Below are 85,753 nucleotides of genomic sequence, written 5' to 3' on the forward strand. Positions count from 1 at the left end.
CGGATACACCCTTGTCCAGCAGCGCTACTGGCAGGGCATCGCGCTGAACCGGCCATTCCAATATTGGAGTTGGGCCAACCTCGCATCCGTGGTGTGCGCGATCGGATTGGGAAGCGTGGCCGGAATCGGCCGGGTATTCGACATTTCGGCGATCAAACGGCGCTCCGGCCTGCACCTGCTGATCCTGGCGACGCTGGCGGCGATCCTGTTCGCCGATCTGTCGATGTTGTCCAAGGCAGAAACCGAACGGATCTGGCTACCGTTCGAGGTGTGGCTGACCGCCGCCGGCGCCTTGCTGCCCGTCCGGGCCCGGCGATGGTGGTTGAGTGCCAACGTCATCGGCGCCCTGGCTCTCAACCACTTCATTCTGACCAACTGGTAGCACCCGGTCGCCGACGAGGTACAGCAACGCGGCGCCCCAGACGACGCCGAGCGCGATCCAGAATCCGGCTTCGTAATTGCGGTCCAGGACGGTGAGGTTGTCCAGGTGCAATCCGGGCTTGCTGTAGACCGGGATCGCCAGCAGTACCAGGATCACCGTCATGAGCGCTGCCACCAGCACCGGCGTCCACCACTTGTGCGGGAGAAGCCGTCGCCCGGCGAATCCGAGGGCCACGCACAGCGGCGCGAACACAGCATCGTGCAGCAACACACCGATCAGCGCCCAAACCACGATACGAACAATGACGTCGGTGGAGTTGTCGGCCACCAGCACCACGCCGTAGACAGCGAGCGCCAGCCCGAGCGCCACCAGAAACACCCTTGCCGACGTCACGTCACCACCTCGATTCTGGACAACCACTTAGTCTGTAGCACACCGGGTCTCGTCGGAGCGATAAGTCGGCACGGATAGCCATGGTCGATATCCAGGATTTGGCCGTTCAGCTTCAGCGCGATCAACGTCTGCGAGTCACGCGTATGCCGCGCAGGCAAGACCGTACGCGAGTACGGGCCCGGCGGTTCCAACGAAATCATCCGCACATCGGAATCGGGTTTGCTACCAACAGCTCTGAGCAGATCGGCCAGCACCACGCCCGTCCAGTCGGCGGTGGCGCTCCAGCCCTCGACGCAGGCGATCGGCAGCCGGTGGGTGCTCTGCGGCATCGCCGCGAGCTCGTCGACGGTGAACGCTGTCGTCTTCGATCCGTCGACGATGGTGAGGCGATAATCGGGCGCGCGGGCGCTGGCCAACACTCCCGCGGCGAACGCCGAACGGTTAACCGGCACCCCCTGCGGTCCCCGGCCGGACCGCGGTGCCAGCAGCGAGACCTTACGCAACCATGGAATCGTCTGCCCCGCAGTCATAATGGTCGCCGCACCGACGGCCAGCCCGGTGGCGCCCAGCACCGTACGCCGGCTCGGGCCGGCGCGAACAGTGCCGGCCGGAACATCCTCGAGTGGCTCCCCCAGCGCGCGGCGGATCACCGGTAGTTTCACCCCGACGTGCACGAGCACCGCGCCAGCCGCGACGTACGCCATCGCATAGTGGCTGGTGGTGAAGAAGAACCTGAACGCGTACCACTGTGCGATGTTCATCAAGCCGGTGGACAGCTGAAAGATCATGGCGCCCACCAGAACCAGGATCGATCCCCGTTCGAGTTGCCGGGTCAGTCCCCCGATGATCGGCCGTTCGAACAGCTTCGGGTACACCGACCACAACTTGACCAGCAGCAGCGGAATCGCGGCGATGCCGGAGATCACGTGCAAGCCCTGGGTCAGCTGATACAGCCAGACCGGGCGCGTCGGCCAGAAGAACCACGGCTGCGGATGCTGGATGAAGTGACTGAGCAATCCGGTGGCGAAGCAAACGGCCACAGCGACACCCAGGGCGACCCCGACCCGGGCCGTCACTGCCGTACCACGCAAAGAAGCCATGGTGGAGGTCCCTGTCTGCCGCGTCACGTGAGCGTGAGTGTAGCCACGACGCGTGGTCCGATCGGGTGAAACCCGGCCAACGCCAGGCCAACTTCTTCGGCCAGTGCGGCCGCGCAGTCGACACCCACCGAGGCCCACTTGAACCACGGCCCGACGCTGTGCGAGGACTCCAGCCGCACCCACCGGGTCCGCACCCCTACCGTGGCCGGATCGAATTCGGCGATGCAGCGACCGCCTGCCCGCAACAGCTCGCCGGCCCGCTGCAGGACACGGCGCGGATCTCCGGCCAGGCCGACGTTGCCGTCGGCAAGCAGCACCGTCTGCCAGCGGCCGGTGCCGGGCAGCGGCTGGAACACATCGCGCATCAGCGCCGGAGCGCCGCTGAGCCGGGCCAGGCGGACGGCCGTCGCCGATTGGTCGACGCCGAGGGCCGGGATGCCGCGCTGGATCAAATCAGCCACCAAACGCCCTGGGCCACAACCCAAGTCGATGGTCGGCCCATCGCACATCGCCACCACGGCCGCATCGAAGACAGTGTCCGCGCCGTTGCCGCCCAGCCAGCTGCGTACCGGAAGGAGGTGCGCCCTGCCGTCGTCGTAGCGCAGCCAACATCGCTCACCTGTCAGCGCCCGGTCGTAGAGCTGTCCAAACATCTCATACCCCTTGGGTAACTTGAACGAACCGGCTCGACGAGCGGCAGGCTGCGCGGACGGACGGGATGTCGTCGACGGTGTCGACGTCGTGCAGTGTTTCCAGGAGGCGCACCGAGACGCCCGTTCGCTTCAGCGCGGCAAGGGTTGCGGCACCGGTATCGGACTGCGACATCGGAACGTCGCGCACACATTCGGCGGTTCCGGCTTCGGCGACGCCTAGCACCCACCACCCGCCGTCGCGCGCCATTCCCAGCACGGCGGGGCTTGTCAGCAATTGTTGTGCGCAGTCGGCCAGTAGATCGGCAGTCACCTGCGGGGTGTCCATCCCGATCTGCACCACCGGCCGGGCGCCGCTCGTTGCGGCCGCGTCGGCGTGCGCGTTGGCCAGCCGGTCGGCGAAGCCGTCGCCGCGCTGCTCGATCACCGTGAAGCCGGCAAGGCGCTCGCGGATCTCGCCCGACCGGCAGGCCAGTTCAAGGTCGCCGGTCATGGCGACCACGCGGTACGTGACGTCGGTTGCGGCCACAGCGTCGAGCGTGTCCAGCAATGCGGCAGCGGCGATGTCGGCGGCCGCCTGCTCTCCCAACGCGACCGCCAATCGGGTCTTCGCCAGCCCGGGCACCGGTGCCTTGGCCACCACAAGCACAGCGACCGGAATCGATCCCGGGCTCACTGTCACGAAATGGCCTTCCAAAAGTCGACGGCGGCGGTGAAACTGCCCCTCACCGACCCGCTGACCTTCGACTTCCCGCCGACGCGCGGGCCGTAGTCGACGTCGACCTCCACCACACGCCATCCTGCGGCTGCGGCCCGGACCAGTAATTCGAGCGGATACCCCGAACGGCGGTCGGTCACTCCGAGCGTCAGCAACGCATCACGATTGACCACCCGCATCGGCGCGATGTCGTGCACCGCAAGCCCGTGCCGAGTACGCAACCGCCAGCACACGGCCGCTGTACCCAGCCGCGCATGCCACGGCCATTTCAGCCCCCGCACCGGTCGGCGGCGACCGGTCACCATGTCGGCGCCGCGCTCCAGTTCGGCGACCAATCGCGGCAGATCGGCTGGATCCAGCGAACCGTCGCCGTCGAGCACCGCAACGATGGGCGTCGCGGCGGCCAGCACCCCGGCGTGCACGGCCGATCCGTAGCCCGGCCGACGCTCGCCGACAACATCGGCGCCGTGCCGCCGGGCCACCTCGGCGGTGCCGTCGTTGCTGTTGTTGTCGACGACCAGAGCGCGATAACCGGCCGGGATGGCGGCGAGCACGGTGGGCAGCGAATCCGCCTCGTTGAGGCAAGGCAGCACCACCGTGACCGGACACTCGGGCATAGGACCAACCTAGTGCGCACATCCGCCGACGGCGGATGACGAATCTGTGACATCGACGCAGGTGGACGCCATTGGTGGCTAACGTGGTGGGTTATGACGCCCCGGGTTCTCATTGCCGACGACGACACGGTCGTACGTGATGTGGTCCGGCGGTACCTGGAACGCGACGGCCTCGAGGTGACGGTCGCCGGCGATGGCAGGGAAGCGCTGCGGGTGCTGGGCACCCAGCGCATCGACCTCGCCATCCTGGACGTGATGATGCCCGGCCCGGACGGCCTGTCGTTGTGCCGGACACTGCGCCAGGGCGGCAACTACGCCGTCCCGGTGATCCTGTTGACCGCACTAGGCGAAGAGGACGACCGTATCGCTGGTCTGGAGGCGGGCGCCGACGACTACCTGACCAAACCATTCAGCCCTCGTGAGCTCGCACTGCGCGTGCGGTCGGTGTTGCGGCGGGCACCAACGCCGACGGCCGCCCCTCTGGAACTGACGCTCGGCGGTCTCACGTTGTCGTCTGCGACTCGCGCCGTCCACATCGACGACAGGCCGGTGGGATTGACCAACCGCGAGTTCGATCTGCTGTTGTTCTTTCTCACCCACACCGACACGGTGTTCTCCCGCGAGGAACTGCTGCAGATGGTGTGGAATTGGGAATTCGGCGATCTGTCGACAGTTACGGTGCACGTCAAGCGTTTGCGGTCCAAGCTGGGTGATCACCATCGCCTGCAAACAGTCTGGGGCCGCGGGTATCTGTGGTCCGACGCATCCGGAGGGGGTGATCGTGCCACCGCTTGACCTCGCGCGGATGGTGGTACTGGCGCTGGCCTGCTCACTTCCCGTTGTCGTACTCGGCGCGTTGCTGATTCGGCTGGCCAGATCGTGGTCGATGACGGTCACGATGGCGGTGCTGGTGCTTATTCCGGTGTTGGCGACGTTGACCGGAGTGCTCGGGGCCAGCGGGTTCATGATCACAAGCACGTTCACCTCGATCGCGATCGTGTTGCTCATCGTGGCGATCGTGGCCCTGCCCGCAGCGGTGATGTTGGCCCGCTATCAGGCCCGGCGGACGGTGTGGGAGAAGGAAATCCGCGAGTCCGAGCGGGTGGCTGAGCAGTCCCGGCGGCAGTTGGTTGCGTTCGTCAGTCACGACCTGCGCACCCCGCTGGCCGGTATCCAGGCATTGGCCGAGGCCATCGCCGACGGAGTGGTCCGCGACGACGAGGTCCGGGTACAGGCCAAACATATTGAGCACGAATCGGTTCGACTCTCGGAGATGGTCGACGACCTGTTCGAGATGTCAAAGATCAATGCCGGGGCGGTCCAGACGCCCTATGAGAAGGTAGCGCTCGACGAGGTGGTCGACGACGTGATCACGGCGCACAAGATCGCTGCGGAACGCGCCGGGGTGGGCTTGACGGCGTCGGTTCCCGCCGACCCGGTGCGGGTCACCGGCAGCGATCGTGCGCTTGTTCGGGTGCTGTCCAATCTGGTGGCCAACGCGATCGCACACACACCATCGGGCGGGACCGTGACGCTGGCGCTGGGGACGGACGCCGACGGAGCGTGGGCGCGAGTGGACGACACCGGGGTTGGCATCGACGAGTCGGATCTTCCGCGAGTCTTCGACGTGGCCTATCGCGGATCGAACAGCCGTGTCCCGCGCGAAGATTCGTCGCTACCGAGCGGTTCTGGCCTGGGTCTGGCGATCGCGGCCGGATTAGTACAGGCCCATCGCGGCACACTGTCGGCGCACAACACCGAACATGGGGCGCGTTTCGAGGTCCGGCTGCCACTGGCGGATTAGGCGGCCGGTAGCGTGAGTAGGCCGACAGTCACCGACACCGGGAGATCGAGATGTCCGTAGCTCAACGCGAACGTGCCGCCCTCGTCGCCGCCCTGCGTGACGTCGGGCCGGACGCGCCGACCTTATGTGCAGGCTGGGATGCCCGAGACCTGGCCGCACACTTGATGGTTCGTGAGTACCGGGTCGACGCCGCACCGGGCATCCTCATCCCCCGCTTCGCCGCCCACACCGCCAAGGTGCAGGACGACGTGGCCGAGCACACCGAATGGGATGACCTCGTGGGCAAAGTGGCGGCCGGCCCGCCGCTCTATTCGCCCCTCAAGCTCATCGATTCGGTGGCCAACGTCGCTGAGATGTTCATCCACCACGAGGACATTCGCCGCGCCCAGCCGAACTGGGAACCGCGCGCTCTCGATGACGACCTGGCCGGCAGGCTGCGCCGGACCCTCGGGATGATGGCCCGGCTCACCCTGTCGAAGATGCCGGCCCGGGTGCAGTTGCGCACCCCGGACGGGGAGACGGTGCTGGTCGCCGGCCGCGGCCCGGCCGTGACCGTCACCGGTCCCGCCGAGGAGTTGCTGCTGTTCTCGACCGGACGACTGTCGCGCGTCGACTACAGCGGCGACGCGGCCGCCGTAGAGGCGGTGCAGGTCGCCCCGAAGGGCCTGTGATCAGTCGTCGAGTGACCGGCTCAGCCGCTCGGCGGCGGCCAGATAGTCCTCGATGAATTCCAGCACGACCTCGCGAGCCGGTTTGACCTTGTTCATCAGCCCGACCCCCTGGCCGACGAAGTAGGTCGCCAGCGCCTGAGCTCCCGGATGGCCGCCCTCGGCCAGCTTGTCGATCCGGCGGAGCACCGGCTCGGCGATCATGTTCTGCAACGGGAGCGGCAACGGCTGCCGCCCGCCCTCATGCGGCGCCCAGGCATCGGTCCAATCCGAAACCAGTTGCCGCGAAGGCTTCCCGGTGCGTCCCGCCGACCGGACCGTGTCCCGCGATGTCGCGGCCAAGAATTTCTGCACCGTGTACGGGGCGGTCTCGGCCTCCTCGGTGGTCAACCAGACCGAGCCCGTCCAGGCGCCCGCGGCACCCAGCGCCACCGACGCCGCCATCTGCCGGCCCGTCACGATTCCGCCGGCCGCCAGCACGGGCACTTCACGGATCGGCTTGATGGCTTCGATCACCTCGGGAATGAGTACCAGCGTGGTCACCTCGCCGCAGTGGCCGCCGGCTTCAGTGCCCTGCGCGACGATCAGATCGACGCCCGCGTTGACCTGCTTGATGGCGTGCTCTTTGGCCCCGACGAGCGCGGCGACCGGGATGCCGGTCTGCTTGCCGGCCTCGATCATGTAGTCCGGCGGGACACCAAGTGCGTTGGCCATCAACTTGATCGGGTGGCTGAGCGCGACGTCGAGCAGGCTCTCGCCGGTGTCCCCGCTCAACGATGACGCTGCCATCCGCGGCCGATCACTGATGTCGATGTCGTGCGCGATCAGCAGCTCGTCGATGAAGCCACGGAAGTCGTCGGGGATGCGGTCAGCAAGCTGACCGAACGACAGGTTCTCGCCCTTGCCCTCGAACTTGGCGGGCACGATGATGTCGACGCCGTACGGCTTACCCTTCACCTGCTCGTCGATCCAGGTGAGCTCCTGGTCGAGCTGATCCGGGCGGAATGCGGTGCCTCCCAGCACTCCGAAGCCGCCGGCATTGGTCACCGCCGCGACGACATCGCGGCAGTGACTGAAGGCGAACAAGGGGAATTCGATGCCGAATTGGTCGCAGATCTCGGTCTTCACCGGCCCAGTATGCGCCGGGCCGTTCTCTCGACCAACCACCGGGTTGGGAACGTGTCCCGAGTCAGGCCCGCAGGGGCGCGAACGCGAACTCCCGCAGTCCATGGTCCGGGTCGATCACGGCACGAAAGCCCAGCGACTCGGCCGCCAGAGTCGGGTCGGCGACAATATGGCGGACGTCGCCGCTGCGGTACTGGCCGGTGACCACTGGCGCCGGGCCGCTGCGGGCTTCGCAGAGCCTGGTAGCCACCGTCAGGATCGAAATCGGGCGGCCCGAACAGACGTTGGCCGCCAGGAACCCGCCCGCTTCGGAGCGCACTGCCGCCACGTTGGCGGCCGCGACGTCGTCCACGTGAACGAAATCGCGCATCTGGCCGCCGTCTTCGTAAACCTTTGGCGGCTGGCCCTTTTCGAGCGACGACCGGAAGATGGCCGCCACACCCGAGTACGGCGTGTCCCGCGGCATCCCCGGGCCATAGACGTTGTGATACCTCAGCGCGACGACGGCCCCGCCGGTCGACTCCGCCCAGGCCAGCGCGTAATGCTCCTGGGCGGTCTTGCTGGCGGCATACAGGCTGCGCGGGCGCAGCGGCGCATCCTCACCGACCAGTTGCCAGGACAGCTCCTCGCCGCCGAGTGGACAGCGGTGCTCGAACACCCCGGCGTCGAGATCGGCGCGGGCACGCGGCAGCGGATCGACCACGCCGTGCACCGGACAGTGGTATCCGCCCTGGCCGTACACCACCATCGACGACGCGAGCACCAGTCGTTTCACCCCGACCGCGTACATCTGCGCCAGCAGCACCGCCGTGCCGTGGTCGTTGTGCGAGGAATAGGACGGCGCGTCGGCCGCATTGACCCCCGCGCCCACCACCGCCGCCTGATGGCAGACGATGTCGACCCCGGAAAGCAAGCGCACCAACGCATCCGGGTCTCGCACGTCAGCCCGGTGGCAGTCATCAGGCAACTCGGCGTCGGGCCCGTGGGCGGCACCGAGCATGACGTCGGTCGCCACCACGTCGTGCCCGTCGGCAACGAGGGCGGCCCACACCCGGCTGCCGATGAACCCGGCCGCGCCGGCGAGCAACACCCTCACGGCAGATCAAACGGTAGCTCGACGCCCTCGTGGGCAAGGCAGTGCGTGCAGACGCGCTCGGAGGCCACCTGGTCGATCGCCTCCAGCACCAGCTGCTTGAACGGCACCATGTTCTTCTCGAACTCGGCGAAGACGTCGACCGCCCGCACACCGGCTCCGACGTCCACGCCGGCATCCAGGTCCGTCACCAAAGCGATTGCCGCATAACACATCTCCAGCTCGCGAGCGAGTACCGCCTCGGGATAGCCGGTCATGTTGATCAGGCTGAACCCTTCGCGCGCGAACCATTGGCTCTCCGCCCGGGTGGAAAACCGAGGACCCTGCACCACCACCATCGTCCCGCCGTCAATCACACCGGGCAGTCCGGCGGCGGCCGCCCGCAGCGTCGGGCAGTACGGGTCGGCGAACCCCACATGGATACCGCCGGAATCGAAGTAGGTGTCCCGCCGGCCGCGGGTGCGGTCCACCAGCTGATCCGGCACGACGACCGCACCGGGACCCAGCTCGGGAGTAAGGCTGCCCACCGCGCACGGCCCGAACACCCGTCGCACCCCGAGAGCTCGCAGTGCCCACATATTGGCCTGGTACGGCACTGTATGCGGCGAGAATTCGTGGCTCAGACCGTGCCGCGGCAGGAAGGCCACTTCGTGGTGTCCGACGCGACCGACGGTGATGGGCGCACTCGGCTCGCCGTACGGGGTATCCAGGTTCACGCTGCGCGCGTCGGATCCGAAGAACGTATAGAAACCGCTGCCGCCGATGACTCCGAGCATTTGATCATTGTGATGTATCGCCGTCGGCAGTCCGTATCGCGTTAGGTATCCGGCCGATCGAGGGTCGAGTCGATCGCCTTCAACCGCGCACTGATTCGCCGGCACCCGTCGCCGAGGGCGATCATCTGGGGACGGCTCAGTTCGTCCAGAAAGTGGGCGCGCACCAGGCGGGCGTACGTCTCCAGCGATGCCGTCGCCAGACGGGCGCCCCCCTTGGTGATCGTCGCCAGCACCCGTCGCCCGTCGTCACTGCTGGCGTCCCGGCGAACCAGTCGGCGCCGCTCGAGCCGTTGGGTCTGCTGAGTGATGGCGCTGGGAGTGACCATCAACATCTCGGCGAGCGTGCCCATCTGACTGGGACCGCGGCTTTTCAAATACGCCAACAACTGGACGTCGGCCAGGCTCAACTGGTGCTGCTGGACCAGACCTCGGTTGACCACCGACTGCAGCGCCATCGCCACCGACTCGAACTGCAGCCACGCCGTGGCCTCGAACTCGTCGAAGCCCAGATCCAGATACCGCTGGTAGTCGGGCCGGTATCGATCGCCCTCGGCTTGCCCCCAGCCAGGTCGCGGCAACGGGTCCTCTGCCCGGTGAGCAGAGGACCCACTATCGGCATCGTCGTGATGCATCGATAGATCTACCCCGCAGCGCTCCCACCGTGGCGACCAGAGCCTGCGTGCGGCCGGGCGCTCTTCGCGTCGGTCGACGACTTGGCACCCGTCGACTTCTTGGCACCGGCGTCATTTTGGGCTTTGGCGTCCTTCTTCCCGGTTACCCGCGAGCCGCCGACGCCGGTGGTCGTCGACGATCCGGAACCAGCCTCGGTCGCGTCAGTAGAGGCGGTCGAATCAGTGGAACTGGTCGACTCGGTCGCCGGTGTCGCCTCGACGCTGGTGGCAGGCTCGGCGAGCCGCGCCGCCGCAGACGCGGACGCCGACGCCGACGCCGGAGTAATCGCGGTGGCAATCGCCTTTGGAATGGTCACCAGCAGCGTGTAAACCAGCCCGGCGTTATAGCCGTTTTCATCCGGCGGAGACAGAAGTCCGGGCATCTGCGAGCTACCTGCCGGCGTGTAGCCATTGATGAAGGCCCCCACCAACGTTGGCGGGATGTTGATCAAGGCCTGAACGGCAGCGCCGTAGTGTCCGGCTCCGAGCGAATCGACGATTACCTGCGCACTGTCGCCGGCCGCCTGGATCACCCCGGTCGCGGGGCTGATGCCAGCTATCAGAAGGCCGAACAGCGTGCCGATACTAGTCAGCGACTTGACTGCCGCAGTCAAATTGTCGGTTATCGCACTGGGGATGTTCGTCACTGGAAAGAACGGCACGCCAACGTTCAAGATCGCCGAGCCTATCGCTTCGTTGATCGTCGAGGCTGCCGCCGCCGGTTCACCGGCTGCGAGCTGTTGAAACACCGTTTGGAGATATTGGGGCAGCGAAGTGGTCAGGTAGGTGTTCAACCCCGCGGCCGCGTCGCCGAGCGCGGTCGAGACGATACCGCCGTAACCGATCCAGTTCTGCGCCACCTGCCGGGCGATAGGCAACGGGTCGGCGAGCCACGCCGTACCGAGCACTCCCGCATTGGTCACGGTCTGGGTCAAGACATTCACCCAGGCGTCGAAGGGGTTGGTCTGCGCCGCGAGTTCGACGGCAACGTTCGAAATAGCAGCTGGGACATTGACTCCCGACAAGACTCCCGACAAGACTCCCGACAATGGCAACGCGACCGAGCCGACTGGCTGAATCGGGGATAACGCGACGGCGGTGGCTCCGACCATCGCTACCCCTGTCGCAACGGTGGACCTCACAGCTATGTGCATCTTTACTCCCGTCAGGGCGCTCACTTGGACGCGGCAAACCTAACTGAGCATTAGCTGAGAATCGGAAGCATTCGGCGAAGTAGTTACGTGTCCGTCAGTGTGGTGTCGACTTCGCGCAATCGACATGACGAAAAGAATCGCTGGTGGGCGAACTTATTTATCATGCCAGCAAACGCGTTAACATGTTGAATTTATTTTAGGGCCGCAACTAATTGCCCCGAGACTGAAACCTGTTATCGGCCGAGAATTCGTTAACTGAACAACTTTTAAAACCTGTCAACAGCTGTAATGCCGAGATGGTTGGTTTGCTGCACTCGGAAACGACTGACATCCCATCGTATGGATCCGGCAGTTTCCACTCATTGGTCGTGGCTATCACGTACCGCGATCCGCCAGCAAAGCATCCCGCTACCAGCGGCGCATTTTTTGCAGCGCTCTGCGCAGCACAGATCGGGACAGACGCCGCGTATGGCTACCCCATCACACAGCATTCGTTCAGCCTGGCAGCTACACCCAGTGGGGCGGCGCAGGCCAGATTCAGCAAATTTCCGCTCGTTCGGTGCGATGCACCCCGGAAACACCTCTGACGGTGCGTGCGACGATTGCGGGCATGGCGAGCATTGCGCAATGGGTCGAAGGAGCACGGCCCAGAACTCTGCCCAACGCGGTCGCGCCGGTGATCGCGGGCACCGGCGCGGCGGCGTGGTTGCACGGCGCGGTGTGGTGGAAGGCGCTGCTGGCCCTTGCCGTCTCGCTCGCACTGATCGTCGGCGTCAACTTCGCCAACGACTACTCCGACGGCATCCGCGGCACCGACGACGAACGCGCCGGGCCGCTGCGTCTGGTCGGCTCCAAGCTGGCCACACCACGGGCCGTGCTCGCCGCGGCGATCGTCAGCCTCGCGGTGGGCGCCGTCGCCGGCCTGGCCCTGGCCATCGTCAGCGCGCCGTGGCTGATCGCAGTCGGTGTCGTCTGCATCGCCGGGGCGTGGCTGTACACCGGCGGTTCGCGGCCCTACGGCTACGCCGGCTTCGGCGAGGTCGCGGTGTTCGTGTTCTTCGGGCTCGTCGCCGTACTGGGCACGCAGTACACCCAGGCCCTGCGGGTGGACTGGGTCGGCCTGGCCCTGGCCGTCGCGACGGGTGCGCTGTCGTCGGCGGTGCTGGTGGCCAACAACCTGCGCGACATCCCGACCGACCGAGTGGCGGGCAAGCTGACCCTGGCCGTGCGCCTGGGCGACGGCCGCACCCGAGTGTTCTATCAATCACTGCTGGCGTTGGCCGGTGTGCTGACCGTGGCCCTGATGCTCGCCACGCCGTGGTGCGCGGCCGGACTGGTCGCCGCGCCGCTGGCCCTGCGGGCCGCCGGTCCGGTGCGCCGCGGCCTCGGCGGCCGTGAGCTGATCCCGGTACTGCGCGACACCGGCCTGACCATGCTGATCTGGGCTATCGCGGTGGCGCTGGCGCTGGGGCTCGGGTAGTCGGCTCGGTCAGGCCTTCGGCTTCTGGTTCGGTTTCTTGGGCGATTCCCCGGTCGCTTCGCTTCTGCCCGCCGATCCACGCAACCGGGCCTGCAGTTGCTCGCGGTCGCGGCGTCGACGCTCGTCGACCGCGGCGATGCTTGCGGTCGCACGTTTGCGCAGCGGGGCCAGAGCCCAGATGCCCAGCGGCAGCGCGATCACGATCGCGAACAACAACGCCACGATCAAGGGGAATTCGCTGATGCCGATCAGCTTGGCGACGTAGTAGATCACCGCGGTCAAAGCGGCCACCAACGCTATCCGCGCGAACGTGTAAACGACGACGTCGCGCACCAAGCGGCCACCCGCGCCAGGGGTTTGGTTGTCCGAATTGTCCGACACGGCGCCGAGCCTACCGACGCGCGTATATTCAGACAAAGGAGGTTTTCGTGCTGTACCTGCTCTTGGTCCTGATCATCGCCGCGGCCGTGTACGTCGGTTGGCGTGCGGTTCGCGCCCAGTCGAATCGGACGAAGACCAGGGTCGTCGGCCCCGACGACGATCCGGACTTCCTGTGGCGCCTCAGCCACGGCGACAATAACCCGCGCTAGCTGAACCGCTCGATGGCGTCGCCGGCGGGGAACCCGTCGGCCACCAACGCGGCCAATTGGATCAGAGCCTCCCGAGTGTTGGGCTTCAACCGGTCGAGTTCGATCTCGGCGCCGTCCTCCAGATGCGGGTCGAACGGGACGACGCACACCGCCCGGCAGCGCCGGGAGAAATGATCGACCACCTTCTGCATGTCGACCTTGCCGTTGCGGGGCCGTACCCCGTTGACCACGCACACCGATCGCCGCACCAGATCCTCATGGCCGTGAGCGTCGAGCCAATCCAACGTCGCCGATGCACTGCGAGCTCCGTCGACCGAACCCGAACTCACCACGATCAGGGTGTCGGCCTGCTTCAGCACTGATTTCATCGCCGAATGCAAAAGCCCTGGGCCGCAATCGGTCAGCACCAAGCTGTAGAAGCGCTCGAGCAGCGTCAGCGTCCGGTCGAAGTCCTCGGAGCCGAACGCTTCGGACACCGTGGGATCGTTATCGGAGGCCAGCACCTCCAGCCGGCTCGGGCCCTGTGAGGTGTAGCCACGGACGTCGCTGTAACGCTCGATGCCGTCGGCGTCACGCAACAGGTGACGGACGGTGGCCGGAGTCTCCAACGGCACTTTCTGACTCAGGGTGCCGTGGTCGGGGTTGGCGTCGACGGCCACCACCCGGTCGCCGCGGATCGAGGCGAACGTGCCGCCCAGAGCGGCGGTGATCGTCGTCTTGCCGACACCGCCTTTCAGCGACAGCACGGCAACTTTGTAGCACCCGGCCAGCGGCCGGTTCACTTGTGCGATCAGGCTGTTCCGACGCGCGGCGTGCGGGCCCTCACCGACGTTGATCAGCTTGCCCGACAGCACATACAGCCATTTGCGCCAGCCATCCGACGGCGGTCGCTTGACCTGACGCAGCAGCGCACTGGTCGACAGGTCCGGATACGGCGTCGACGGAACCGCCGGCCGGTACGTCGGTTGTTCGACGACATATTGGTTGAACAGCGGAGCCGCCGGTGGCAGCGGATCCATCGGGATGCCGATGGGTGGCGTTGGAGCCAGCCAGTCAGGTTCGGGCTGCGGCGTCGCAGTAGCAGGATCGGCGAACCGCTGCTCTGCGCGGAACACCGTTGTCACATCAGTCAATTCGTGGCCCTGACGGGGCACAGGATTAGACACGGACACTTCCCCCTGACATCTTGTTTCGGGTCGAGTGGATTTCGTGGTGCCCTTCCGACCCTAGCGCAATGTCAGATCAGCCCACGCCGGCGTAGGAATGCAGCCCGGTCACGACCAGGTTGATGAAAAAAAGGTTGAAAACCATCGCGACGAAGCCGACGACGTTGATCCAGGCCGCCTTTTTGTCTCGCCAACCAGCCGTCGAACGGGCGTGGAGATACGCGGCGTAGACCACCCACGCAATGAACGCGACAGTCTCCTTGGGGTCCCAGCCCCAGTAGCGGCCCCACGCCTCCTCGGCCCAGATTGCGCCGAAGATCACACCGAAGCCGAAGATCGGGAACGCGAAAATGGTGGTGCGGTAAGCGATCCGGTCGAGGGTTTGCGCATCGGGCAAGCGCTGCACGATGCGCGCGAGCGCGCCCTCCCGCCCAGCAGCAGCCAAGGGCGACATCTTCAGCAGGAACAGGATGCTGGCCACGCCCGCCACCAGGAACACACCCGAGCCGAGGCTGACCACCGACACGTGGATCGGCAGCCAGTAAGACTGCAACGCAGGCATCACGGGGGCAGCATTGGAGTACAGCCACTTACCGGAAACAGCCAGCAGGATCAGCACCGGCAGCAGCACGAACGCCCACAGCGCGCGGTACTGCGGCTTGCGCAGCACGACCGCGGCCGCAATCAAACCGCAGAAGCTGGTGAGGTTGATGAACTCGTACATGTTGCCCCACGGCACCCGGGAGGTGGCCAGCCCGCGCAACACGATGCAGGCGAACAACGCCGCGATGCCGACGTAGACCAGCGACAGGCCGGCCTTGCCGATGCGTTCGTCGGCGGACCGTCGGGGCGTTTCGACGACGACACCGGGGCGGTCACTGTCGGCGGTGACGCCTCTGTCTAATGTCGCCGGCCCGGCGGCTCCGGTGCCTAATATCGCCGGCCCGGCGGCTCCGGTGCTGACCAGTTCGCGGGCCTCGACCTTGCGGCCGCGGCTGTAGGCGAGCTCGACGGCCAGCAGCAGCAACGCACCGACGAGAATGACGATCGACGACGTGAAGGCCCAGTCCGAGTAGCGGGCCAGACCGATGTCGATGTGCTCGGTATTCATGCGCGATCCGCCTTCTCTTTCGACGGCTCCGGCAGGTCCGCCAACATCCGCTCAGTGAGCTTCTCGAACTCGCTGCCCCACCCGGAGTTGTCGGTGCGGGCCAGACCGCCCAGCTCGACATTTACCGTACCGGGAACGCCAGTTGGTGCTCCACCTATCCCCGAGTCGCTTCGCTCCTGCCCGCCGGAAATCTTGGCCCACACCCGGCGCCGGCGCACGATCAGTGAGACCAATAACCCGCCCATCATCGACATCGCGAACACCAGCACCCACACCTGGCCGGGATCGTGGGAGACCTGCAGGTTGACGAATGGGGTCGCGCCGTCGAACCGCACCACGGTGCCGTCGTCCAGTCGCACCTCTTCGCCCTGCTTGAGGTTGGTGCGCTTGACCTTGGTGAGCCGCTTCTGCTCGATGAGCCGCGGGTCCAGGGTGAACAGCGACTGGGGACGGCCGGTATCCAGCCCGGTGTCACCGCGATAGATGTCGATGGCCACCGCGGGATCATTGGCCGCCGGAAAGCTCGACGACAGCAGGGTGCCGTCAAGCTCGGCGGTGGGTGCGAACAAGCCCATGATCGCCAGCTGATTCTTGCGCCGCTCGGAGGGATCGGGGTACATGCCGCCAGGCGGGTCGACCCGGATCACGCCCGAGGACAGCAACGTGATCGGGTCGTCGGGTCGCCACTGCAGGGTCTGCGTGCGCTGTTGTCCGTTCGGGAAGGTGACGGTGAACGTCGGGGCGTAGCCGTGGCCCTGCATGTACACCCGGTCGCCGCCGATGCGCAGCGGATGGTTTACCTCGAGGCGGTACGGCCGCCAGGTGCCGTCGGCCAGATCGGACCCGGCCTGGTACTCGATGTTCGATGCGAACGACAGAGCCTGCCCGCTGGGCAAATAGTGGGCCTGGAAGTCGTTGACCCGCAGGCACATCGGATACAGCGAGGTGCCGTCGACGCTGTTGCCGGCCCGGAAGGAGTCGAAAACGGCCGGTGAAGCCGAGCAAAAGCCGGGGCCGCCGTTGGCGACGACGATGACGTTGCCTTCGTAGCCGAACAGCTTGCCGACCGCGATCGCCACCAACAGACCGAGCAGGGAGAAGTGGAAGACGATGTTGCCGAACTCGCGCAGGTAGCCCTTTTCGGCGGCGACCTCGATGCCCTCATCCGTTTCGCGGGTGACGCGCCGCCAGCCCCGCAGCCGCGCGGAGATCGCAGCCGCCGTGTGTTCCGGCGTGCCCGAGACCTCGGCGGCGGCGTACTTGGGCAACCTGGACAGGTTGCGCGGGGCCGGCACCGGCACCGCTCGCAGGCTCTTGACGTGCTCGACCATGCGCGGAGTCAGACAGCCCACCAGCGAGATGAACAGCAGGGCATAGATCGCCGTGAACCAGAAGCTGGAGAACACGTCGAAGAATTGCAGGCGGTCCAGCCACGGACCGATGATGTTGTGGTCGGCGATGTACTGCTCGACCTTGGACGCATTGAGGCTGTGCTGCGGCAGAAGCGCTCCCGGCACCGCGGCCAGCGCGAGCAGGAAGAGCAGCGCCAGCGCGGTGCCCATGGAGGTCAGCGCGCGCCAGAGGTTGCGGATCAACACGACGACGGATTTCAAATCGGCAGCCTGACGTCAGAGACGAACGCGTCGCGCACCCAGGAGATGAAGTCGTTCCAGATTCCGGTGACCAGTGCCAGCCCGACGGCGATCAACAGCACGCCGCCGATGATCTGGATGGTCCTGGTGTGGCGACGCAGCCAACCGAATCCGTTGACCGCCCAGCCTGATCCGAGCGCCAGCAGCACGAACGGGATGCCCAGTCCCAGGCAGTACGCGATCACCAAGGCCACGCCGCGGACGACGCTGGCGCCGTCGGTGGCTGAGGCGACGGTGATCACCCCGGTCAATGTCGGGCCGAGACAGGGTGTCCAGCCCAGCCCGAACACCGCGCCGAGCAGCGGTGCACCTGCCACGCCCGCGAGCCGGGTCGGCGTGAACCGTGCCTGGCGTTGCAGCGCCGGGATGAAGCCGATGAACGCCAGGCCCATGACGATGGTCAGAACCCCGCCGACCCGTTGCAGCACAAGCTGATTGGTGATCAGCGCGGTCGTCATGCCCAGCACCGCTACCGTGCCGAGCACGAACACCGCGGTGAATCCGGCCACGAAGAGCAGCGCTGAACCGGCCACCCGCCAGCGCTGCGCCCTGATGGCCACCCGGCCGGTGCGCGCGTCGAGGTCATCCACGCCGACGACGGCCGCCAGATAGGACAGGTAGCCGGGCACCAGGGGCACGACGCACGGCGAGGCGAACGACACCAGTCCGGCCAGCACGCAGACTCCGAGGGCCAGCAGCAGCGGGCCCGCGGCGGCGGTCTGTGCGAAACCGGTCACGGTGCAGCCGGTTTCGGTTCGGCGGCGAGGCGTTGGACGACCGGCAACAGATCCTCGGCCAGCAGCTCGCGCAGGAACACCGCGGCGACCCGGTGTTGGCGGTCGAGCACCACAGTCGACGGGATCACCGTGGCGGGGTACTTGCCCCCGAAGGCGATCATGGTGCGCATCGCCGGGTCGTAGATCGACGGGAAGGTGACTTTGCGGTCGGTGACGAAATCCTGAGGGGCGCTGATGTCGTTGTCCCGCACATCGATTCCGAGGAACGCGACACCCAGGTCGCGGGTCTGGTCGTAGACCTTCTGCAGCTGGGTGACCTCGGAACGGCAGGGCCCGCACCACTGGCCCCAAACGTTGATGACGACGACTTGGGAGTCGAAGTCCTTCAGCGACACCGTCTTCGACAGGTCCATCAACTCAGGTCCGGACAGCGGGCCCGGGGTACCGCGGCTGGCCGCCGGGTCGTAGAAGATGTCGGTCTTACCGCCTGGGGCGACGAACTCGAAAGTGCCACCCTGGGCGACGGCGTCGTCACCGGTGGAGCAGCCGGCCAACACCGTCGCCGCCACCACGAGGACCAACAGCCGCTTCACTTCCCGGCTAGCTCCGTGTATCCCCAGCCGGCGTAGTCGTCACCGTCGAAGTAGAACGAGGTCACCGACGCCAGGTTGCACAGCCGCCGGGTCGGGAAATGGTGCAGCTTCGCGCCGGTCATCGACCGGCGCAGCGTCTCGACGGGGAGCTGATGGCTGACGCAGACCGCCTCGTGGCCAGCCGCTTTGATCCGCGCCCGCTCGACGGCGCGCCTCATCCGCGCGGCGATCTCGGTGTACGGCTCACCCCACGACGGCAAGCGCGGGTTACGCAGGTGCCACCAGTTGCGCGGGTCACGCAGTGCGCCGTCGCCCGGGGAGACCTTCTCCCCCTGAAAGACGTTCTCCGACTCGATGAGCTCGTCGTCGGTGTCGACGGCCAAGCCGTGGTGGGCGGCGATGGGTGCGGAGGTCTCCTGGGCACGCTCCAGTGGGGAGGCCACGACGTAGACGATGTCGCGCGCGGCCAGCCAGCTGGCCACCCTTTCGGCCTGCGCACGGCCTCGATCTGAAAGGTGGAAATCGGGCAGGCGCCCGTAAAGGATGCCGTCCGGGTTGTGCACCTCGCCGTGGCGCATGACGTGAACGGTCGTGCGATCGGTCATTTCTTGGCCTCGGCGGCCGCGCGGGCCGCAGCCGGCAGGGCCTCGGCTATCCGGTCGAAGGCGGCGTCATCGAGTGCACTCGATACGAACCACGTCTCGAAGGCGCTCGGCGGGGCGTAGACGCCGGCGTCGAGCAGGGCGTGGAAGAACGCCGGAAACCGCCAGGTCTCGCTGGCCTTGGCCTCGGCGAAGTTGGTGACCGGACTTTCGCTGAAGAACACCGACAGGAAGTTGCCGGCACGCGGAACCTGATGGGCCACACCGGCTTCGGTCAGAGCGTCGGCGAGCAGGCCGGCCAGCCGGTCGGCGTTGGCGTCCAGTGCGGCGTACACCGCGTCGTCGGCGTTGCGCAGGGTGGCCAGGCCGGCGGCCACTGCCACCGGATTGCCGGACAGCGTGCCGGCTTGATAGACCGGGCCAAGCGGGGCCAGCCGCTCCATCACGTCGGTGCGGCCGCCAAATGCCGCGGCAGGCAGCCCACCGCTCATCACTTTGCCGAAGGTGAACAGGTCGGCGTCGACGGGATCAAGTCCGTACCAACCGCTTCGGCTCATCCGGAAGCCGGTCATCACCTCGTCGACGATCAGCAGAGCACCGTGTTCGGCGGTGATGCGGCGCAGCGCGGCGTTGTAGCCTGGCAGCGGCGGGACCGCGCCCATGTTGCCAGGGCAAGCCTCGGTGATCACCGCGGCGATGGTGTCACCGAATTTGCCGAACGATTCCTCGACCGCGGCGATGTCGTTGTAGGGCAACACGATCGTGTCGGCGGCGCTGGCTCCGGTGACTCCCGGCGAGGACGGCAGGCCGAGAGTCGCGACACCGGAGCCGGCGTCGGCCAGCAGGGCGTCGACGTGGCCGTGGTAGCAGCCGGAGAATTTGACGACCTTGGGACGGCCGGTGAAACCGCGGGCCAGGCGCACCGCGCTCATGGTGGCCTCGGTGCCGGAGTTGACCAGTCGCACCCGTTCGACCGGCTTCACCCGGGCGATGATCTCGGCGGCCAGCTCGGTCTCGCCGGGGGTGGGCGCGCCGAACGACAGGCCGTCGGCCGCGGCGCGCTGCACCGCCTCGACGACGGCGGGGTGAGCGTGGCCCAGGATCATCGGGCCCCACGAGCACACCAGGTCGATAAAGCGGTTGCCGTCGGCGTCGGTAAGCCAGTAGCCGTTGGCGGAGGTGATGTAGCGGGGCGTGCCGCCGACGGAGTTGAAGGCGCGGACCGGGGAGTTCACTCCACCGGGGATGACCGCGCAAGCGTCGGCGAACAGCTTGGCCGATACCGCGGTCGAGGCGGCCTGATCCGTACTGCTCATGGCCACCAGTGTCCCAGGCATCCGGGGATACTCAACTACAGGGTGTAGGAGTCGGGCTTCTCCCCGCTTGAGCGAGCGGCGCCCCCCGAGATCGAACTCACCAGAGAAGGTGTAAATGCGCCTCTGCGTGGTTCCGATCTCGCGGTCCAGGCGCCCAGCTCACACCGGTTCGAGGCGGAAAACCGGGTGGTCGGCGGGGTCGGGCAGTTTCGCAAAGTAGCCGTCGACGGTCTTTCCCGCCTTGACGCGGTAAGCCGCCAGCACGGGCGGTCGGTCCGCGACCGGCACTTCGGCAGCGGTGAACCGTGCCGCCCACACCTTGGTGTCGAGCGTCACCACCGGGTTGGCCCGGACGTTCTTCACCCACTGCGACTCCCCCCGGGTCGACACGAGGTACCGCGCGCCGTCGACTTCGACAGTGATCACCGGGATGTTCTGTTCTTGCCCGCTGGTGCGGGCCGTCACCGTGAGCGTCTCGCTGCCCGAGACACCGGTGGCCATCGCGATCTTGTTGAACACCTTGACGGTGAACCACGGGGGCTTGAGGTAGGCCATAGGTCCGAGTTTGATTGGGTGATGCAACTGCCGCAATGGTTGGCCCGGTTCAACCGTCACGTCACCAACCCGGTGCAGCGGCTGTGGGCAGGCGTCATTCCGACCATGGGCATCCTCGAACACGTCGGCCGCCGCTCCGGCGCGCACTACCGCACCCCCTTGACGGTGTTCACCACCGACAGGGTGTGGCGATTCTGCTGACCTACGGGCCCAACCGCGACTGGCTGAAGAACATCACCGCCGCCGACGGCGGCCGGCTCAAGCGCTATGGCCGGACCCACACCGTCAGTAATCCACGCCTGGTGACCAAAGCCGAAGCCGCCCGTCATGTTTCGGGCCTGTGGCGCCTTATCTTCACAGCACTGCCGTTCGAGAACGCGGTGCTGCTGACCCGTTCCTGAAGCAGCGACCACGCACATAACGCCACTGTGACCGCTTCGGCGAGCACGCTGATCAGCGCATGCGGCGCCGGCTCCCACCCCCTCTCGACAAAGCCCATCACCCCAACGGTGCGTGACATCGCGAAGGCACCCAGTGCTCCGAGCGAGACCAGCAGCGCCGCCGCCCGCAACCAGCCGGGACCGCCGAGCGCGATCAGGATCCCCACGGCCGCCGAGACACTCGTCAGTATCAAGAAACCAGGCCCTATATGGGGGATGTATTGGTACCCATGCAGATACAGATAGCCGTGGCTGGCAGCACCGACCAGCAGGCCGGCCGCGATGCCGAGGTTCACGAACCGTTTCATTGCAACGTCTCCTCTTTCAGCGCCAGCATGGCCTGGCCTCGGGTGTAGCTGACCTCCCGGATACCGAGCGCGTCGTGCAACTTGCCGGCCGGCAGGGTGAGCGGTTTGGGTGCGGGCCCATCGCCGGGATGCGGCAACGGGTAGGCCGTGGTGGTGCCGCTGTAGAACGTGACATTATCTTCGGTCTTCGAAAACAGCTGGTGCACATGCCCGTTGAGACACGTAACCGAGGAAAACCGGCGCAGGTAGCTCAATGCCTGCGTGGCGTCGTCGGTGCCCCATCCCCAGGCGGGATACATCGCGAACAGCGGGATGTGGCTGAACACGATGATCGGGGTGTCCGACGACAGCGACGCCACATCCTTCTCGATGAACGCCAACTGATCAGCGCCCAGATGGCCCAGTTTCTTGAGGTTCAGCGTGTTGACCAATCCGATGACGTGTACCCCGGCGATGTCGAAGCTGTACCAGCCGTCGCCGCGGGTGCCCGCACCGAACACGGCGCGGTACTTCTGTCCCGCGTCGTCGACCGAGTCGTGCTCGCCGGGCACGGTGAACACGTGCGGGGTGTTGAGGCCGTCCATCATCTGGTTGACCTGATCGAACTGGGCCGGCGTCGCCAGATGCGTGAGATCGCCGGTGTGGATGACGAAATCGGGCGTGTAACCCAGGTTGTTGATCTGATGGATGGCTCGCTCGAAGGAACCAACGACGTCGGGATTGGCAGTGCCGTTGAACCCGATATGGCTGTCACTGATCTGCGCGAAACGCAAGGCAGGCCGAGCGGGGGCGGCCGCGGGGGCTGCGGCGACGTGGGAGAGCACCTCGCCGCCGACCACAGCCAGGCCGACGGCTGCACCGAACCACGCGCCGTGCCGCATCAGCTGTCGCCGGCTCATCTGCTGGGGATCGCCGCTCATCGGGTCACCACCACGGTGCCGTGCATGAACGGGTGGATGCTGCAGATGTAGTCGAAACTGCCCGGGTTGGCGAAGGTGAAGCTGTAGGTGGCGTTGCCGTCGAGCCCCGGTGAATGGAACGAGCCGTCGTTGGCGACGACGGTGTGCGGTTCCTCGTCCTTGTTGGTCCACGTCACGGTGTCGCCGACCTTCACGGTGAGGGTGGCCGGGGTGAACGCGAAATTGGTGATGTTCACCGCGGTGCCGGCAACGGGCGGAGCCGGTGCCGTCGGCGTCGGCGTCGTAACCGACGGTCCCGACGCCGGTTGGGACCCCATGCCAGGCATGCCGGACATGCCGGACATGCCAACCGACGTGCCGCCATTGGGCCCGAAATCGACCGTTGGTGGGGGTGTTTTCGCCGGCGCAGAGCACGCGGCAACGCCCGCGGCGACCGCCACGCACGCCAGCGCGGTACGGGTGTGATGCATGAAACCTGCCTCTCCTCGGCTGAACCAAGTCCGCGGCGCGGACGTCTCATCAAGAGGTAGGGCGGCGGTTACACCCGATGGAGTAACCCCCGCCCCTATCTCTAGTTGATGAGCGGAAGGCACCCGATGATGGCGGCGGAGGACGATCGACGCCCGAAACCAGACCTGCGTCTGGTCGCGGACGCGCGCTACCCGGATTGGGAAGCCATCTACGACGACAACGTCACGTGGGTGTACCGGCTGATATTCGGTCGGGTCGGAAACCGTTCCGACGCAGAGGATCTCACCTCCGAAGTCTTCCTGGCGGCGATGCGGCCACTGCGCCTGACGGCGAGCATCGCCGAAGTGCGCGCCTACCTGCGGGCGACCGCGCGCACCGTGTTGGCGGCGCACTGGCGGGCCACCATGGGAACCGAGATCACCACCATCGAGGACCAGAACCTGCCCGCAGTCGCATTCGTCCCGGCCGCGCCGAGCACAGCACCACAGCGCGTGGCGGCACTGCTCGAGGCGCTTCCGGACAACTACCGGCGCGTGCTGGAACTTCGCTTCCTGCAAGGCTGTTCGGTGCGGGAAGCGGCCAGTAAGCTCGGGATCAGCGTTGCGAACGCGAAAGTGCTACAGCACCGGGCGCTACGATTGGCCGCGCAGATCAACGAGGGGGCACTCCCATGACCCGCCGCGAGCTCCGTCGCTACATCGACGACCTTCTCGCGGGCCGTCAACCCAAGGGCTTCGACCCGGACGACTTCGAGGCCGCGCAGATGCGCGCCGCCATCGACCTGACCGCGGCCCGCGATGACGCCGACGAGCCCCGGCCGGAGTTCGTCGACGGGCTCAAGGCCCGGTTGGCGGCCGAGATGTCCTCTGAATCAGGTTCCTCCGACAGTAACCAGCCGTCGAAGCCGGCGTTGTCGGCCACCCGCAGGCAGGTGATCGTCGGCACGTCCGCAGCCGCGACCGCCGCTGTGGCAGGCGTAGCCGTCGACCGACTGGTGGTGCGTCGACACACCGACGAGCAGCAGGTCGCCGACACCGAGATGGTGCCAGTGGACGGGTCCTGGCAGACGGTGGCAGCCAGTTCAGAACTGGCCGAAGGCGCGGTGCGCGCATTCGACTTGGGTTCGGTCAGCGGGTTCGTCCGCCGCGTCAACGGCCGGATCGACGCGGTATCCGGGGTGTGCACCCACCAGGGGTGCAAGCTCTGGCTCGACCAGGGCGACGACCAGCTGCGCTGCCCCTGCCACTCCACATCCTTCTCGCCGGCCGGAGCCGTGATCACTCACGCGTTGCCGATCGCGCCGAAGCCGTTGCCGCACTTTGAGGTCCGCGAGCAGAACGGCGTCGTGGAAGTGCTTGCGCCGCCAACTCAACCGGCATGAGTGTAACCCCCGTGCATATCTAAAGGTATGTACCGCAACATAATTGGAGCAGCACTCGTCAGCGTGGCACACATCGTGTCCTCTTCTGGGAACGGCTCGGCCCCAGACATCATCAGTCAATTGCAGGGCCAGGGCTACCAGGTGCAGATCAACGGCCAGCCGAGCGGTGGGCTGTCTCAGTGCACGGTCACTGACGTGCATCAGGCAATGCCCATCGCATACGTGGATCTGGACTGCACCAGCAACGACTAGACCGGCACTGCCCGCAACGCCTCGGGGAGGCTGGGCAGAAAGTGCTTGGTCGCGAAAGCCCGTATATCGTCGGCACTTTCGATAGGTTCCGGACTCGGCAACAACATGATCATCATGGCATACCGCCAGATGTTGTCGGCCAGTTCATGGACGGCTCGCGGCCCGATCCGCTCGGCGAACCCGGGCGGGAAGATCACCTGCAGCGCTGCTTCGATGCGCTGCACTGCGCCCGCGTAGTGCCGGCGCGCCAATTCCAACGTCAGCGCTGGCTCGTCGTGCACCATGCGGTTGAGCACTCGGTGTTTTCGACCTCGCAGCATCGCTTGAGTGAACGCCTCGACATAGTAGTTCGATTGCGGCCGAGAATTTTTGAGGTCTTCGGCGATGTCAGCGAACAGTCGGGCGTTCTCCCGGTCCACCACGGCGGACACCAGGTCGTCTTTGTTCGCGAAGCGGCGATAGATCGTCGTGCGGCTCAAACCGGCACGACGGGCGACGTCCTCGAGGGCGACCCGGCGGATGCCATGCTGATCGAACTCGACGAGCGCGGCGTCGAGAATCGCTTCGGCCGACTGGTCAGGCATGTCCCGCCTGCGCGAAACCCTCGGTGGCATAGCGGTTGTAGCGGACGTTCAGCGGAAGCCGGTCCCACAGCCAGTTGACCGGGCGTGAGCGCCACAGCGCCGCGAAGCGTTGGTAGTTGCGTTCTTTGCGCTCGCTCCACGGCAGGCCGAGCAGTTCGCGGGTGCGCGGCGGCATGCCGCCGGTGGTCAGGAACGCCGCGACGGGGTTGAACACCGGCGACACCAGCCGCCACACCCACGGCTTGACCGCCTTGGGCCGAGGGAATCCCTTGGTGACGTAGCCGACCCCGTACTTGGCGGTGGAGTGGGGAACCAACACCTCGTTGATCATGCGGTCCCAGTAGCGCTCGAACTCCGCGTAGTCGGCGGGCATTGGGCGATCGCTGACCCCATAGCGCCGGTACCAGGTCTTGGACTCCAGGTACATCTGTTCCTTCTCCGCGCGCGAGAGCCGCTTGACGAAGGTGTCGGCGAAGTACAGCGCCTGATCGAAGAACGTCGCGTGCGCCCAGAAGTACGTGTCTGGGTCCAGCGCGTGGTAGCGGCCGGCCTTTCCTGGTGGGCCGGGCATATCGCCCTTGATGCTGTGGTGGAAGTCGCGGACCCGGGTGCCGGGGTTGTCGTCGTCTCTGCCGTAGACGGTCATGAAGATCGGCGGGAGCGAACGCTTGACCCGGGCCGCGGTGTCGGCGAAGAACACCGAGTGGTCGAGCACGCCCTGGCCCAGCTCGGCGAGCATGTTCTGCAGCACCGCCGGACGCGGTCCGATGAGGAACATCCGGTTGTCGCCGAAGTAGCGCCAGACCAGCGATTGGGGGCCCAGTGGCAGGGCGTCGGCGGCGGACTGGGGCTCGGCGAGATCCGTCATGTGGAACAGTGTTACAGATTATGAACTTTGTACCAACGGGTTCGTGACGAGCGTCACCCGCGCCCAGATCGACGACATGTCGCGATCTGTTCGCACTTTCCCTGCCGGTTGGTCGTTGGGCGAAATCAGGAGAAGCGCTTCAGACGGAGGCTGTTGGTCACGACCAGCACCGAGGAGAACGCCATCGCCGCGCCGGCGATCATCGGGTTCAGCAAGCCCAGCGCTGCCAGCGGGATGGCCGCCACGTTGTAGCCGAACGCCCAGAACAGGTTCTGCTTGATGATCCGCAGCGTGCGCGACGACAACCGCAATGCGATCGGCACCGTGCGCAGATCACCACGCACCAGCGTGATGTCTCCGGCCTCGATCGCGGCATCGGTGCCGGTGCCCATCGCCATGCCGACGTCGGCGGTGGCCAGCGCTACCGAGTCGTTGACCCCGTCGCCGACCATCGCGACCTTCCGGCCCTCGGCCTGCAACCGTTTGATGGCGTCGGCCTTCTCCGACGGCAGCACGCCTGCGATGACGTTCTCCGCGTCGATACCGACCTCGGCGGCCACCCTGGCGGCGACGGCCGGGTTGTCACCCGTCAGCAGGATCGGGGTGATCCCCATCGTCTTCAGCTCGGCGATCGCCTCAGCACTGGTCGGCTTGACCGCGTCGACCAGCCGGATCACGCCGCGCTGGGCACCGTCCCAGGTGACGGCGACGCTGGTGCGCCCATCGTCGTCGGAGGCGCGGGCCACCCGCACCGTCACCCCGTCGACGACGCCGCTCACCCCGGTCCCCGGATCGTTGGCGAAATCGCTGACCGCAGGCACACTCAGCTCCCGCGCGCGGGCGGCGGCCACGATCGCGGCGGCCACCGGATGCTCGGAGGCGGACTCGACGGCGGCCGCGCGTGCCAGCACGACGTCGGCGTCGGTATCGGTCTCGACGGCGGCGACTGCCATCGTGCCGGTGGTCACCGTGCCGGTCTTGTCCAGGACGACGGCATCGATGCCGGTGACGGTCTCGAGCACCCGCGGTTCCTTGATCAGCACCCCGAGCTGAGCGCCACGGCCGGTGCCGACGAGGATCGCGGTCGGCGTCGCGAGGCCAAGGGCACATGGGCAGGCGATGATCAAAACCGCCACCGCCGCGGTAAACGCCGCCGTGACCGGCCCGCCGGCCAGCAGCCAGGCAACCAAGGTGATCACCGCGATGGCCAGCACCACCGGAACGAACACACCCGACACCCGGTCGGCCAGCCGCTGAATCGACGCCTTGCCGCTCTGCGCATCGGCGACCATCCGCGCCATCCGGGACAGCTGAGTGTCGGCGCCAACGCGCCTAGCGCGCAACAGGATCCGGCCGTAGGTGTTCACCGCACCGCCGAGTACCTCGTCACCGGCGCCGACGTCGACGGGCACTGACTCACCGGTCATCGCTGAGGTGTCCAGCGCCGACGCGCCGTGGACCACGACACCGTCGGTGGCCACCCGCTCGCCGGGGCGGACCACGATCACGTCACCAACCACCAACTCGCCCACCGGGATTCGCACCTCGGCGTCGTCGCGCACCACCGTGGCGTCCTTGGCGCCCAGCGATAGCAAGGCGCGCAGCGCGGCTCCCGCCGAACGCTTCGCTTTGGCCTCGGCGTACCGGCCGGCCAGCAGGAACACCGTCACCGCCGCCGCTACCTCGAAATACACATGCCCGTGACCATGCTCGGCAGCCCCGGTCACAACCGCATACAGCGACCACAGATAGGCGGCCAGGGTCCCGATGGATACCAACGTGTCCATCGTCGACGACCCGTGCCTCGCACTGTTGAGCGCGGCCTTATGGAAGGGATATCCGCCCCAGAACACGATCGGCGTGGTCAGCGCGAGCACCAGCCACAACCAGCCGGGGAACTGCCACGGCATCACCATCGAGAGCACCACCACCGGCACGGCCAGCGCCGCGGAGCCGATGAGCCGCGGCCGTAGCTGCTCGGTCGGGACGTCGTGGTTCATGTGGTCGTGGCCGTGGCCGGAATAGTCGACCACCGACGCGTGATAGCCCGAGGATTCGACGGCGTGGATCAGATCGTGCTCCGAGACCTGCGGCCCATGTTCGACGTGCGCGCGCTCGACAGCGAAGTTCACCGTGGCATGCACGCCCTCCAGGTCGTTGAGGCCGCGTTCGATCTTCACCGCGCAGGACGCGCAGCTCATGCCGGTCAACTGAAGGTCGGTCGTCGTCACGCCCCCATAATACCCCTAGGGGGTATGTTGTCCAGGGTGTCCGCGGTCACCACAACAACACGCGGATGTCCTCGTCTGGCGGCTCCGGATCCTCCGGTTCGGTCGGCTCCGGATCCTCCGATTCGGTCGGCTCCGGATCGTCCTCGGAGCTGCTCGGCGGAGGAACCGACTGCAAGTGCCTGCGCTCGCGACCGGTCATCGCGTACCACCCTGCCGGTGACTGCGGATCGCCTCGGCCAGCCCTGCAACCGGCGCGATGGCTTCGCGCGTCAGCTCGTCCAGCCGGCGCGTGTCCTCGGCGTCGGCCACGAAGTCGGCCAGGCCGGGCAGGCCCGCCAGCAGTGCCAGCAACCCACAGCTCAGCAACCAGGGTTCGGCCGGATATCCGGCGATCGCCGTCCGAACCGCGTCGCCGACGTCGTCGATCAGTTCCCGGACGCGGTATTCGTCATACGGTTCGAGACTTCCGACCCGCAACCAGCCTTCGCTGGTCAGCTGCTCCTGAACCGCTGAGATCGCCTCACGAGCGTTCCTGGCGACCAGCTGCGCCCACGTCGCGCGGTTATGGACGCCTACCTGGGCAAACGCGGCCCGAAGGATCGGATCGTCGGGACTTGCGGCTTTGCCGGGGACCGCGCGGCCCCCACGTTCCACCAGGAAACCCATCAGATAGAGGTCGGCCAGCATCGCAGCTTGCAGGGCGAAACCGAACAACGCGGGGTCGTCAACATCGAATCGACCCTGCTCCGGGTCGAAAGTGAGCAGATACAGCTGGCCGTGCAGCGTCGAGGGAACTGACGTGGACTCCGACGACCGCCCGCCGATGTGCTGCATATCCCCTCCTCGTTCGCTGTTGTCGCAGAACGGGTTTGAGATCATCACTCAACCGAGCGAGCGCCGCTGTCGCTCCGTTGAGATAACTCTGTCGCATAAGTCGGCTGAGGGCATGCGTAGAGCACTACTCATATTTGCCAAATCGGTACGGAGTAACGGAAAAGCGCTGTCGTTGGCTCAGCGCCAGTGCAGTGGGACAATGGCTGAACCGACGACGAAAAGATGACCGGGATGACTCTGACGCACATGGAGCAGCGGTCCGCGCCGACCGAACACATCGCCGTGCGATGCGTGGATTCCGACGTCCACCCGGTGCCGCGGCGCGGGGTATTGATCGACTACATCCCCGAACCCTGGCGCACGAAATACTTCCTGTCCCACCCCGTGGGTGAGCTGATCTACTACGACGCCCCCGACTACGCGCACGCCTACGCGATGCGTACCGATACCTTCCCGGACGACGGCGAGTTCGCTGGAAGCGACCCCGACCTGGCATTTCGCCAGCTGGTCATGGAGGCCGGCGCCGACATCGCCATCCTGGAACCCCTGGCGCCAGGCCACCGGATCCCCGAAGCCGCACAGGCCTCGGCGATCGCCACCAACCACTGGCTCGACGAGCATTGGCTCGACAGCCGCAACAATTGGCACGAGCGCTGGCGCGGCTCGATCACGGTGGCCATCGAAGACCCCGCCGGGGCAGTCCGCGAAATCGAAAAATGGGCCGGCCACCCCTTCATGGCACAGATCATGATCAAGGCCGAACCCCGGCCGTCGTGGGGTGATCCGACGTACGACCCGATCTGGGCGGCCGCCACCAAACACGACATCACGGTCAGCTGCCATTTGGGTCGCGGCAAGTACGAGACCCTTCCGATCCCGCCGGTCGGCTTACCGAGCTACAACCACGACTTCATGGTCAGCTACTCGCTGCTGGCCGCCAATCAGGTGATGAGCATGATCTTCGACGGGCTCTTCGACCGCTTCCCCACCCTGCGGATCGTGTTCGTGGAGCACGCCTTCAGCTGGATCCTGCCGCTGATGTGGCGGATGGACGCCATCTACGAGGCCCGCAAGTCCTGGCTGGACATCAAGCGCAAACCCAGCGAGTACGTCAAGGACCACATCAAGTGGACCACCCAGCCGCTGGATTACCCGGAGGACAAGACTGAACTGCTGCGGGCCTTCGAGTGGATGGAATGCGAGAAGATCCTGCTGTTCTCCTCCGACTACCCGCACTGGACGTTCGACGACCCGCGCTGGCTGGTCAAGCACCTGCCAGAGCACGCCCGCGACGCGGTGATGTGGCGCAACGGTGTGCAAACCTACAAGCTGCCTACGTCGGTTCCAGTGCTGGAGGGTCAGACGCGGGTGTTCTGATGGCCGCGACGGCACGCGCCTGCCTGCCGCGCAGCAGTCCGGCTACCCCTAACACCAGCAGCACCCCGGCCGCGGTTAACAAGGCCCAGCTCAGAAACATCAGCGGCGGGTCAAAGGCCACCGAAGTGGTCGACGGCTGACCGTCGGCAACCGGGGACACGGGCACCACGCTGCGGGAGTCCAGGCCGGTGATCACCGCGCCCGCCAACGCGAGCGCAGCCAGTAACAACTGGACGACATGCCTCACGGAGCGCTCGCCGTCTCGCCCTCGACCAGGCTGGTGAGTGCAGCCCGCAAGCCTCGATGATTGCGCGCCCATGCCTGTGCCGTGCGCTTCCCGGTGAGCTCAACGCCGATGCCGGTGCGGCCGCGAGGCACCCCGGACAATTCGCCCAGCGCCCGCGACGTCTGCCACTTCTCCAGTAGCTCACGGGATTTCGCAGAGTGCTGCGCCTCAGGAAACACCCGCACGATATGGGTCAACGGGGTGACCTCGGTGCCTTCCCGCAGCGCGTCGCGGGTTAGCTCGACACTGGTGTGGATCCGCGCGGCTTTGACCTGAAGACCCAGGAAACCCGTCACGAGGACCAGGAAAATCAGCGGGACCCAGGGCTGGAAGCCCACCCCGCCCTTGAACTGAATCAGCAGCATCGCGATCGCAGCTGCCGGCCCGGCGAGCAGCCAGTACCAGCTAGCGCCGGTCTCGAAGAACAACCGCTCGGGCCGTTCGAGCAGCTGGTCGTCAGGCATCGGACTCCGGCGAGTCCGTCGGCGTGTACCACTGCTGCGCCGAGGGCCGCAGGACCAAGGCCGCAGCGATGATCACGAGGACCAGGACAAGCAGCCACACCAGACCATTCGTCATCACCGAGAACAAGGCCAACAGCACAGCGAGTGCGACCGACAGCGCGACCGCGGCTCGCCGGAACCTGGAATCGCCGCCACGGGCCCGGCCAGTCAAGTAGCTCAGCAGCGCACCGCTGACGATCCACAGCGCGCCGGCGCCTCTGAAGAAGATCGGAACGTGGTCCTGCGAAAACACGAGCAGCAAGCCACCCAAGATCAGCAGGATTGCCGCCGCCAGCCAGCACCAAATGGCAATCGAGACGACACGGGGCCTAGGTTCGGTTGCGGTCATCGTCGGGTCAGCCTATCGGGTCACTTGGTGAAGAAACCGTGCGCGTCCTGACGGTGCAGCAGGACGGCACCGCCGATGATCAGCACCGACCCGATGATGCCGGTCACGGCGAAGATCACTGCCTGCACCGTCTCCCGCTCGGTACTGAACAAACTGGCCCCGGTGTAGATGACGGTGGCCAGCCCACCACCGGTGAGAACGGTGCGCGTCCACCGATACCCGGACCGCATCAAGAACAGGAAGGTCAGGACCAGGGCGGCCGTCGTCAGTGCGAACAGCACCGTGACACCGATGACCAGGAACGAGGAGTGCTTACTCGCGGTGAACCAGGCGTCGGTGAGATAGCCGACCACCATCAGTGGCAGCGCGATCAGCCACAACCAGAAACCGGTGTCGACATCCTCCGGACGTGCAGGTGCCCCCGTCGGCTGCTGATGGGTCACGCCAGCCAGCCCGCGACGTCGGCGGCCCAGTAGGTCAAGACGATATCGGCGCCCGCGCGCCGGATGCTGGTCAACGACTCCAGCGCGGCGGCCCGGCCGTCGACCCACCCGTTCGCCGCGGCGGCGCTGATCATCGCGTACTCCCCCGATACCTGGTAAGCGGCCACCGGTACCGGCGCGACATCGGCGGCCGCACGCACGATGTCCAGGTAGGCCATGGCCGGTTTGACCATGACAATGTCGGCCCCCTCGTCGAGGTCGAGTGCGATCTCGCGCAGCGCTTCCCGGGCATTGCCGCTGTCCTGCTGGTAGGTACGCCGATCGCCTTGCAGGCTCGAACCCACCGCGTCGCGGAAGGGGCCGTAGAAGGCCGACGCGAACTTGGCGGCATACGCCAGGATCAGCACATCGGTGAAGCCGGCCGCGTCGAGCCCGTCACGGATGGCGGCCACCTGACCGTCCATCATGCCGCTCGGGCCGACCACGAGGGCCCCCGATTCCGCTTGTGCGACAGCAAGTTTGACGTACTGCGCATTGGTGGCGTCGTTATCGACCCGGCCGCGGGCGTCGAGCAGGCCGCAGTGGCCGTGGTCGGTGAATTCGTCGAGGCAGGTGTCGGCCATCAGCACGGTGTCATCGCCGAGGTCCTTGGCCAGATCACGCAGAGCGACGTTGAGGATCCCGTCCGGATCCACGCCGGCCGAGCCCAGCGCGTCCTTGTCCGCTTCCCGAGGAACGCCGAACAGCATCAGCCCGCCGACACCGGCTTCGACGGCCTGCTCGGCCGCGCGGCGCAGCGATTCGCGGGTGTGCTGGAAAACGCCCGGCATGGAAGCAATCGGGCGTTGCTCGTCGATCCCGTCGGCGACGAACATCGGCAACACCAGATGCCTTGGCTCCAGCGATGTTTCGGCCACCAACCGGCGGAGCGCCGGGGTGGAGCGCAGCCGACGTGGACGCTGTCGTGGATAGCCGGGCAAGGTCATGCCTTATCTGTTTAGCGGCGTCGGCTCTTTTTGCGCGGCGGCGGCAACGCGCCCTCGGCACGCAGCCGGGCGGCATGCTCGGCGAGCGCATCGACCAGCGGGCCCACGGCAGCCGTCTCGGGCTGGACGTCCACCCGCAGACCGAATTCCGCGGCGGTCTCCGCCGTCTTCGGCCCGATGCACGCCACGATCGTGCGGGCGTGCGGCTTGCCTGCGATGCCTACGAGGTTGCGCACCGTGGAGCTGGACGTGAAGCACACGGCATCGAACCCGCCGGTCTTGATCATCTCGCGGGTCTCCGCGGGCGGCGGTGCCGCGCGCACGGTGCGATAGGCGGTGACGTCCTCGATCTCCCAGCCCCGGTCACGCAGGCCCTCGGCCAGGGTCTCGGTGGCGATATCGGCGCGCGGCAGCAGCACCCGGTTGACCGGATCGAAAATGCTGTCGTACTCCGGGAATTCGTCGAGCAGGCCCAGCGAGGACTGCTCGCCGGACGGCACCAGCTCAGGGCTCACGCCGAAGGCGCGCACCCGGTCGGCCGTCGACTCGCCCACGCAGGCGATCTTCACACCGGAAAACGCCCGGGCATCCAGGCCGAACTCGCCGAACTTCTCCCACACCGCACGCACGGCGTTGGTGGAGGTGAACACCACCCACTGGTAGCGGCCGTCGACCAAACCCTTGACGGCCCTTTCCATCTGGGCCGGGCTGCGCGGTGGCTCGACGGCGATGGTCGGCACCTCGATGGGCAGAGCGCCGTGGCCGATCAGCTTGTCGCTCATCTCGCCGGCCTGGTCCTTGGTGCGCGGCACCAGCACGGTCCAGCCGTACAGCGCCCGGCTCTCCCACCAGTTCAGCTTGGCGCGGTGCGCGACGGTCTTGCCGATGGTGGCCACCAACGTGCCCGTCAGCGGCCCGGCCGGGTCGTTGTTGCAGGCCAGGGTGGCGCGGTCGATGAGGCCGTGCAGCGTGGTCTCCACCGAGCGCTGCCCACAGGTGGTGCCGTTGGACGTGACCACGCAGGGCGTGCTGTCGGCCAACCCGTACTCGATGAGAGTGCGCGCCGCCTCAGGCAGATGCGAGGCGCTCGCGGTCAGGATCAGCGGGCCCGGCGCCGCGGCCAGGGCCGCCCAGTCCACCTCGCCGCGAACGTCGGCCACGGTGTGGGCCGAGCCGAGCGGCAGGCCGGCGTAGGTGGGTACCGCGCTGGTCGCGGGCAGTCCGGGAACGATCTCGAATTCGGCGTGCGCCCGAGCCACCGCGTTCACCTCGGTGATCACCGAGTCGACCGACAGCGGATCTCCAGCGATCAGCCGAACCACGTCGAAGCCGGTCTTGGGCTCGGCGACCAAGGTCTTGGCCACCTCGGCCGGGTCGCCCAGCGCTGGGCGGATGTCAGGGCCGACGGAGACGACCGGCGGAGCAGTCTCGTCATGGCCGTCGGCGGGCGGGCCATCGGGCGCCGGAGCCGGGCCCACCGCGGGCGGCAGGTCGGTGCCGACTACGGCCAGCACAGCCTGCGGCACGTCCGGGTCCGTGAACACCAGCGCGGCATTGGCCAAAACGGTGCGGGCACGCGTCGTCAACAGATTGGGGTCACCTGGACCCGAGCCGACGAACGTGATGTGTCCCGGCTTCGCCTTACGTCCCCGACCGCTCACATGCCCAGTCATCGCTTCACTCCCGCTCTACCGCGTCGGTTTCGTCGTCGCGCAGTCTTACCGACATAACCTCGCGCGCACCGAGCTCGAACAACTCCGCGGCCACCGAGAGCCCCAGCTCTGCGGACCGGCCGGGTGTGCCGATACCGGACGCACGGATCACGTCGGATCCGTCTGCTGCCGCCACGCATGCGCGCAGTGACAGCTCGTCGAAGACGCGGCCGTCGTCATCGATGGACTCGACCACTTCGGCGATCGCGCCCACCGGTGCGGAACAACCCGCCTCCAGTTCGGCCAGCAGGACTCGCTCGGCGGTGACCGCGGCGCGTGTGTCGGGATCGTCCAGCTCTCCCAACAGCGTCGCGAGCTCGGTATCGCCTGCGCGGCACTCGACCGCAAGCGCACCTTGAGCCGGCGCTGGCAACATCTGCACCGGCTCCAGCGTCTCGGTGACATCGCCGAGTCGTCCAAGACGGGCCAGACCCGCCCGGGCAACCACGATGGCGTCGAGATCACCACTGCTTACCCTGTTCAACCTGGTATCTAGGTTGCCTCTTAGGGGGCGGATTTCCAAACCGAGACCCAGTGCCCTAAGCTGTGCCGCCCGCCGCACGGAGCTTGTGCCGATCACCGAGCCCGTCGGCAACTCCCCCAAGACCATCCCGTCGCGGGCCACCAACGCGTCGCGAGCGTCCTCTCGCCGGGGGATCGCAGCGATGACGAACCGGTCGTCGGAAGCCGTCGGCAAATCCTTGTACGAGTGCACCGCCATGTCGACGCGGCCGTCGGCGATGGCTTCACGCAAGGCGGCGGTGAACACCCCGACACCGATCTCGGCGACTGGCTTGTCTGATCGGTCGCCCTCGGTGCTGATGATGACCAGCTCGGCGCGATGCCCGCGCTCGATGAGTTGGTCTCTAATGGTCCCGGCCTGCGTGGTCGCCAGCAGACTGCCCCGGGTACCGATCCGGATCACCGCGTCGTTACTGCCGGCCAACCGCGCTACCCAGCGCCGTCAGTTCGGCCCTGATCGAATTCCGTTGCCGGCAGGGGCAATTCACCTGCAGCAACGGCATCGACGGCCTGTGGATCGAGTTCGAAGAGTTCCCGCAACGCCTCGGCGTAGGTGTCCCCACCGGGCGCGCTGGCCAGCTGCTTGACCCGAACGGTCGGGGCGTGCAGCAGCTTGTCGACCACCCGGCGGACGGTGCGGGCAACCTCGTCGCGCTGAGCGTCGTCCAGGCCCGGCAGCCGGTTGTCGAGCCGCAACAGCTCGGACTCGACGACGTCGGCGGCGCGCTGACGAAGGGCGGTGACAGTGGGGGTGACCTCGGCCATCCGCTGGCCGGCCAGATAGCTAGCAACCTCGGTGGCGACGATTTGGCGGGCGGCTTCGGCGTCTGCGGCTGCCGCACGGGCGGACGGCTCACGCTGCACCCGGTCCATGTCGATGACCGAAACGCCCGGCAGCCCGGCCACCGCGGGGTCAACGTCGCGGGGCATGCCCAGATCGCACAGCACCAGCGGTGGAGCGGTCTCGTCGCGGCGGGCGCTGGCCAGCGCATGGTGCACATCGGCCAGCGACACCACCGGGCGGACCGCGCCGGTACAGCTCACCACGACATCAGCCGCGGTCAGCGCGGCCGGCAGATGCTCGAGGGTCAGCGCCTGCGCGGTGGCACCCTGCTGGCGGATGTTCTCGGCCAGCCGCTGGGCGCGGGGCAGCGAACGGTTCACGACGTCGATGTGGATGACACCGGCCCGCAACAGATGTGCGACCGAGAGCCCGCCCATCGACCCGGCGCCGACGACGGTGGCCGTGCGCCCGGCCAGCCCGTCCAGGCGTGAGGCGGCGATGTCCAACGCGACGGACACCACACTGGCGCCCGCGGAATCGATCGCGGTCTCGGAGTGCACCCGCTTGCCCACCGACAGGGCGCGCTGGGACAAGTCGTGCAGGATCCGGCCGACGGTCTTGTTGGTCTCAGCACTGGCGTAGGCGCGACGGACCTGGCCGAGCACCTGCTGCTCGCCGATCACCGCGCTGTCCAGACCGCTGGCAACCGCGAAGAGATGCTCGACAGCGGCCTCGCTGTAGCGGACGTAGGCGTACTTGGTCAGATCGCCCATCGACATTCCGGAGTGCTCGGCTAGCACCTGCCCGATCGCCGACAGACCGCCGTGGAAGGCGTCGACCACCGCGTAGACCTCGACCCGGTTGCAGGTGGACAGCACCATCGCCTCAGTCACCAGCGGCGACTGCAACAGCTCGTCGACAATCTTGACCTGATCGGACTCAGCGAAAGACAACTGCTCAAGGACGGAAACGGGAGCGCTACGGTGCGATACCCCGAACAGCAGCACGCTCACGGCACGATCACCTGGCCCGCTCCCTTGCTGTTACGGAATGCTCCGTTAGTGAAACTTACTTCCACGGTAAACGCTGCGCAGGCGGCTGGCCAAATTCCGGGCGGAGTTCACCCGTCGTCTTCGACGACCACACGGCCGAGGGCGAGATCCGTTCTTAACCTGGGCTCGTCGACATCCCAGTAACTGTGCTCGTGGCCGTCGAGCAGAACCACCGGCAGACGGTCGCCGAATTCGGCTCGCAACGCGCTGTCGCCGGCGGCTGCCGCGGCGTCGACGTCGATGAGGGACAGCTCGAAGTCGAGTTCGGCGGCCAGCTCGACCAGCCGGTGGTAGACCCGCTGGCAGATGCTGCATCCGGCGCGGCTCAACAGCTCGACGTGTGCGCGGCTCACGCGAGTCAGTGTCGCAGTTAGGGTTGTCCCATGGGTTCCGGGTACGACGACCAGGAGCTCGCTGGTGATGCCAGTGCCGAGCGGGCCGCCGACGAGTTGGTCGCCGAGCAGGCCAGTGCCGTCGCTCGCGACGCCAGCATGGCCGCGCACCGCGAGCCCGAGCCACAGGCCACCGAAGCGGCGTTGCCGCCGGCCGACCTCACCGCGGCCGCGTTCTTCGACGTCGACAACACGCTGGTGCAGGGCTCGTCGCTGGTGCACTTCGGTCGCGGCCTGGCGGCCCGCAAGTACTTCACCTACGCCGACATGGCCAAGTTCATCTACGCGCAGGCCAAGTTCCAGCTGACCGGCCGGGAGAACAGCGACGACGTCGCCGAGGGCAGGCGCAAGGCGCTGGCATTCATCGAGGGACGCTCGACCGCGGAGCTGATCGCGGTCGGCGAGGAGATCTACGACGAGATCATCGCCGACAAGATCTGGCCCGGCACCCGCGCTCTGGCCCAGATGCATCTGGACGCCGGCCAGCAGGTGTGGCTCGTCACTGCGACCCCCTACGAGCTTGCCCACACGATCGCCCGGAAGCTGGGCTTCACCGGCGCGCTGGGCACCGTCGCGGAGTCCGAGAACGGCGTGTTCACTGGACGGCTGGTCGGCGACATCCTGCACGGGGTCGGCAAGGCGCACGCCGTGCGGCAGCTGGCCATTCGCGAGGGCCTCAACCTCAAGCGCTGCACGGCTTACTCCGACAGCTACAACGACGTGCCGATGCTGTCGCTGGTCGGGACGGCAGTCGCCATCAACCCCGACGCCGACCTGCGAGAGCTGGCCCGGGAGCGCGGCTGGGAGATCCGCGATTTCCGGACCGCGCGCAAAGCGGCGCGCATCGGGGTGCCGTCAGCGCTGGCGCTGGGCGCGGTCGGTGGGGCGCTCGCCGCGGCGGTATCGCGCAGGCGCTGACTCGGCTCATCCCGGACTTGCCCCCCAGTCTTCGCCATACCCGCTGATAGGCTCCTCCGGTGTCAATCGCCAGCGACATCATTGGAACCCACTACCGCTACCCGGACTATTACCTGGTCGGCCGGGAGAAGATTCGCGAGTACGCCACGGCGATCCAGTCCGACGATCCGTTGCACTACAGCGAGGAAGCAGCCAAGGCCGCCGGTTACGCCGATGTGGTGGCCCCGCTGACGTTCATCGCGATCCCGGGACGCCAGGTGCAGCTGGACATCTTCCGCAACTTCGACGTCGGGATCAATATCGCCCGCGTCATTCACCGCGATCAGAAGATCCTTTTTCACCGGCCAATCGTGGCCGGCGACAAATTGTTCTTCGATTCCTGGCTGGATTCGGTGGTCGAAAGCCACGGCACGGTCATCAGTGAATTGCGCAGCGAAGTCACCGACGAAGAGGGCAAACCGGTGATGACGACCGTTGTGACAATGATCGGTGAAGCCGAAGGCGACGAGGAGACCAACGCTCAGGTGGCGGCCATCGCCGCGGCGGCGATGGGCAGGCAAACCGCGCGCTGACTGCGCACGCTGCAAGCCGACTCGGGCCGCTCAGCCCAAGAACATGTTGCGACGCTTGGTCAGCAACTGATAGAGCGTCTGCTGGATGGTCTCGCGCACCTGGTCGGTGAGATCGAAGGTGACCATCGGGTCGTCGGCCGCGGTCTCGTCGTAGTCGGCCGTCTCGATCGGGGTGCCAAATGCGATGTGCCACTTGGACGGAAGCGGAATCAGCCCCGCCGGTCCGGCCAGTGGGAACAGCGGCGTGATCGGGAAATACGGCAGTCCGAGCACCCGCGCGAGCAGTTTGACGTCGGCGATCATCGGATAGATCTCTTCGGACCCGACGATCGAGCACGGGATGATCGGGGCCTTGGTGCGCAGCGCCGCCGAGACGAAGCCGCCGCGGCCGAAGCGCTGCAGCTTGTAGCGATCCCGGAACGGCTTGCCCAAACCCTTGTAGCCCTCGGGGAAGACCGCCGTCAGCTCGCCGCCGACTAGTAGCCGGTGGGCGTCGACGGTGGAGGCCATGGTGTGGCCGGCCTTGCGCGCGATCGGGCCCATCATCGGCATGTCGAACACCATGTCGGCGGCCAGCAACCGCAGATCCCGCTGCTTGGGGTGATGGTCGTGCACCGCCACCGACAACATCAACCCGTCGAACGGCAACGTGCCCGCGTGATTGGCGACCACCAGGCCGGCACCGCTTCGCGGCAGGTTCTCGATGCCACTGACCTCGACCCGGAACCAATTCTGGAAAAAGAAGCGCAGCAAAGGCATAACGAGCGCGTTGTTGAATTGTGGATCGAAGCCGAATTCATCGACCGTGTAATCGCCGTTGAGCCTCTTGGACACGAAATCCGCGACCGCCGAAATACGTTGCGCCAGTTCATTCGGAACATCAGTGCCGCCGCCGGGAATGCCCGTTCCGCGGTGCGCATCGATTTCCCGGACGACTGCGGCGAGTTCTTCGGCCGTGGCGCGGGTGCTGGGATCGGCCAGCAGCGAGGGATGCCGGCGGGCGGCCTCGGCGCGCTGCGCAGCACGCCGAGCAGCCGCTGCACGATTTGAATTCGAATGCAGCGGAATCACTTTCGCTTTGGAATCACCCGCCACTTCAGTTACCTTCTCCCCACCATCGGCCCATCAGCCGCCCCATCGCTGCGCAACGGCGACCGCGCGACTCTCCACAGATCGTACCCATTTGGGGTCAATGATCGGGGTCAAACCTCGGCCGCGCACGTAATCGTCGAATGCCTCCATCGTCGTCCATTTCGGCGCAAAGCCCAACTCGGAGCGCATTCGGGCGGTATCCATGACGCGCCCGTAATTAAGCCAGTCCATCTGGTCACGGTTGAGATCGGAAGGCCGGCCCGCCCGTCGCAACGAATACAGTGCCCACACCCCGGAACTCGGCAGCGGAATCGCAATCCGTCCCGATCGCCGGATCGCCTGCGACATCATGATCACGCCGTCGGCGCCGATGTTGAACGTGCCCGACTTGCCCGCCATCGTGGCGCGCTCCAGCGCCCCCAGCGCGTCCTGCTCGTGCAGCAACTGCAGCCGTGCGTCGTGGCCGAGCACGGTGGGCACCAGCGGACCGGCCAGATACCGCGACAACGCGGTATCCATCGCCGGCCCGATCATGTTGGCCAACCTCAAAATCGTGACCGCGATATCGGGCCTGCGGCGGCCGAGCCCGCGCACGTAACCCTCGATGTCGATGCTGTCGCGGGCGAAGCCCTCACCCGGGGGCCGACGGCTACTGCTGTCCTCGGTGTAGACCACCGGGTCGTGGGCGTGCGAGCCGTAGACCTCGGAGGTGGACTTGAGGATCACCCGGCGCACCGACGGCGCCTTCTGGCAGGCCGCGAACAGCTGCATGGCGCCCATCACGTTGATTTCCTTCAACGTGGCGCGCCCACCCGAGCGAGGGGCGTAGGAAGCCGCCGAAGCGTGCACGACGGTGTCGACTTCGCCGTTTCGAATCACCTTGGCGATAAACGGGTTTCGAATGTCAGCCCGGACGAATTCGGCCCGGCCCATCCGGCGCAACATGTCCTTGCTCGGCGCGATGGCGTCGACAGCGATGACCTTGTTGATCAACGGGTTCTGCGCCAACCGCGCGGTCAGGTAACCGCCGAGGAACCGACAGGCCCCGGTGACCAGCACGACCCTTGGGTAGTGCGGCGCTTCGGTGTCGGTACCGCCGGAATCCATGTGGACAGACTATCGGCTACAGACTGCGCCCGGCTTAGCGCGACAGCTGCCGGGCCAGTGCCCGGCAGCGGATTTACTTGCCGAGTTTTCTGCGCTGAACCCGGGTACGACGCAGCAGCTTGCGGTGCTTCTTCTTCGACATGCGCTTACGCCGCTTCTTGATGACTGAACCCATGAAAATTCGCTACCTAAGTCCTCGCAGTGCCTGCACCAGCGCAGGCTTCTTGTGTCCCGGACACCTTACCTAAGCAGGCACGCGGAACGGAAAACGGCCGGTATGAGACCGGCTCGTTAACCCGCATCGAAGTAAGAGGTCTCCAGCAAGTCATGGACGGCCTTGGCATGCACGCGGAAGGAGCGACCTACCCGCACCGCGGGCAGCTCCCCGTTGTGCACCAGGCGGTAGACCGTCATCTTGCTGACGCGCATCAGCGCAGCTACTTCGGCGACGGTCAGAAATTGAGCTCTGGCGGCCGGCGGACTGTCGGCGCCACCGGCATCACGCGCCGATTTTCCAGCCGAATCCCGCGCCGATGGCCCGTTCATAGACGTCATCGCAACCCAATCCGTCAGGCACGGGCAGTTCCAGCGGCTTCCCCACCGCTGGCACCCAGCCGTGCATACACGAGGAGAATAGCGTGGCGGATGGGGTTACTGCGACGGGTGTGGGTCAATCCGTCAGAAAAATCTGAACTACTCTGATGTAATTCCGAGCTGCTCAGAGCGTGTTTTCGCGGCGTCGATGGCAGCGGCGACGGCCGCCCGCACCCCACCCCTCTCGAGTTCCCGCAGGCCAGCGGCCGTGGTCCCGCCCGGGGAGGTGACCATTGCGCGCAGCCGGGCCGCAGATGTGTCCAGTCCGGTGTCTTCGCCAGCCTCTCGCTGGCTGTCGAGGCGTTCGAGCAGCATTGCCGCCGATCCGGCCATGGTTTGCACCGCGAGGTCGGTGGCGACCGCTCTGGACAGCCCGTTGGCGACGCCGGCGTCGACCAATGCTTCGACAAATAGGAAGAAGTACGCCGGCCCAGAGCCAGAGACGGCCGTAACGGCGTCCAGCTGGCTCTCCGGGACGGTCAACACGTCACCGATGCACCGGAAGACCCCCGCGGCGTCGGCGAGCTGCTCAGGCGTCGCGAACCGGCCGGCGGCCAGGGCACTGACGCCGGCACCCACCAGGGCCGGGGCGTTGGGCATCACCCGGATCACGGGTGAGCCGGCGGGCAGCCGGGCCTCGTAGAAACCGATCGTCACGCCGGCGAGGACGGTGACGAAGACCTGCTCGACGGTGTCGCTCTCGGCCTGGGCGGCGGCCTCGGCGATTTCGGCGACGACGGATTCGGCATCGGCCGGTTTCACCGCGACAATCACGAACGCCGCGGTCTCGACCGCCTCGGAGACCGTTGCGACCTGAACCGAGTACTTCTCCCCCAGGTACTGAGCCCGCTCCGGCATCCGCTCGGAGACCACGAGGTCTTTGACCTGCCGGCCCGCTCGAAGCAGTCCCGAAAGGATCGCCTCGCCCATGCTGCCGCCGCCGATGATCGCGATTCTGGCCATGTCCGAGAACCCTAATGGAGGGCTACTGGGCGGGCACCAAGGCCAGCTGGCGGGTCTGCACGATGATGCGCCCCTCGCTGTCGACCACGGTGTGGTCCTCGTCGAACCAGTCCTGGCCGATCTGCGTCGTCGTGCAGGCCACCCGCAGCCAGCCGTCGGCGGGCAGCCCCCGCAGATACGCGGTCATCTGCACCGTCGGAGCCCAGCCACGGCGGTCGACCGCGTAGCAGACCGGCACCGAGATATCCCCGCACATCAGCGCGAACAACACGTCCACCGACCCCTCCTTGGGCCGGACCCAGATCTTGAACACCGGGGCGCCGGACTCGGTGACCGTCTCGGTCAACTCGGGCCGGATATCGCAGCCGCGAGCCAGATTGTTGATCGCGGCCGCGGGATGCCCCGGCCCGATCGGCTCGATATGGGCGGGCGGCTCCACGCTCATCAGCGCCGTCACCGGATTGGCCGACAACAGCGGCTGCACATGGTGCTCGGGGTCGCCGAGGGTGACCACCGCCCGCACGCAGATCCGCTCGCCCTGAGACAGCGCCACGTCCACCAGGCCGATCCGGCGGCCGCGCTTCTGCACCGTAGTGACCAGACGCACCGGACCGGGGTCGGGGGCGGACAGGAAATCCGCCGACACCGCCACCGGCTCAAAGCCTTCATGGGAGTACGCCTCGCGGGCGGCCTTGGCGCACAGCGCCAGCATCACTCCGCCGTGGACTTTGGGCCCAATTGTCCAGTGCTCGTTGAGGTTTGCGTCAAAGCCGCCATCAGTGGACTGAAGCACCATCGCATCGTCGAACCGGGGGTACATCAATACCTTTCTCGCTCATCGCAACAGATGGGTGCGCGCGAACTGAAGCGACTCGACCAACAGCGCCTCGCGCTCGGCCTTGGTACGCGCCCCAGAAGTGGTGACTTCGAGGATCACATGCCCGGTGAAGTCGCTGGCGGCCAGCATCTGACACACCTCGACGGTGGGCTGAGTTCCCCGGCCGGGCACCAGGTGTTCGTCGGTCGAGGCACCGTTGCCGTCGCACAGGTGCAGGTGCACCAGGCCGGATCCCATCCGCTCGGCCATGTCCAGGGCGTCGGTGCCCGCCGTGGCGGTATGCGACAGATCCAGCGTGTAGTGGGCATGGTCCCCGTCGAGCGGGTCATAGGACGGCGCGAACGCCGAAATGCCCACGCCGGGACGGCCTCCCCGCTTACGCATCCGCTCGATCGACGGATCACCCGAGCCGAAGAACCGGTCGGCACGGAACGGGAACATGTTCTCCACCGCGACCAGCACGTCGCTGCGGCTCTCCAATTCGGCGACCTGCTCGCTGAAGCCCTCGGCATAGCGGCGCTGCCACCGGAACGGCGGGTGCACCACAACAGTCTGTGCGCCAAGGCGTTCGGCGGCCTGGACACTGCGGGTCAGCTTCGGGATGGGATTGGCGCCCCACACCCGCTGCGAGATCAGCAGACATGGCGCATGCACCGACAATACGGGCATGTTGTAGCGGCGCGACAGCTTGGCGATAGCCCCGATGTCCTGACTGACGGTCTCGGCCCACACCATGAGTTCGACACCGTCGTAACCCAATTCGGCCGCGTACTCGAAAGCGGCCTCGGTCCTCAGCGGATAGACCGAGGCCGTCGACAGACCAACCTTGATTGCGGGGCGCACTGAAAAATCAGGTCGACTGCAGCAGCGCCAACGGTCCGAGTGTGACCAGCGCCCCGACCGCCACGGCGATCAGAGTGCTGGCGATGTCCTCGGTTTTCCGGACGATTCGGACGGCCACTACGAGGCCCAGGATGACCAGTACCGACAGCACCAGCGCGACGATGTTGTTCCACCGCCACAGCTGGTCGAACGCAACGAAGAGCCCGGCGCCGAATGCGACCGCCAGGATCGACTGGCCGACGACCAGCACGGCGCGCCACAGCGCGGTCAGCTTGGTCTCGCGGGGTAGGCCCTCGGGCGCTTCGGTCTCGGTCGCCGCCGCGCCGCCGTCGTGCTCGTCGTCGCGGACCCCACCACGGCGGGCGAGGTCGTCGGCCACCGTCTGCCCGCCGAACAGGGTGCCCCCGGAGGACCGCAGATAAGACTGCAGCTCGGCGGCGTCGTCTGCCTGCTCCTCGGGCGCCAGATCCAGTGCCGGGGCGGCTTCGTCGAGCGGGTCGAACGCCATCTGCTCGGCATCCGATGCGTCAGCATCCTCAGCCGAGGCATCCGCCGGCTGCGGCTCGGGTCTGCGCAGGGGCCGCGGGTCATAAGCCTTCTCAGGACCGCGTTCCTTACGGGGAAGCGGACTGTCCGCACGCGTCGGCGGTGGATCAAAGGGCCTCACCGGCGTCTCCTCGGCGGCGACGGCCGTCGCCGGGGCCGATCCGTTGGTGGCCTTAGGCACCACCGGCTCGGGGGCGATCGGCTCCTCGCCGACCGGCTCCTCAGCCACCTCCACATCGGTCACGTCGACGTCTGTCACGTCTACATCCCGCGTGATCGGGATCTCACCGGTGCGGATGATCGGGATCTCGCCGGTCAGTTCCGCGACGGTCACCGCGTCGTTGTTGCCGCGCCGGCGGCGGCGTCGCCCCCCGACCGGTGGTGAGCCGATCGTTCCATTCTTGGCGAGCAGCTCGGCCACCGAGATCGGCCGGCTGTTCTCGCTGTCATCTGGTGCAGTCATCGTGTGCCTCTCGATCGGACGGCAGTCGACCGATCAAAACCCTTGTTTCCAGCATCCCCCACCGAGGTTTCCACCAGGGCAGTTCCGTCAGCTTCACTGTCGAGTCGGCGCAGGATTATGCCCTCGCGTAGTGCCCAGGGACAGATGTCGACGGATTCCAATGACAGTGCTCGCATGCTCGCCTCCGCCACCAGAGCGCCGGCCACTATCTGCGGCGCCCGCTCGGCACTGACTCCCTCCAACTCGGCACGATCTGTCGTGGTCATCCTAGAGATGAAAGATATGAGCTGCCTCAGGCCGTTGGCCGTGAGCGTCCGCTTGACCCTGGGCCCGGCACCCGACGGGGCGGCGCCGGTGAGCCTGGCCAGCGAACGGAATGTCTTGGATGTCGCCACCGCAAGGTCGGGAAGGCCGGCGTCCAAGACGAACGCACTGGCCTCGGCGAGCTCGTTGTCCAGCCAGTCGCGCAGCATGGCCACCCGGCGCCGCCCGGGCGGATCGTCGGGCAGCCACTCGCGGGTCAGCCGGCCGGCGCCCAGCGGCAGTGACAGCGCCACCTCGGGCGCCTCGTCGACACCGTTGGACAGCTCCAGAGAGCCGCCGCCGATATCGAGGTTGATGATGCGTCCGGCGCTCCAGCCATACCACCGCCGCACCGCCAGGAAGGTCAGCCGCGATTCGTTGGCGCCCGACAGGACCTGCAGGTTCACCCCGGTCTCAGCCAGCACGCGGGCCAGCACATCCTCGGAATTCTTGGCGTCGCGAACCGCCGAGGTGGCGAAGGCCATTAGGTCGGCGCAGCCGGAGCTCGCGGCGATCTTGGCGAACTCGTCGACGGTGTCGATCAGCTTGTCGGCGCCGCGGCGGGTCAGCTTGCCGGAGTCGTCGATCGCCTCGGCGAGCCGCAGCGCGGCTTTCGTCGAGCTCATCGGAGTTGGATGGCCGCCGCGGTGCGCATCGACCACCAGCAGATGAACTGTATTGCTGCCCACGTCGAGCACGCCTAATCGCACGTGAACAAAACTAGCGTGCTAGTCCACCACGACACTTACGACATGGGGCAAAAGCCAGCGAGAAGCCGGAGCCCTTGTCGACTACCGTTGGGCGCTGTGACAAATGGGCACCCTGGCGAGGTTGAACTCGACTTCCCGCGCGAGTGGGTGGAGTTCTACGACCCGGACAATGCGGAACACCTCATCGCCGCAGACCTGACGTGGCTGCTATCCAACTGGACGTGCGTGTTCGGTACACCCGCGTGCAAGGGCACGGTCGAGGGACGTCCGGACGACGGTTGCTGCTCGCACGGGGCGTTCCTGTCCGATGACGACGACCGCGCCCATCTCGACGACGCGGTCAAGAAGCTGACCGACGCCGATTGGCAATTCCGGGACAAGGGGCTGGGCCGCAAGGGCTACCTCGAGATGGACGAGTTCGACGACAAGCCCAGCCTGCGCACCCGCAAGTACAAGGGCGCCTGCATCTTCCTGAACCGTCCGGGGTTCCCGACCGGGATCGGCTGCGCCCTGCACACCAAAGCCATCAAGCTCGGGGTCGAACCGCTCACGATGAAGCCGGAGATCTGCTGGCAGCTGCCCATCCGGCGCAGTCAGGAGTGGATCACCCGGCCGGACGGCACCGAAGTGCTCAAGACCACGATCACCGAGTACGACCGGCGTGGCTGGGGCGAGGGCGGCGCGGATCTGCACTGGTATTGCACGGGTGACCCCGCGGCTCACGTCGGAAAGAAGCAGGTCTGGGAGTCCTACGGCCCCGAGTTGACGGAGCTGCTCGGCGAGAAGGCCTACGCCGAACTGGCGGCCATGTGCAGACGGCGCAGTGGTTTCCCGCTGATCGCCGTGCATCCGGCCACCCGCGCCGCGCAGTAGCTGTCTGAGCCGCCGGTCCGGCCGCTCAGCGACGGCGGAGCCGTCGGATAGCGTTATTTGCTAAATCTGCATCATTTTGCACGGAATTCGTGACTCAGCTCATGTGACGAACTGGTTGCCTTATGCCCTAAGCGCAGTTACGGTGCAGTTAATAACAGTTCCCTGATCCGAGGGCAGATTTTAGCTGTGTTGGCCGAACCGAGTGATAACCACATCTCAGTTGATAACAACTGGGACGTAGATGTTCGCCAAAACTCCACCTCCGCGTTATTTGATGAGAACAGCATTCCCCCGCTGTGGCCCCCGACGCGCGCCACGCAGCGCGAAGCCCGGCACCTCCGGCATTCCAGACGGTTAGTCATCAGCGACACGGCGATTATTTGCCTGGCGCTGGCAGTCGCCACCATGTTCGTGTTTGCTGAAGAACCGGGAGCACTGCTCACCTACGTCCTGGGGTCGGTCGCGCTGGCCGCCTTGTGGATGGCCGCGTTGGGTCTCAACGGTTACCGCGCGCGTCGGGTGGTCGGCCGCGGCGTCGGCGAGAACACGAGCGTCGTTCTTGCCACCCTGCAGGTGTTTGGCCTGATCGCGATCGCTGCGCTGCTGCTGCCCATGGATCCGTCGCGAACCTATCTCGCGATCGCCTTCCCGGCGGGTCTGCTCGGACTGCTGGTGAACCGCAGGCACTGGCGCCGAGTCGAGACCGCCGAGCTCGGCCGCGCCGACTACCAGATCTCGGTTTTGGTCGTGGGTAGCTCGCGGGCCGCCGCCGACGTCGCCGCCACGTTTGTGCGGGATCCTGCCGCGGGCTATCGCGTCGTCGGGATCTGCACCCCCGAAGGACCGACGGCGCGGGACCGCAGCATCGACATCGGCGGCCGGGCCATCCCCGTCGTGGGCATCGACCAGGCCATCGCCGACGCCGTGCGCCGCACTGGCGCACAGACCGTCGCGCTGGCCGCCACCGATCACTTGCACGCCACCGAGGTACGCCGGTTGATCTGGGAACTCGATTCACTGGGCGTGGATCTGATGATCGCCCCCGGGCTGGTCGACATCGCCGAAGACCGATTACACAGCCGCCCGGTGGCCGGCATGGCGATGTTCGAGGTGAGCAAGCCGCAGCACGCGGGGGCCAACTCGGCCGCCAAGCGGGCCTTCGACGTCGTGTTCACCACGGTGGCGATGATCGTGGTCGCGCCCCTGTTCCTGCTCGCGGCGCTGGCGGTGCGACTGTCTGGACCCGGACCGGTCTTCTACGTGTCCGAGCGGATCGGACTCAAGGGCACCACGTTCCCGATGCTCAAGTTCCGCAGCATGGTCGACGGCGCCGATGAGGATGCGCCGGCGATGATCGCCGCCGACGGAAGCAGCCCGCTGTTCTGGAAGCCCAAGGACGATCCGCGGGTCACCCGGGTCGGCAAGGTACTGCGGAAGTACAGCGTCGACGAACTGCCCCAGTTCTTCAACGTGTTACGCGGCGACATGAGCGTTGTCGGCCCCCGGCCGCAGGTCCGCCGCGAGGTCGACTCGTATGACTACCTGGTTCGTCGGCGGCTGACCGTCAAGCCTGGTCTGACCGGGTTGTGGCAGGTCAGCGGCCGCTCGGACCTACGGACCGAGGACGCCCTGCGCCTGGACCTGAGCTACATCGAGAACTGGTCCCCGATTCGGGACCTGACGATCATCGCCAGGACCATCAAGACCGTGTTGCGCGGCGACGGCGCGTACTAGCCCTCCAGCTTGTAGCCCAGGCCGCGCACCGTCACCAAGTGCACGGGATTGGCCGGATCGGCTTCGATCTTCGACCGCAGGCGCTTGACGTGGACATCGAGAGTCTTGGTGTCTCCGACGTAGTCCGCACCCCACACCCGGTCGATCAGCTGACCGCGGGTGAGCACCCGGCCGCTGTTGCGCATCAGGTACTCCAGTAGATCGAATTCCTTGAGCGGCAACGTAATCGGCTCACCATTGACGGTGACGACGTGGCGCTCGACATCCATGCGCACCGGGCCGGCCTCCAGGATGGCGTCACCGATACCGGAGTCCTCGGTGTCGGTTCCGCGGCGCAGCACGGCACGGATACGGGCGATCAGTTCGCGCGCCGAGTACGGCTTGGTGACGTAGTCGTCGGCACCGAGCTCGAGGCCGACCACCTTGTCGATCTCGCTGTCGCGCGCGGTGACCATGATCACCGGCACGCTCGAGCGGGCGCGCAGCTGCTTACAGACGTCGGTGCCGGTCATCCCCGGCAGCATGAGGTCGAGCAGCACGATGTCGGCGCCGGATCGATCGAACTCCGCCAGAGCTGACGGGCCGTCACCGACGACGGTGGCCTCGAACCCTTCCTTGCGGAGCAGGAAAGCCAGCGGGTCGGCCAGCGATTCTTCGTCCTCCACGATCAACACATTGGTCATTGGCGTAGTGCCTCCTCGTCAATGGCCGATTGGTCGGCCGGTTCGTCGTCTTCGTTGTTGGGATAGGCGGGAATGGACAGGGTGAACGTCGAGCCGGTGCCCGGCTGGCTCCACAGCCGGATGCTGCCGTTGTGATTGGCTGCCACGTGTTTGACGATGGCCAGCCCCAAGCCGGTGCCGCCGGTGGCACGGGAGCGCGCTTTGTCGACCCGGAAGAACCGTTCGAACACCCGCTCCTGATCGGCACGGGCGATCCCGATTCCCCGGTCGGTGACGGAGATCTCGATGTTGTCGCCGCGCCGGCGGCGGCTGATCGACACCTTCGATTCGTCCGGTGAGTACGCGATGGCATTCGAGATCAGATTGGCCAGCGCGGTGACCAACAAGGACTGATCCCCCAGCACGCGGAAGCCGCTCGGCGCATCGGTGGTCACCTTGATGTCGGCATTGTCAGCCGCCACCTTGTGGCGCGAAATAGCCTCGCTGACAACAGAATCCACGTCGATTCCGTCCAGGTCGGGCAGCGGCTCGGCACCTTGGAGACGGGATAGCTCGATCAGCTCGCCGACCATATTGGCCAGCCGCTGGGATTCGGTCAGGATCTTGCGGCTGAAGTGGTGCACGGTCTCGGGGTCTTCGGCCGATTCCAGCAACGCCTCAGCCAGCACACCCATCGCCGCGACCGGCGTCTTGAGCTCATGGCTCACGTTGGCCACGAAGTCACGCCGGCTGGCTTCCATGCGGGCCTGCTCGGACTGGTCTTCGACGTAGACCACGGCGAACCGCGGATCCTGCTTGCTCAGCAGCCGAACGTGCCCGCGCACCGACAGCCCCGAACGGCCGGGCGCGGCCCGCAACGGCTGAGACAGGTCGACTTCGACGCCCTCTCCGGTGACCAGCACGCGCTGAGCGGCGCTCCAGGCTCGTTCGTCGAGCTGCCGGTCACGTACGAGGCCCAGCTCGGTGGCGCGGTCATTGATGAACACCACGTCGCGATGCGCGTCGACGACCACCATGCCGATCGGGGCCAGCGACACCACGTGATGCAACATCTGCGAGACGGTGATCCCCGCTTCGGTGATCGCGCGGCGCTGCCTGCGCTCGAGGATGCGTGGGGTGAGCGCGGCCCCGATCCCGAGTCCGAGAGCGAGCGCTACCAGCGCCGCGACGGTGACCAATAGTGCCACCGAGACAACACTCACACGCAAAGCGTACGCATTGGGTGAACGTCATCCCAGCAGCGTGCGGCTAAATCGGGTTACGTCACACAGCCAGCGCGCATGTATTCCGCCGCCGTTTACCGCGCGTTTGCCAAACCCGAGGTGCTTCCAGCTACTTCACGCCCTGGTTGGCCACCGCGGCAGCGCCTGCGGCGGCCGCCTCGGGATCCAGGTAGGTACCGCCCGCCACCAGAGGCTTCAGGTCGGCGTCAAGGTCGTAGCGCAGCGGAATACCGGTCGGGATGTTGAGGCCGACCACGTCCTCGTTGGACATGCCGTCCAGGTACTTCACCAGCGCGCGCAGCGAGTTTCCGTGCGCGACCATCAACACCGTCTTGCCGGCCTTCAGATCCGGGACGATCGTCTCGGTGAAGTACGGGACGAAACGGGCCACCACGTCAGCCAGGCACTCGGTCAGCGGGCCGCCGCCGATATCGGCGTAGCGCGGGTCGGTGTCCTGGCTGTAGGTGCTGCCCGGCTCGATCGGCGGCGGCGGGGTGTCATAACTGCGGCGCCACAGCATGAACTGCTCTTCGCCGTACTTTTCCTTGGTCTCGGCCTTGTCCAGGCCCTGCAGCGCACCGTAGTGCCGCTCGTTGAGCCGCCAGTCCCGATGCACCGGGATCCATAGCCGGTCGGCGGCATCCAGCGCCAGGTGCGCGGTGGTGATCGCCCGCCGCAGCAGCGAGGTGTACAGCACGTCGGGCAGCAGACCCTGTTCGGCCAGCAGCTTGCCGCCACGCACGGCCTCGGTGCGACCCTTGTCGGTCAGGTCGACGTCCACCCAGCCGGTGAACAGATTCAGCGCGTTCCATTCGCTCTCGCCGTGCCGCAGCAGAATCAGTGTGGAATCAGCCATGCCCGAAATCCTCTCACGCCCACGGTCAGTGGTCGCGGCTGTTCCCGTCGACCTCGTCTTCGGGCTGGGACTCTCGACTCCTCCTCATCGTTCGTCCCTCACTCTGCATCGTCGTCTTCGGGCCGGGACTCTCGACTCCTCCTCATCGTTCGTCCCTCACTCTGCATCGTCGTCTTGGATGAGATGCTCGAAGGCCTGCAGGTTCTTCAGCGATTCACCGCGGGAGACCCGCCACGCCCACTCTTTCTGGATAGACGACTTGAACCCAAGTTCCAGCAGGGTGTTGAAGTCGGTGTCGACGGCCTCGAGCACCTGCCCGAGGATCCGGTCGAGTTCATCGGCAGTCACCGACTCCAGCGCCATCCGCCCGACCAGATAGATGTCGCCGGTGTTGTCCAGCGTGTAGGCCACCCCATAGAGCCGGCGGTTGCGCTTGAGCAGGAATCGGTAGACGCCCTCGTGGTTTTCGTCGGGCTGACGGCAGACGAAGGCCTCCACCCGTACCGAGTGCTCACCGATGCTCAGCAGGGTGTTGGTCTTGAGCTTGCGCTCCCCCGGCAGCTCCACGATCAGCCCCGGCAGCCCGCCGTGCGCTCCTTCGTGGTGGCTGTAGACCAAGCCGTGCTCGGTCAGCGCGCCCTCGATGACCTGCTGGACGCTGGAACTCATGCGCGCACCCCGCGGCGCATCGACCACCGCCGTCCGTTACGCCGCGCCAGGACGTCGCCGGCAGCGCGCCGCCGCCGCGCGCTGGCATAGTCGGTGATGGCCCGGCTGTAACTGGCAAGCAATCCGTCCACGGTGTGCGCCCACGAGAAACGCTGTGCGTGCGCGACGGCGGCGCGGCTCAGCTCGTCGGAGTCACGGCGCAACAGCCCGGCGATCGCATCAGCCCACCTGTCGGGGTCGTGGCTGGACACCAGTGCCCCGCTGACACCGTCCGCCACCGCCACCGGCAGGCCGCCGACCGCTGCGGCCACCACCGGTGTTCCGCATGCCTGCGCCTCGATGGCGACCAGCCCGAACGATTCCGAATAGCTGGGCACCGCAACAAGATCCGCCGCACGATAGACGTTGACCAACTGCTCGCGGGATTGTGGGGGAAGGAACGTCACACGATCGGCGATACCCAGTTCGGCGGCAAGACCCACCAGCGCGTCAGGTGCCGCCAAGCCACTGCCCGACGGGCCGCCGGCCACCAGCACACGCACACCGGACAGCCGCGCAGCGGCACGCAACAGCACATCGGGCGCCTTCAACGGTTGGATCCGCCCCACGAAGGCGACCACCTGCTCGTCGGCGCGCAGGCCCAGCGCGGCCCGTGCCGTCAGCCGGTCGCCGGGCGCGAATGTCTCCAGGTCCACGCCGGGGTATACGACGTCGATTCGTCGCGGGTCGGCGTTGTGCAGCGAAACAAGTTGGCGGGCTTCATCTTCGGTGTTGACCACCAGCCGGTCAGCCTCGTCGACGACCTGCTGTTCGCCGACCGATCGCAACGGCGGTTCCGGTGCGTCGCCGTCGGCCAGTGCGGCGTTCTTCACCGCGGCCAGCGTGTGGGCGGTGTGCACCAACGGCACGGCCCAGCGGTCGCGGGCCAGCCAGCCGACCTGACCCGACAGCCAGTAGTGCGAATGCACGATGTCGTAGTAGCCGGGCTCATGGTTGGCCTCGGCGCGCAACACGCCGGCGGTGAACGCACACAGCTGAGTCGGCAGGTCGTATTTGTCGAGCCCCTCGAAGGGGCCGGCAACCACATTGCGCACCAGCACCCCTGGTGCCACGCGGACCAGCGGCTGATCGGACGAGGACGTGGCGCGGGTGAAGATCTCGACCTCCACCCCACGCCGGGCCATCTGTAGCGCGGTCTGCAGCACGTAGACGTTCATCCCGCCGGCGTCACCGGTACCCGGCTGGGCCAACGGCGAGGTGTGAACCGACAGAACCGCTACCCGATGCGGCACATTATCGGTCGATCTGTCAGTCAGCTCTCGGGCGTACCGCACGCCTCCATCTTTACACCGCGGCTTCGCGGCGGTTCTGCGCCCGTCTCAATGCGCCGATCGGGTCCGCGTACAGACCACCCAGCGACACGATGCCGGCACCGGCCTCCTGCACCCGGTTGCCGAAGGCGGTCACCCTGATGTCGCGGGGCGGCAGCACCGAACGCTCGGTGAACGCGGCCTCCACCAGCTGCATGCCCTCGGGGTACTCGGTGAACGCCTGGCCGCCGACAACCAGGTCGTCGGGGTTGAGCATGTCGCGCAGCAAGGCGACCGCCCCGCCGAGCACCCGAGCGCGTTCGGCCAGCAGTTCACGGGCGCCGACCGCGGCAGGGGTCTCGCCCTGCCGGGCGGTGCGCAGCAGGGCCGCCATGGACGCGCTGGGGCCGGAGGCGGGCACGATGCCGCGCTTGCGGGCAGCAGCCAGCACGGCCTCGTCGCTCACGGTGGACTCCAATTGTCCGCTGCCGCCAAGCAACTCGGAGGCCACCGGAAGCGCGGCGATGGTGCCCGGGCCGCTGGCCGGGCTGTGTACCCGGCCACCGATCACCAGAGCGAAACCGACTGTTTCGCGGGCGTAGACGTACAGACTGCTCGACGTAGGGGCGGGCGGGCGGCGCAGGCCCAGGAGGACCTCGGCACCGGCCATCGCGTCCACGTGAGAGGCCACCGAGACCGGCAGACCCAACGCCTCGGCAAGCACAGAGCCGACCGGGGCCTGCGTCCAGCCGAGCCGGCTGTGGTCGACGTGTCCGCTGACGCTGTCGACGACACCACCGATCGCGACGCCGATCCACAGCGGCCGGCGGCGATGCCACCGGCTCAGGTAGCGCCGGGCGCTGCCGGCCAGCGAGGCCAGCGCGGCGGCCTGCCCGCCGCGCGGCGTCGGGGTCTCCACCGCGTCGAGGGTGCGGCCCAGCAGGTCCGTTGCGACGATGTTGGTGGTCCGCGCGCCGATGTGGACGCCGAGGGTTAGGAACGGCTCGTGGTTGACCTCGACAGGCACGCGGGGCCGGCCGATGGCGCCGGACACGGCCAGATCGGCGCGCTCACGCAGGATGCCCGCGTCCAGCAGAGCGGTGACCTGGCGGTTGACCGTGGCGATCGACAGATTGGTGACCTGGGCGATCACGTCACGGCCGATGGCGCCGCGCTGGCGGACCGCCGCGAACACCGACGCAGCGGCGGCGTCGGGGATCCGCAGCGACGGGACCACGATGTGGTGCCGGGTCCGCAGCGGGTGCGGCCGGGCTCCGACGCGGGCCGCGTCATGGACGGAAGTACGAAGCGGATCGTGCGAAGAAAGTGCGACGGTACGCATAGGAGTGTCCTTCTCGAGTCGGATTAGGGGGCCTATGCCACACCTGGCGACTTGAGCGGGACGAGAAGAAGAATGTCCGGTCGGGTCAGGCGCAGCGAATCGCGTGACAACAACACGCGGTGTGCGCGACCAGACAGCTGGTCAGACCGAAACGGATCACGGGAAGAACTTAGCACAGTTACTAGAGTTGGAACGATGACAGCTCCAGACGCGCATTCCCGCGTTGCCGTCGTCACCGGCGCCAGCTCCGGTATCGGCGAGGCAACCGCCAAAACCCTTGCCGCCCTTGGCTTTCACGTCGTAGCGGTGGCGCGCCGGGCCGATCGCATCCAGCGGCTGGCCGACGAGATCGGCGGCACCGCTGTTGTGGCCGACGTCACAAACGACGCCGCGGTCGAGGCGCTGGCGGCCGGCCTGGCTCGGGTCGACGTGCTGATCAACAACGCCGGCGGAGCCAAGGGACTAGAGCCGATCGCGGAGGCGAACCTGGACGACTGGCGCTGGATGTGGGAGACCAATGTCCTCGGAACATTGCGCGTGACGAGGGCGCTGCTGCCCAAACTCGTCGCGTCAGGTGACGGGCTGATCGTCACCGTCACCTCGATCGCCGCACTGGAGGTCTACGACAACGGCGGCGGGTACACCGCAGCCAAACACGGCCAGGGCGCGCTGCATCGGACACTGCGCGGCGAATTGCTCGGAAAACCGGTGCGGCTCACCGAGATTGCGCCCGGCGCAGTGGAGACCGAGTTCTCGCTAGTGCGCTTCGGCGGTGACGAGCAGCGGGCCGACGCCGTCTATTCCGGCATCACGCCGCTGGTGGCCGCCGACGTTGCCGAGGTGATCGGCTTCGTCGCCACACGCCCGTCGCATGTCAATCTGGACCAGATCGTCATCCGGCCCCGAGATCAGGCCAGCGCCAGCCGGTTCAACCGCCGGTCGTAGCGGAACCCGAGCCAGTCGTGGTCGGGGTTGACGAGGTTGTCGAGCTCGACGTGGTGGTCGGGCTGGATGTCGTCGTCGGACTCGACGACGTCGTGGTGGGACTCGTCGTGGTGGTGGTCGTGGTCGGCGTACCCGACAGGGTCGGCGCATCTGTAGGTGTGGCCGGCGCGCTGCTGGGGATGCTGGTCTCCGGCTTTGTGTCGGTCAGAGCCGACATGGACTTCCATTGGTTCCAGTCCACCGCCCAGTCCCAAATGTCGCCGTCGGCGTAGGACAGCTGGATCGACGTGCCGGTCACCTCGACCGGGTCCCCATAAACGGCGGTGCCGAAGTACTGCTCGGCGTCGCCGGTGGACAGGTTGATGCACCCGTTGGTGACGTTGGTATTGCCCTGCGCGCCCGTGGATGCCGGGTTGGCGTGGATGAACTCACCGTTGTTGGAGATTCGCACGGCCCAGCGCTCGTGGACATTGCTGTAGCCGGCAGCCTGGTTGGTCATGTAGAAGTCGGCGTACTTCTCGCTGACGACGTGGATGCCGCTGCGGGTGACGTTGCGGGGCTTGTCGGCCTCGCCGTAGCTGCACGGGAAGTCCATGACGACGCCCTCGTCGGTGATCACCTGGATGCGGTGCGAGGTGGCGTCGGCCTTGACCACCTGGCGGCGGCCGATTTCGAAGTCCAGCGTCGAGTCAGTCGAGCCGTAGGCGTCCTTGCCGAACTTCACACCGTAGAGGCGCGCGTCCACGTGGACCTTGGTTCCGGGCTGGTAGTACTCCTTGGTGCGCCAATGCACCCGCGAGCCGCCCGCCTCGTCGGGCAGCCAGGCCCAGCTGCCCTCGTTCGGCGGGGTGGTGGTGACGGTCAGCGCCCTTTCGACGTCGGGCCGGTGCTCGTCGTCGATCGCGGCGTCGAACTGCAAGATGATCGGCGCCGCCACGCCGACGGTCTGCCCGTCGGACAGCTGGAATTGGCCGTTGACCTTGGTGGTCGGGTCGACCGTGGTGAACGACGCGGCGATGGGCTGCGCGTTGCCGTCGCGCCCGACCGCCGACCCTGACCACGTGTAGGAGGCGCCGTAGCCCAGCGGCTCGGTGATGGTGAACTCCGTACGGTCCCGGTTCAGGGCACCGGCGACGACGTTTCCGTCGGCATTGGTCAGGACGACGTGCTGCAGCCAGCCATCCTTGACCTGGAGAGTGACCGGGGCCGTGGGCAGCACGTTCTTGGTCGCGTCGGCCGGGGTGAAATTCAGCGACGCTTTGGGCGGCGGCGCCGACGTCACGACCGATTTGCCCGACACCTTGTCGCACGCGGCCAGTGCTGTGGGTGCGGCCACACCGAGGACCAGCGCTGTCAATGCACGTCGCCGATTGATCGGCGGCAGTCGGTCGGCTGGGCTCACGTCAATCCAAGATACGGAACCCAGCCGCCGTGCTGCCAATTGGAGAGCGTCTGGCTAAGCCTGGGGCTGCGTTACGCCAGCCCGAACAGTTGCAGCAGCGCCTGGCCGACACCGCCGAACCGGGTGCCCTGGAACGACACGTCGACCGGGTCGATCGTGACTTGGGCCCCGCTGGTCTGGTCGGTGTAGCTGTAACCCGGCCAGGTCACCGATATCGGCTTGAGCGGCGCGAAGAACCCGCCGAACGGAATGCTCAGCTGTGCGGTTCCCGCCCCTTCACCGAGATCGATCGGCAACGTCAGCGCCTTCTGGCCGAACAGCAGAGCGTTCGCCAGCTTGGGTCCGCCCTCGAACCACGCCTGGGCGGCCCCCACCACGTTTCCGTGCTGCAGCGCGCTGAAGAACGTCGTCGCGCTGGTGTACGCCGAGTACGCACCCAGAACGGCGGAGCCGGCCGAGCTGACCAGTAACGCAACTGGTGCCGGCACGACGAGGGTCCCCTGCGTGATCGAGACGTTCTCGGTGATCGTCGGGGTGGGGCTGAACGTCGAATCTCCCGACAGCGAGAACTTCACATTGCCGAGGGGCGTGCTGGCGTTCAGGTTCAGCGACACCGGGCCGCTGGTGCCTGCGTTGGGAAGCGTCGCGCTGATGTCGACCGTGATCTTGCCGAACGGGGTGTTGACGGTCTGCGTGGTGGTCTGGGTCTGCCCGGCTGCCGGGCTGGCGGCGGCGGACTTGGTGTCGGCTGCGGAAGGCGTGCTGGATGCCGCTTTGACCGGCGCGGCCACGCGTTTGGCCGAGGCCACTCCGCTGCTGCGTTTCGGCCCGGCTGCGGGCTTATTCGACGAGCTCGACGACGCCGAACTCGAGGCCTGGTGGCCTCCGGTGTCGGCCTGGGCGACTCCCGAGCCGGCTGCCAGAGCAGCGCCCACGCCGACGGTCAGCGCACCCGCGCCCAGCCAAGTTTTGATCCCCAGTGCGCGGTTGCGTCCGTGCTTCCCGGTTTTGATGGTCCCAACGGCCATGTGAATCCCCCGTGTGTCGTGTAAAGCAAACCCATGATCGGGCTGATGCCCACCATTGTCCCCATTTTTGGTCGCGCGGGTTAATTATCGAAATATTCACGGAACCGAGTCCCCGTGGGCTTGGTTAATGCCCAGTTCGGTGCGGCGACCACCAGGGCTACAGCGAACAACCCACGAGCACCGGTTCCGGTGCCAGCGTGATTCCGAACACGTCGTACACCCCGTCGCGCACGGTGCGCGCCAGCGCGAGCACATCGGCGGTGGATGCGCTGCCGCGGTTGGTCAGGGCAAGCGCATGTTTGGTCGACAACCGGCAGGCGGCGCCGGCATCCGGGTAGCCCTTGCCGAATCCGGCGCGTTCGACGAGCCAGCCGGCCGCCAATTTGACCCCGCCGGGCGCCGGGTAGTGCGGCACCGGCCCGTCCCGGCGGGACTTCAGATCCTCGAAACGTTCGGCGGGCACGACGGGGTTGGTGAAGAACGAGCCGACGCTCCAGGTGTCGTGGTCGTCGGCGTCGAGCACCATGCCTTTGCGGGCGCGCAGACCGAGCACGGTGGCACGCACCTCGGCGGGCTCGGCGCGCTCTCCCGCCACCACGCCGAGGGCCGCGGTCAGCTCCGCATAGCGCAGCGGGGCCGACCGGCCGGCATCGTCGAGGGCGAACTCCACCTCCAGCACCACCGCATCCGCGGAGTTCTTCAAGTCGCTGTGCCGGTACGCCAGCCCCAGCTCGCCGACGGCCGCCCAGCGCACCTGCGAGGTTCGGCGGTCCAGCAGCCGGACCCGGGTGAGGTAATCGGCCACCTCAACGCCGTATGCACCCACGTTCTGCACCGGGGTGGCACCGGCCGACCCGGGAATCCCGGACAGGCATTCCAGCCCGCCCAGTCCGGCCGCGACCGCGGCGATCACCACGTCGTCCCACACCGCGCCGGCGTCGGCGCGCAGCAGTGAACCGTCGACGCTGACGCCCCGGTTGGCCAGCCGGACGACGGTCAGGTCGGTGAGGTCGTCGGCGATCACGACATTGGATCCGCCGGCCAGCACCAGAACCGGCCCCTGGTTGTGGTCGACGGCGGCCAGCGTCGCCACGATCTGCTCGGCGGTAGTACAGGTGATGACTCGGCGCGCACGTGGACCGACCCGCAGTGTGGTCAGCGGGGCCAGCGGGACGTTCTCGGCGACCGCCGCGCCGCGGTAATCAATCCCGGGTGCCACGCCCGGTAACGGTAGCCTCACCAGCTATGCCGCGTTCATTCGACATGGCCACCGACTACGAGGGCAGCGTCGAACAGGTGCATTATGCATTGCGCGACGAACAGTACTGGCTGGCCCGGCTGGCCGACTCCGGCGCCGATGACGCGACACTGGACTCGATTCAGCCGACCCCAGACGGCGGCGTCGACGTGACGACGACCCAGGTGCTGCGAGCCGACCGGTTACCCGCCGTCGTCACCCAATTCCACCGCGGCGATCTGGAGATCCACCGCGTGGAGAGTTGGACCGGCCTGGTGGACGGCCGGGCCGAGGCCACTGTCACCGGCAGCATCCACCGGGCACCGGTGACGTTGACCGGCAGCGCTCAGCTGGACCCGTCAGACAGTCGGGCGCACTTGGCTTTTCGGGCCACTGTCGAGGTGCGGATCCCGTTGGTCGGCGGCAAGGTGGAGAATTTCATCGGCAAACAGCTGGTCGACTTGCTGATCGCCGAGCAACGGTTCACCACCATGTGGATCGCCGAGAACGGCTGACGCCGAAGGTACGGTTGCTTCATGTCCCGCCGCTTGGACTATGTCATCGGACTCGACTGGCCCGTCGCCGACCTCTACCAGAGCTTCACCAGTCGCCGGTATTGGGAAGACCTGGTCGCCGAACACCACAAGCACACCGATTCGGAGCTCACCCGCTTCGAGTCCGGCCGGAACGGCACCGATATCGCGTTCACCCACACGATCTCCCGCAGGGACGTGCCGTCGCTGGTCGCCGCGGTGGTTCCGTTGCGGCTCACCATCACCCGCGAACAGCATTTCGATCCGTTCGATGCCACAACGCATTCGGCCGACGGACACTACCGCGCGCTGGTGCCCGCCGCCCCGCTGAAGTTCGACGGCACCTACGTGCTGCAGCAGGCCGGCCAGGGCAGCGAGCTGCAACTGCACAGCCTCTGCAAAGTCAACGTGCCGCTGGTCGGCGGCAAGATCGAGCAGTGGGTCTGCGACGGCCTGCGCGGATTGTTCGACGACGAAAGGGATTTCACCCGCGACTGGATCGCCAGCCATTACTAGACCACCGCGCCCGGTTGGCGTTCCGACCCGCGGCACCACCAACGCCAATCGGCTGCGGCGCGCCGACCGCTGGCTGGTGAACTCCGCCCGCGTGCGGGGAGCACTGGAATCGGCGGATGAGCCGGTGGTCGTCGACCTGGGCTACGGCCGATTGCCGGTCACCACACTGGAACTGGCGGCGCGGCTGCGCCCGGTGCGCGCCGATGTCCGGGTGGTGGGTTTGGAGATCGATCCGCAGCGGGTGGTTCCCGGCGTCGACGGCGTCGAATTCGGGGTCGGCGGATTCGAACTCGCCGGCCTGCATCCGGTTCTGGTGCGGGCATTCAACGTGCTGCGCCAGTATCCCGAAGACGCGGTCGAACAGGCCTGGGCCGAAATGCGCTCGAAGCTGGCGCCAGACGGGCTGATCATCGACGGCACCTGCGACGAACTCGGCCGGCGGTGTTGCTGGGTGCTGCTGGATCGTGACGGTCCGGTGAGCCTGACCCTGGCCTGCGACCCACGCCATATCGACCGCCCCTCAGATCTGGCCGAGCGGCTGCCGAAAGTCCTTATCCACCATAATGTTCCGGGCCAATCGATCCACGGCCTGCTCTCGTCGGCTGATCGGGCCTGGGCGGCGGCGGCCGGGCATTCGGTGTTCGGTCCGCGGGACCGCTGGCGCGCGATGCTCACCGAGCTGCGCACGGCCGGGCTACCGCTCGACGCGCAGCGGCGCAATGCCCGCGATGCCGTGCTCACCGTGCCCTGGTCGACGGTGGCGCCCGCCGTAGGCTAGACACCATGCGGATAGCGCTCGCCCAATTGCTGTCGGACACCGATCCGGCCGTGAACCTCACGCTGGTCGAGGACTACACCCGGCGCGCCGCCGACGCCGGCGCCCGGTTCGTGGTGTTCCCCGAAGGCACGATGTGCCGATTCGGCGTTCCCCTGGCCCCGGTGGCCGAGCCGCTGGACGGCCCATGGGCCGACGAGGTGCGCCGCATCGCCGACAGCGCGGGGATCACCGTGGCGGTCGGGATGTTCACCCCGGCGCCCGACGGCCGGGTCACCAACACGATGCTTGCCGTCGGCCCGGGCCTCGACGCGCACTACGACAAGATCCACATGTACGACGCGTTCGGGTTCTCCGAGTCCGAGGCGGTGGCGCCGGGCCGCGAACCCGTGGTGATCACCGTCGACGGCGTGCGGGTCGGGCTGACCCTCTGCTACGACATCCGCTTCCCCACTCTCTACACCGAGCTGGCCGACCGCGGAGCCGAGCTGATCACGGTCAGTGCATCGTGGGGGGCGGGGCCGGGAAAGCTTGCGCAGTGGACGCTGCTGGCGCGCGCTCGCGCGCTCGATTCGACGTGTTTTGTCGCCGCGGTCGACCAGGGCTACCCCGGCGACGAGATGGCGACGGCGTCCAAGGCGCCGACCGGTGTGGGCGGCAGCGTGGTGGCCTCGCCGCTGGGCGAAGTGGTGGCATCCGCGGGCGACGACCCGCAACTTCTGGTGGCCGATATCGACATCGATCGAGTCGCTCCGGTGCGGGAGACGCTCGGGGTCCTGCGGAACCGCTCAGAGTTCGCTCAGACTGATAAGGCAGAATCGCCCCGGTGACGAATCCGCCACAAGGTCCGAACCATCCCGTCGGCCCCGGCGACCCGCCCACGCAGGCCTGGTCTGCGGCCGCGGGGCAGGGCACACCCACCGAGTACATCCCACGGCCGAGCGATCCGATCGATCCGCCGACGCAGCAGTTTTCTCAGATTCCGCCACCAGCCCCTCCGGTGCCGTCGGCTCCGCCGGAGGTGCCCGAGGAACCCAAACGGGGGTTCCTGCGCGACCCGCTGTCGATCGTCCTGGTGTTGATCACGGTCGTGGCGCTGGTGATCGCCGGACTGCTGGGCACCGAGCTATATGTGCGCCACGTCGCCGACACCGTGGTGTCCAGGGCCGTGTCCTGCGTGGTGCAGGACCAGACCGAGGTCTCGTTCGGAGCTCGCCCCTTCCTTCTCCAGCACCTGACGAAGCACTACAACGGCATTCACGTGCAGACGGCGGGCAATCAGATCCGCCAGGCCAAGGGTATGAAGCTCGACCTGTGGCTCGACGACATCGTGATCAACCAGACCGCCAACTCGGCCGGGACGATGGGCTCGCTGGACGCCAACATCACCTGGTCCAGCGACGGCATCAAGCAGACCGTGCAGGATGCGATCCCGTTCCTGGGCAGCCTGGTCAGCGGAGTGGCGACGTCGCCGTCGGACGGCACCATCGAACTGCAGGGCGGGCTGGGCACTGTGACCGTCAAGCCGACGGTGTCCAACGGCGCGCTGAGCCTGCAGGTGGTCAGCCTGACTGGGCTGGGCATGACGTTGCCGAAGGAAACCGTGCAGCCGGCGCTGGACGCCTTCATGAGCACGCTGACCAACAACCTGCCGATGGGCATTCACGCTGACAGCGTCGCGGTCACCGACAGCGGGGTCAGCGCGAAGTTCGTCACCCAAAACGCAACGATCCCCAACGGCCAGCAGGATCCCTGCTTCACCGGGGTCTAGCCGGCCAGGCCGTCCAGGACCGCTCGCGTCCCGGACAGCCCGAGCCGTGTCGCGCCCGCGCCGAGCATCGCCAGCGCGTCCTCGGCGGTTCGGATACCGCCGCTGGCCTTGACGCCGAGCCGGCCGCCGACGGTGCGTGCCATGATCTCCACCGCGATCACTGACGCACCGCCCGCAGGATGAAATCCGGTGGAGGTCTTGACGAAATCGGCGCCGGATTCTTCCGCGACCCGGCATATCGCCACCAGCGTCGTCTCGCCGGACAGGCTGAGCAGGGCGGCGGATTCGACGATGACTTTCAGGACCGCCCCGGGAACGGCGGCCCGAACCGTGGCGATATCGGCGGCCACCGCCGCGAGGTCGCCAGCCAGCGCGGCGCCGATGTCGATGACCATGTCGATTTCGTGTGCGCCGGAGTCGACGGCGAGCGCAGCCTCAGAGGCCTTGATGCTGGGCAGGTGCTTGCCAGACGGAAAGCCAGCGACGGCGGCGATGGCGAGGCGTTCGGGATGAGCGTCTACTGCCCGACGCGCAGCGGTCACCATCGAGGGAGACACACACGCCGCGAACACCCCCAGGGCCAGGGCCTCCTCGACGAAAGCGAGGACGTCGGCGTCAGTGGCCTCGGGTTTGAGCAAGGTGTGGTCGACGACCGCGGCAACCTCTTCTCGCCTGCGCATCAGAACGGCTCCTTGAGGCCACCGGGATTGCAGCCCGTTTGCGTCATGGTGTCGTCGTCAACCACCGGCCGCCACGGCTCCAGATTCCAGCTGACCTTGCCTGGCTGAGCGATTTCTGCGAACCGGAAGTGGCAGACGAACTGGTCACGCATGCCGGGGAGGTCGGCATCGGGTGCCAACGCCAGCACCTCGCCCCAGGCTTCATCGATCTCCCACGGGGGTTTCAGCAGCTGGGCGGCCGCGGCCCGGCCGGCCGGAGTCGGGTAGATCTGCAGGCTTTTCAGATCTCCCCATTGCACCCACTGGGCGTGATCGATGTAGGGCGGCGCGGGAAGGGGGTCGGCAGCGGCAGGGGCGGCCAGACTCAACGCCACCGGAACGACAACGAGCAGCGCAGCCAGGCGGTGTCGTGCGCTCAGCGCGACTTCCCCTGGACCTCTAGCAGCTTGGGTCGCACATCCACCAGGTAGACACCGGCGGCCACGGCTGCGATCGCCACGCCCGTGACACCGAGGAACAACGACAGCAGACCCGCGACACCAAGTATCACCAGCCAAACAGGCTTGGTCAGCTTCTCGGCCGCGGTGTACGCGTCGGGCCGCTGCATTGCCGCATGGACGAACGCATAGATGGTCACCGCGGTGACCGCCCAGAACACGACCTGAAGAACAAGACCCGCCACACCTTGCAGCATCACGGCTACAAGAGTAGGCGGGTCTTGTCCTTGCGGTCGAACTAGCCAGTTCGAAACTGGCCAGGTCTTACTTCTGGGTGACCTTCTTGGCCGGCGCGGCCTTCTTGGCGGGAGCCTTCTTGGCGACAGCCTTGGCCGGAGCGGCCTTCTTGGCCGGAGCGGCCTTCTTCGCCGGAGCCTTGGCCGGGGCGGTCTTGGCGGGCAGGTCGACACCGACCAGCTTGGCGGCGCGCTCGCCGACGGCCCGGGTCTGCGAGGACACGTTGCCCAGCGCTTCCTGGGTCAGCTCGACTGCCTGGTCGACGTAGCCCTCGGCGCGAGCGGCGACGTCCTTGAGCTCGGGCTGGTTGCGCAGCCGCTCGAGGGCGGCCTCGCCGCGCTCGACGAGGCTGTTGTAGGTCGCGGTGGCGGACTCGACGTAGCCCTCCGCAGCCTTACGCAGCTCCTCGCTGGACAGTTTGCCGCGCAGTTCCTCGGCACGCTGGGGCAGGTCTTCCTGCAGCTTGGTCAGCGCCGCACGACGCTCTTCGACGCGGGTGCTGGCCTCGGAACGGGCCTCCTCCGCGCGGTCACGCAGGGTTGCGAGGATCTCGTTGACGGTAGCCAGGGCCAGATCGGCGGCACCGACAGCAGCGAGCAGCGGGGCCTTCAGGTCCTCGACGTTGGGGTTTTCAGCCATGATGTGGCTCCTTTCGATGTTTCGATGTTCGAATTTGTTTGTCAGTGAACGATTTTCGAGATTGCTGGTCTGTTGTTAATCAGGCGACAGCTCCTCACGGGCAGCTTCGTTCTGCTGACAGAACGACGTATAGATGTCGAGCAGAACCTGCTTCTGACGCTCGGTGATGACGGTGTCTCCGATAATCGCGTCGTGCACCTTGCTGGTCTCCCCTGGTTCGAGAATTCCAGCCCGGATGTAGAGCACCTCGGCGGACAACCGCAGCGCCTTGGCAATCTGGCTCAGCACCTCCGCAGAGGGCTTCCGTAGACCTCGTTCGATCTGACTGAGGTACGGGTTGCTGACACCGGCCTTTTCGGCCAGCTGCCGCACCGACACCTGAGCGGCCTCACGCTGCGCCCTGATGAAGCCCCCGATGTCGTGCGCGGCGGTGGCAACCACAGCCTGAAGATCGCCGTCTTGCGCCATGGATTGACCTCCCGTCGCGTTGGGTATCCGATGCGTACCCTCGTCACACTACGTGGGGGTGCTAACTTTTGCAAGCACTTGCTAGCGCAGGTCAGAGCGCTAATTCAGAATATGAGCTGCGCCACTGTGTAGATGACGAGGCCAGCCAGAGCGCCCACCACGGTGCCGTTGATCCGGATGAATTGCAGATCGCGGCCGACGTGCAACTCGATCCGTCGACTGGCTTCTTCGGCGTCCCAGCGCTCGATGGTGTCGGTGATGATCGTGGTGATCTCGGCCCCATACTGGGCCACCAGATGCTGCGCACCGCGCACGATCCAGTTATCCACTTTGTCGCGCAACTCGGCGTCGTCGCGCAGCGACTCGCCAATACGCACGATCGAATCAGTGATGCGAGTGCGCAGCGCGCTCGACGGATCGTCGACACCGTCAAGCACCAAGCGCTTCAACGTTTTCCACGCAGTCTCGGCCGCACGGGTGACCTCGTCGCGCGCCATCAGCTGTTCCTTGACCGCCTCCGCACGGGCGATCGTGGCCTGGTCGTTCTGCAGATCGTTGGCGAATTCGAACAGAAACCGCGTAGCCGATTGGCGCAGTTCATGATTCGGGTCGCGGCGAACCTTATCGGTGAAGTCCATCAGCTCGCGGTGGATCCGGTCGCCCACCAACTGGTCGACGAACCGCGGTGACCACGTGGGCGAGTCGCGCGTGACGACACGTTCGATCGTGTCTCCCGCGTTGAGCGCCCACTGGAACGCCCGGTCGCACAGTAGCTGGATCAGGGCTTCCTGGCGGTTCTCGGCCAGCAGCTGCGCCAGCACCCGGCCCACCGGCGGCCCCCATTGCGGCTCGGCCAGCCGTTTGACGATGGTGCGGTCGATCACCTGTTGGATGTCATCGTCGTTGAGCAGTTCCACGACGACGCGCAGCACGGTGCCGGCCTCGCTTGCCACGCGCGCGGCGTGTGACGGCTCCGACAGCCATTTGCCCAACCGACCGGCCACCTCGGCGTCGCGCAGCTTGGTCTCCACCACCTCCGGCGACAGGAAGTTCTCCCGCACGAAGGAGCCCAGCCCCTCGCCTAGCTGATCCTTCTTGCGCTTGATGATCGCCGTATGCGGGATCTTGAGTCCCAACGGGTGACGGAAAAGCGCGGTGACAGCGAACCAGTCGGCCAGCGCGCCGACCATGCCGGCCTCGGCGGCCGCCCCCACGTAGCCGATCCACGCGGGCCCACCCTGGGCCTGGCCCCACCGGCAGACCAAGAAAATCACCGTGGCGCCGATCAGGAAGCTCAGCGCGACGCCCTTCATCCGGCGGAGCCCGCGGCGTCGTTGCGCGTCCGCCTCCGGGTCGGCCCCGGCAAACGACTCCGCGATCGACGTACCCGCGCGGGCTACCTCCGAGGGCAACGCCGGGAGGCGATGTTTGGCTGCCACACCACCATCATCCGCTATCCGGCGAGCCAGTTAATGTGACCCTGCCGTTCCAACTGACCGTAGAATCGTTGAGAACGAGGGGAACGGACTTCGCGATAGTGGCACAGCAGACAAACCATGGGACCGCCAAAACCGATGGTCGCAAGCGACGCTGGCATCAGCACAAGGTGGAACGCCGCACCGAATTGGTCGACGGCGCGCTCGAAGCGGTGCGGCAGCGTGGCCACGACGTCAGCATGGACGATATAGCTGCAGAAATCGGCGTGTCCAAGACGGTGCTCTACCGCTACTTCATCGACAAGAACGATATGACCACCGCGGTCATGATGCGCTTCGCCCAGACCACCCTGATCCCCAATATGGCCGCCGCGTTGTCGTCGAATATGGACGGTTTCGACCTCACCCGCGAGATCATCCGGGTCTACGTGGACACCGTCGCCAACGAGCCAGAACCGTACCGATTCGTGATGGCAAACAGTTCGGCCAGCAAAAACAAAGTCATCGCCGACTCGGAGCAAATCATCGCCAGGATGCTCGCGGTGGTGCTGCGCAGGCGCATGCAGCGCGCCGGAATGGATACCGGCGGCGTCGAGCCCTGGGCCTACCTGATCGTCGGTGGTGTGCAGCTGGCGACGCACTCGTGGATGTCGAATCCGCGGATGACCAGTGCCGAGCTGATCGACTACCTGACGATGCTGTGCTGGAACGCGCTGTGCGGCATCGTCGAGGCCGGCGGATCGCTGGCCATGTTCAGTGCCCGGCCGCACCCGTCTCCGGTGCTGCCGCCCCACCTCACTTGAGATACGGGCCGAGCAAGGTATCCCAAGAGCTGCTCAGCTTCTTGTATTCGTCCTCGCAACCGTCGGCCCGGTCCTGCGGCAGCGAGCCACTGCTGACCAGGTCGGCGTTGCCGGTGGGATCGGCGCCGTAGACCCAGCATTCGAGGTTGTACATGCGCGCCAGGTCCAGCGAGTGGACGTCGGAGAGCTGACCCTCGTCGATCTCACCGCCCTTCTGGTCGCTGTATCCCTTGAACTCGCGAGCGAAGTCCTTTACCGCTTGGACCGAGGCCGGATCGATCTTCCCGTCGGGACCGGGAGTCAGCAGAATGTAGGCGGCGAGCTGGTCGGCGACGTCCTCTTCCTTGCCGGTCACCGGCAAGTTGTAGAGGTCGATCACCATGTGGCCGGTCTCGTGGTAGAAGGTCGCGATTTCCGAGTTGATCGCCGACTCCCTGGGGTCGGCGTCACCGGCCTTCGTGTAGATATTCAGCGCGTCGGCAGCGTCCTCGTAGCAGATGGTGACCGACTTGTCGGCAGGGCTCCAATAGGCGTTCGCCGACCCGCATTCCTTGCCGATCAACGGGATGTCATGCGGCAACTTCAACGAATCGGTTATGCCGTCGGCGAGATCTTCGAGCAGGTGGTCGTTCTTCATGATGTCGCGGCCGGTGATCGCTTCGGGCGAGGTGGCATCCTCGTAGGTCGCGATCATCTTGCCCGGCCAGTCCTTGTCGTCGGGCGACACGTCGGGCACCCCGTTGGCGTTGGCATCGGGTTGTCCCGATGATGGCGCCTGGGCCGTCGAGGCGGCCACCGCGGATTCCGATGACGGCTTCGATGTGGTGTCGTGCCCACAACCAACGGCGACAAGCGATAGCGCTACACCGATCAACCAGGTTCGCCCGCGCACCAATCCCCCAAACTCGTTCATTCAACGCGCGATGATGTTAACTGGAGCGGAGGCAGGGCGCGCGATGATCGAGCCAATCGGCCGCGCAACGTTGTGGTACAGGCGCATACCAGTTTTCGGTGAGTACGCGTATCTGTCTCACTGCCAACAATGCTTCGGGTTGATAGCGTTCACCCGACGATTTCGACGCGACCCGTTACGTTGGTGAGCGACATGCCAATTCGCAAGTGGATCAGCATTTGCCTGAACAAGGCAAGCCGCCCACCCCATTGCTCGGAAGCAAACCATGAATGGAGAGTGCCCCAACCATGTATGAAGAGCATTCAGGTTCGTATGGGGAGGGTTTCGATCGCATGGACATGGCTTCGCAGTCCCGCACGCCGATGGCGGAGGAGGCAAAGGTGGGAGCCCGCAGTCTCACATATCGCAAGCCGGTCGGGGTTGTCGCCGCGGTAGCCGTGTCATTCTCCGCGTTGTTTGCTGGCGCCCCCGTTGCGCTTGCCGATCCGTACGACGGCGACGACGGTGGCGGCAGCAGCTATGACGGAGGCGGGGATAGCGGCGGCGGGTTCGAGGAGCCTTCCGGCGGTGGTATGCAAGAACCCGCGAACGAACCCGGCGGTGGTATGCAAGAACCCGCCAACGAACCCGGCGGTGGTATGCAAGAACCCGCCAACGAACCCGGCGGAGGCATGCAAGAACCCGCCAACGAACCCGGCGGAGGCATGCAAGAACCGCCCACGGGTGGCGGGGGCATGCAAGAACCCGCCAACGAGCCCGGCGGCGGCATGCACGAACCCGCCAACGAACCCGGCGGCGGCATGCACGAACCCGCCAACGAACCCGGCGGAGGCATGCAAGAACCGCCCGGCGGCGGCATGCACGAACCCGCCAACGAACCCGGCGGAGGCATGCACGAACCGCCCACGGGTGGCGGGGGCATGCAAGAGCCCAACACCGAGGGCGGCGGCATGGTGGCGCCAACGGAAACGCAGGCCTCACAGCAGGATTACTCCGCGGCCTCGACATCCCAGGTCGTCGAGACGACGTCCACGGAGGTGTCGTCAGAAGAGATCACCAGCTATCAGGAGTCGATTTCCTCGACGGTGAGCACCTCATCGCTCACCACCGGGCTCGCCTTGAGCAGCCCTGTGGCACTGTGGAATTCGAGCTGGATCTCCTATGACCGCTACTACCGGCCCGTGTTCACCAACCCGTATCGCACCCCACTGAGCGTGCTATACGACTACGGCGACACCACCCAGGTGTTTACCGTGGCACCGCTGCAACGGGCCGCGCTGAATGTGCCCAATGCCGGTGTCTACACCTTCACCGCGATGACGCGTCCGGCGTCCGGGCCCGCCACGAACCTTTCGGTGGGTAGCTTCTCCGGAGGCGGCTACCAGCCGGGACCGGGGCAGGCGCCGCCGCAGCGGCCGGCCAAGCTGAACATCCAGAAGAACGTGCTCGTCCAGGTGAAGTTCGACCGCGGTTCGTCCGAACCGTTCCGGGTGAAGACGCTGATCGATCTTGGCAGCGATCCCAAGGTCAACGGCGCCACCAAGGTTCTGCTCGACGAGGAGATTCCGGCGTGGGGTCAATGGTCGAAGACCGACAAGGGCGAGGCGTTGTTTGTCATCAACCAAACCCAAACCCTCCCCGGCGTGAACCCGCCTGCACAGGAGCCGCTGGCCGGCTACAACGTGCAGCTGACCGCCTCCGCCCACAACCCATCGTGGATCGAGAAGAACAAGACGCTGCTGATCAGCGTCGCAGTCGGCGCGGGTGTGTTGGCGCTCGCCGGTGTCGGGTTCGTCCTGCTGACGAGGCGCCGCCGGGGGGCACAGTAAGCCGCAAACGGGTGGGATCGATGACGAGGGTGGGTGGTACGCAACCTGGCTGACGTCCCACCCGAAACCGCGCGGAGAGCCGACCGGGCCTGGTCAGCGCGGGCTATCATCGACCGGAGTATCCGTGTTGGGGGCAACGTGAATTCCGGACATTCGGGCGAGGTTTCGGAGGAGACTCCGCGCCAGCGTCTTATCGGCGCGCTGTCGGCGTCGATCGCGGAAGTCGGCTACCCGGCCACCACGGTGACCGATATCGTTCGGCGAGCCAGGACCTCGCGGCGCACGTTCTACGACTACTTCGCTGACCGCGAGGCCTGCCTGGTTGCACTGCTGACCCACATCAACACCCAGGGAATTCGTTCGATCCGCGCGGCCATCGACATCGAGGCCCCGTGGGAAATCCAGATTGCACAGGCGGTGCGGGCCTGGATCGAGAATGCCGCGCCGCAATCGGCGGTGATGCTGAGCTGGATTCGTGAGACGCCGGGCCTCGGCCATGCGGCACGCCAGCACAAGCTCGAAGTGACCGAGGCCTATATTCATCTGATCCAGAGCTTCAGCGATACCCCGATGCACCGGGCCGCGGGCTATGAAAAGGTCGCGCGCTCGCAGGCGATCATGTTCATCGGCGGCTTGCGCGAACTCACCGCGCTGACGCTGGAGCGGGGCGGGCGAATCCAAGATCTGATCGACGACGCCACCATCGCCGCACTGGCGTTGTTCAGTCCGCACCAAGCGCCCGTCCCCGCCGCGCCGATGCGCAGCGCGGCGCGGCGCGAGCGTCAAATACCTTGAGCTGAAACACCGCCTCGAGCCGTTGCCCGTGTGCGTTATCAACTGGCGCTAATGTCGCGGCTATGACCGATCTGCCGTCGCAATGGACTCACGAGCCTCGCAAAATCCTCAAATTCCATCCGGGCAGCAAGGTCGCCGACGTCGATCCCAATTCCACCCCCGGATATACCGGCGACAAGGACGGGTCCGAGGAGGTTCAGGCCGAGCGCAACGAGCGGTTCGCCGGCCTGCAGGAGATGCTCTACGCCAACGGCAAATCCGGCGACAACCGCTCGCTGCTGTTGGTGCTGCAGGGCATGGACACGGCGGGCAAGGGCGGCATCGTCAAGCACGTCGTGGGGGCTGGCGACCCAATGGGCATCCGCTACACCGGTTTCGGCGTTCCGACCGAGGAAGAACGCGCCCACCACTACCTGTGGCGCATCCGTAAGGCGCTCCCACCCGGCGGCCACGTCGGCGTGTTCGACCGTTCCCACTACGAGGACGTGCTGGTGGTCCGGGTGCATGAACTGGTGCCGCAAGACGTGTGGGAACCGCGCTACGACGAGATCAACGCCTTCGAAAAGGAGCTTGCCGACTCCGGGACCACCATCGTCAAGTGCGCGATGTTCGTCTCACTCGACGAGCAGAAACGCCGACTGGCGGAACGCCTCGATCGCAGCGACAAATACTGGAAGTTCAACCCGGCCGATATCGACGAACGGCTGCGGTGGCCCGACTACCAGGAGGCCTACCAGGCCGTCCTGGACCGGACTTCGACCGACCACGCACCGTGGTTCGTCATCCCCTGCGACAAGAAGTGGTACGCCAGGCTGGCCATCAACGAGCTACTGATCGAGGCCCTCAAAGGGATGGGGCTGTCGTGGCCGCCGGCCGGCTTCGACGTCGAGGAGCAGAAGAAGAGGCTGGCGCAGGCCTGAGCGTCAGCCCTTGACCAGGGTGAACTGGCCGATGTTGGTGATACCGCGACGGAAGAAGTCCGCGCAGCCGGTCAGGTACTTCATGTAGCGGTCGTAGATGTCCGGCGACGTGAGGGCGATAGCTTCGTCCCGTTTGGCCACCAGCTTGGCGGCCCACATATCCAGCGTGCGCGCGTAGTGCTGCTGCAGCAGGTGGATCCGCGTCAGCTCGAAGCCGGAATCGGCCGCCAGCTGTTCGATGTCCTCGACCGCGGGCAGCCGTCCACCCGGGAAGATCTCCGCCTCGATGAACTTCATGAACTTCAGATCGCTGATGGTCACCTTGATCTGGTTGTCCCGGAAGAACTTCTGGGTGTGCGCCAGGATCGTGTGCAGCAGCATTCGGCCGTCGTCGGGCAGCAGGCTGTAGGCCTTCTCGAAGAACAGCGGGTACCGCTCGACCTTGAACGCCTCGAAGGCGCCGATGCTCACGATGCGGTCGACGGGCTCGTCGAATTCCTCCCAGCCCTGCAACCGCACCTCGATCGAGCGCTTGGTGTCCAATGCAGCCAGGCGTTTGCGGGCGTACTCCGACTGGTTTTTGCTCAGTGTGATGCCGATGACGTTGACGTCGTACTTCTCCACCGCCATCTCCAGAGCCCCGCCCCAACCGCAGCCGACGTCAAGCAGCGTCATGCCGGGTTCGAGGTTGAGCTTGCCGAGCGCGAGGTCGAATTTGGCCGTCTGGGACTCCTCGAGCGTCATGTCGTCGCGCTCGTAGTAACCGCAGGTATAGCCCATCGTCGGGCCCAGGAACAGAGCGAAGAAGTCGTCCGATAGGTCGTAGATCGACTGTGACTCCTCGTAGTACGGAGTCAGATCAGCACCTACGTCGACCATTTACTGCAACCTTCCAGCGTCCTCCATGGCCCCCAACCAAAGTCAGGAGCCTAGTCAATCAATCCCGTGAATGCACAAAGCGCACGGGCGATTCAGGCAATCCCATCAGTACTCATAGAAACCGCGTCCAGACTTCTTGCCGAGCAGTCCGGCCTCGACCATGCGCAGCAACAGCGGCGGCGGGGCGTAGTGGGCGTCCTTGAGTTCTTCGTACATGGAATCGGCGATGAGCTTCATAGTGTCCAGGCCAATGAGGTCCGAGAGCCGCAGCGGGCCCATCGGGTGCGAGAGACCCGCGACGATCGCGGTGTCGACGTCCTCGACGGTGGCGACACCAGCCTCGACCATCCGGATGGCGGACAGCAGGTAGGGCACCAGCAGCGCGTTGACGACGAATCCGGAGCGGTCGCCGCAGCGCACCACCTTCTTGCCGAGGACCTCGCTCGCAAACTGTTCGACCTTTGCGACGGCCGCATCGGAGGTGACGATCGTGTTGATCACTTCGACGAGAGGCAGTACCGGCACCGGGTTGAAGAAATGCAACCCGAGCACTCGACTCGGGTTCTTGGTCGCCGCAGCGATTTTCATGATCGGGATGCTCGAGGTGTTGGACGCCAGCACCGCGTCCCGGTCGGTGATGATGCGGTCGAGTTCACTGAAGATCTTCGCCTTGACGGCCTCGTCCTCGACGACAGCCTCGATGACGAGCTGGCGGTCCGCCATATCGGCGAGATCGGTGGTGAAGGTCAGCCGCCCCAGCGCGGCGTCGCGGTCGCTCTCCGAGAGCTTGCCCTTGCTCGCCGCGCGCTCCAGCGAGCCGGTGAGGCGGGTGCGTCCTGCGCTGAGGAGCTCTTCGGTCGGCTCGAAGACGACCACATCGGCGCCCGCTTTGGCTGCCACCTCGGCGATGCCGGAACCCATCTGCCCCGCACCGACCACGCCAACTCGTTGAATGCTCACTTCGTCTCCTCACGCATCAGGCCCCGCCCAATATAAGGACGGGGCCTGATGTGACTAACAGCGGCTAGTGGCTATCGCTGTCGGTTCCCTTCGCTGCGCTCAGTGGCTATCACTGTCGGTTCCCTTCGCTGCGCTCAGTGGCTATCACTGTCGGTTCCCTTCGCTGCGCTCAGTGGAACTGACCCTCTTCGGTCGAGCCGGCCAGCGCCGTGGTGGAACTGGTCGGATCCACAGTGGTGGCAATCCGGTCGAAGTAACCGGCGCCGACCTCACGCTGGTGCTTGGTGGCGGTGTAACCGCGCTCCTCGGCAGCGAACTCGCGCTCCTGCAGCTCGACGTAAGCGCTCATCTGGTTGCGGGCGTAACCGTAGGCCAGATCGAACATCGAGTAGTTCAGGGCGTGGAAGCCGGCCAGCGTGATGAACTGGAACTTGAAGCCCATGGCGCCGAGCTCCTTCTGGAAGCGGGCGATGGTCGAATCGTCCAGGTGCTTGCGCCAGTTGAACGACGGCGAGCAGTTGTAGGCCAGCATCTGGTCCGGGAACTCGCTCTTGACGCCCTCGGCGAAGCGGCGGGCCAGGTCCAGATCCGGGGTACCGGTCTCCATCCAGATCAGGTCGGAGTAGGGCGCGTAAGACTTGGCACGCGCGATGCACGGCTCCAAGCCGTTCTTCACCCGGTAGAAACCTTCGGCGGTGCGCTCGCCGGTGACGAACGGACGGTCACGCTCGTCGACGTCGGAGGTGATGAGCGTGGCGGCCTCCGCGTCGGTGCGGGCGATGACCACGGTCGGCACATCGGCGACGTCAGCAGCGAGACGGGCCGAGGTCAGCGTGCGGATGTGCTGCTGGGTCGGGATCAGCACCTTGCCACCGAGGTGGCCACACTTCTTCTCCGAGGCCAGCTGGTCTTCCCAGTGCGAGCCCGCAACACCGGCGGCGATCATCGCCTTCTGCAGCTCGTAGACGTTCAGCGCGCCACCGAAACCGGCCTCGCCGTCGGCGACGATGGGGGCCAGCCAGTTCTCCACCGAGGTGTCGCCCTCAACCTTGGCGATCTCGTCGGCGCGCAGCAGCGCGTTGTTGATGCGGCGAACCACCTGCGGCACCGAGTTGGCCGGGTAGAGGCTCTGGTCGGGGTAGGTGTGGCCGGAGAGGTTCGCGTCACCGGCGACCTGCCACCCGGAGAGGTAGATGGCCTTCAGGCCGGCGCGGACCTGCTGGACGGCCATGTTGCCGGTCAGCGCGCCCAGCGCGTTGACGAACTCCATGTCGTGCAGCTGGTTCCACAGCACCTCGGCGCCGCGACGGGCAAGGGTGGCCTCCTCGACGACACTGCCCTGCAGGGCGACGACGTCCGCCGGGGTGTAGGTACGGGTCAAGCCCTTCCAGCGGGGATTGGTATCCCAGTCGCGCTGGATTTCTTCTGCAGTCTTCGGCTGGCCAACGTTGGACATCGCCTGCTCCTTCTCAATCGAGGTCGCCACCTTGACGGGAAGAACTGTTAACGTCAGGGCAGCTTCGCTTGTGTGCTCACACGAGCATGCCTCGCACCATCAGTGCAGTTCAAGCCGTTATGGGTGCCAATTTTCGCCAAGGGGTCCCGATAGTTTGCAAATCTTGCGAAGGACGTCACGGCCTGAACCGGTCCAGAAGTTACCGTTCAGTAGCACCTTTGCGCAGGTCAGTACGCTCGTACTGTTTAACCGAGTCGTTCAGAGCGGGAAGATCGCGGCAATCGCTTTGATCTCTTCGCCGACGACGTATGTGAGCGTTCTAACAGTGCGATCCGTGAGCCCGGGGCCGAACTTGTCGGTGGATCCGGGCGGATACACATGCAGCAGAATTTCCAGCTTGTCGCCGAGGGCCACCGGCGCATCGTGCTCGATGGTGATGCGCAGCGGCGCATCGAGCAGTTCGGGATGCGGGGCCAGGAACTCCTCGACGACTTTCCAGTACACCGAGTTGTTGACGTGGTCGAAAAGGTCGATGTCGCTGACTCGGATCGGGAAGTCGCGGATTTCGGTGGCGTCGTGGCGGGCGCCGGCGCTCAGATAGGACTTCCACCGCAGCCTGCCCTCGCTGGTGGTGCGTTTCAGACCGTCCAGGAAGTCGTCGGCGATGCGGGCCGGGCCTTGGGTCTCGCGGTTGATGTTGATCCAGAAGGCCTCTGATTCGATCAGGCCGCCCTTGCGACCGTCGATGCGGACCCGCATCTCACACCAGCGATTCGAGGTGCCCGAACACCAGCGCCGCATCCGCAGCATGTCCTGGAACTCGATGGGGCGGATCAGGTCGACCATGGTGCGCCGGACGATCCACAACGGATGGGTTTCCTCGTGGCCCATCTCGCGCAGCTGATCCTGACCAATGTCCTGGATGTGGCGGCAGGCCGCGTCAAGTCGCAGGCGGCCGACGCGGTCGATATCGCCGACGCGAAGCGGCCACTCCCGGTCGAAGACGTCGGGGTGCGGGTCGGGCACGGGCATCAGCACTTTCGCCAACCCAGTGACTGCGGTGCGCTCCGGTGCACTCATTTCGTCTCGTCCTCTCCCCATCCCGCCTAAGCGCGATCATGCCAAAGGGCCAGTTGAATGCCAACCAGCCTGCGTTGCCAACGCTGCGAAGATGTTCTTCGCAAAGCCTCGGTAGGCTGGCTACGTGGCCAAGACGTTCGTCGGCTCCCGGATACGACAGCTGCGCAGCGAGCGCGGATTCAGCCAGGCTGCCCTTGCCCAGATGCTGGAGATCTCGCCCAGCTATCTCAATCAGATCGAGCACGATGTCCGGCCGCTGACCGTCGCCGTGCTGCTGCGCATCACCGAAGTCTTCGGGGTGGATGCGACGTTCTTCTCATCCCAGGACGACACCCGGCTGGTGGCCGAACTGCGGGAACTGACGATGGACCGTGACCTCGAACTCGACGTCGACATGGCCGAGGTCGCCGACATCGTCAACACCCATCCCGCGATCGCGCGCGCGATCGTCAACCTGCACCGCCGCTACCGGATCACCGCCGCGCAACTGGCGGCTGCCACCGAGGACCGGTTCAACCTCAACACCGGAGGCAGCGGCTCAGCATCCATCTCGATGCCCCACGAGGAAGTCCGCGACTACTTCTACGAGCGGCAGAACTATCTGCACGAACTCGACGCCGCCGCCGAGGATCTCACCATCCGGATGCGGATGCACCGTGCCGAGTTGTCGCGGGAGCTCTCCGATCGGCTGACGATGGTGCACGGCGTGCACATCATCCGCCGCATCGATCTCGGCGAGACAGTGCTGCACCGCTACGATCCGTCGACCCGCACGCTGGAGATCAGCAATCACCTGTCGTCAGGTCAACAGGTTTTCAAGATGGCGACCGAGCTGGCGTACCTGGAATTCGGCGACCTGATCGACCGACTGGTCGACGAGGGCAAGTTCACCAGCGAGGAATCCCGGACGCTGGCCCGGCTCGGGCTCGCCAATTACTTCGCCGCGGCGACGGTGCTGCCTTACGGGCAGTTCCACCACATGGCCGAGAACTTCCGCTACGACATCGAGCGGCTCTCGGCCTTCTATCAGGTCAGCTACGAGACGATCTGCCACCGGCTCTCCACGCTGCAGCGGCCCTCAATGCGCGGCGTGCCGTTCTCCTTCGTCCGGGTAGACAAGGCCGGCAACATGTCGAAACGTCAGTCCGCCACGGGCTTTCACTTCTCGTCCGCCGGCGGCACGTGCCCGCTGTGGAACGTCTACGAGACGTTCGCCAACCCCGGCAAGATCTTGGTGCAGATGGCCCAGATGCCCGACGGACAGAACTACATGTGGGTGGCGCGAACCGTCGAACGACGCGCGTCACGATACGGCCAGCCGGTCAAGATGTTCGCGATCGGCCTGGGCTGCGAAGCCCGCCACGCCAGCCGGCTGGTCTACTCGAAGGGGCTGGACCTGTCATCGGACAGCGCAACTCCGATCGGCGCCGGCTGCCGGGTGTGCGAACGCGACAACTGCCCGCAGCGCGCCTTCCCAGCCTTGGGCCGCGCCCTCGATCTCGACGAGCACCGCAGCACAGTATCGCCCTATTTGGTCAAGGAGTCCTGATGCCCCAACGCATTCCGCCAGGCGGCCGACGCGAGCTCGGCCTGCTCAACTGGGGAATTGCGCGAGTGGGCGCACGCTCCATTCGCGCCCCGCAGATGAACCTGTTCAACGTCCTCGGCCAGCACAAGCTGCTGTTCTTGTCGTTTCTGCCGTATTCGGGCGTCCTGCTGAATTGGGGCAAGCTACCCAAGCGTGACAAGGAACTGGTGATCCTGCGGGTGGGCCACCTACGTGACTCTGAGTACGAACTCCAACAACACCGGCGACTGGCCAAGACCCGAGGGCTCGATTCTGCGTTGCAGGACAAGATCTTTGCCGGGCCGACCACCGAGGGCCTGACCGATCGCCAACGGGCCCTGCTGACAGCCGTCGACGAGTTCGTGCTTCAGCGAGACCTCACCGATGACACGTTCGCCGACCTGTCAGCACACCTGACCCGCGAGCAGGTGATCGAATTCTGTGCTCTGGCAGGGCATTACGATACGATCGCCGCCACCCTGAGGACGTTGCGCGTGCCGATGGACTTTCCGGACTGACTACTCGCCGATCTGCTGACAGCTCCGGTCTACAGGTAGGTGACCCCGAGGACGATCAGCGTGAAGATTACCGGCGAGACCGGCACGCAGCCCAGAAACGCCGCCCAGACCATCCGTTTACGCTGGTAGTTCCGCCACGCCAGGAAGCCGACCACGGCGGCCAACACCGCGATCACCGCGGAGAGGATCAGCACCCAGAAGCTGACATCCTGCCCGTCGGTGGCGATGGAAATGCCGATCAGCCACAGGATGTGGCCGACCACGAGTCCGCCGATACCGGCGATCAGTGTCGGTCTCAAAAGTTGATCATGTGGCCGGTGAGACCGTGGAAGCATTCCTGGAGCGCCTCCGACAGCGTCGGGTGAGTGTGCACGTTGCGGGCCAGCTCGTTGGCCGTCAGGTCCCACTTCTGCGCCAGCGTCAGCTCGGGCAGAAGCTCGGACACGTCGGGACCGATCAGGTGCCCGCCGATCAACTCGAGATGCTTCTTGTCGGCGATGAGCTTGACGAAGCCGGTCGGGTCGGCCAGCCCGTGTGCCTTGCCGTTGGCGGTGAACGGGAACTTCGCGACGACGACGTCGTAGCCCTCGTCGCGGGCCTGCTCTTCGGTGAGGCCGAAGCTGGCCACCTGCGGCTGGCAGAAGGTAGCCCGCGGCATCATCCGGTAGTCACCGAGAGCCAGCGTCTCGGCACCCGCAATGGTCTCGGCGGCGACGACTCCCATCGCCTCGGCGACGTGGGCCAGCTGCAGCTTGCCCGTGACGTCGCCGATGGCATAGATGTGCAGCACGTTGGTGCGCATGTAGTCGTCGATACCGATCGCCTTGCGGTCGGTCAGCGCAACACCGGCCGCCTCGAGCCCGAAACCTTCGACGTTGGGGCCAAAGCCGATGGCCTGCAACACCTTATCGGCCTTGAGCTCCTCGGTTTTGCCGTCCTTGCTGACCGTCACCGTGACCGTGGACCCATCGTCGTCGATAGATTCCACCTTGGTGCCGGTGAGGATCTTCACGCCGAGCTTCTTGTACTGCTTCTCGATCTCCTTGGACACCTCGGCGTCCTCGTTGGGCAGGGCGCGCGGCAGGAACTCGACGATGGTGACGTCTACGCCGTAGTTCTTCAGCACGTAGGCGAATTCCATACCGATCGCCCCGGCGCCCGCGATGATGATCGAGCCCGGCAGTTCACGGGACAAGATCTGCTTCTCGTAGGTGACGACGTTCTCGCTCAGCGACGTGCCCGGCACAAGACGGGTGCTGCTGCCCGTAGCGATGATGGCGTGGTCGAACTCGACCTTTTCGGTGCCCCCCTCGTTGAGAGCGACCTCGATGCTGTTGGGCCCGGTGAAGGTGCCGTAACCGTGAATCTCGGTGATCTTGTTCTTCTTCATCAAGAAGTGAACGCCGGCCACTCGGCCGTCGGCGACCTTGCGGCTGCGGTCGAAGGCAACCCCGTAGTCGAAGGTGGCCTCACCACTGATGCCGAACGTCTTTGCTTCCTTGGTGAAGATATGGGCCAGCTCGGCGTTGCGCAGCAACGCCTTCGACGGAATACAACCGACATTGAGGCAGACCCCGCCCCAATACTTCGGTTCGATGATGGCGGTGTTGAGCCCGAGCTGGGCGGCGCGAATCGCCGCGACGTACCCGCCGGGACCGGCTCCGAGAACGACGACGTCATAGTGAGTCACGTCGTCAGCCTATCGTCGGGCGCGCGATCCATTCGAAGTAGTAGGCACCGTGCAGCAGCGCGGCGGCGGCCACCGAGGCCAGCGGCGCCGACATCAAGGCGATGGCCAGCGCCGTTACCGGCGGACGGTTCTGCGCCATGGAGACCAGCATGCTGCCGACCGAGCAGACGATGAGGTAAATCAGCACGAAAAACACCGCCGGTGTCTTGTTCAGCGATGTGTACCACCAGAAGTAGAAGCCCAGGCCGGCGGCGGCTGCCAACACCCACACCGCCGCCACGATGAACACGAACTGCCACCGCTTGACGTATTGGTAGGTACCTGCCGCGGCTGCGGCCGCGGGTGGCACGACGACCGGTTCGGCGTGCAGCGTCCCGTTGACCCTGTGCAGGAACGCATCGGTGTCGAAGTCCCCCAACTCGCTGAACGCTATAGACGGCCCCGAGACCTCCGCCTCGGGTTCGTCGGTCAGCGACCTGAGCGGTTCGGGATGCGGCCCGGTGTCGAAGATCGGTGCGTGATGCGGCTCGGTCGATGGAACGGACGTTTTGTCAGCCATGGGACACCACCTGAACGAGAACCAATGCCGCCAGCCAGCCCGGCCCCATCGCCAGGATGAACGCCCCCACCGTCGTGATCCAGCGCCGGGCGGAAAACAGGATGACCAGCATTCCGATCACGCTGGGGACTGCCACCACCAAGCCGACCACGAGGTCGGGACGAACCGGTGTCTTGATCAACAAGGTGGCCACGACGGCAGCGATCAGACCGGTCACCGTCCCGACCAGCAACGCACTTGTGAGCAGCCATGCCCGAGGCAGGGGTATCACCCTTAAAGGGTACTTGCCCCGTAGCCGACTACGGCTGAACGACTCCGGCGTGCCGACCAGGGATCGCGCACGCATCGGCGGCCTCGGCGACCACCAGATCGGCCCGTTCGGGTAGCCGCATACCGCGCTCATGGTCGGCGCCGGTGAGTGGCAAGGCGCTGGCCAGCAACCCGTTTTCGGCGTCGGTGAAGGCCCGGCCGCGGCTCAGGAAGCGCATTCCTTCGGGGGCCTCAAGGCTGAAACCGCCGCCGCGGCCGGAGACGACGTCGATGACGAGTTGAGTGTGTTTCCAGGTCTCGAATTGAGGGCCGGAGATCCACACCGGGGCACCCTCGAGGACTCCGAGTAGGACGTCACGATCACCGACGATGAATTCCCCGTCGGGGTAGCACATCGGCGACGACCCGTCGCAGCAGCCGCCGGACTGGTGGAACATCACCGGCCCGTGCCGCTTCTGTAGCCGGCGCAGAAGCTCGGCGGCCGCCGCGGTGATCAACGCGCGCGGCGGCGCCTCGTCACTCATCAACGGTGCCAAATTCTTTCTTCCTCACTCCGCACGTCAGAAAAACCCTTGTGCCTTGTTCGAGTAGGAGACGAGGAGGTTTTTGGTTTGCTGGTAGTGGTCGAGCATCATCTTGTGGTTTTCGCGTCCGATGCCGGATTGTTTGTAGCCGCCGAAGGCGGCGTGCGCGGGGTAGGCGTGGTAGCAGTTGGTCCAGACGCGGCCGGCTTTGATGTCGCGGCCGGCGCGGTAGGCGGTGTTGCCGTCGCGGCTCCACACCCCGGCACCGAGCCCGTAGAGGGTGTCGTTGGCGATGCCGATGGCGTCGTCGTAATCGGTGAAGGACGTGACAGCCACGACGGGCCCGAAGATCTCTTCCTGGAAGATCCGCATGGCGTTGTTGCCGGTGAAGATCGTGGGCTGCACGTAGTAGCCGCCGTTGAGGTCGCCACCCAATTCGGTGCGCTCGCCACCGGTCATGATCGTGGCGCCTTCACTCTTGCCGATCTCGATGTAGGACAAGATCTTCTCCAACTGATCGTTGGAGGCCTGCGCCCCGATCATCGTCTCGGTATCCAGCGGATCACCCTGGCGTACCGCCTTGGTGCGGATCGCGGCCATGGCCAGGAACTCGTCGTAGATATCGGACTGAATCAGGCTGCGCGACGGGCAGGTACACACCTCGCCCTGGTTGAGGGCGAACATCGTGAAACCCTCCAACGCCTTGTCCTGATACTCGTCGTTGGCGGCCATCACATCGGAGAAGAAAATGTTGGGGCTCTTACCGCCCAACTCCAGGGTGACCGGGATCAGGTTCTGGCTGGCGTACTGCATGATCAACCGGCCGGTGGTGGTCTCACCGGTAAAGGCGATCTTGGCGATCCGGTTCGACGACGCCAACGGCTTGCCGGCCTCGACACCAAAACCATTGACCACGTTGAGGACACCCGCAGGCAGCAGATCAGCGATCAACGAGATCAGATAGAGCACCGAGGCCGGGGTCTGCTCGGCGGGCTTGAGGACCACCGCGTTGCCTGCCGCCAGAGCCGGCGCCAGCTTCCACACGGCCATCAGGATCGGGAAATTCCACGGAATGATCTGGCCCACCACCCCCAACGGCTCGTGGAAATGGTAAGCCACGGTGTCCTCATCGATCTGGCTCAGCGAGCCTTCCTGAGCGCGGATCGCACCGGCGAAGTAGCGAAAGTGATCAATTGCCAACGGAATATCGGCGTTCAGCGTCTCCCGGATCGGCTTGCCGTTATCCCAGGACTCAGCCAGCGCGATGGACTCCAGATTAGCCTCGATACGATCAGCGATCCTGTTCAGGACCAACGCCCGATCGGCGGGCGAGGTCTTACCCCACCCCGGCGCCGCCGCATGCGCAGCGTCCAGGGCCTTGTCGATGTCGGCGCCGGCGGAACGGGCCACCTCACAGAACACCTCACCCGTCACCGGCGTCGGGTTCTCGAAGTACTCACCACCCACCGGCGCAACCCACTCACCACCAATGAAGTTCTCGTATCGGGATTGGAAGGACATTGCTGACCCCGTGGCACCGGGGCGGGCGAACACAGTCATCATCGACTCCTGACAGATTCACGGTGTAATTCAGCTCACATTACCGCTGCCCCCAGAATGGAGGGCATGGCCGTAGAAGACCCTCACCTCTGGCTCGAAGAAATCGCTGGCGACGAGCAGTTGGACTGGGTGCGCAAGCACAACGATCCGACGGTCGCCGAATTCAGCGGTGAGACGTTCGAGCAGCTGCGTACCGAGGCGTTGGAGGTGCTCGACACCGACGCACGCATCCCGTACGTGCGCCGGCGCGGCGAATATCTTTACAACTTCTGGCGCGACGCGGCCAACCCGCGGGGGCTGTGGCGGCGCACCACACTGGACAGCTACCGGAGCGAGGATCCCACCTGGGACGTGATCATCGACCTCGACGAGCTGGCAGCCGCTGACGGCGAAAAGTGGGTGTGGGCCGGGGCCGACGTCATAGAGCCCGATCACACGCTGGCATTGATCAGCTTGTCGCCGGGCGGCTCGGATGCGGCGATTGTGCGCGAATTCGACATGACGAAGCGGGAATTCGTGGCTGGCGGGTTCGAGCTCCCGGAGGCGAAGTCGCAGCTGTCGTGGGAGGACCACGACACAGTGTTGGTCGGCACCGACTTCGGGCCGGACTCGATGACGGAGTCCGGCTACCCCAGGATCGTCAAACGGTGGCGGCGTCATCAGCCACTGGCCGAGGCGCAGACTCTGTTCACCGGACCGATCACCGACGTGGCCGTGGGGGCGACCGTGGACCGCACGCCCGGCTACGAACGCACCCTGCTGAGCCGCGCTGTCGACTTCTTCAACGACGAGGTGTACCAACTCCGCGCGGGCGAGCTGGTGCGCATCGATGCACCGAGCGACGCCAGCTTGTCGGTGCATCGCGAATGGCTGTTGGTCGAGCTGCGCAGCGACTGGGAAACGGGTACGGCGACCTATCGGACAGGGTCGCTACTGGCCGCCAACTTCGAGGGATTCATCGGCGGCACAGCTGATCTCGCAGTGGTGTTTGAACCTGACGAGCACAGCAGCCTGCACCAGTACGCATGGACCCGTGACCGGCTGCTGCTCGTGACGCTGGTCGACGTTGCCAGCCGGGTAGAGATTGTGACACCAGGTACTTGGGCCCGGGAATCCGTACCTGGCGTCGCCGACGGCAGCAACACGGGGATCGTCGCCACCGACGACACAGGTGACGAAATCTTCTTGGATTCAAGCGATTTCATCACTCCGTCGCGACTGTTGCACGGGCGCGGCGGTGAGGTCACCGAGATCAAACGGGCGCCGTCATTCTTCGACGCTGCCGACCTGGAAGTGGCACAACACTTCGCGACCTCCGATGACGGCACGGCGATCCCCTACTTCGTCGTCAGAAACAAGCACAACCAGGGACCCGCGCCGACGCTGCTGGGCGGCTACGGCGGGTTCGAGGTGTCACGAACCCCGGGCTACGACGGCGTCCTTGGGCGGCTGTGGCTGTCGCGGGGCGGGACCTACGTGATGGCCAACATCCGCGGCGGCGGCGAGTACGGGCCGCGCTGGCACACCCAAGCGATGCGAGAAGGCCGGCACAAGGTGGCCGAGGACTTCGCCGCGGTGGCACGTGATCTCGTCGAGCGGGGTGTGACCACCGTTGCGCAGCTCGGTGCGCAGGGCGGCAGCAACGGCGGTCTGCTGATGGGCATCATGTTGACCAAGTACCCAGAGTTGTTCGGCGCGTTGGTGTGTCAGGTACCGCTGCTGGACATGAAGCGCTTCCACCTGTTGTTGGCCGGAGCGTCATGGGTGGCCGAGTACGGGGATCCGGATGATCCCGACGACTGGGCGTTCATCTCCGAATACTCGCCGTATCAAAACATTTCGGCCGCTCGACGCTACCCTCCGGTGCTGATCACCACCTCGACGCGTGATGACCGGGTGCACCCGGGGCATGCCCGCAAGATGACGGCTGCGCTCGAAGAAGCCGGCCACCCGGTCTGGTACTACGAGAACATCGAGGG

The 85,753-nt window shown here is 66.2% G+C and carries 96 protein-coding genes and 2 pseudogenes (1 of these 98 running past the window's edge); 28 read left to right on the top strand and 70 right to left on the bottom strand.

Annotation, left to right across the window (positions count from 1 at the left end; all coding sequences use genetic code 11):
• On the top strand, positions 1-382 hold the final stretch of the coding sequence (locus CG716_RS17705; protein ID WP_094481928.1) for a hypothetical protein. The gene continues 974 nt to the left of window position 1, outside the view; only the last 382 of its 1,356 coding nucleotides appear in the window; its start codon lies off the left edge, out of view; its stop codon occupies positions 380-382.
• Between the two features lie 389 nt (positions 383-771).
• Here the strand turns inward: CG716_RS17705 and CG716_RS17715 are convergent, their stop codons facing one another.
• The 4 genes from CG716_RS17715 to CG716_RS17730 are packed head-to-tail and all read right to left on the bottom strand — an operon-like array spanning position 772 to position 3,860.
• The gene (locus CG716_RS17715) at positions 772-1,875 is read right to left on the bottom strand and encodes a molybdopterin-dependent oxidoreductase (protein ID WP_165774192.1); all 1,104 of its coding nucleotides are present in this window, start codon (positions 1,873-1,875) and stop codon (positions 772-774) included.
• A 23-nt stretch (positions 1,876-1,898) separates the two neighbouring features.
• Positions 1,899-2,528, bottom strand: coding sequence for a methyltransferase domain-containing protein (locus tag CG716_RS17720; RefSeq protein ID WP_094481930.1), 630 nt, complete (start codon positions 2,526-2,528; stop codon positions 1,899-1,901).
• Between the two features lies 1 nt (position 2,529).
• Entirely contained in the window at positions 2,530-3,201 is a 672-nt protein-coding gene (locus tag CG716_RS17725) for a TIGR04282 family arsenosugar biosynthesis glycosyltransferase (protein WP_234817899.1), read from the bottom strand.
• 2 nt (positions 3,202-3,203) lie between these two features.
• Positions 3,204-3,860, bottom strand: coding sequence for a glycosyltransferase family 2 protein (locus tag CG716_RS17730; protein WP_094481932.1), 657 nt, complete (start codon positions 3,858-3,860; stop codon positions 3,204-3,206).
• A 93-nt stretch (positions 3,861-3,953) separates the two neighbouring features.
• Between CG716_RS17730 and CG716_RS17735 the strand changes: the two genes are divergently transcribed.
• The 3 genes from CG716_RS17735 to CG716_RS17745 are packed head-to-tail and all read left to right on the top strand — an operon-like array spanning position 3,954 to position 6,335.
• Entirely contained in the window at positions 3,954-4,655 is a 702-nt protein-coding gene (locus CG716_RS17735; RefSeq protein ID WP_094481934.1) for a response regulator transcription factor, read from the top strand.
• Positions 4,656-4,665: 10 nt separating this feature from the next.
• A complete protein-coding gene (locus CG716_RS17740; protein WP_094482103.1) occupies positions 4,666-5,664 on the top strand; it encodes a sensor histidine kinase in 999 nt (332 codons plus the stop codon).
• Positions 5,665-5,714: 50 nt separating this feature from the next.
• Positions 5,715-6,335 (top strand): TIGR03085 family metal-binding protein, encoded by a 621-nt coding sequence (locus CG716_RS17745; RefSeq protein WP_094481936.1) that lies wholly within the window; start codon positions 5,715-5,717, stop codon positions 6,333-6,335.
• Here the strand turns inward: CG716_RS17745 and CG716_RS17750 are convergent, their stop codons facing one another.
• The 5 genes from CG716_RS17750 to CG716_RS17770 all read right to left on the bottom strand — a co-directional run bounded on the left by CG716_RS17750 (position 6,336) and on the right by CG716_RS17770 (position 10,857).
• Positions 6,336-7,460 (bottom strand): NAD(P)H-dependent flavin oxidoreductase, encoded by a 1,125-nt coding sequence (locus tag CG716_RS17750; protein WP_094481938.1) that lies wholly within the window; start codon positions 7,458-7,460, stop codon positions 6,336-6,338.
• Between the two features lie 61 nt (positions 7,461-7,521).
• The gene (locus CG716_RS17755; RefSeq protein ID WP_094481940.1) at positions 7,522-8,553 is read right to left on the bottom strand and encodes an NAD-dependent epimerase/dehydratase family protein; all 1,032 of its coding nucleotides are present in this window, start codon (positions 8,551-8,553) and stop codon (positions 7,522-7,524) included.
• Positions 8,550-9,326 carry an S-methyl-5'-thioadenosine phosphorylase gene (locus tag CG716_RS17760; RefSeq protein ID WP_094481942.1) on the bottom strand — a complete coding sequence of 259 codons (777 nt, stop codon included), beginning with the start codon at positions 9,324-9,326 and terminating at the stop codon, positions 8,550-8,552. The genes CG716_RS17755 and CG716_RS17760 overlap by 4 nt, the downstream gene beginning before the upstream one ends.
• A 41-nt stretch (positions 9,327-9,367) precedes the next feature.
• Positions 9,368-9,958: a MarR family winged helix-turn-helix transcriptional regulator gene (locus CG716_RS17765; protein ID WP_234817893.1), complete on the bottom strand. Its 591-nt coding sequence runs from the start codon at positions 9,956-9,958 to the stop codon at positions 9,368-9,370.
• An 8-nt stretch (positions 9,959-9,966) separates the two neighbouring features.
• Positions 9,967-10,857, bottom strand: a complete 891-nt coding sequence (locus CG716_RS17770) for a hypothetical protein (protein WP_133066969.1) — start codon at positions 10,855-10,857, stop codon at positions 9,967-9,969.
• Positions 10,858-11,761: 904 nt separating this feature from the next.
• Between CG716_RS17770 and CG716_RS17775 the strand changes: the two genes are divergently transcribed.
• Positions 11,762-12,631 (top strand): 1,4-dihydroxy-2-naphthoate polyprenyltransferase, encoded by an 870-nt coding sequence (locus CG716_RS17775; protein ID WP_094481946.1) that lies wholly within the window; start codon positions 11,762-11,764, stop codon positions 12,629-12,631.
• Between the two features lie 9 nt (positions 12,632-12,640).
• Here the strand turns inward: CG716_RS17775 and CG716_RS17780 are convergent, their stop codons facing one another.
• On the bottom strand, positions 12,641-13,012 hold the full coding sequence (locus CG716_RS17780) for a DUF4229 domain-containing protein (protein ID WP_094481948.1): 372 nt from the start codon (positions 13,010-13,012) through the stop codon (positions 12,641-12,643).
• Positions 13,013-13,059: 47 nt separating this feature from the next.
• On the opposite strand from CG716_RS17780, the gene CG716_RS17785 reads away from it, so the two are divergent.
• Entirely contained in the window at positions 13,060-13,221 is a 162-nt protein-coding gene (locus CG716_RS17785; RefSeq protein ID WP_094481950.1) for a hypothetical protein, read from the top strand.
• On the opposite strand, the gene CG716_RS17790 is transcribed toward CG716_RS17785, so the two are convergent.
• From CG716_RS17790 to CG716_RS17825, 8 genes are all read right to left on the bottom strand, one after another.
• Positions 13,218-14,387, bottom strand: a complete 1,170-nt coding sequence (locus CG716_RS17790) for a MinD/ParA family ATP-binding protein (protein ID WP_420093203.1) — start codon at positions 14,385-14,387, stop codon at positions 13,218-13,220. The genes CG716_RS17785 and CG716_RS17790 overlap by 4 nt on opposite strands.
• A gap of 76 nt (positions 14,388-14,463) precedes the next feature.
• Positions 14,464-15,498: a c-type cytochrome biogenesis protein CcsB gene (ccsB, locus tag CG716_RS17795; protein ID WP_094481952.1), complete on the bottom strand. Its 1,035-nt coding sequence runs from the start codon at positions 15,496-15,498 to the stop codon at positions 14,464-14,466.
• A complete protein-coding gene (gene resB, locus CG716_RS17800) occupies positions 15,495-17,060 on the bottom strand; it encodes a cytochrome c biogenesis protein ResB (protein ID WP_094482109.1) in 1,566 nt (521 codons plus the stop codon). Before resB ends, ccsB begins: the two co-directional genes overlap by 4 nt.
• A 47-nt stretch (positions 17,061-17,107) precedes the next feature.
• On the bottom strand, positions 17,108-17,887 hold the full coding sequence (locus CG716_RS17805; protein ID WP_094481954.1) for a cytochrome c biogenesis CcdA family protein: 780 nt from the start codon (positions 17,885-17,887) through the stop codon (positions 17,108-17,110).
• The gene (locus CG716_RS17810) at positions 17,884-18,480 is read right to left on the bottom strand and encodes a TlpA disulfide reductase family protein (protein ID WP_094481956.1); all 597 of its coding nucleotides are present in this window, start codon (positions 18,478-18,480) and stop codon (positions 17,884-17,886) included. Before CG716_RS17810 ends, CG716_RS17805 begins: the two co-directional genes overlap by 4 nt.
• Positions 18,477-19,085, bottom strand: coding sequence for a histidine phosphatase family protein (locus CG716_RS17815; protein WP_094481958.1), 609 nt, complete (start codon positions 19,083-19,085; stop codon positions 18,477-18,479). Before CG716_RS17815 ends, CG716_RS17810 begins: the two co-directional genes overlap by 4 nt.
• The gene (gene hemL / locus CG716_RS17820; RefSeq protein ID WP_094481960.1) at positions 19,082-20,398 is read right to left on the bottom strand and encodes a glutamate-1-semialdehyde 2,1-aminomutase; all 1,317 of its coding nucleotides are present in this window, start codon (positions 20,396-20,398) and stop codon (positions 19,082-19,084) included. Before hemL ends, CG716_RS17815 begins: the two co-directional genes overlap by 4 nt.
• Before the next feature lie 159 nt (positions 20,399-20,557).
• On the bottom strand, positions 20,558-20,953 hold the full coding sequence (locus CG716_RS17825; RefSeq protein WP_094481962.1) for a nitroreductase/quinone reductase family protein: 396 nt from the start codon (positions 20,951-20,953) through the stop codon (positions 20,558-20,560).
• 21 nt (positions 20,954-20,974) lie between these two features.
• Between CG716_RS17825 and CG716_RS17830 the strand changes: the two are divergent.
• Positions 20,975-21,354, top strand: a pseudogene (locus CG716_RS17830) (nitroreductase family deazaflavin-dependent oxidoreductase).
• Here the strand turns inward: CG716_RS17830 and CG716_RS17835 are convergent.
• Genes CG716_RS17835 through CG716_RS17845 form a run of 3 tightly spaced genes read right to left on the bottom strand, consistent with a single transcriptional unit; the run spans position 21,279 to position 23,091 of the window.
• Positions 21,279-21,701 (bottom strand): hypothetical protein, encoded by a 423-nt coding sequence (locus CG716_RS17835; protein WP_207760711.1) that lies wholly within the window; start codon positions 21,699-21,701, stop codon positions 21,279-21,281. The pseudogene CG716_RS17830 and the gene CG716_RS17835 sit on opposite strands and share 76 nt — an antisense overlap.
• On the bottom strand, positions 21,698-22,621 hold the full coding sequence (locus tag CG716_RS17840) for a metallophosphoesterase family protein (RefSeq protein WP_094481964.1): 924 nt from the start codon (positions 22,619-22,621) through the stop codon (positions 21,698-21,700). Before CG716_RS17840 ends, CG716_RS17835 begins: the two co-directional genes overlap by 4 nt.
• Positions 22,618-23,091: a cupredoxin domain-containing protein gene (locus CG716_RS17845; RefSeq protein WP_094481966.1), complete on the bottom strand. Its 474-nt coding sequence runs from the start codon at positions 23,089-23,091 to the stop codon at positions 22,618-22,620. The genes CG716_RS17840 and CG716_RS17845 overlap by 4 nt, the downstream gene beginning before the upstream one ends.
• 129 nt (positions 23,092-23,220) lie before the next feature.
• Here CG716_RS17845 and CG716_RS17850 point away from each other — a divergent pair, with 129 nt between their 5' ends.
• From CG716_RS17850 to CG716_RS17860, 3 genes are all read left to right on the top strand, one after another.
• Complete coding sequence (locus tag CG716_RS17850; protein ID WP_094482111.1) at positions 23,221-23,766, top strand: RNA polymerase sigma factor; 546 nt, start codon at positions 23,221-23,223, stop codon at positions 23,764-23,766.
• The gene (locus CG716_RS17855) at positions 23,763-24,473 is read left to right on the top strand and encodes a Rieske (2Fe-2S) protein (protein WP_094481968.1); all 711 of its coding nucleotides are present in this window, start codon (positions 23,763-23,765) and stop codon (positions 24,471-24,473) included. Before CG716_RS17850 ends, CG716_RS17855 begins: the two co-directional genes overlap by 4 nt.
• A gap of 63 nt (positions 24,474-24,536) precedes the next feature.
• The gene (locus CG716_RS17860) at positions 24,537-24,725 is read left to right on the top strand and encodes a hypothetical protein (protein WP_094481970.1); all 189 of its coding nucleotides are present in this window, start codon (positions 24,537-24,539) and stop codon (positions 24,723-24,725) included.
• Here the strand turns inward: CG716_RS17860 and CG716_RS17865 are convergent.
• The 5 genes from CG716_RS17865 to CG716_RS17880 all read right to left on the bottom strand — a co-directional run bounded on the left by CG716_RS17865 (position 24,722) and on the right by CG716_RS17880 (position 29,242).
• A complete protein-coding gene (locus CG716_RS17865) occupies positions 24,722-25,309 on the bottom strand; it encodes a TetR/AcrR family transcriptional regulator (protein WP_094481975.1) in 588 nt (195 codons plus the stop codon). The two genes, CG716_RS17860 and CG716_RS17865, sit on opposite strands and share 4 nt — an antisense overlap.
• Complete coding sequence (locus tag CG716_RS17870; protein WP_094481977.1) at positions 25,302-26,177, bottom strand: oxygenase MpaB family protein; 876 nt, start codon at positions 26,175-26,177, stop codon at positions 25,302-25,304. The genes CG716_RS17865 and CG716_RS17870 overlap by 8 nt, the downstream gene beginning before the upstream one ends.
• A gap of 125 nt (positions 26,178-26,302) precedes the next feature.
• The gene (locus CG716_RS17875; protein WP_094481979.1) at positions 26,303-28,378 is read right to left on the bottom strand and encodes a heavy metal translocating P-type ATPase; all 2,076 of its coding nucleotides are present in this window, start codon (positions 28,376-28,378) and stop codon (positions 26,303-26,305) included.
• A gap of 76 nt (positions 28,379-28,454) precedes the next feature.
• On the bottom strand, positions 28,455-28,607 hold the full coding sequence (locus CG716_RS30245; protein WP_165774194.1) for a hypothetical protein: 153 nt from the start codon (positions 28,605-28,607) through the stop codon (positions 28,455-28,457).
• Positions 28,604-29,242, bottom strand: a complete 639-nt coding sequence (locus CG716_RS17880; RefSeq protein WP_165774195.1) for a GOLPH3/VPS74 family protein — start codon at positions 29,240-29,242, stop codon at positions 28,604-28,606. Before CG716_RS17880 ends, CG716_RS30245 begins: the two co-directional genes overlap by 4 nt.
• Before the next feature lie 231 nt (positions 29,243-29,473).
• Here CG716_RS17880 and CG716_RS17885 point away from each other — a divergent pair, with 231 nt between their 5' ends.
• The gene (locus tag CG716_RS17885) at positions 29,474-30,619 is read left to right on the top strand and encodes an amidohydrolase family protein (RefSeq protein ID WP_094481983.1); all 1,146 of its coding nucleotides are present in this window, start codon (positions 29,474-29,476) and stop codon (positions 30,617-30,619) included.
• On the opposite strand, the gene CG716_RS17890 is transcribed toward CG716_RS17885, so the two are convergent.
• From CG716_RS17890 to CG716_RS17930, 9 genes are all read right to left on the bottom strand, one after another.
• Positions 30,576-30,866, bottom strand: a complete 291-nt coding sequence (locus CG716_RS17890; RefSeq protein WP_094481985.1) for a hypothetical protein — start codon at positions 30,864-30,866, stop codon at positions 30,576-30,578. The genes CG716_RS17885 and CG716_RS17890 overlap by 44 nt on opposite strands.
• Complete coding sequence (locus tag CG716_RS17895) at positions 30,863-31,369, bottom strand: transport-regulating membrane protein Mce1N (protein WP_094481987.1); 507 nt, start codon at positions 31,367-31,369, stop codon at positions 30,863-30,865. The genes CG716_RS17890 and CG716_RS17895 overlap by 4 nt, the downstream gene beginning before the upstream one ends.
• Positions 31,362-31,757 (bottom strand): hypothetical protein, encoded by a 396-nt coding sequence (locus CG716_RS17900; protein ID WP_094481989.1) that lies wholly within the window; start codon positions 31,755-31,757, stop codon positions 31,362-31,364. Before CG716_RS17900 ends, CG716_RS17895 begins: the two co-directional genes overlap by 8 nt.
• A 20-nt stretch (positions 31,758-31,777) precedes the next feature.
• A complete protein-coding gene (locus CG716_RS17905; RefSeq protein WP_094481991.1) occupies positions 31,778-32,200 on the bottom strand; it encodes a hypothetical protein in 423 nt (140 codons plus the stop codon).
• The gene (hemB, locus tag CG716_RS17910) at positions 32,197-33,186 is read right to left on the bottom strand and encodes a porphobilinogen synthase (RefSeq protein WP_094481993.1); all 990 of its coding nucleotides are present in this window, start codon (positions 33,184-33,186) and stop codon (positions 32,197-32,199) included. Before hemB ends, CG716_RS17905 begins: the two co-directional genes overlap by 4 nt.
• Before the next feature lie 11 nt (positions 33,187-33,197).
• Complete coding sequence (locus CG716_RS17915) at positions 33,198-34,859, bottom strand: bifunctional uroporphyrinogen-III C-methyltransferase/uroporphyrinogen-III synthase (protein ID WP_234817894.1); 1,662 nt, start codon at positions 34,857-34,859, stop codon at positions 33,198-33,200.
• Between the two features lie 4 nt (positions 34,860-34,863).
• Complete coding sequence (gene hemC / locus CG716_RS17920) at positions 34,864-35,823, bottom strand: hydroxymethylbilane synthase (protein ID WP_165774199.1); 960 nt, start codon at positions 35,821-35,823, stop codon at positions 34,864-34,866.
• A 26-nt stretch (positions 35,824-35,849) separates the two neighbouring features.
• Positions 35,850-37,217, bottom strand: a complete 1,368-nt coding sequence (locus tag CG716_RS17925) for a glutamyl-tRNA reductase (RefSeq protein ID WP_094481999.1) — start codon at positions 37,215-37,217, stop codon at positions 35,850-35,852.
• 107 nt (positions 37,218-37,324) lie between these two features.
• Positions 37,325-37,618, bottom strand: a complete 294-nt coding sequence (locus CG716_RS17930) for a glutaredoxin family protein (protein ID WP_094482113.1) — start codon at positions 37,616-37,618, stop codon at positions 37,325-37,327.
• A gap of 21 nt (positions 37,619-37,639) precedes the next feature.
• Between CG716_RS17930 and CG716_RS17935 the strand changes: the two genes are divergently transcribed.
• Positions 37,640-38,566: an HAD family hydrolase gene (locus CG716_RS17935; RefSeq protein ID WP_094482001.1), complete on the top strand. Its 927-nt coding sequence runs from the start codon at positions 37,640-37,642 to the stop codon at positions 38,564-38,566.
• A gap of 59 nt (positions 38,567-38,625) precedes the next feature.
• Entirely contained in the window at positions 38,626-39,138 is a 513-nt protein-coding gene (locus CG716_RS17940; protein ID WP_094482003.1) for an FAS1-like dehydratase domain-containing protein, read from the top strand.
• A 30-nt stretch (positions 39,139-39,168) separates the two neighbouring features.
• Here the strand turns inward: CG716_RS17940 and CG716_RS17945 are convergent, their stop codons facing one another.
• The 9 genes from CG716_RS17945 to CG716_RS17985 form a co-directional block, all read right to left on the bottom strand.
• The gene (locus tag CG716_RS17945) at positions 39,169-40,233 is read right to left on the bottom strand and encodes a lysophospholipid acyltransferase family protein (protein WP_094482005.1); all 1,065 of its coding nucleotides are present in this window, start codon (positions 40,231-40,233) and stop codon (positions 39,169-39,171) included.
• A gap of 30 nt (positions 40,234-40,263) precedes the next feature.
• Positions 40,264-41,337, bottom strand: coding sequence for an SDR family oxidoreductase (locus CG716_RS17950; RefSeq protein WP_094482007.1), 1,074 nt, complete (start codon positions 41,335-41,337; stop codon positions 40,264-40,266).
• 73 nt (positions 41,338-41,410) lie between these two features.
• Positions 41,411-41,512: a 30S ribosomal protein bS22 gene (locus CG716_RS17955; protein ID WP_003402602.1), complete on the bottom strand. Its 102-nt coding sequence runs from the start codon at positions 41,510-41,512 to the stop codon at positions 41,411-41,413.
• 116 nt (positions 41,513-41,628) lie between these two features.
• Entirely contained in the window at positions 41,629-41,892 is a 264-nt protein-coding gene (locus CG716_RS17960; RefSeq protein WP_036422530.1) for a helix-turn-helix domain-containing protein, read from the bottom strand.
• Between the two features lie 138 nt (positions 41,893-42,030).
• Complete coding sequence (gene proC, locus CG716_RS17965) at positions 42,031-42,894, bottom strand: pyrroline-5-carboxylate reductase (RefSeq protein WP_094482009.1); 864 nt, start codon at positions 42,892-42,894, stop codon at positions 42,031-42,033.
• Between the two features lie 22 nt (positions 42,895-42,916).
• Entirely contained in the window at positions 42,917-43,714 is a 798-nt protein-coding gene (locus tag CG716_RS17970) for a thioesterase family protein (RefSeq protein ID WP_094482011.1), read from the bottom strand.
• 15 nt (positions 43,715-43,729) lie between these two features.
• The gene (locus CG716_RS17975) at positions 43,730-44,575 is read right to left on the bottom strand and encodes a sugar phosphate isomerase/epimerase family protein (protein WP_094482013.1); all 846 of its coding nucleotides are present in this window, start codon (positions 44,573-44,575) and stop codon (positions 43,730-43,732) included.
• 7 nt (positions 44,576-44,582) lie between these two features.
• Positions 44,583-45,584, bottom strand: coding sequence for an Rv0497 family membrane protein (locus CG716_RS17980; RefSeq protein ID WP_094482015.1), 1,002 nt, complete (start codon positions 45,582-45,584; stop codon positions 44,583-44,585).
• Positions 45,581-46,597, bottom strand: a complete 1,017-nt coding sequence (locus tag CG716_RS17985) for a Ppx/GppA family phosphatase (RefSeq protein WP_094482017.1) — start codon at positions 46,595-46,597, stop codon at positions 45,581-45,583. Before CG716_RS17985 ends, CG716_RS17980 begins: the two co-directional genes overlap by 4 nt.
• 96 nt (positions 46,598-46,693) lie before the next feature.
• Between CG716_RS17985 and CG716_RS17990 the strand changes: the two genes are divergently transcribed.
• Entirely contained in the window at positions 46,694-47,470 is a 777-nt protein-coding gene (locus CG716_RS17990) for a DUF3109 family protein (RefSeq protein ID WP_094482019.1), read from the top strand.
• Between the two features lie 186 nt (positions 47,471-47,656).
• The gene (locus CG716_RS17995) at positions 47,657-49,204 is read left to right on the top strand and encodes a sugar transferase (RefSeq protein WP_094482021.1); all 1,548 of its coding nucleotides are present in this window, start codon (positions 47,657-47,659) and stop codon (positions 49,202-49,204) included.
• On the opposite strand, the gene regX is transcribed toward CG716_RS17995, so the two are convergent.
• The 6 genes from regX to CG716_RS18025 form a co-directional block, all read right to left on the bottom strand.
• Positions 49,201-49,887 (bottom strand): two-component sensory transduction protein RegX, encoded by a 687-nt coding sequence (gene regX / locus CG716_RS18000; RefSeq protein WP_094482023.1) that lies wholly within the window; start codon positions 49,885-49,887, stop codon positions 49,201-49,203. The genes CG716_RS17995 and regX overlap by 4 nt on opposite strands.
• Positions 49,884-51,089: a sensor histidine kinase gene (locus CG716_RS18005; RefSeq protein WP_094482025.1), complete on the bottom strand. Its 1,206-nt coding sequence runs from the start codon at positions 51,087-51,089 to the stop codon at positions 49,884-49,886. Before CG716_RS18005 ends, regX begins: the two co-directional genes overlap by 4 nt.
• 130 nt (positions 51,090-51,219) lie before the next feature.
• A complete protein-coding gene (locus tag CG716_RS18010) occupies positions 51,220-51,966 on the bottom strand; it encodes a phosphoglyceromutase (protein ID WP_094482027.1) in 747 nt (248 codons plus the stop codon).
• Positions 51,967-52,122: 156 nt separating this feature from the next.
• The gene (locus tag CG716_RS18015; RefSeq protein ID WP_094482029.1) at positions 52,123-52,635 is read right to left on the bottom strand and encodes a type III secretion system chaperone family protein; all 513 of its coding nucleotides are present in this window, start codon (positions 52,633-52,635) and stop codon (positions 52,123-52,125) included.
• The gene (gene mshA / locus CG716_RS18020; RefSeq protein WP_094482115.1) at positions 52,632-53,951 is read right to left on the bottom strand and encodes a D-inositol-3-phosphate glycosyltransferase; all 1,320 of its coding nucleotides are present in this window, start codon (positions 53,949-53,951) and stop codon (positions 52,632-52,634) included. The genes CG716_RS18015 and mshA overlap by 4 nt, the downstream gene beginning before the upstream one ends.
• A gap of 28 nt (positions 53,952-53,979) precedes the next feature.
• Positions 53,980-55,287 (bottom strand): ROK family protein, encoded by a 1,308-nt coding sequence (locus CG716_RS18025; protein ID WP_094482031.1) that lies wholly within the window; start codon positions 55,285-55,287, stop codon positions 53,980-53,982.
• A 195-nt stretch (positions 55,288-55,482) separates the two neighbouring features.
• Here CG716_RS18025 and CG716_RS18030 point away from each other — a divergent pair, with 195 nt between their 5' ends.
• Complete coding sequence (locus CG716_RS18030) at positions 55,483-56,232, top strand: SDR family NAD(P)-dependent oxidoreductase (protein WP_094482033.1); 750 nt, start codon at positions 55,483-55,485, stop codon at positions 56,230-56,232.
• A 43-nt stretch (positions 56,233-56,275) separates the two neighbouring features.
• Here CG716_RS18030 and CG716_RS18035 read toward each other — a convergent pair.
• The 3 genes and pseudogenes from CG716_RS18035 to CG716_RS18045 all read right to left on the bottom strand — a co-directional run.
• Positions 56,276-57,634 (bottom strand): annotated as a pseudogene (locus CG716_RS18035) (L,D-transpeptidase); the annotation flags it as partial.
• Between the two features lie 71 nt (positions 57,635-57,705).
• Complete coding sequence (locus tag CG716_RS18040) at positions 57,706-58,662, bottom strand: hypothetical protein (RefSeq protein ID WP_094482037.1); 957 nt, start codon at positions 58,660-58,662, stop codon at positions 57,706-57,708.
• Positions 58,663-58,819: 157 nt separating this feature from the next.
• A complete protein-coding gene (locus CG716_RS18045; protein WP_094482039.1) occupies positions 58,820-59,881 on the bottom strand; it encodes a UDP-N-acetylmuramate dehydrogenase in 1,062 nt (353 codons plus the stop codon).
• 26 nt (positions 59,882-59,907) lie between these two features.
• On the opposite strand from CG716_RS18045, the gene CG716_RS18050 reads away from it, so the two are divergent.
• The 5 genes from CG716_RS18050 to CG716_RS18070 are packed head-to-tail and all read left to right on the top strand — an operon-like array spanning position 59,908 to position 63,494.
• On the top strand, positions 59,908-60,414 hold the full coding sequence (locus tag CG716_RS18050) for a DUF2505 domain-containing protein (RefSeq protein WP_094482041.1): 507 nt from the start codon (positions 59,908-59,910) through the stop codon (positions 60,412-60,414).
• 21 nt (positions 60,415-60,435) lie between these two features.
• Positions 60,436-60,948, top strand: coding sequence for a DUF2505 domain-containing protein (locus CG716_RS18055; protein WP_094482043.1), 513 nt, complete (start codon positions 60,436-60,438; stop codon positions 60,946-60,948).
• On the top strand, positions 60,941-61,726 hold the full coding sequence (locus CG716_RS18060; protein WP_094482045.1) for an SAM-dependent methyltransferase: 786 nt from the start codon (positions 60,941-60,943) through the stop codon (positions 61,724-61,726). Before CG716_RS18055 ends, CG716_RS18060 begins: the two co-directional genes overlap by 8 nt.
• A gap of 5 nt (positions 61,727-61,731) precedes the next feature.
• The gene (locus CG716_RS18065; RefSeq protein ID WP_094482047.1) at positions 61,732-62,553 is read left to right on the top strand and encodes a carbon-nitrogen hydrolase family protein; all 822 of its coding nucleotides are present in this window, start codon (positions 61,732-61,734) and stop codon (positions 62,551-62,553) included.
• Positions 62,550-63,494, top strand: a complete 945-nt coding sequence (locus CG716_RS18070) for an LmeA family phospholipid-binding protein (protein ID WP_234817896.1) — start codon at positions 62,550-62,552, stop codon at positions 63,492-63,494. The genes CG716_RS18065 and CG716_RS18070 overlap by 4 nt, the downstream gene beginning before the upstream one ends.
• Here CG716_RS18070 and deoC read toward each other — a convergent pair.
• The 6 genes from deoC to CG716_RS18100 all read right to left on the bottom strand — a co-directional run bounded on the left by deoC (position 63,491) and on the right by CG716_RS18100 (position 67,454).
• The gene (gene deoC / locus CG716_RS18075; RefSeq protein ID WP_094482049.1) at positions 63,491-64,174 is read right to left on the bottom strand and encodes a deoxyribose-phosphate aldolase; all 684 of its coding nucleotides are present in this window, start codon (positions 64,172-64,174) and stop codon (positions 63,491-63,493) included. The genes CG716_RS18070 and deoC overlap by 4 nt on opposite strands.
• The gene (locus tag CG716_RS18080; RefSeq protein WP_234817897.1) at positions 64,174-64,548 is read right to left on the bottom strand and encodes a DUF2599 domain-containing protein; all 375 of its coding nucleotides are present in this window, start codon (positions 64,546-64,548) and stop codon (positions 64,174-64,176) included. The genes deoC and CG716_RS18080 overlap by 1 nt, the downstream gene beginning before the upstream one ends.
• A gap of 41 nt (positions 64,549-64,589) precedes the next feature.
• Positions 64,590-64,865, bottom strand: a complete 276-nt coding sequence (locus tag CG716_RS18085) for a DUF2516 family protein (RefSeq protein ID WP_207760715.1) — start codon at positions 64,863-64,865, stop codon at positions 64,590-64,592.
• Between the two features lie 70 nt (positions 64,866-64,935).
• Positions 64,936-65,547: an aldehyde dehydrogenase family protein gene (locus tag CG716_RS18090; RefSeq protein ID WP_094482052.1), complete on the bottom strand. Its 612-nt coding sequence runs from the start codon at positions 65,545-65,547 to the stop codon at positions 64,936-64,938.
• 75 nt (positions 65,548-65,622) lie between these two features.
• Complete coding sequence (locus CG716_RS18095; RefSeq protein WP_094482053.1) at positions 65,623-66,015, bottom strand: helix-turn-helix domain-containing protein; 393 nt, start codon at positions 66,013-66,015, stop codon at positions 65,623-65,625.
• Between the two features lie 104 nt (positions 66,016-66,119).
• Positions 66,120-67,454: a DUF445 domain-containing protein gene (locus CG716_RS18100; RefSeq protein WP_207760712.1), complete on the bottom strand. Its 1,335-nt coding sequence runs from the start codon at positions 67,452-67,454 to the stop codon at positions 66,120-66,122.
• 98 nt (positions 67,455-67,552) lie between these two features.
• On the opposite strand from CG716_RS18100, the gene CG716_RS18105 reads away from it, so the two are divergent.
• On the top strand, positions 67,553-68,254 hold the full coding sequence (locus tag CG716_RS18105; protein WP_094482055.1) for a TetR/AcrR family transcriptional regulator: 702 nt from the start codon (positions 67,553-67,555) through the stop codon (positions 68,252-68,254).
• Here the strand turns inward: CG716_RS18105 and CG716_RS18110 are convergent.
• Positions 68,247-69,146: a DUF4344 domain-containing metallopeptidase gene (locus CG716_RS18110; RefSeq protein WP_207760716.1), complete on the bottom strand. Its 900-nt coding sequence runs from the start codon at positions 69,144-69,146 to the stop codon at positions 68,247-68,249. The genes CG716_RS18105 and CG716_RS18110 overlap by 8 nt on opposite strands.
• 401 nt (positions 69,147-69,547) lie before the next feature.
• On the opposite strand from CG716_RS18110, the gene CG716_RS18115 reads away from it, so the two are divergent.
• From CG716_RS18115 to CG716_RS18125, 3 genes are all read left to right on the top strand, one after another.
• Positions 69,548-70,996 (top strand): hypothetical protein, encoded by a 1,449-nt coding sequence (locus tag CG716_RS18115; RefSeq protein ID WP_165774197.1) that lies wholly within the window; start codon positions 69,548-69,550, stop codon positions 70,994-70,996.
• A 138-nt stretch (positions 70,997-71,134) separates the two neighbouring features.
• Positions 71,135-71,791 carry a TetR/AcrR family transcriptional regulator gene (locus CG716_RS18120; protein ID WP_094482061.1) on the top strand — a complete coding sequence of 219 codons (657 nt, stop codon included), beginning with the start codon at positions 71,135-71,137 and terminating at the stop codon, positions 71,789-71,791.
• Between the two features lie 62 nt (positions 71,792-71,853).
• A complete protein-coding gene (locus tag CG716_RS18125; protein ID WP_094482063.1) occupies positions 71,854-72,711 on the top strand; it encodes a polyphosphate kinase 2 family protein in 858 nt (285 codons plus the stop codon).
• A gap of 3 nt (positions 72,712-72,714) precedes the next feature.
• On the opposite strand, the gene CG716_RS18130 is transcribed toward CG716_RS18125, so the two are convergent.
• From CG716_RS18130 to CG716_RS18145, 4 genes are all read right to left on the bottom strand, one after another.
• A complete protein-coding gene (locus CG716_RS18130) occupies positions 72,715-73,590 on the bottom strand; it encodes a cyclopropane mycolic acid synthase family methyltransferase (protein ID WP_094482065.1) in 876 nt (291 codons plus the stop codon).
• Positions 73,591-73,695: 105 nt separating this feature from the next.
• Positions 73,696-74,550 (bottom strand): 3-hydroxybutyryl-CoA dehydrogenase, encoded by an 855-nt coding sequence (locus tag CG716_RS18135; protein ID WP_094482067.1) that lies wholly within the window; start codon positions 74,548-74,550, stop codon positions 73,696-73,698.
• Positions 74,551-74,719: 169 nt separating this feature from the next.
• Positions 74,720-76,006 (bottom strand): isocitrate lyase, encoded by a 1,287-nt coding sequence (gene aceA, locus CG716_RS18140; protein WP_094482123.1) that lies wholly within the window; start codon positions 76,004-76,006, stop codon positions 74,720-74,722.
• Between the two features lie 258 nt (positions 76,007-76,264).
• Positions 76,265-77,086, bottom strand: coding sequence for an acyl-[acyl-carrier-protein] thioesterase (locus CG716_RS18145; RefSeq protein ID WP_094482069.1), 822 nt, complete (start codon positions 77,084-77,086; stop codon positions 76,265-76,267).
• A gap of 124 nt (positions 77,087-77,210) precedes the next feature.
• Here CG716_RS18145 and ramB point away from each other — a divergent pair, with 124 nt between their 5' ends.
• Positions 77,211-78,635, top strand: coding sequence for an acetate metabolism transcriptional regulator RamB (ramB, locus tag CG716_RS18150; protein ID WP_094482071.1), 1,425 nt, complete (start codon positions 77,211-77,213; stop codon positions 78,633-78,635).
• Entirely contained in the window at positions 78,635-79,171 is a 537-nt protein-coding gene (locus CG716_RS18155; RefSeq protein WP_094482073.1) for a carboxymuconolactone decarboxylase family protein, read from the top strand. The genes ramB and CG716_RS18155 overlap by 1 nt, the downstream gene beginning before the upstream one ends.
• 29 nt (positions 79,172-79,200) lie before the next feature.
• Here CG716_RS18155 and CG716_RS18160 read toward each other — a convergent pair whose 3' ends face one another.
• The 6 genes from CG716_RS18160 to adh are packed head-to-tail and all read right to left on the bottom strand — an operon-like array spanning position 79,201 to position 83,774.
• Positions 79,201-79,470 carry a hypothetical protein gene (locus CG716_RS18160; protein WP_165774198.1) on the bottom strand — a complete coding sequence of 90 codons (270 nt, stop codon included), beginning with the start codon at positions 79,468-79,470 and terminating at the stop codon, positions 79,201-79,203.
• A complete protein-coding gene (gene lpdA / locus CG716_RS18165) occupies positions 79,467-80,861 on the bottom strand; it encodes a dihydrolipoyl dehydrogenase (RefSeq protein ID WP_094482075.1) in 1,395 nt (464 codons plus the stop codon). Before lpdA ends, CG716_RS18160 begins: the two co-directional genes overlap by 4 nt.
• Before the next feature lie 4 nt (positions 80,862-80,865).
• The gene (locus CG716_RS18170) at positions 80,866-81,420 is read right to left on the bottom strand and encodes a hypothetical protein (RefSeq protein WP_094482077.1); all 555 of its coding nucleotides are present in this window, start codon (positions 81,418-81,420) and stop codon (positions 80,866-80,868) included.
• Positions 81,413-81,691, bottom strand: a complete 279-nt coding sequence (locus CG716_RS18175; protein ID WP_207760713.1) for a putative holin — start codon at positions 81,689-81,691, stop codon at positions 81,413-81,415. The genes CG716_RS18170 and CG716_RS18175 overlap by 8 nt, the downstream gene beginning before the upstream one ends.
• A gap of 28 nt (positions 81,692-81,719) precedes the next feature.
• Positions 81,720-82,214: a DUF779 domain-containing protein gene (locus CG716_RS18180; protein WP_094482081.1), complete on the bottom strand. Its 495-nt coding sequence runs from the start codon at positions 82,212-82,214 to the stop codon at positions 81,720-81,722.
• Positions 82,215-82,250: 36 nt separating this feature from the next.
• Positions 82,251-83,774: an aldehyde dehydrogenase gene (adh, locus tag CG716_RS18185; RefSeq protein WP_094482083.1), complete on the bottom strand. Its 1,524-nt coding sequence runs from the start codon at positions 83,772-83,774 to the stop codon at positions 82,251-82,253.
• Between the two features lie 66 nt (positions 83,775-83,840).
• Between adh and CG716_RS18190 the strand changes: the two genes are divergently transcribed.
• A partial coding sequence (locus CG716_RS18190; RefSeq protein WP_094482085.1) for a prolyl oligopeptidase family serine peptidase occupies positions 83,841-85,753 on the top strand: 1,913 nt, incomplete at its 3' end.

The sequence above is a fragment of the Mycolicibacterium sphagni genome (genome assembly GCF_002250655.1).
In the GTDB taxonomy this organism is placed as follows: Bacteria; Actinomycetota; Actinomycetes; order Mycobacteriales; family Mycobacteriaceae; genus Mycobacterium; species Mycobacterium sphagni.

Coding starts and splice junctions, on each gene's coding strand:
- CG716_RS17980 (WP_094482015.1), bottom strand. CDS start 45,584: ATGACTGCACCAGATGACAGCGAGAACAGCCGGCCGATCTCGGTGGCC.
- CG716_RS18090 (WP_094482052.1), bottom strand. CDS start 65,547: ATGGCTGAAAACCCCAACGTCGAGGACCTGAAGGCCCCGCTGCTCGCT.
- CG716_RS17815 (WP_094481958.1), bottom strand. CDS start 19,085: ATGACCGATCGCACGACCGTTCACGTCATGCGCCACGGCGAGGTGCAC.
- proC (WP_094482009.1), bottom strand. CDS start 42,894: ATGGCCAGAATCGCGATCATCGGCGGCGGCAGCATGGGCGAGGCGATC.
- deoC (WP_094482049.1), bottom strand. CDS start 64,174: ATGCGCAGGCGAGAAGAGGTTGCCGCGGTCGTCGACCACACCTTGCTC.
- CG716_RS17825 (WP_094481962.1), bottom strand. CDS start 20,953: ATGGCCTACCTCAAGCCCCCGTGGTTCACCGTCAAGGTGTTCAACAAG.
- CG716_RS17900 (WP_094481989.1), bottom strand. CDS start 31,757: ATGACCGCAACCGAACCTAGGCCCCGTGTCGTCTCGATTGCCATTTGG.
- CG716_RS18055 (WP_094482043.1), top strand. CDS start 60,436: ATGTCCCGCCGCTTGGACTATGTCATCGGACTCGACTGGCCCGTCGCC.
- CG716_RS17895 (WP_094481987.1), bottom strand. CDS start 31,369: ATGCCTGACGACCAGCTGCTCGAACGGCCCGAGCGGTTGTTCTTCGAG.
- CG716_RS18065 (WP_094482047.1), top strand. CDS start 61,732: ATGCGGATAGCGCTCGCCCAATTGCTGTCGGACACCGATCCGGCCGTG.
- hemB (WP_094481993.1), bottom strand. CDS start 33,186: ATGACCTTGCCCGGCTATCCACGACAGCGTCCACGTCGGCTGCGCTCC.
- adh (WP_094482083.1), bottom strand. CDS start 83,774: ATGACTGTGTTCGCCCGCCCCGGTGCCACGGGGTCAGCAATGTCCTTC.
- CG716_RS18050 (WP_094482041.1), top strand. CDS start 59,908: ATGCCGCGTTCATTCGACATGGCCACCGACTACGAGGGCAGCGTCGAA.
- CG716_RS17915 (WP_234817894.1), bottom strand. CDS start 34,859: ATGACTGGGCATGTGAGCGGTCGGGGACGTAAGGCGAAGCCGGGACAC.
- CG716_RS17880 (WP_165774195.1), bottom strand. CDS start 29,242: ATGCAGCACATCGGCGGGCGGTCGTCGGAGTCCACGTCAGTTCCCTCG.
- CG716_RS18010 (WP_094482027.1), bottom strand. CDS start 51,966: ATGGCTGATTCCACACTGATTCTGCTGCGGCACGGCGAGAGCGAATGG.
- CG716_RS18095 (WP_094482053.1), bottom strand. CDS start 66,015: ATGGCGCAAGACGGCGATCTTCAGGCTGTGGTTGCCACCGCCGCGCAC.
- CG716_RS17715 (WP_165774192.1), bottom strand. CDS start 1,875: ATGGCTTCTTTGCGTGGTACGGCAGTGACGGCCCGGGTCGGGGTCGCC.
- CG716_RS17970 (WP_094482011.1), bottom strand. CDS start 43,714: ATGTACCCCCGGTTCGACGATGCGATGGTGCTTCAGTCCACTGATGGC.
- CG716_RS17955 (WP_003402602.1), bottom strand. CDS start 41,512: ATGGGTTCAGTCATCAAGAAGCGGCGTAAGCGCATGTCGAAGAAGAAG.
- CG716_RS17885 (WP_094481983.1), top strand. CDS start 29,474: ATGACTCTGACGCACATGGAGCAGCGGTCCGCGCCGACCGAACACATC.
- CG716_RS30245 (WP_165774194.1), bottom strand. CDS start 28,607: ATGACCGGTCGCGAGCGCAGGCACTTGCAGTCGGTTCCTCCGCCGAGC.
- CG716_RS17845 (WP_094481966.1), bottom strand. CDS start 23,091: ATGCATCACACCCGTACCGCGCTGGCGTGCGTGGCGGTCGCCGCGGGC.
- CG716_RS18180 (WP_094482081.1), bottom strand. CDS start 82,214: ATGAGTGACGAGGCGCCGCCGCGCGCGTTGATCACCGCGGCGGCCGCC.
- CG716_RS17835 (WP_207760711.1), bottom strand. CDS start 21,701: ATGAAACGGTTCGTGAACCTCGGCATCGCGGCCGGCCTGCTGGTCGGT.
- CG716_RS18145 (WP_094482069.1), bottom strand. CDS start 77,086: ATGAGTGCACCGGAGCGCACCGCAGTCACTGGGTTGGCGAAAGTGCTG.
- CG716_RS18040 (WP_094482037.1), bottom strand. CDS start 58,662: ATGGCCGTTGGGACCATCAAAACCGGGAAGCACGGACGCAACCGCGCA.
- CG716_RS18125 (WP_094482063.1), top strand. CDS start 71,854: ATGACCGATCTGCCGTCGCAATGGACTCACGAGCCTCGCAAAATCCTC.
- CG716_RS17735 (WP_094481934.1), top strand. CDS start 3,954: ATGACGCCCCGGGTTCTCATTGCCGACGACGACACGGTCGTACGTGAT.
- CG716_RS17950 (WP_094482007.1), bottom strand. CDS start 41,337: ATGGATTCCGGCGGTACCGACACCGAAGCGCCGCACTACCCAAGGGTC.
- CG716_RS17935 (WP_094482001.1), top strand. CDS start 37,640: ATGGGTTCCGGGTACGACGACCAGGAGCTCGCTGGTGATGCCAGTGCC.
- resB (WP_094482109.1), bottom strand. CDS start 17,060: ATGGGCACCGCGCTGGCGCTGCTCTTCCTGCTCGCGCTGGCCGCGGTG.
- CG716_RS17855 (WP_094481968.1), top strand. CDS start 23,763: ATGACCCGCCGCGAGCTCCGTCGCTACATCGACGACCTTCTCGCGGGC.
- CG716_RS17765 (WP_234817893.1), bottom strand. CDS start 9,958: ATGCATCACGACGATGCCGATAGTGGGTCCTCTGCTCACCGGGCAGAG.
- CG716_RS17850 (WP_094482111.1), top strand. CDS start 23,221: ATGGCGGCGGAGGACGATCGACGCCCGAAACCAGACCTGCGTCTGGTC.
- CG716_RS17760 (WP_094481942.1), bottom strand. CDS start 9,326: ATGCTCGGAGTCATCGGCGGCAGCGGTTTCTATACGTTCTTCGGATCC.
- hemL (WP_094481960.1), bottom strand. CDS start 20,398: ATGAGCAGTACGGATCAGGCCGCCTCGACCGCGGTATCGGCCAAGCTG.
- regX (WP_094482023.1), bottom strand. CDS start 49,887: ATGACCAATGTGTTGATCGTGGAGGACGAAGAATCGCTGGCCGACCCG.
- CG716_RS17720 (WP_094481930.1), bottom strand. CDS start 2,528: ATGTTTGGACAGCTCTACGACCGGGCGCTGACAGGTGAGCGATGTTGG.
- CG716_RS17775 (WP_094481946.1), top strand. CDS start 11,762: ATGGCGAGCATTGCGCAATGGGTCGAAGGAGCACGGCCCAGAACTCTG.
- CG716_RS17840 (WP_094481964.1), bottom strand. CDS start 22,621: ATGAGCGGCGATCCCCAGCAGATGAGCCGGCGACAGCTGATGCGGCAC.
- CG716_RS17730 (WP_094481932.1), bottom strand. CDS start 3,860: ATGCCCGAGTGTCCGGTCACGGTGGTGCTGCCTTGCCTCAACGAGGCG.
- CG716_RS18130 (WP_094482065.1), bottom strand. CDS start 73,590: ATGGTCGACGTAGGTGCTGATCTGACTCCGTACTACGAGGAGTCACAG.
- CG716_RS18025 (WP_094482031.1), bottom strand. CDS start 55,287: ATGCGTACCGTCGCACTTTCTTCGCACGATCCGCTTCGTACTTCCGTC.
- CG716_RS17740 (WP_094482103.1), top strand. CDS start 4,666: ATGGTGGTACTGGCGCTGGCCTGCTCACTTCCCGTTGTCGTACTCGGC.
- CG716_RS17865 (WP_094481975.1), bottom strand. CDS start 25,309: ATGCCTGACCAGTCGGCCGAAGCGATTCTCGACGCCGCGCTCGTCGAG.
- CG716_RS18170 (WP_094482077.1), bottom strand. CDS start 81,420: ATGGCTGACAAAACGTCCGTTCCATCGACCGAGCCGCATCACGCACCG.
- CG716_RS18155 (WP_094482073.1), top strand. CDS start 78,635: ATGCCCCAACGCATTCCGCCAGGCGGCCGACGCGAGCTCGGCCTGCTC.
- CG716_RS18015 (WP_094482029.1), bottom strand. CDS start 52,635: ATGAGTTCCAGCGTCCAGCAGGTCATCGAGGGCGCGCTGACCGAGCAC.
- CG716_RS17960 (WP_036422530.1), bottom strand. CDS start 41,892: ATGACGTCTATGAACGGGCCATCGGCGCGGGATTCGGCTGGAAAATCG.
- ccsB (WP_094481952.1), bottom strand. CDS start 15,498: ATGAATACCGAGCACATCGACATCGGTCTGGCCCGCTACTCGGACTGG.
- CG716_RS17875 (WP_094481979.1), bottom strand. CDS start 28,378: ATGAGCTGCGCGTCCTGCGCGGTGAAGATCGAACGCGGCCTCAACGAC.
- CG716_RS17745 (WP_094481936.1), top strand. CDS start 5,715: ATGTCCGTAGCTCAACGCGAACGTGCCGCCCTCGTCGCCGCCCTGCGT.
- aceA (WP_094482123.1), bottom strand. CDS start 76,006: ATGTCCAACGTTGGCCAGCCGAAGACTGCAGAAGAAATCCAGCGCGAC.
- CG716_RS18030 (WP_094482033.1), top strand. CDS start 55,483: ATGACAGCTCCAGACGCGCATTCCCGCGTTGCCGTCGTCACCGGCGCC.
- CG716_RS17870 (WP_094481977.1), bottom strand. CDS start 26,177: ATGACGGATCTCGCCGAGCCCCAGTCCGCCGCCGACGCCCTGCCACTG.